This window comes from Streptomyces sp. AP-93, assembly GCF_022808175.1.
In the GTDB taxonomy this organism is placed as follows: domain Bacteria; phylum Actinomycetota; class Actinomycetes; order Streptomycetales; family Streptomycetaceae; genus Streptomyces.
This window is the reverse complement of the sequence record NZ_JALGBX010000028.1, coordinates 1-115,343: the sequence shown is the minus strand read 5'-3', so window position 1 is coordinate 115,343 and position 115,343 is coordinate 1. Positions and strand designations below refer to the sequence as shown.

Below are 115,343 nucleotides of genomic sequence, written 5' to 3'. Positions count from 1 at the left end.
CCCCGGCCCCGGCCCAAACCCCGCCCCCGGCCCAAACCCCGCCCCCGGCAGCGCGTCCGGGCACGTGGATGACCCCGGAGGAGTACGGGGCCTCCCGCGCCACCCTCTGGACCGGCGCGGTCGTCCTCGTCACCGATGTCGACGGGCGCGTCCTCGTCCAGAGCGTCGACTACCGCCCCGACCGGCTGCTGCCCGGCGGCGCGGTGGACGCCGGCGAGGCACCGGCCGCGGCGGCCGCCCGCGAGATGTACGAGGAGCTCGGAGTCGAGGGCCGCTACCCGCGCGGCCTCGCCGTCGACTGGATCCCGGCCGACGCGCCCGGCATGCCGCCCGGGATGGGGTTCCCCGGCGAGATCCTGCACGTCTTCGACGGCGGCACCTGGACCCGGGACCGCATCGACTCCGTCCGCCTCCCCGCGCAGGAGATCACCGGCATCCACTTCGCCGAGCCGGCCGAACTGCCCGCCCTGATGGACGCGGGCGACGCCCGCCGCGCCCTGTCCGCGCTGCGGGCCCGGATCAACGGAGGCGGCGCCGCCCTGCTGGAAGACGGCCGCCCCACCACCCCCACCGCCCTGGACCGGCTCGGCGTCCTGCGCAGCCGCCGCGTCCCGCTGCACGGCACCTGGCACCCGGGTCCGGCCCCCGCGCACCTGACGGCACGGGATCCCGCCGGCTGGCTCTTCGCGCCCGACGGACGCGTCCTGCTGCTCATCGCCCGCGCCACCGGCGCACCCCACCTCCCGCCCCCGACGGCGGGCCGGACCGCGGCCGCGCTCCCGCTCGGGTACCGGTACGCCGACCAGGGCGCCCACCCGCGCACGGCGGCCCGGCTGACGGCGCTGCCCCCGGGTCCGGACCCGGCGTACGCCCGGCTGCTGGCCACCCCCGAACAGGTCCGCGAGCTCAGCGACTGGGGCCCGGCGGGCCACGAGGAGCTCGCCGCCGTCCACGCCGCGCGCGCCCACCTCTCCCTCCCGTCGCCGCCCCGCACCCCACCGACGGAACTCCCCGCGGAGGGCTGCCACTGGTGAGCGCAGAGCGGCTCAATCCCCGGTCCGCGGGCCCCGGTCCCGCAGCATGAGGGGATGAGCGAGACTGCGATCACCTACACCGTGTACGTCCAGGCCGACCCCGCACGGGTGTGGCAGGCCCTGACCGAGCCCGCGTTCACCCGCCGCTACTGGGGACTCGACTTCGAGACCGACTGGCGGGTGGGCTCGACGATGGACTGGGTGGAGCGCGGGGCGCGGACGAGCGATCCGGAGCAGGTGGTGCTGGAGTGCGTACCGGAGCGGCTGCTCTCCTACACCTGGCACACCTTCACCCCGCAGTGGGCCGCCTCCGTCGGCATCGGCGAGGAGCTGCGCGCCGAGCTGGCCCGCGAGCGGCGCACGAAGGTGACGTACGAGATCGAACCGGTCGGTGACACGCTCGCGCGGCTCACCATCCTCCACGAGGGCTTCGAACCGGGCGGCACCCTCATCGGCATGTGCGGGCGTGCCTGGCCGATGCTGGCGTCCAGCCTCAAGACCCTCCTGGAGACCGGCGCCCCGCTCCCGGAGCAGGGGCACGCGAACGAACAGGGTTCCGGCGGCTACGAGACCCACGACCCGCGGGCCTGAAGCACCGGACGGGTCCCGCCGCAGCGGGGCTCCTCCGCGTCGGTGGCGCAGGTGGCGGCGGGCGATCCGTGCAGCGGCCCGGGTGTGAGGCCGCCGCGGGCTTGATGGCACCCTGACAACCTGACGTTCACCGGTGTCGTGTGGAATGGCCGCATGGGGAGAAGCGAGTACCAGATACGCCAGGGCGGCCCGACGGGCCGGACCGAGGGGACCGCGCCGACGGGTACGCCGTCCGAGCACTGGCGCTACACCCGGCACCTGGAGTCCCTGGCAGCCGTGTCCGGCGAGCCCGCCGAGGCCGAGGTCGTGGCCGCCGTCCTGCGCGATCCGGACCTGGTGATGGCCGAGAGCGCGGTCGTCACGCACCTCGACCGGCGGGCGGTCCGGCTGCTTGCCGACGAGGCCTTCCCCGCCTGGGCGCGGGCCATGGGCGAGGCCCTGGGCGGCCGCCACTTCGCTGCCCGCCGACTGCGCGAGTGGACCCTGCTGAAGGCCGTCACGCGGGGCGAGCCCTGGTCCGCGGCGGAGCTCCTCGCCGCCTCCGACTGGTGCCAGCGCACGGCGGCCCGGTCCCTGCACGCCGACGAGGCCCTGCGCCTGCTCGCCGCGGGCGCCCGGACCCGCCGGGTCCGCAACGCGGCGGCGCAGCGGCTGCTGCGGCGGGCCGCTTGAGCTCCTGACCCCGCGATGCGCGGGAGGGCCGGAACCGCACCCGCGGTCCCGGCCCTCCCGTCGTGCTGCTGCGTACCCGTCGGACGCTGCGTAACCCGTCGGCTACTTCGTACCCCGTCGCACCCGCGCCGCCGCGCGGGCCTCGGCGGCCTGCCGGGCCTCGATGGTCTTGCGGGACTCCTTGCCCTTGCCGGGCCGCCCGGGCCGGGTGCCGATCCCGCGGAAGCCGAGGTCCGAGCCCGAGGGCCGGCCCTTGGCGTCGGTGGCCGCGGCGCCGGCCAGCGGAACGCCGGACGGGGCCTTCGCACCGGTGATCCGGCTCAGCGCGGCCTCGCCGGAGCGGACCTGGGTGATGGTCGGCCGGATCTTGGCATCGGCCATCAGCCGGACGATGTCGCGCCGCTGGTTCGGGGTGACCAGGGTGACGACCTTGCCGGACTCGCCGGCCCGCGCGGTGCGGCCGCCCCGGTGCAGGTAGTCCTTGCTGTCGGCCGGCGGGTCCACGTTGACCACGAGGTCGAGGTCCTCGATGTGGATGCCGCGCGCGGCGACGTTGGTGGCGACCAGGACGTTCAGCAGACCGTCCTTGAACTGCCCCAGCGTCCGGGTGCGCTGCGGCTGCGACTTCCCGCTGTGCAGCCCCTCGGCGCGTACGCCCATCGCCCGCAGGTGCTTCACGAACTGGTCGACCCCGTGCTTGGTGTCCAGGAACATCAGCACCCGGCCCTCGCGCGCCGCGATCTCGGTCGCCGCCGAGACCTTGTCGGCGGCGTGGATGTGCAGCACGTGGTGGTCCATCGTGGACACCGAAGCGGACTGCGGGTCCACGGAGTGCCCGACCGGGTCCTTCAGGTACCGCTGGACCAGCTGGTCGACGTTGCGGTCCAGGGTGGCCGAGAACAGCATCCGCTGGCCGGCGTGGTGGCACTGGTCGAGGATCTCGGTGACCTGCGGCATGAAGCCCATGTCGCACATCTGGTCGGCCTCGTCGAGGACGACGATCTTCACGCGCTCCAGGTGCACGTCGCGCCGGCCGATGAGGTCGCTGAGCCGCCCCGGGGTGGCCACCACGATCTCGGCGCCGGTGCGCAGCGCGCCCGTCTGCTTGCCGATCGACAGGCCGCCGACGACCGTGGCCATGCGCAGCTTCAGGGCCTGCGCGTACGGGGCCAGGGCTTCGGTCACCTGCTGCGCCAGCTCGCGGGTCGGTACGAGGACCAGAGCGAGCGGCCGCTTCGGATCGGCCTGCTGACCCGCCGTACGGGCCAGCAGGGCCAGGCCGAAGGCGAGCGTCTTGCCCGAGCCGGTCCGCCCGCGGCCGAGGATGTCGCGGCCCGCCAGGGAGTTGGGGAGGGTCGCCGCCTGGATGGGGAACGGCTGGGCCACCCCCTGGTCGGCCATCGTCGTCACCAGCTCAGGGGGCAGGCCGAGCTCCGAGAAGGACTCCACCGGCGGCAGCGCCGGCGTGGTCGTCCGGGGCATCGAGTACTCGCCCTGGGGGCCGAGGGTCCGCGGGGTCTTTCCGCCGCCCTTCGCACCGCCCTTCGGGCTCGCCTTGGCTCCGGCCTTGATGCCGAAGCGCCCATGAGGTGACGGGTTCTTCATGCAGAACCTTCCGTGAGGCGTGTTTCAAATGTCTGGGCAAGATGTGCGTGAGTGCGACGCGAACGTCGCCAAAAGGCAAATTTTACCATCGGGGTTACGGGGCCACCGGCCCCAGTTCCCCGGCCCGTACCCGGTCCAGATGGGCGGTGACCTCGGCCGTCGCCCGCCCGAACCAGTCGGCGATGACGGCGATCTCGTCGGGGGTGTACTCGGCGAACACCGCGCCGAGCCGGGCGTAGAAGGGCTCGTAGACGGCGAAGATCCGCGCGGCGGCGGCCGGCTCCGCGACGACCCGTACCCGGCGCCGGTCGGCGGGATCGGGCTGCCGGCTCGCGTACCCGGCGCGCTCCAGCCGGTTGAGCACCCCGGTCACCGCGCCGGTGGTGAGGTTGGTCAGCTCGGCGAGGTCGCCCGCGCCGAGCGGGTCCTGACCGGCGCCCAGGATGTGGCCGAGGCAGGTCAGGTCGGTGACGTTCAGCCCCAGGAGCTGCGCCACCTCCTGCTGGCCGACGATGCCGAGGGCGACGTACCGGTCCATGCGCGTCAGCGCTTCCTGGACCGTGGCCGCGGGACGGGGCTTGCCGTGCACGCGGTTACTCCTTAGCATCTAAGTTACTTAGCTCGTGAGATAAATGGCTTTCTCCGTAAGAGAACGCCATTCGAGCCTACTGAACCGACGAAGCAGGGGGAGAACGATGAGCGCTCACGGCCACGTGGACCTCGGCCACACCGTGGCGGGCTGGACCGGCACGGCGATCGCCCTGGCGGGAAGCACGGCGGCGGGCGCGGCCCTGTGCGCCTCCTGGACTCCCGGCGTCTGGATCGGCCTGGGGGTCGTCGTCGCGGCGGGCATCACCACCTGGCTGCTGCACCTGGCCGGCTGGGGCAAGCCCAGCGGGCCCCGGCCGGAGAGCCAATGGGACTGGCGGGTCCGCGACACCGTCGCGCACAGCGGCCACGCCGACTGCCTCGGCTGCCGGCTCACCGGGCCGCGGCGAGGTGTCGCAGCAGCCCCTGGGCCTCGATCCGCCGCGTCGTTGCCCGCTGCGGATAGCAGCGCATGAACATCCGGGTGAAGTGTTCCCCGTAGTGGATCACCGCGGGCGCCGTGCCGCCGTCCCCGCCCTGCTGGGACCGTGCCGGATCGAGGGGGCGGATCCGGGCGCCGAAGCGCGCCTCGTGGAAGTAGGCGAGGGCGTACCGCTCCCGCTCCGCGAGCCGCACCCGGTGCGGGGTGGACAGCAGGGCGCCGCCGGTCATGAACTGGAGGATGTCCCCGGGGAACACCGTCAGCACCCGCGCCACGGGCCGTACGGGGGTCCAGCCTGGCCGGTGCTCGGCGAAGCCCGCCGTGCTCTCGCCCGGCAGCCAGTTGCTCGGGCGCTCCTCGCCCGCCACCGGAGGCCGTACGAAGAGCCTGCCCACCTCGTCCTGGGCGGCGATCACGAGGAGGCCGTAGTCGGTGTGGGCGCCGATCCCGCGCTCCGCGGTCCGCTCCGCGGCGGGGAAGCGCAGCACCCGCATGTGGTGCCAGCCGCCGCGCGTCAGCCCCGCGAGCCGGTCGATGCCCGCCGGTCCGAGGCCGAGCCCGAGGGCCACGAGTCGCAGCAGCCGCTCGCCGAGCCCGCCGACACCCGCCAGGTAGGCCTCCATGGCCGCGCGGTAGTCGGGGTCGGGCCAGGGGACCGGTCCGTGGCAGGGCAGGCCTGGGGCCGCGCCGTCGGGGATGTCGGGGATGCCGGGGATGTCGGGGGTGATGGTGAAGATCTCCGAGGCGTCCGGCCGGCCTGCCGTCACCTCCTCGCCCGAGGCGGTGTAGCCGCTGTACGAGGTGTCGTTGACGCACGCGGCCTTCTCCGCCGCGGGCCGGGCGAAGAACCGCCGGCTCGCCGCCAGCGCGGCCCGCGTGCGGGCCTCCTGCCGCCCGTCGGCGGCCACTTGGAAGATCCCGTCGCGCTGCCAGGCGCGGACCATCGCCCCGCCGAGCATGGTGTCCGCCGTCGTTCCCGTGATCCGCGCCGGCACCCGGAACGTCGCGAGCTCGCCCATGTCCGTCCCCTCTCGAAGACTCCTTCGGAGCGCCCCGCCGAGGGCCCTTCCCAGGGCCCGTGCGAAGGCCTGCTCCCCCGTTTCACGGACGGGACGGAGAAAAGTTCGAATATCCCGATGCACCCCGGTTGGCCGCGCTTGGCGTGTGCTCGAGCCGATCAATGGGCAGGATCGGGTCCGGCCGCGTGTGCGGCCGGTGGAACGTTGTGAAGGATCAGTACAGATGGCAACTGGCACCGTGAAGTGGTTCAACTCGGAGAAGGGCTTCGGCTTCATCCAGCAGGACGACGGCGGCCCCGACGTGTTCGTGCACTTCTCCGCCATTCAGACCACCGGCTTCAAGGAACTGGTGGAGGGCGCGAAGGTCGAGTACGACGTGACGCAGGGGCCGAAGGGACCCCAGGCGGAGCAGGTGGTCACCATCGGCTAGCACCGCTTCACGAGCCCAGCCCGTGACGGGGCCCCGCCGGATCTTCCGGCGGGGCCCTCGCACGTCCGGGGCGGACGGGTAGCGTGGGCCGGATGATGACCGGCACGCCGGACACCCGGCTGATCGTGCTGCGCGGCAACTCCGCCGCGGGCAAGTCCTCCGTGGCGGAGGGCATCCGCGACCGCCACGGGCGGGGCCTCGCGCTCGTGGGCCAGGACAACCTGCGCCGTGTCGTCCTGCGCGAGCGGGACACCCCCGGCGCGGCGAACATCGGGCTCATCGGCAGCGTGGCGCGCTACGCGCTGGACCACGGCTTCCACGTGATCGTCGAGGGGATCCTCCACGCGGACCGCTACGGTCCCATGCTCGACGCCCTGCGCCGGGCCCACCGCGGACCGACGCACTTCTACTACCTCGACGTGCCCTTCGAGGAGACCCTGCGACGGCACGCCGGCAAGCCGCAGGCGGAGGAGTACGGCGAGGCCGAGATGCGCGAGTGGTACCGGCCCCTCGACCTGCTGCCCGGCGACTGGGAGAGCGTCATCGAGGCGGAGCACTCGCTGGAGGACACCATCACCCGGGTCATGGCCGACACCGGGCTGGCGGCGGCGGAGGGGGCGTAGGTCCGTCCCACTCGTGGCGCCTTGCGGGGATCACCCCGCCCGGTGCAGGGCTACGAGGAGCAGCCAGATCCGGTCGGCCAGCCGGTCCGGGTCCGCCAGGTCGGCGGGCAGTGCGCCGTGCAGCCAGTCCGCGAGCACGGCGGTGAAGGTGGCGGCCACGGCCGAAGCGACCAGTTCGGGGCGCGGCGCGCCCACCGCGGCGCGTTCGGCGCGGCTGCGCTCGCGCAGCTCCCGGTACAGGCGTTCGCCGAGCGGGCCGCCGCCGCCCGGCAGGAGCAGGGTGCGGTAGAGCGGGGCCCGGCCGGCCGCGTCGCCGAGGAAGGCGGCCAGCGCGCCCGGGGGGCGGGCCGGGGGAGCCGCTGACGGGTCTGTCTGCCAGGCGTGCAGGGCGTCGACCGCCGCGTGCACGACGTCGGCGCACGCGTCCACCGCGAGCGCGGTGAGGTCCTCGTAGTGCAGGTAGAACGTGGCCCGGCCGACGCCCGCCCGGCGGACCACCGCCGAGACGCTGACCTCGGCGAGCGGCCGGTCCGCGCACTCGGCGAGGAGGCCCTCGCGCAGCCGGGCCTTGGTGCGGGTGGTGCGAGGGTCGGTGCGGGGGTCCGTGCGGGAGGTCATCCGGCGAGGAGGGCCGCGCCCAGGGCGAGGGCGCCGGGCAGGGCCTGGGCGAAGAGGATGCGGCGGTTGGCGGTCGCGGCCCCGTAGACCCCGGCGACGATCACGCAGACGAGGAAGAAGATCTGCGTGGCGAGCGAGTCGATGACGAGGGACCAGACCAGGCCGGCGGCGAGGAATCCGTTGTAGAGGCCCTGGTTGGCGGCGAGCGGGGCGGTCAGGCGGGCCGTGTCGGCGTCGAATCCGGACAGGGCCCGGCCGGGCGGCCGCTGCCACAGGAACATCTCCAGGACCAGGAAGTATGCGTGCAGCGCGGCGACGAGGCCGATGAGGATCGTTGCGACCGTCTGCACGGCCACCTCCCTGGGGCGGGGTGAGTGGAGAGCGGCCCCTCCGACTTCCTGGACAACTGTACAGGAAGTCCGGTCGCGGCCGACGGTCCGCGGCGCGGCTACGCTGACCGCATGACTGCGCACGTATATGAAGACTTCGCCCCCGGACGCCACCGCGAGGCCACGCTGATCCGGCACGCCCTCGGCAGCGTTCACGAAGAGGCCCTGGTCGCGGGCCTGGCGGGCGGTATCGGCTTCATGTACTTCGTGTTCGAGTACGCCGGCCGGCCGCCGATGCCGACGATCGTCGCCCAGGCCCACCCAGACCCCTGGGTCCAGGTCGCCCTGACCCGCCTGCGCATCCCGTACGAGGCCACGCGCAGTGCCAAGCCCCGCTGGAACCGGGTCGAGGCCGCGCTCGACGCCGGGGCCCCGGTGTTCTGCACCGTCGACCGCTCCGCCCTGCCCTGGCACGGGCCCGCGCCGATGGCCGAGCTGGCCGCGGCCGATCCCTACGTGGTGGCCGTGGTCGGCTACGACGGGGACACCTACTTCGTCGACGACCCGGCGGCCGGTCTGGACGGGGCCGGGGGCGCGTACGCGATCGGCCGCGAGGAATTCGGTGCGGCCTGGTCCGGGCACAAGAAGGGCCGCCACCAGATGGTGGTGACCACCGGGAAGCCCGCCGGCGAGCCCGACCTGGACGCGGCGATCGCCGCCACGGTCTCCCGCCTCACCGGGCCGGTGCTCGGCAACCACTTCGACGTCAACTTCGGCTTCTCCGGCATGGAGAAGTTCGCCGGGCAGCTGCGCGACACCATTACCAAGACCGGCTGGGGGCGCCGCTTCGCCACGCCCGAGGCCTTCGCGCTGGGTACGCAGCGGCTGCACGCCTGCCTGGAGGAGGAGTGGACCGCCCCGGGCGCCACCCGGCCGCTGTACGCGGACTTCCTGGACCTCGCAGGCCACGGGGAGGCGGGAGCGCTCTTCCGTGACTCCGGGCGGCAGTGGTCGCGGCTCGCGGAGCTGGCCCGTACGGCCGACCCCGAGGCGGACGCCGCGGGACGGCGGGACCTCTTCGATGCCTGCGCCGGGCTCGTGGACGACGCCCTGGTGCTGGAGCGACAGGCGGCTGGACTGCTGCCGCAGGCCACGCCCGCGGAGTAACAGTCCGGCCTCGAAGTCGGCACAGACCTCCCGCGTGGTCTCTCGGTGCGGGTCGGCATGGCGTCGCATCGAGTTCCTCGCTGTTCTTCCCGCGCAGGCCGCGCAAGCGGTACTCAAGACCTACTTCCAGGCGTGGAAGAACTGCTGGGACGGCCGCGCCGACGCGCCCGATTTCAAGGGGCGGTTCCGCACGGTGATGTCCGTGGACATTCCTCAGGGCCGGGACCTGAACATCACCCGGGTGCACCGCCGCTGGGGCATGGCCAATGTCCCCAAGGTGGGCCGGGTCCGTTTCCGGTGGGCCAAGGACCTGCCCGTCGGCAAGTACGCGGACGGGGAGAAGAGCCCGCTGCCGCGAGGTAAGCAGGAATCTCCCGGCTTCAGCCCTCCTCGCGTGACCGCCGACACCGGGCAGGCGCGCGCGGCATCCCACAGCAGCGGCTCGTAGGCCGCCGCTCGGAGGAGCACTCAGAGGCGGGCGTCGAGGAACGTCCGGAACTCCTCGGCCGTCATCGGCCCGGCCTGGGTCGCCAGTACCTCGCCGCCCGCGATGAGGACGGCTGTCGGGGCCCCCGTCACCTCGTACCGCTTGGTCTGCGCGGGGCAGCGGGTGATGTCCACGCGCACCGCAGTCAGCCGTGACCCGTACTCCTGCGCCAGTGCGGCGACGACCGTGTCCATCGCGCGGCAGGGCTCCAGGGCCTTCGGCCAGCTCCCGCAGAAGTAGGCGAGCACCGGCCCGTCCGTCATGCCGAGGATGAAGTCGAACTCCTGGTCCTCCAGTGGCTGGTGTACCCGACGTGCCATGGATGGTGCTCCGCTTCGTGTGCCGTGCGATCCGAACGGCTCCCATCATCGCCGCTCAGGCCCGTTGTCAGTGCCGTCTGTGAAGCTGACCGGTATGGACGACAGGATGCTCCGGCGCCGGGTCTACGGCGCCGACCACGACGACCCCGACCCGGGTCCGCTCCCGGGGCACGCCTACGGAGAGCTCGTGGGCGGTCCCCTCGACGGACTGCTGCTCGACATCACGGGCTGGAGCGCCCCGCAGCTCGCCGAAGAGGCACGGCTCCCCACGGAGATAGGGCGTTACGGGCCGGGCGGCCGGGCCCACTACCGCCGCCGCGCGGCCGATCCCGGTCACTGGGACTGGACGGGCGACAGCCGCTGACGCCGGGGCGGAGGGGTGCCGGGGCAGGCAGGCCCGTCGGGGGTTCACGTCGGGGTGCCGGGCCGTCGGGCCGTCGGGCCGCCCTGTCCGGGTGGCCTCAGCCGGCCGCGGTCCGGCCGACCTTGCGGGCCCACAGCACCAGCGGGACCTGGAGCGGCAGCCGGGCCAGCGCCACGGTCCGCAGGGCGGGGGAGCGGTGGCGGGCGTCGGCGGCCATCTTGACGTTCGCGGGGAACACGCCGACGAAGAACGCCGCCGTCGCCAGCGCCGCGACCCGACGGGTGCGCGGGTGGGCCACCCCGGCCGCCAGCGCGAGCTCCGCCACGCCGCTCGCGTACGTCCACTGGCGCGGGCTGCCGGGCAGCGAGCGCGGCACGGTCGCGTCGAACTGCTTGGGGGCGACGGCGTGCGCCACCGCCGCGCCCGCCAGCAGGCCGGCGAGCAGGAGCGGCGAGGAAGGTGTGCGCGGCATCGGGGATCCTCTCGGAGGGGCCAGGGCCCGGCGATCTTACTCGCCGGTAGCCCGGTGTGGGGCGGCGACCTGAATCTCCGCCGCCGCGCGCGTCCCGAAAATCTCCGAAGATTTTTCCGGGAAGCTGTCGATCCCGGCGTCTCCCGTTCGACGCAGGGGTGAGAGGCGGGGAACGCCCCCGTCCTCCACCACCGAGGAGTCACCATGCCGCGCTTCCTTTCGCTCATCCGCATCGACGAGCAGAGCCTCACCCCCGACACCCCCTTCCCGGCCGACTTCAACGACCGCATGGGCGCGCTCATGGAGGAGATCACCAAGGCCGGGGTCATGCTCGACACCGCCGGTCTGCTCCCCACCTCCGAGGGCACCCGGGTCACCTGGTCCGGCGGGAAGCTCAGCTACACCGACGGGCCCTTCACCGAGACCAAGGAGGTCATCGGCGGGTACGCCCTCATGCAGTGCAAGGACAAGGACGAGGCGCTGGAGTGGACCAAGCGCTTCCTGGAGATCCACCCCGAGAACTGGACGGTCGGCGCCGAGCTCCGTCAGCTCGACGGAAGCTGACGGCCGGCGCCGCTCCGCTCCGTCCCGCGCCGCGCCGTCCCGCTCCGCTCCGTCCCGCGCCGTTTGCCCTGCCTCGTCACGGCTGCTCTGATGGGTAGCCGTGACGGCAGTGAGTACGACCCGAGCGGTCGAAGCGGTGTTCAGGATCGAGTCCGCGCGGATCATCGCGGGCGTCGCCCGGATCGTGCGCGACCTCGGCATCGCCGAGGAGATCACCCAGGACGCGCTCGTCGCGGCCCTGGAGCAGTGGCCGGACTCCGGGGTGCCCGACAAGCCGGGGGCCTGGCTGATGGCCACCGCCAAACACCGGGCCGTCGACCTCGTCCGCCGCAAGGAGACCTACGCGCGCAAGCTCGCCGAGGTGGGCCGCACCCTGGAGGACGTCCCGCCGCCCGAGGAGGAGGGCGCCCTCGCGGACCCCGAGTCCATCGACGACGACCTGCTGCGGCTGATCTTCACCGCCTGCCACCCCGTACTCGCCACCGATGCCCGGATCGCCCTGACCCTGCGGCTGATGGGCGGGCTGACGACCCAGGAGATCGCCCGCGCCTTCCTCTGCCCCGAACCGACGGTCGCCCAGCGGATCGTCCGGGCGAAGCGGGCGCTCGCGAAGGCGGGAGTGCCCTTCGAAGTCCCGTACGGAGCCGACCGCGACGAGCGCCTCGCCTCCGTCCTGGAGGTCATCTACCTCATCTTCAACGAGGGCTACTCGGCCACGGCCGGCGACGACCTCGTCCGCCCCGCCCTGTGCGAGGACGCCCTGCGCCTCGCCCGGGTCCTGGCCGGGCTGATGCCCAAGGAGCCCGAGGTGCACGGCCTGGCGGCGCTGCTGGAGTTCCAGGCCTCGCGGATCGCCACCCGCACCGGCCCGGACGGGGAGCCGGTGCTCCTCGCCGACCAGAACCGGTCCAAGTGGAACCGCCTGCTGATCCGTCGCGGCGTCGAAGCCCTGCACCGGGCGGGCGCCGGACCCTACTCGCTCCAGGCCGCCATCGCCGGCTGTCACGCCGACGCCGTCCGCTACGAGGACACCGACTGGCCCACCATCGCCGCCCTCTACGGACGGCTCGTCCTGCTGATCCCGTCACCGGTGATCGAGCTCAACCGGGCTGTCGCCGTCTCGATGGCCGAGGGCCCGGCCGCAGCGCTCCCCCTGGTCGACGCCCTGACGGCGGAACCGGCCCTGCGCTCCTACCATTTGCTGCCGAGCGTACGGGGAGACCTGCTGGAGCGGCTCGGCCGCCCGGCGGAGGCCCGCGCGGAGTTCGAACGCGCCGCCTCGCTCACCCGCAACGCCCGGGAACAGGCCCTGCTGCACGCCCGCGCGGCCCGCCTCTGAGGCGCGTGGTCGGGCGGCGCGCCGGCCGGGATCAGCCGCGGCGGGCGAACGCCGCCACGTCGAGCGGGGTCGGCTCGGGCCGGCGCGGCGGGGTCAGCGCGATGGGGCGGCGGAGCGAGCCGTGGCGGGCGATCTCCCGGACCGTCTCGCGCAGGGCCTCCAGGAAACCGTCCATGGTGCGGCGGGCGGCGGGGGTGTCCGAGTAGATCGAGTTCATGTGCAGCCCGTCCGCGTCCCGCTGGAACCAGGAGCAGGCGCCGTTCGCCTGGGCCGACCACACGTGGGAGGTGGGCCGCCAGTCCTCGTGCCGCTCGGCGCCCGGGCACTTGCGCATGTCGATGTACGAGAAGAAGTTCACCGGGTACGGCCAGGAGCGGGCGGCGAACTCGCGGGGCGCGAGCAGCTCCCAGGCCCGGACGAACGGTACGTCGATATGGCCGATCATCTCGTTGAAGCCGGCCCGTACCGAGGACATGACCTGCTCGAAGTCCCGGCCCGGCGAGGCGTCGAACTCGATGGGCATGGTGTTGACGAACCAGCCCACCGAGTTGCCCCACCCGGCCCGGCCGCGCTCGCTCACCGGCATGAACCCCCGGTAGACCCCCGGCCCGCCCGCCTCGCGCAGGCAGACCGCGACGGCGGCGAGCACGCCCATGAACGGCTTGCCGTCGACCGCCAGGCACGCCTTCTCGAAGACCTCCGCCTCGGCGGCGTCCAGCAGCGGGGAGGCCTCGTTCACGATCGAGTACATCCGGCCCGGTTCGACACCCAGTTCGAGGGGGAAGCGCGGGAAGAACTCGTCACCGCCGCTCGCCATGAACTCCTTCCAGTAGCCGAGCCGTTCGTCGTCCGCGTCGATGGAGAGGTAGCGGGCCCGCTGTTCCTCGGCGAAGTCGAGATAGCTCGGCGCGGGTGCCGGGTCGGGCAACTCGCCGCGGCGCAGGGCCTCGTAGCCGCTCTCGACCTCCTGGACCACGATCGGCATCGACAGGCCGTCGCAGACGATGTGGTCGAAGGCCAGGTACACGGTCGCCGAGTCCTCGCGCAGTACGGCGCCCATGGTGAACAGCGGCCAGGACAGCGTGTCGATGCTCCGCTTGAACCGCTCCACCAGGAAGCGGGTCAGTTCCTCGGTGCGGTCGAAGTCGGCGACCGGAACGGTGTCCAGGGCCAGTTCGGCGGCGGGGATCGGGGCGCACGCCAACTCCCCGGCCAGGCGTTGGAATTCGCAGCGCAGTACTTCATGGCGGCGTACGAACGCCAGCAGGGAGCCGGTCAGGGCGTCCTCGTCCAGCGGACCCGTGACCTCGAAGGTGACGGCGATCCACGACGCGGTCGGATCGTCGGCCGCGCGGCTCTCCTCGGCGACGGTGAAGTGCTTGTCCTGGTTGAAGGAGGCCCTCCTGTCCGCCGCGCCGTCCGGGCCGGGGGACTGCACCCCGGCCGTGGACCGCAACCGCCACTCGACGACCCGGCCGGGTGCCATGTGGTGCATCTCCAGAGGAAACTGCCGCATTCCGTCATCCCTTCGACCCCCGAGTCAACCCCGAGCGCCTAACGACACCCGGGCCACGGAAGTGACGCGCGCCATGGGGTTCACCGGGAGGCGCGCCGCGCGGACCGGGGCACGTGCCCCGGCGCCCGGTTCGGACGGCCGGTCCCCGCCGGGCTCACCGCAGGCGGCTCAGGAGGGCGCGCAACCCCCTCGGGCGCGGGACCCCCTGCTCATCGGGGAGACCGGGCCCATCGGGGCGATCGGGTGCGTCCGGGCCGATGCTCTCGTCGACGGCGTCCGCGAGGCGGGCCAGGAACGCGCGGAACTCGGCCTCGTCGTACGGGCGCCATCCCGGATACGGCTCGAACGCCGAGGCGAGCACCGCGTCGGAGGCGACCGCCGCGCGCAGGCCCGCCGCCTGCCGGCGCAGCGGTTCGTCGCTGATGGGGCTCACCCGCAGGGCGACGGCGTAGTGCCGGACCAGATCGTCGTCGAGCGCCGAACCGTCGCTGTGGAACATCGCGTTGTACAGAATGCCGTTGACCAGTCCGGTCACCCACGGCTCGACCGCCATCTCAACCCTTCTCTCTCCCTGCCCGCACTCTGGCAGACTCGGCCCATGTCCGCCTCCTCGCCCCCGGCCGCTACACGATGACCGCCGCCCCGGCCCCGCACCTGCTGCGCCTGGTCCACCCGCGCTCCGGGCACATCGAGAGCTGGTATCCCGAAGAGGAGCTCACCCGACGAGGCGGCCCGGAAACGGCGCACTGGCTGAACGGGCTCCCGAGGTGCGCCTCAGCCTAGGGGGCTACTCGGTGTGCAGGGCCGTGGCGATGGTCATCCGGGCCGCCGAGCGGGCCGGGATCAGCGCGCCCAGGACGGCGATCGCGACCCCCGCGCACAGCATTCCGGCGAGCTGCGGTGCGTGCCAGACGTCCTTCATCGACTCGGGGAAGACGACGATGCCCACGTTGTCCACGACGAGCCGGTGCGCGACGATCCCGAGGGGGATCCCGAGCAGCCCGCCGGCCAGGCCGAGTCCGGTCACCGAGGTCACCGTCATCGCGACCACCTGGCGCGGGGTCATGCCGATCGACTTGAGCATGCCCAGGTCGCGGCGGCGGTCGCGGGTGTTCAGCAGCACGGTGTTGAAGACGCCGAGCGAGGCGACGAGGGTCAGGATGACCGAGAACACCGAGGAGAAGCCGATGACCGTGGTGGTGGCGGCGTTGACCGAGTAGCCCACCCCGGAGTCCAGTCCGGGGTCGGTCGCGTCGACGGCGTCCGCGTAGGCGCGGGCGTCCGCCCCCGGGGCGAGCCGGACCGCGTAGTCGACCGCGCGGCTGTCCGGGGCGAGTCGGACGAGCGTCTCCCACGTGGATTCCAGGGAGCGTGCGTCGCTGTCGATCAGCTGGCCGACGACGGTCGCGGCCGCCCGCTTCCCGTTGGCCTCCAGGGTGACCCGGTCGCCGACCGCCAGCCCGCGTTCCGTGAGGAATGACGGGCCGGCCGCGATCTCGCTGGGTCCGCTGGGCGGCCGGCCTTCCACGAAGGCCTCGGTTGGGGACGGGCTCCCCCGGTAGAAGTTCCCGAACGCGGGTTGCGCGTACCCGACCAGGCCGACCTGGATCAGCCCGCGCGCCTGTACCTCCTGCGCACCGAGCGACCGCAGCCGCTCCTCGATCTGCGCGTCGCTCAGTAGGGGTTTGACGGGGTTGTTGCCTTGGCCGCCGACGAGGACGTTGACCACCGGGCCGCCGGGGCCGCGGCCGGTCTGTGCGTACGAGACCATCGTGCTGGTCAGACCGGTCGCCAGGGTCACCGTGGTGACACCGAGGACGATGGCGGCCATGGTCATGAAGGCGCGGACGGGGCGGGCGAACGGGTGGCCGAGGCCCAGGCTGACGGAGCGCGGGAGGCGAGAGGAGGCGAGCGCGCGCTGGACGCGCAGCCCGCGCCCGGTGCGGGGCGCGCCGCCTGCGCTGATGGCCTGCGCGGCCGGCAGTCGGTGCGCGCGCAGGGCCGGTACGAGCGCGGTCAGCACGACGAGGGCGGGCATCCCGGCCAGGCACGCGACGCTGAGCCAGGGGGAGACGGTGCCCACGCCGGCCATCCCCGTCTCGATGCCGGAGAACGCGATCTGCAGGATGGGCGCGGCCAGGGCGTTGCCGAGCAGGGTGCCCAGGGCGCAGCCGGCCACGGCGGGTACCGAGACCATCGTCAGGTAGACGGCGACGACCTGGTTCGGAGTGAAGCCGATGGCTTTGAGCACGCCGATGTGCCGGCTGCCGGAGACCACGGCGCCGCTGACCACGTTCGCGACGATCAGGGAGGAGACGAGCAGGCCGAGGACGCCGAAGAGGGCGATGAAGGGCAGGTAGGCGTCCGCCCGGGCGGAGAAGGCCTTCTTGAGGGTGAGGTAGGTTTGCGCGGCCGTCACCGAGTCCGCGGGAAGTCCGTCCGTGGCCCGGGCGAGAGAGTCGCGCAGTTGGGCGCCGGTGGCCGAGCCGGTGAAGCGGTACAGCATCTGCGTGGACGTGGGGTGGAGGGCCGCGGCCTGTTCGGGCGTCACCCAGGCGGCGGCCGACTGGCTCATGCTCGTCGCGAAGCCCACGACGGTGAGCGTCGGGAGGCCGCGTACCTCCAGCTTCGTGCCGAGGAGACCGGCGTCCGGGGTGCCGTTGGTGGACCAGTTCACGACGATCTCGCCGGGCGCCTCGACCCAGCGCCCCTGCCGCATCCGGACGCGGTCCACCGGCCCGGCAGGATCGGCGCGGCCCACCACCGTGAGGGGGCCCGGCGGACTCCCGATCCAGTCCGTGGGCACGTCGATGACGGCCTGCGCGAACGGGCCTGCCGCGGCCGCGACCCCGGTGCGGTGCGCCGTCTGCGCGAGCCGGGCATCGGAGACCTTGGCCGGGTCGTACGTGGCCACGGTGTGCGCGCCGCGCTGCGCGGAGTACGCCGTGTCGAAGGGGTCCGAGGCGGCGGCGAGCAGGCCGAGCGCGAGCAGGACGGTCGCGGTGGAGCAGAGGACGACGAGGCCGATGACGAAGGTCTGGACCCTGCGGCGCTTCACGGCGGCCCGGGAGGCGCGCCACACGGCGCTCATGCGGAACGCTCCAGGGATTCGCCGGCCACGGTTTCGGCGGCGACGGTTTTGCCGTCCACGGTTTCGGCGGCGACGGTTTCGCCGTCCAGGGCGCGTTCGCGGGCGACGCGGCCGTCGGCCATCTTGACGAGGCGGCCGGCGCAGCGGGTCGCCAGGTGCGGGTCGTGGGTGACGATCAGCAGGGTCTGGCCTATCTGGTTGAGGTCGATCAGCAGGTCCATCACCTGCTCGCCGGAGCGGCTGTCGAGGGCGCCGGTCGGCTCGTCGGCGAGGAGGAGCGCCGGACGGTTCATCAGGGCGCGGGCCACACCGACGCGTTGGCGTTCGCCGCCGCTGAGCATCGTCGGGTAGTTGTTGCGGCGGTCGGCGACCCCGAGCTCGTCGAGGAGTTCCAGGGCGCGGCGGCGGGCCTGGCGGGCGGAGGTGCCGGTGAGCTGGGCGGCCAGGGCGACGTTGTCGAGGGCCGGCAGGTCGTCGATGAGGTTGAAGAACTGGAAGATCATGCCGACGTCGCGGCGGCGGTAGAGGGCGAGGCCGGTCTCCGTCAGGCCGCCGAGGTCCTGGCCGTGCACGCTGATCGTTCCGGCGGTCGGACGGTCCAGGCCGGCCACCATGTTCAGCAGCGTGGACTTCCCGCAGCCGGAGGGGCCCATCACGGCGACGGCTTCGCCCCGGCGGATCTCCAGGGACAGGGCGTCGAGGGCCAGGGTGTCGCCGTATTCCTTCGATACGCGGTCCAGTCGGACGACGACCTGGGGGGCGCTGCCGGCGCTGTCGTGATGAGGTGTCATGGCACGAACCTAGAAGGCCGGTCGGACGCCCGGCGTCACCCCCGGGATGTAAAGGGGAGCCCGCGTCATCCTGGGGATGTACGCGGGGACAGCACCGGGAGGGTGATGTGGACTACGCGGGATGCCTGCGAGGGTCGGGTAGGAGAATCTTGGAAGAGTGGGAACTGTGCGGACCACGGGCGCGGGGGAGGGGGAGTTGCTGTGACCACGGGATGGGCGGGCGCTGTCGTGGTGGCCGCGGTGTGTGCGGTGTCGGCCGGGTTCGGGCTGACCGTGGCGCTCCTGCGGGCCCGTGCGGCGCACCGGGCGGCGATTGAGGAGCGCGGCTGGCTGCTGGAGCGGGAGCGGGAGACCGCGGCCCGCACCGCGGTGGACGCGGAGCGGGCCCGGATAGCGGCGGAGCTCCACGACATAGTCAGCCACAACGTCAGCCTGATGATCGTCCAAGCCGGCGCCGCCCGCGAGGTGTTGGCGACGATGCCGGTGGAGGCGGCGGCCGCGATGGCCGCCGTGGAGAAGGCCGGGCGTACGACCATGACCGAACTGCGGCACCTGCTGGGCCTGCTCGCGCCGGCCCAGGACGGAAATGACGAACCGTACGGCGGCGGGGCCGCCGAAAGACTGGACGCGGCGGCGGAGTTGGCACCGCAGCCGAGTCTGAGCCGGCTCAGTCCGCTCATCGACCGGATAGCCTTCGCGGGGCTGCCGGTTGAGGTCCGGATATCCGGCGAACCGCGGCCGCTGCCGGCCGGGATCGACGTCACCGCCTACCGGATAATCCAGGAGGCGCTGACCAACGCACTCAAACACGGGGACGGGGTGAAGGCCGAGGTGACAGTGAGATACGCGGACCAGGCACTGAGGGTCGAGGTGCTCAACAGCGGTCCGAGCGTGCTGTCCGGGGACCGGACATCCGGGCCGGCGGGGAAGTCCGCCCCGGCTGTGTCCACAGCGTTCACCGTGGCGCGCCCCAAGGCCGACGGTGCGGGGCACGGGCTGATCGGGCTGCGCGAGCGGGTCGCCGCGTACGGAGGGGACTTCGACGCACGCCGCCGCCTCGGTGGCGGCTACCGGGTCCGCGCCCGCCTCCCGCTGGAGCGGCCGTGACCACGCCCGCCCCGGCCGTCGAGCCGGCCCCGAGGGCCGCCTCGCCCCGGGTGGTGATCGCCGACGACCAGGATCTCGTCCGCACCGGTTTCCGCATGATCCTCACCGCCCGGGGGATCGACGTGGTGGGGGTGGCCGCCGACGGGGTGGAGGTCGTCTCGGAAGTGCGCCGTCTGCGCCCCGACGTCGTCCTGCTCGACATACGCATGCCACGGCTGGACGGACTGGAGGCCGCCCGGCAGATCCTCGCCGAAGCCCCGGAATGCCGGGTGATCATGCTGACCACCTTCGACCTCGACCAGTACGTCTACGCAGCCCTCGCCGCCGGAGCCAGCGGGTTCCTGCTCAAGGACGTCACCCCGGAGTACCTCGCCAACGCCGTACGGCTCGTCGACACCGGCGACGCGTTGCTCTCCCCGTCGATCACCCGCCGACTGGTGGAGCGCTGCGCCTCGGCATCGGCCGCGCGCACCGGCGGGGCCCCGGCGGCATCCCACTCCGACCTGGACGCCCTCACCCCGCGCGAGCGGGAGGTGCTGACCCTCATGGGCCACGGCCTCTCCAATGCCGAACTGGCCCGGGAATTCACCCTCAGCGAGGCACCATGAAGACCCATGTGGCCCGGATCTTCGCGAAGCTGAGCCTGCGCGACCGCGCCCAGGCGGTCGTCCTTGCCTACGAGACGGGCCTGGTCACCCCTGGTACGGCGTAGGGAAGTCCCGAGCCGACTGCTCGGGCCGGCCTCGCGTCACGGCAACTCGCGTGTGAGCCATGCATGTTCACCACGCTCGTCTGTGGCAACGTGACCGCGTGGGTGCCCTTGCCGCGTTCGGCAAGGAGCTCGCAGAACTCGGCGGCGTCCGACTCGGCCCACGGCCGGAGTATCAGCCGCTCGGTCTCGAGGTGGAACGACATCGTCTCGTACGTAGTCATGCCCTCACTCTGCCCCAATGGATCACCGCGCACTACGGCCGTGACTGCAGGGCGTGTCCCGCGATCAGGCCGGGGGCGGGACGGAGTCCGCCAGGAGGTGCAGGCGCAGGGCGAGTTGGAGCTCCAGGGCGCGGGCGGGGGAGTTCCAGTCCTCTCCCAGCAGCCGGCGGATCCGGTCGAGGCGCTGCACGACGGTGTTCACATGGATGTGCAGCGCCTCCTTGGCCTTGGAGAGGCTCGCCCCGTGGACGTAGTAGGCCTGGAGGGTGCGGACCAGCTCGGTGCCCCGCTGGGAGTCGTAGTCGATGACGGGGCCGAGCACCTGGTCGACGTACCCGCCGACATCACCGTGGTCCCCGAGCAGCAGGCCGACGAAGCCCAGGTCCGGCAGGGCGGCTCCGTGGCCGGTGTGGCCCAGCGCGTGCAGGGCCCGCAGGCAGCGCACGGCCTCGGCGTACACGCCCGGCAGCCGGCCAGGGTCGCCGGCCGGCCCGGCGGAGCCCACGGTGACGGGCGTGCCCACCGCCTGCCCCAGCTCCGCCGCCAGGGACCGCGCGAGGTCCCCGGGCCGCTCGGCCGGGGCGAGCAGCACGACGTGGCCCTCGTGCACCCCGGCCAGGCCGCCCCGGTCGCGGGCGCGGCGCGCCGCCTCCGCGGACAGCCGGGGCCGCAGCGCTGCGTCGCAGTGGAGCACCAGCAGGGAGTGCGGGCGCGCCAGGTCGACGCCGAGTTTGCGGGCCCGGATCGTCCGGCTGCCGGTGTCGGGCGTGTGCCCCGGGCTCCGCGGGGTCAGCAGGTCGCTGAGGAGCTCACCGCGCACCCGGTCCTCGGCATGGGCCACCGAGCGGCGCAGCAGCAGGAGGAGCGCGGTGACCAGGCCGGTGCGTTCGAACAGCCGCCGGTCGCTGTCCGACAGGTCCGCCCGGCCCGTCAGGGCGATGCTGCCGAGGAGTTCGGGCCCGGCCAGGACCGCGCAGACCCACACGCCGTCGACCGGCACGGCCCGGCCGCCGGCCCGGGAGGCCGCCACCCCCTGGGCGGGCGCGCCGATCGGCTCGGTGGCGACCCGGGCCAGCTCGGCGCCGTCGGCGTCGTGCACCACCAGCCCGCCCCGCAGCAGCGCCGCGACCTCCCGGGCCACGTCGGTGACGTCCCCGCCGCGCAGGACCAGATCGGTGAGCCGGTCGTGGGTCTCGGTGGCCAGCCGCGTGGCCTCGCTGTGGGCCCGGGCGGTCTCGGTGGCGGCGTTCAGCTCGACCAGCGCCGTACGGGTCTCCTCGAGCAGTCGCGCCCCGTCGATGGCGACGGCCGCGTGGTCGGCCAGCGAGGAGAGCAGCGCGACCGCGTCGGGGGTGAACTCGCGCACCGACCGGTCGGCGGCGTAGAGCACCCCGATGACCCGCGAGGCGACGCGCAGCGGCACCCCGAGGATGCCCCGCAGCCCCTCCTCGCGCACCCCGGCGTCGATGGTGCTGGTGTGCCGGAAGCGGCCATCGGCGCGGTAGTCGGCGCTGGCGTACGGCCGGGCCGTCTGCGCGACCAGCCCGCCCAGGCCCTCGCCCATGCCGAGGCGCAACTGCTGGAAGGCGGCGGAGACGGAGCCGTCGGTGACCCGCATGAACGTATCGCCCACGACGGGGTCGTTGAGCGTGAGGTAGGCGCAGTCCGTACCGAGCAGGGTCCGGGCCCGCCGCACGATGGCCCGTAGCACCGCGTCGAGATCGCGCAGCGCCGCGAGGTCGCCGGCCGTGTCGAAGAGGGCGGTGAGCTCCGCCTCGCGCCTGCGGTGCTGGTCGAGCGTGCGCCGGATGTCGAGGGCCACCCGGGTCGCCTCCTCGACGACTGCCTGCTCGGCGGAGCCGGCACCGGCGGTACGGGCCTGCGCGCCGGGCCGCGAGAAGTGCTCGACGGGCGCGCCCTGGGCGAGCAGGTCCAGGAGCTGGCGCAACGCGGCCGCGGGCGCGGTGGGATCGTTCACGGGGGCCATGCTGGCAGCCCTTCGGTACGGGGTGGCGAGCGGGTCCGCCCGCCGGACCGGAGGTACCGGTCACGGCGGGCGGCCCGTGGTGTGGGCGGACTCAGGCGCGATCGGAAACCTTGGCGGCGTACCCGCTTCCCGCGGACACCCCGGCCGGCGCCGCTGCCCCGGCCTTGGGGACGGACAGGTCCCGGCCCCGGGTCTCGCGGGCGAACAGGACGGTGAGGGTGGTGACGAGGGCGGCCGCGGACAGGTAGACCGACACCGGCACGGAGGAGCCGTAGTCCTTCAGGAGCTCGACGGCGATGATCGGGGCCAGGGCCCCCGCGAAGATCGAGGCGAGCTGGGAGCCCATCGAGGCGCCCGAGTAGCGGACCTTGGTGTCGAACATCTCCGAGATGAAGGCGGCCTGCGGCCCGTACATGGCCCCGTGCAGCAGCAGCCCGGCGGTGACGGCGAGGGTGATGACGGCGAACGACTTCGAGTCCACCAGCGCGAAGAACGCGAACGCCCACACCGCCATGCCGGCCGAACCGATCAGCGTCACCGGCCGTCGGCCGATCCGGTCCGAGAGAGCGCCCCAGGCCGGGATGGTCAGGAAGTGGACGGCCGAGCCGATCAGGAGCGCGTTGAGCGCGGTGGTCTTGGGGAGCCCGAGGTGCGTGGTGACGTAGACGAGGAGGAAGGAGGTGAGGACGTAGTACGAGATGTTCTCGCCGAAGCGGGTGCCGATGGCGACCAGCACCTGCCGCCAGTCCTTGCGGAACACCTGGACGACGGGCGCCTTCTCCTCCTCGCCCCGGCCCGAGGCCGCTGCCTCGGCCTGCGCCGCGAGGAAGACGGGCGACTCGGACACGGAGATGCGGATCCACAGCCCGACCATCACGAGGATCCCGGAGAGCAGGAAGGGGATCCGCCAGCCCCAGGCGAGGAACGTGGCGTCCGACTGCACGCCGGCGAGCAGCGCCAGCACCCCGGTGGCCAGCAGGTTCCCCCCGGGCGCCCCGGACTGCGGCCAGGAGGCCCAGAACCCGCGGTGCTCGGCTCCGCCGTGCTCGGACACGATCAGCACGGCCCCGCCCCACTCGCCGCCCAGCGCGAACCCCTGCACCAGGCGCAGCGCGGTCAGCAGGATCGGCGCCCAGACCCCGATGCTCGCGTGGGTGGGCAGCAGCCCCATCGCGAAGGTCGCCCCGCCCATCATCAGCAGACTCAGCACCAGCAGCTTCTTGCGCCCGACCTTGTCCCCGAAATGCCCGAAGACGACCCCGCCCAGCGGCCGGGCGAGGAACCCGATGGCGTAGGTGAGGAAGGCGATCAGGGTGCCCGTGAGCGGATCCGCGGTGGGGAAGAACAGCTTGTTGAAGACCAGGGCGGCGGCGGTCCCGTAGAGGAAGAAGTCGTACCACTCGATGGTGGTCCCGATGAGGCTCGCGGCGACGATCCGTCTGATGCCGGACGGAGCCTTCGGGGCGGTTGCGGGGGAGACCATGTGCACCACTTCCAGGGTGTCTGCGGGGACGTCGGGTGTGGCCACAACGTAGAAGTCCGCAGGTCACCCGCATATGTGGCCCGCCATCACAATCGGGCCACGACTGGTGTGCCCGCACACCACATGACCCGAACTCCTGCCCCGCATCCCCTCCTGAACGGGGTCGTGAAGCCCTGTCGGAATTGCAGAGTCAGAGCTCTTTTGGGTAGGCGGTGCTGACTTCCGTGCTGGTTACGCTGCGTTGAGCGCGACCTGATGGGGGTCGAGGCAGGGCACAGCGGAAGCGCGGAGAATCAGGCTGAGTTCCGCCTCTCGGGCCCGTTTCGCACTGGGCGTTGGCTGGCGCGCTGCGGTGACCAGATTCGAGTGCACGACCCAAGAGTGAGGGCGAGCTGTCGTTCCGGGGCCAGGGCACGAAGCGATCGTCGTCGGTGCAGGGCCTCAGAGCTTGGGCTGTGCCGCCGGCGCGCTTGCGAGCGGGGCAAGTCGTTGCCAGCCCAGCGCTGGCGGTGGTGGCGAACGCACCGGGAGTCGATGAAATTGCCACCGGTGGAGTTTGAGCTCGGCTTCGCCACCGAACTGATCCTCAGCGAACTGGTCACCAACGCCCTGCGGCACTGCAGCGCGCCGGTCCGGGTACGGCTGCTGCACGCCCGCACTCTGACCTGCGAGGTGTGGGACGGCAGCAGCACTGCCCCGCACCCGCGGTACGCCGCCACCACGGACGAGGGAGGGCGCGGTGCGGCCCGTCGCTGCACCTGCCCCATCTCAGACACCCCCGACCTGGGTGGCGATGCCCAGCAGTAGGCAGCCGGTGACGGCCAGATGCCCGCACGCCGACACCGTCCCGGAGAGCGTTCGGGCGCCCCCGTCCCACCGCCGGGGATGTCCCGGTCGGCCGGTGAGCGGCCGACCGGGACATCGGGCTCAGGCGAGTTCGAACCGGTCGAGGTTCATCACCTTGTCCCACGCCGCGACGAAGTCACGCACGAACATCTCGTCAGCGTCCTGGCACGCGTAGACCTCCGAGATGGCCCGCAGTTGGGAGTGCGAACCGAAGACGAGGTCGACGGCGGTGGCTGTCCACTTGACCTGGCCCGTGGCGCGGTCCCGGCCTTCGAACACGTTCTCCGCCGAGGTCGACGCCTTCCACTCCGTACCCATGTCGAGCAGGTTGACGAAGAAGTCGTTGGTCAACGTCTCCGGCCGGTCGGTGAAGACACCGTGTGGGGACCGCTCGAAGCCGGTGTTCAGGGCCCGCATTCCGCCGGTCAGGACCGTCATCTCGGGTGCGGTCAAGGTCAACAGGTTGGCGCGGTCCAGCAGGAGGGTCTCCGGCGACAGTTTCTCTCCCGCCCGGAGGTAGTTGCGGAACCCGTCCGCCTTGGGTTCGAGCACGGCGAACGACTCCACGTCGGTCTGCTCCTGCGACGCGTCCGTGCGCCCCGGTGCGAACGGGACGGTGACGGCGTGCCCGGCGTTCTTCGCGGCCTGCTCGACGGCCGCGCACCCGCCCAGGACGATCAGGTCGGCGAGCGAAACCAACGCATCGCCGGCCTGCGCGCCGTTGAAGTCCTGCCGGATCTGCTCGAGGGCCCGCACCGTCTCGGTCACCTCGGGCAGGTCGTTGGCCTCCCAGTCCTTTTGCGGCGCGAGTCGGATCCGTGCTCCGTTGGCCCCGCCGCGCTTGTCTGTGCCGCGGAAGCTCGCCGCCGACGCCCAAGCGGTGGTGACCAGTTGCGAGACGGACAGCCCCGAGGCGAGGACCCGGGCCTTGAGGTCGGCGATCTCCGCGTCCCCGACCAGTGCGTGATGGACCTCGGGGACGGGGTCCTGCCACAGCTGCGGTCCGGGAATCCACGGGCCGAGGTACCGCGAGAGGGGGCCCATGTCACGATGCAACAGCTTGTACCAGGCCTTGGCGAACGCGTCCGCGAGCCGGTCCGGGTTCTCGTGGAAGCTCTTCGAGATCGGCGCGTAGACCGGATCCAGCTTCAGCGAGAGGTCCGTCGTCAGCATCATCGGAGCATGCCGCTTCGACCGATCGTGAGCATCGGGCACCGTGCCCTGGGCCGAGGCGTCCGTGGGGGTCCACTGCTGCGCACCGGCCGGGCTCCTCGTCAGCTCCCAGTCGTACCGGAACAGGTTGTCCAGGTAGCCGTTGTCCCACTTCGTCGGCTCCGAGGTCCACGCGCCCTCGAGCCCGCTGGTGAGCGCGTCGGCGCCCTTGCCGCTGCCGGACGAATTCATCCAGCCGATGCCCTGCTGCTCGATGGGGCAGGCCTCCGGTTCCGGACCGATGTACTCGGGGTCGACGGCGCCGTGGCACTTGCCGAAGGTGTGGCCGCCGATGATGAGCGCGACCGTCTCCTCGTCGTTCATCGCCATGCGCCCGAACGTCTCGCGAATGTCCCGGGCGGCGGCGATCGGATCAGGGTTTCCGTTCGGCCCCTCCGGATTGACGTAGATCAGCCCCATCTGTACGGCGCCGAAAGGCCCCGCGAGTTCTCTGTCGCCGCCGTAACGCTCATCTCCGAGCCACGTGTCCTCCAGCCCCCAGAAGATTTCCTCGGGCTCCCAGATGTCCTCGCGTCCGAACCCGAAGCCGAACGTCTTGAACCCCATGGATTCCATCGCGCAGTTGCCGGCGAAGACCAGAAGATCGGCCCATGAGATTTTCCGGCCGTACTTCTGCTTGACCGGCCAGAGCAAACGGCGCGCCTTGTCGAGGCTCGCATTGTCCGGCCAGCTGTTGAGCGGGGCGAAGCGCTGGGCGCCGGAGCCGCCACCGCCCCGGCCGTCGGCGATGCGGTACGTCCCTGCGGCATGCCAGCTCATCCGGATGAAGAGCGGCCCGTAGTGGCCGTAGTCGGCAGGCCACCAGTCCTGCGACGCGGTCATCACCCCGAAGACGTCCTGCTTCAGCGCGTCGAGGTTCAGGGTCGCGAACTCTGCCGCGTAGTCGAAGCCCTCACCCATCGGATTGGACCGAGGCGAATGCTGGTGGAGAACCTGAAGGTCCAGCTGATTCGGCCACCAGTCCTGGTTCGCCCTGGGGCGAGTCGACGTGGGGGCCGGGGAGGGGATTACCGGGTTCTCGCTTTCGCTGCCGGACACGTCCGTCCTTCTTCCTGTCGCGGTGTCTTCCTCTGCCGTCCGCGCTGCTCGCTCTTGAACGCCGTCTGCTTTACGAGTCGAGCACTGCGACCCACGCCGCCGACGAGGCCATATCCTCACGGACGACGCCGATAAATCGAGTGCGTACCGGCGTCCGTATGGTCGCGCACCGCGGAGCGCACCGCTACGAGAACACGCAGAGCGCGCCCGCATAGCAAACAGGCGAAATCCCAAGGTGGCATCTTCCGATCATCGCGACCCCCCACCACTGATATGAGGATCGGAAGTGGAATTGACTACCGACCGGCCCGGCACGTTATGGAGAGGTGAACCGAAATGAGCGACCTGCTGGAGCGACTGCGAGGGCGTGGCTGGCGCATGACGTCCCAGCGGCGGGCCGTCGCGGAGGTACTCGACGGCGAGCACGTGCACCTCACGGCCGACGAAGTGCACGGCCGCGCGGTGCAGCGGCTCCCCGAGATCTCCCGGGCGACCGTCTACAACACCCTGGGCGAACTGGTCTCGCTCGGTGAGGTGGTGGAGGTCTCCGCCCAGGGCCGCGCGAAGCGCTACGACCCCAACGCGCACCACCCGCACCAGCACCTGGTGTGTTCCGGCTGCGGCATCATCCGCGACGTCCACCCGACCGGCGACCCACTGGCCGGCCTTCCGGCGGCGGAGCGGTTCGGTTTCACCGTGTCCGAGGTCGAGGTCACCTACCGCGGGCTGTGCCCCACCTGTGCTCGCGGTCTGCCGTGAGCGGCCTGGGCGGCGGACGCCGAGCTCAGAGTCCGGCGACTTCGGCGCACGCCCGACAGCTCGTAGACCAAGGTGACCGTACGGCGGGGTCCGCTGCGGGGCTGACTCCCCGAAGGTGTCCGTGCTACTGGAGCCGGGATACGTCGACCGAGTCGGCGGGCGCGGGAGGCTTGGCCGGGACGGGCTCGTCGAAGGCGGAGAAGGATGCCTCGACCCGCTTGCCGGGCTCTTCGGTGCCCTGGATCCGCAGGAGGTACGGCTTGTCCTCGGTGGAGACCTGGTACGTACCCGTCTCGTCGTCGCGCCGGCTCGTGACCGTGATGGCCGGACGGCCGTCGACGGCGGTCCGCGATCCCTTGGCCAGCTGTTCGTTCGCCGGTTTCGAAGAGAACTCCTTCTTGAAGAAGTCCAGGTCGCACAATTCGGCGAAGTCCCGCAACAGGGAGCTGCCCGTAGTGCCGTGCAGATAGCGGCCGTTGATGAGCGCGATCGCGTTCTCGGCCGCGAAGCCCGGTATCTGGGCCCGCAGTAGGGCATCGTCAAGTTTCATCCACACGTCGTCGCCGCGTTTGATGATGTCGGCCATGCCCGAACTGCCAGGAGGCGTGACGGTGCCGACGCAGTTGCCCCGCTCGTCGAATCGGAGGTCCAGAGCGGTGGTGCCCGACTTGTCGGTCACCTTGGCCACCATGCGCATGGACGTGACGCCGGACATGGCCTCACGAGAGGCGTCCGCGATGGCCTGGGCGCTCTTGTCGGCGATGCCGTTGTCATCGGCCCTGGCAGTTCCCGCGCCCACGAGGATCAACGAGCAGACAGCTCCGGCGGCCGCGCGGCTGGCCGCGGTTGCCCGGGGTGCGTACATCCGGCCTCACCTCCCTCTGGCCGCCTCCGGATGGCATCCGCAATTGCCATGGCCTCCGACGCGGCCGTCACCTGCTCAGCGTAGGTCCGCGCTGCGGCAGGTGCAGTCCGGGCGCCCGCCGGCACCCGCCGTCCGGACCGCGCCCGCCGCGGTCAGGGCCCGGGTCAGGCAGGGTGGGTGCCTTCCGGCGCGGCCGGGTGCCCCATCCCGTTTCATGGGCCGCGATCACCGCTTGGACATGGTCGCGGAGGCGGAGCTAGGCTTGGATGCGGGCGACGTGCGGCGGAGCGTCCTCTCGGCCAGGAGTGGGCGGTCACGGCGAGGTTCTGTTCAGATCGGCGCACGCCCAGGTGCCGGACGCACGGGAGGAGATACCCGCCGGGACCTCCCTACAGGAGTTCCTGGACGAACTACACAAGGCACTCATGCGCCACACCGAGGGCCGCTTGACGGACGACGTGGCGATTTTCCTCATCGACCGGCTCGGATGAGGGAAGTGGCCTACTCCTTCAGCCAGGTCAGCCTCGGCGCGCATGGCGGCGAGCAGGGGTTCGTGGCTAAAGGGCCGCAAGCGGGACCGGGTCAGAGTCTGTCGGCGACGCTCCCGTCTTACGTGGCTCCGGTACCGGTCCAGGAGACGCCATCCTTGTAGGTGCGGGCGATCACCCCGGGGATCCCATAGCCGTCGACGGCGGTCCCCGATGCGGGAACACCCGTACGCAATCCGGACAGCCCCTTCCGGGCCGCCTCGATCACCAAGATTCTTCACCGCGACGACCGTGCTCCACCTCGTCGCCGAGGGCAGGGTCAGCCTCGACGACGACGTGTTCGGCCTGCTGGGCCCGGTCTTGAAGACCAACCCCGTCGCGGGCTGCAACCTGAGCACCGGGTGGTGCTTCAAACCCGCCGCCCGGCAGCCCGCCCATCACCGTACGGAACCTGCTCCAGCACTCCAGCGGCATCTTCAACTACCTCGGTGACCTGGGGGTGCTGGTGAGTGCCGGCAGCAGCTTCCCCAACCTGCCCGACTACTCCGCCCAGCAGCTCATCGACGAAGGCGCCTCCCACGGACCGCAGTTCGCGCCGTGCGCCGGGATGCACTACAGCAACACCAACTGCGTCCTGCTCGGCATGGCCATCGAGCGGGTGACCGGACACCGTAGGCCGACGAGGATCAGCAGGGGCCCGGCGGCTACCTCCTGCACTGGCTGCGCCGCCCAGCACCTTCATTTGGTTGCCTTCAGCGCGTTCACGTCCTTGGCCAGTGCCGTCACCTTGGCGCTCAGTTCCCCGATTTGCCTGCTCAGGGCTGCCAGGCCGTCCTGCCGGCCCAAGCCACCGCTCCCGTTGGCCGCACGGCTCCGTGCTCGGGCGGCACCTGTCGGGACGCCCTTGATGGAGATTTCTACCTCCTGCCACGCCGCCAGCACGGCCGACTGTTCGGCGCTGCCGACGCCGAACAGTTCCCCGGCCTTCTGGAAGGTGGTGTGGGCGAAATCCTGGAACTGGGCATCGGCGCCGGACACTTTGAGCGATTCATACCAGATTGGCCCGGCGGCCTCCCATGCGAATCCGCCGATGCCTACGGCTGTCAGGAAGAACGCCCTGTTCGGAATGCCGGAGTTGAGGTGCACCCCGCCGTTGTCCCCTTCCTCTGTGTCTGGAAGGTGGATGAATTTGCTCATACGATCGGGCTGGGGGTCCTTTCCGAACAGCGGATTGTTGTACGCATGCCCCGGGGCCTTCATCGATCGCAGGGCGTCGGCATCGATTCCGGGGGTCCACACGTCGGCGCCGATCAGCCAGTCCGCCTCCTCGGCCGCCTGCTTCAGCGACCACTGCTTGACCAGCGACCCGAAGACGTCCGAAACCGACTCGTTCAGGGCACCCGACTGGTTGTGGTACTCGAATCCAGCGGTGTGCTCCGTGACTCCGTGCGTCAGCTCGTGGGCGATCACGTCGAGGGATCCGGTGAGGTCACCAAGCACCTTTCCGTCCCCGTCGCCGAAGACCATTTGCCGTCCGTCCCAGAACGCGTTGTTGTACTTCACGCCGAAGTGAACGAACCCGTCCAGCCGCATCCCGCGGCCGTCGATCGAATCGCGCTGGAACACCTCCCTGAAGAAATCGCGCGTCAGGCCGAGCCCGTCGAACGCCCGGTTGGTGGACTCGTCCACGGACTCCGGTCCGTCTTCCGACCTGGCCAGGGCGGCGGTCCGGAGGGAGCTCTTCTCCTCGCAGTCGAAGACGGTGCGCCGGCCGTTACCGGGGGCGGCCGCGCCGGCGAAGTACGCCCGGACCTCTCGCTGACCTCGCAGGCGAGCCGTGGTCAACATGGTGTCGAGGGCGGCCTGGCGCACCTCGCTCTGTTCGCTCTCCAGAAGCCTCCTGAGGAGGTACGGGGGGATGATGCAGTTGATTCGCGAGGTCCTGCTCATGGGACACCTCATGAATAGGAGGGATGACGGTCGACCATTCATCGACGCGCGGAACGTTCGCGACGTTCGATGTGGTCAGATGTGGAGTGGCCCCCTACCCGCCTGAGCGGGCCTTCTCCAGGAGTTCCAGGTAGGGCGTCACCGCTGTGGTGCCGCGTACCGGAGAAAGACCGTACCGGTCGATGTTCTTTTCGTTCGCGTAGGGATTTTTGGGATTGAACTCTATCCGTTCATCCGGCGGCGATACGTCCACGACGACGCGCGGCCACTCGCCATTGTCCACTCTGAACACTGTTATCTGCTGTCGCCCCCGGGTCACGTTCAGAATTTCACTGCTGTTCGAGATGTTTGATCGATACCTGTACTTTGTGTCGGCAGGATATCCTTTCTCCTTCTTGGCGTCCTCCGCGAGCTTCTTGCCTCCGACCCCGGAGCGCTCGTAAGCAGTGGGCATTTTCATTCTGTCTTTCCTGATCACGTACACCTCGGTCTGGGCCCGGATGGCTTCCCACGTGCGCTTCTCCGGATCCTTGACCTCGACGACCACGTCCTGCGCGATCTCCTCCCCTGGATTCAGCACGCTGCCCACGGGCGTGACGAAAGCGCCATGGTAGATCAAATCGAATGGGGTCTTGGTGTCGGAGCTGCTGTTCGCGGGCCCGCCATGGATCCAGTACTTGCTGTCGAGGATGTAGACGGGAACTTCGCCTGCGTTCTTCACGTGGAGATGGACCGTCACGTGCAGCAGGGACGCGACTTTTTGCAGACTCGACTCTTTGAACTCTGCCCCGCTCTGTATCAGCGGGGTTCTCACATAGGGCAGATAGATTTGCGAGTAGGCCAGGTTGGCGCCGGCGAGAAGGGTGGAGATGATGACCCCGATCGCGATCGTCTTGGGATTGCGGAGGCCTTTCCACGCCCGCAGCTTGATGAGTTCGACCAGCGCCACCGAAGCCCAGACGCAGAGGGCGATCCCGATCAGGGTGTAGCCGGTGAAACGCTCGCCGATCTGCAGCAGGAGGAGGCAGATCCCGCAGAGGAGGGCGATGACGACTCCACCCAGAACGGCCACCCCCGAGTAGCGCCATCGCCGCTTGCCCCAGTAGTCGACCGCAGCCCCGGCGGCAGCCAGCTCCACCAGGGCGGCAACGAGGACGGTGACTCCTGCGATCCGTCCGCCGTAGGTCAGGGCATCGCCGCTGTCCGACATTCCGATCTGGAAGAGCGGGCATGCGGTCGCGAGGAAGCCGAAGACCATGAGCAGGCCGATGGTCAGGCGCCGGACGGGCCGGTCCGGCCAGACACCGCAGTCCCCGCCGAGCCACTGGATGTCGTGGTGCCCGACTCGCACACCGGCACGATCCAGGATTCTCCAGAGCTCCCCGGCAGAGCGGGCCTCTCCCACGCGGTGGCCGTCGATCAGGACCTTCCGCAAGCCGAGGTCATCAGGCGGCGCTACGGACACCTCGGGTGTGTTCGCCATGACATCAGCCTCCTCTCAGTCCGAGGTAAGTGCCCCCGGAGCGTGCCCCTCTGAGCACCGCGGCGTCAGGGTGCGGTCAAGGCGGCGCAGGGCGAAGCTGGAATTGACGTGTAGGTATCGCTCGTCCCCGAAGGGAGCTCCCATGCGTAGGCGCATTCTCGGATTCACCGCCGCACTCGTCCTGGCCGTTCTCGGCGCCGCAGTCCCCGTCGCGTCGGCTGCCGTACCGACGGTCACCGGAGCGGAGTGCGAGGCCGACAAAGTGGGGAAGGTGGAGTACGACTCCGGTACCGGCCTGTGGACTTGTATAGGCGGCGCGTTCGACGGCGAACCGATCACCGGGAACTGAACGCGGACCCCCGGCATTCATGTGCGGCACCGTCCTACACCCAGTTGACTTCCGCCCGCTCCAGCAGCGGGTCGTCCGTCAGCTGGAACAGCGGCACGGCGAAGTTGCCCGACCTGAACCGGCCGCCGAAGTGGAGGCCGAGGACCCGGTGGTCGGCCAGGTCGAAGACGGGGGAGCCGCTGTTGCCGCCGAGCGTGGAGCAGTCGTGCGTCATGGTGAACCCGGGCCCGTCCGGGACCAGCGCCGTCGCCGTGCCCGGCTGGAGCCGCTTCACGTTGTAGATGTCCATGAAGATGCGGCTCATGGCCTCCGGTTCGTTGCGGCGGCCGTCCGCCGCCGGGTAGCCGACCACGTACACGGGCCGGCCTTCCAGGTCCGGCGGAGCGTCGGCAGCGACCGGTAGCGGCGTCGGCAGGGGCCCGCCGCTGCCCGCTGCCGGGGACACCCGGAGCAGTGCCATGTCGACGTCCCGGTGGATGCCGATGACCTCGGTGACTTTGAACTCGAACGATCCGTCGGTGGCGGGCGCGCCGAGTTCCTCGGCGGTGTCGATGCGCGCTCCCATGCCCTGGCGGAAGGTGAACCCGCCGTCGCCGTCCGCACGGCTGAACTCGGCCGCGACATGGCGGTTGGTCATCACGGCGAACGGTGAGACCAGGAAGCCCGTGCCCAGCCAGTCCAGGTCCGCGTGGCCGGAGACCTCCACCCGGCCGACCCGCTCGATCGATGCCCGGATGCCCGGCCGCTGCCCGTCCAGCAGGGCCCAGTCGCCCGGCTGCGAGGCGAAGTCCTGGCCCTGGACCAGGATCGCCGGGCGGCCTTCGAGCAGGATGATCGCCTCCACGCCGAAGGACTCGTCCGCGTCGACGTCGCCCCTGCGGCCCGCCGCCAGCTTCTCCAGCCCGCGCACCCCGGCCTCCAGCACCCGGGCCCGCTCCTCCCGGGCGGCGCGGCCGATCTGCGCTGCCGCCTCTTCCTCCCGGGGAAGCTCCTCGGTGGACTCGGGGATCTCAGCGTGCAGCCCCTTGCGTACGCGTGCGGCGACCTCCAGCAGATCCTCTCGGAAGACCTGCTCGGGCCCGGTCGCCACCGGTGATCCACCGCGCATCTCACACCTCCTGTGATCGTGCCCGTCGCGTCAGCGCGACTGGGCCGCAGCGATCTCGTCGTGGATCTGCGGGTTGTGCTCCCGCAGGTGCCGCATGATGGCACTCAGTTGCGTGCCTACGTTCACGAAGGCCGTGGTCTTGCCCTGGAAGATGACCCCTTCCGTCACGCGCCGCGTGCCGCGGTGCAGGGCCACCACCGTCCAATCGTCGGTCAGCACGGGCGAGCCGGAGGAGCCGCCCCGGGTGTCGGTGAAGTAGCGCACGTCGGTGTCGTCCGCCTCGAACGCGAGGTTGTTGCGCAGCGCGATCCGCTTCGGCTCCCCACCCGGGTGTTGAATGATGTTGAGTGCCACCGGCGTGTCCTTGGCCACCTCCAGCGGTGCGGTGGCGACGCGGAGGAAGGGGCGGGGCGGAGCATCGGCCACGCGCAGGGGCGGGGCATCGGCCAGGGGCAGGGGCGGGGCGCCGCTCAGGCGTAGTACGGCGTAGTCCAGGTCCTCGTCCCAGGCCAGGAGTTCGCTCGCCTGTGTCTCCTCGGCGTCCGTGTCGTCCTCGCTCAGGTAGTCGAACCGGGAGCGTGATCCCTGGGCCTGGAGCAGGAGGTCCGACGGGTCCGCCACCTGCTGATGGCCGTCGGTGCGCTTGCGGGCGTTGACCACGTGGTGGTTGGTGACGAGGAGGTCGGGGGCGATGAGCCAGCCCGTGCCGCTGTGGGGCAGTGCCACCGGCTTGAGCAGGGCGCCCCCCTCGTACGGCAGCACCTTGATGCGGGCGACCGATTCGCCCGCCCGCGCTCCGCCGGCCAGGAAGTCGAAGGGCACCGTGTCGTCCCGGAAGATGATCTCTTGCTTGATCTCCCCGATGGGGACGTCGGGCTCGCCGGCCGCGTCGCGCGCCACCCGGTCCAGTGCCTTGAGGACCACGTCGCGGGCGGCGGCGTCGGTGAGCTGGTCGGCGGCGTTGCGGAGCCAGATGGCCAGCGGAACGGTGCCGTTGATCAGCCGCTCCACCCGGTTCATCTCGTTGAGGTCCGATTGGATCTGTGGGCCGGGCGCCGCGAGGATCGGCAGAGAGGCACGGTACTTCGGGAGGATTCCCGCGAACAGCAGACTCCGCAGGGCCGGGTCCGCCAATCCTGCCTCCACCGCCGTGTCCTTCAGCTGCACGACGTCGTCCTGGGAGATGTACGTGTCGCTCATGGTCGATCAGGCCGCTCGGTGGCCGTTCCCTTCTTCGGGGCTCTCCGCGGAGGTGGCCGCCTCGGCCGGGCCGGGGGTGACGGCGCCGGGGGTGACTGCCCCGGCGCTCATCGCCGCCGCCACGGCCGCGGTGAGCTCGCCGTTCCGGTCGAGGGTCAGGAGGCGCCTGGCGAGCCGGTCGAGCGTCCCGAGTCGGCGCGCCTCACGCAGCATCCCCTGCACCTCCTGGCGGGTGACCCCGATCGCGGACCGGACGGCGGCAGCGGAACGGTCGGGCGAGCCGGCGGACTCCTCCAGAAGGCGGAGCAGCGGGGCCCGCAGCTCGGGTCGCTCGGCCATCACCCGGACGCTCGCTTCGCCGAGTATGTCCAGGACCGCGTCCTCGGTCTCGGGCAGGCCCACGACGTCCAGGGCGTGCTCCAGGATCCGCGGGTGGTCGCGCGAGACCTCGGCGGCCGCGGCACGCACCAGGGCCGGCCGCCGGACCAGCTCCGCGTCGGGCAGCCGCCGCAGTCGCTCGGCCAGCCTGCTCCCGGCCTCCTGCCGGCGTTCCTCGGTGCGGGACGCCAGCTGAGCACGGGTCAGCAGGGCGCCCAGCGCCTCGAAGTCCTTGCCCAGGCCCGTGGCGATCTCCTCGGCCTCGGTCAGGTCGTCGTCGGCCTCGGCGAGGTCGCCGTCCGCCTCGGCCAGCCGCGCCGAGAGGAGGAGCAGCTCCAGCTGCAGTGCGGGGAAGCCGTCCTCATCGGCGCGCTCGATGGCCGCGTCGGCGGCCGCCCGGGCTTCGGTGCGACGGCCCAGGCGGTCCAGGGTCTCGACCCACAGCGGGTGCAGCGGGCTGCCCGAGGTCCACGGGCGCCGCCCCTCGATCCGGGCGGCGGCCGCTTCGGTGTACCCCTGCGACAGCAGGTTCTCGACCTCTCCGGCGGCGATGCGCTCCCAGTCCTCCTGTTGCGCCTCCGCCATCACCTCGTCCGGGGTGTGGCCGCCGAAGCGCCCGGCGAGGTAGGCGGCGGACCGCCCCGCCATGTCCTGGTCGGCCCCGACGAGGAACCGCTCGATGCCGGGCAGCCAGCGCAGCTCCACCTCGCGCGGGCTCTCGTTCAACCGGAGCCGGTGGTAGATCTCCTCGGCCCGCGACTCCAGGCCTTCGCGTACCGCGTAGTACGCGACGGCGCGCTGCGCGACCGCCCGCATCAGGTCCGCACGGGCGCGGTCGGCCAGCCGGAGCATGATGGCGCGCAGGTCGGCCCGGTGGCGTACGGTCCCCGGGCCGGCGGATTCCACCAGGTCGAGCCGGGAGAACAGCTCGAAGAGGCGCTCCGCCTCCGGGTCGGAGTCCACGGTCAGTCCACAGGGACCGGCGAGGACTTCCCGGATCAGTCCGGGGGTGATGCTCCGCAGTGCCATGCCGGCCTGCGCCAGAGCGCGGACGTCATGGTCCCGGATGCGCCGCAGGATCCGCTCGTAGAGGGTCCCCTGGATGAGCATCTGGTCGACCTTGCGGTAGAAGTGGTGGCGCCGCCGGGGCAGGCTCTCGATCAGTTCGTTCAGCGATTCGACCCGGTCGCCGTCGCCGTCGCCTCCGCCTTCCTGCTCGGCCGCCCGCGCGGCCAGCTCCAGGCTCAGGGGATTGCCTCCCACGCGGTCGGCGAGCTTCTCGGCCAGGCGTTCGTCGCTCACCCCGCAGGAGACCAGGAGGGCCACGGAGGCCTCCGGGCCGAGTTCGGTCAGCTCGATGGTCAGGGGCTCCACCAGTCGGGCCGGATGGTGCTTCAGCAGCCGCCCCGCGACGACGGTCCGCAGCCGCGGGTGCACCTTCTGGAGCGCGGACCAGAGGCCCCACATGCGGCCGAGCTCCGGGGAACCGCTGTACTGGGCCTCCTCGAAGGAGTCGATCACGAGCACCAGCGGCGGCTGCTCCGCCGCGGGCACCCCCACGGCCTGGACGACGAGTGTCGCGAGCTGCGCCGCCAGCATGCCCTCGCGTGCCGAGGCCAGGGCGTGCACCCCCGACTGGGAGAGCCGCGCCATCGTCGCCCGGGTGGTGGCGAGCTCGTAGAGCTCGTCGACCGTGCCCTCCTCGGCCCGGTGGAGGCCGACGGTCTCCTCGCACGCATGCGCCAGGGCGTCGAAATCGGCGTGGTGTGCGGGGTACTGGACGCTGAGCTGCCGGGCCATCTCCGCGATCAGGGTGGCCGGTTCGTGGGCCGAGAGCGTGGGCCGTTCGAAGTCGACGTAAGCGAAGGGGAACGCGGTGGGGAAGTCGCGCAGGCTGTCCCGGAGGAACGTAGCGAGCAGGGTGCTCTTGCCGACGCCGCTCGGCCCGTGGACCAGTACCGGCCGCTTCGTGCCGGTGCCGACCGCCCGGGTGAAATCGTCCTGGAGCGGCGTGGGCAGTCCGATGTAGGCGCGCAGTCGGGCCAGTTCCTCGCCGCGCCCCTGGAAGGAGGTGTGCCCGAGGCGTTCGAGGGGCTGCATCAGCCGCGCCCGGTCGAGCAGGTGCTGGACCTCGGCGCTGTCGGGGATGCCGGTGATGCCCGGGATCTGCGCGAGCCACAACACCGCCTGCAGCGTGTGCGGCAGCTCGTCCAGCCTCTGGTGGGCGAGGTCCGGGGGCGTGCCGTCGAGGTAGGCCAGCGCGATGCGTTCCGGGCCCGGGCCGGGCGGGATCTGCTCCAGGTTGGCGAGCAGGGCGCGCCGGGCCCCTTCCGGACCGGCGAAGCCGCCCAGTGCCGTGTCGCGGACCTCGGCCTTGAGGGCCCAGGTGAAGGTGTTGCGCGCGCCGACGGCCCGGCAGTCGCGCAGCAGCTCCACCCCGGCCGCCCCGGAGGGCTCCTTCTCGCCGGGCAGCTTCAGCCGTGCGGGGTCGAACCGGCTCAGCAGGGACGCCGCTTCCCGGTAGGCCTTGCGCAGGTCCGACACGTCCGCGAGGCCCGGGGAGGCCACGGCGGCGCTCAGCTGGTCGCTCAGGCGCGCGCCGAAGTCCTCGCCGGGGGCGAGCGCGCCGTAGATACGGACCGACGCCGCTGTCGCCGTGCAGATCTTGCGCATGTAGCCGTCCGGGCCGGAGGCCTCACAGGCCTGCAGCACGGCGGGAACGGCCGTTTCCACGAGGGCGGAGACCCGCTGGACGTCCGGGAGAGCCGAAGCCTCGGTGAAGAACTGCCGGAAGAACTGGCTCAGATCCTCCGGGCCGAACATCCGGGCGGTGTCCCTGACCTCGTTTTTGCGTATCTCGTACGGGAGCTGGCGCATCGTCGGCGAGTATCCGAGCAGTACCAGCCGGGGCGGAACGTCGGGCGGTGCCGGCCTCTGCTTGTGGAGGGTCAGAGCCAGCTTCCCGATGCAGTCCCAGACGTCGGAATTGACGTCGAGCTTGTCGCAGTCGTCCAGTACCAGCCAGTACGGCCGGCCCGTGGTGGTGGCCTGGCTGACGATGCGGTGCAGCGCGGCGTCGATCTCGGGTAGTGGATCGTTCAATTGTGTCGATTTCAATGGCGGGAGGGGCGGGAGGGGCGGGAGGGCCGTGTCCGGGGGCGTCGGCGGAACCGGGCTCGGATCCGTGACGCACTCGATGAGCCGCTGGACCACCTGCTCGGCGGTCGAGGTCCGGTTCAGCGTCACCCGCACCGGGCGGAAATCGCAGTGCTCGCCTATGTGCCGGATCAGTTTGTAGCTGTAGGAGCGCCCACTGTCCGGCTCCCCGTCCACCACCAGAACGGTCTTGTCGGGATTCTCGAAGAATTCGCGGAGCCGCTTCCTGAAATCCGCCCGGTCGATGAACACCTCGGCGCCGTTGCTGAGCACGCTGCTGAGGAAGAAGTCCTGCGGTGAGATGTGCAGCCGCACGGCCTCCTCCAGCTCGCTCTTGAGGCGCAGGGCCTCCTCCCCGGCCGGGAGGGAGGTGAGCGAGTCGAGCCGCACGAGCGTGCTGAGGAGTTGGAGCTGGGTTCCGATGTCGCTGTTCCGCACGGCCTCGACCAGGGCGACGGAATTATCTGCGGCGACGTAATTCAGTGGGATTCTGCTCACGAACTCGGGTGAGAATCCGAACTGGATCAGCTTGGGCCGGGGTTCGCCGGCAACGAAGAAGTGGTCCCGCACCATTTCGGTGACGAGTCCCCACTCGGTATCCTTGGGAGACATACCGCACCTGCACATCCGCCGTAGCGGCGCGGAAAGCCGGATTGCCTGATACCTGCCATGGTTTCACTCGGCCGGGTGACTCGCAACGCGGCCGAAGAGCGTACGCAGCTTCTGCTGGACGGGCGCGCTCCGAAGGTACTCGGTGATGCCGTGGTGGTTGCCGCTGTCGTTCCTGACCAGATGGTCGGTGACGAGGCCGGCCGGACCGTACTCGGGCCGCAGCCAGTGGTCGAGCGCCACCAGGTCCCGCAGGTCCGAGACGTTGGACCAGGCCGCCACACCCGCCGGGACCGCCGCCGGGAGCGCGAGCCGGTCCTGGACCTCGGTGATGCCGAGCGGAGATCCCAGGCTGACGAACAGGGTGACATCCCGTCGCTCCTCGCGGAGCACCTCGTACGCGATGACCGAGCCGAGACTGTGCCCCACCAGGGCGAGCGGCCCGGGGGGCACGTCGGCCAGCTCGCCGCGGACGACATCGCGCATCTCCTCGCCGACGCCGCCGAAGAAGTACGCGTACACGTCCTCGAAGGTGAGCTTCACGAGCAGCTCGAAGACGGGTGCGCGCATGAAGAGGGGGAGCGGCAGCGCCTCGGCCAGGTCCGGTGAAGCCGGTGCCGTCGCCGGTGCGGGCGTCGCGTCCTCGGCACGGCCGAGGGTCTCGGCCGAGTACGTCATCTTCGCCAGCCAGTGGGCCAGTTGCTCCTCCCCGGCCTGTGCCGACCGTCTCCCGCGCGCCGGACCCGCCTTCCGGCGCGCTTCGCGGAGCGTCTGCTCGATGAACTCCTCCGGAGTCCGCGGCACCGTCGGGTCCGGGAGTTCCCGGACGCTCGGCGGGCCGCCGGACAGCGGGTCGGGCTCGTCGTCGGGCAGGGGGGTGCCGTACCGGACCGGCGCCCAGCAGGCCATCCGCGATGCCGCGCCTATGTCCGTGCCGAACAGTGCCCTGTCCCACCGGGACTTGAGCAGTTCCTTGCGGACCTTGTTCCCGTTTCCGTGGACGTAGACGACGGTGGCGTCGTCCATCTCAGCTGTCCAGGACCACGTCGTCGTAGCTCTGCAGTCGCTTCCAGCGCTCCGCGGGTGCGCGGGTGACGGGCATGAGGTCGACGGTGGGCAGCGGCCCGAAGTCGAGGCCGGTGAGCTCGACGATGTCGGTGACGGGCACCTGGAACGTGCGGAACGGACCGAGCGGTGGCGGATCGCCGGGCTTGGCGCCCGCCATCGCCCGCTCGTGGTCCCGGGTGAGGTCCGGGCTCTGGTCGAGGATGTACCCCGTCGAGGCCAGTCCGCCGTTGTGCACGAAGGCGGCCACCTTCCAGAACCGCAGCGGCACCTGGATGCCCCGGTAGGGCGGGTCGGAGTCGTGCAGTACGGGACCGGTGAAGACGGACAGCTTGCGGTCGAACCGGGCCGCGTGGTCCAGCAGATGGTTCTCCAGCCCCTGCCACAGCTCCTTGCCCTGGTTGAAGGAGTCCTGCTGCGGGGCCGCGTTGGTGAAGAAGAAGGTGTCGGTGTTGGCGCGGTTGGCCTCGGCCACGGCACCCCAGACCGGGTCCAGGCGGCGGACCAGGTGCCCCCGGTCCAGGGAGTTGTCGCGGTAGATGTCGTTGCCGGACTGCTGGGCCTCGGGTACGCGGGGGTCGAACCCCCAGTTGTCGTCCCGCGGTACGTCCTCCACGAGCCGCTCGCCGTCGATGCAGACGGCGGTGGAGGCGGCCAGCCTGCGGTCGGGGCGCAGGACGACGGTGAAGTGGGTGTAGGGGAGGACCACGGTCTCGATCCCGTTCGAGGCCGGGAGGGGGAGCGGGACGACGTCTCCGAGGAAGGACTCGTCGTAGCCGGTGCGATCGGCGAGGGAGCCCGGCCGTGCCTCGGCGCCCGCAGCCCGGTCCGATGGCGTGCTCATTACGTTCATGAGATAGCAATACCGCGCTGAAGTGATCATTTACGGTGCGGTGCGACGGGCCACCCGAACAGCGGCCCTCCCGCCGGCTCCCCCCGACAGGCCCGATCGGGCGGCGTCCCCAGCACCCCGGTTCAGGCGGCGGCCGCCGCGGAACCCATGCTGTCGACCCCCCCTTCGCCCGCCCCGCCCCGAGGAGTACCCGTGCCCACTGGTCTGTCCATCCACGTCGGTCTGAACAAGGTCGATCCCGCGGCGTACGACGGCTGGGACGGCAAGCTCCTGGCCTGCGAGAACGACGCCCACGACATGGCGTCGGTGGCCCGCGCCGGCGGGTTCGGCGACACCGTGATCCTGACCAATGACGGCACGGTGGAGAACATCACCGGGGAACTGCGCAAGGCGGCCGGACGGCTCAAGAGCGGGGACATCCTGCTCTTCACCTACTCGGGCCACGGCGGCCAGATGGACAACGTCGTCGGATCGGACGACGAGCCCGACCGGCTGGACGAGACGCTGGTCTTCTTCGACCGCCAGTTCCTCGACGACGAGCTGTACCGGGAGTTCCGGCGGTTCGAGGAGGGGGTCAGGATCTTCGTCCTGCTGGACTGCTGCCACAGCGGCAGCGCCATCGAGTCCCTCCAGGGGCTGCTCACCCCGGAGGCGCTGGAGTCGCAGTTCCAGACCCGTGACCCGGGCCAGGTGGAGGCGGCGTCCCGGCTGATGCCGCTGCTCAAGCAGCAGGAGATCTTCGCCCGGGACCGGCCGTTCTACGAGGGCCTCCAGCGCGAGCTCAAGGACGGCGACGGCGGCCGCCCGGAGCCCGGCGCCGTACTCATCGCCGCCTGCCAGGACAACCAGGTGGCGTCCGACGGAGACGTCAACGGACTGTTCACCGCGAACCTTCTCAAGGTCTGGGGGAAGGGAGCCTTCCTGGGCGACTACCGCACCTTCCACCGCGACATCCAGAAGCGGATGCCCGCCAACCAGAGCCCGAACTTCTACACGACGGGCAGCCCGTCGGCGGGCTTCCTCAAGCAGAAGCCGTTCACCATCTGACACGCACGGCGGTTCGTTCGGGCCGCCCACGCGGGCGGCCCGAACGAGTGGTCCCCTCAGCCGCGTCCGCGTCCGCCTCCGGTTCCCGTGGCCGTGGCCAGGCGCCAGGGCGCGAACGCGCTGGCCGTGCGTGGCAGGAGGCCCGCCAACTCGGGGCAGTGCCGCACCACCACACTGCTCATGCCATTGCGCTCGATCCAGTCGATGCCCAAAGGGGTGTACACCTCGGGCCTGTAGTCGACCGTGAGGAAGCGATCGCTCTGCAGGCGGCGGGTCGCCATCAGGATGAAGATTCGGAAGGCGGTGTCGCTGAAGCCGAAGCCGTGCGGCGGGTTCTCGGCGAAGAGACCGACCATGGTGTCGATGTGATCGACATCGCGGTAGACCTCCTTCAAGCGTGCGACGGTCTCCGCGTCGCCGGACACGTCCTCGAACCGCCGCACGCGCGGCTTGTGCAGACCGGCCCGGAAGTCGTTGTAGCGCGGTACACCGCGACGCCGTGCGCGTACCAAATCGACCACGGACAGGTCGATGACCTCGCCCTCCCGCTCGAACGACCTCAGGGCGTGCGGGTAGTTGTTCAGCGTGATCGCGCCGGGATGGGCGATGCCGAGTGAGTACAGCGAGTTGGCCAGACCGGTCTTGCGGATGAGCGCTTCCGCGGCGGGGCCCTGCACGTCGTTGAAGCCGAGGGTGTCCAAGCGCCGGCCGAGCCGGTGGTCCACGATCTCGAAGTCGTCGGGGAGCAGCGGGTGCATGCGGTAGACGGTGACGAAGTCCTCGGTGAGCGAGTACGGAGCGGCGTGGTGGTCCGGGAGGGTCTCGGGGATGCCGGTCAGTGAGTGCGCCTCGAAGAGCCACAGTCCCAGTTGTTCGAGCCACTTCTTCGGCGGTCCCTGCCAGTTGGTCTTCAGGCCGACGTCGATCACTTCGGTGGCGAGGATCGCCGGAGTCCATTCCACGGTGTGGATCTTCGCGATGAGAGCCGAGACGACCAGTCGCGCCGTGTGGTAGACACGGTCCTCGCTCAAGGTCGGGTACTCCTGCCGCAGTGCTTCGCACACGGCATTGTGCTCGCGGGCGAAGAGGGTCTGCATGGCGCTGAGGCCGTACCACCAGCTCTCCGCGAACCCGGTGAGCGGGAGGCCGTCCGGCCCGGCCGGCAGGTGGCCGTCCTCCAGGCGCAGCGCGGCACCGCCCCCCGGCTCGCGCAGCGACCTTCCGGTGTCCTCGTTGCCGCCGTAGATTTCGGAACCGTCCCACCAGTGAGACGCCGCGTTGGCGAACAGCGTCGGCGGACCCTTGCCGTCGGCCGGGTACAGCCCCTCGTTCTCGGCGAAGCGCATGACGTCCTCGGGACGTCCGCCCGGAGTGTTCCTCCACGTGACACCGGGAGGGAGCGGCACCTCGACGGTCTTCGTGCCGGTGGGGTAGCGCTTGTGGTTGACCCAGTCGTGCACCTGGAACTGGATCCAGGCGGCGGCCAGGACGTTGAGGGAGCGTGCCGGAATGAAGACGTCGCGGTGCAGCAGCTCGCGACTGACGGTGACCGGGTTCGGTACGTCGAACAGTTCTGGTTGATAGACGGGCGCGAGGTTGCGGCCGAAGGCGGACCCGACAGCCCCCATCCTCGGTGCGGACAGGTCGTTGTAGGTGCCGTCGTAGCTCCGCGCGAGCCGCATGTCCTCGTCGATGGGATCGGGTACGGGCTGGGCTCTGGGCGGAGCCTCGCGGAGCTCGGTGTCGACCAGGTTGTCCTGGCGCAGCTTCTGCCGGAAGGCCAGGAGGTTCAGCAGACCGAGGCTCGTGGGCAGCCGGTGCCAGGGGACGCATCGGTTGAGGCCGCGGAAGGCGGCGCGCAAGGGGACTCCCAGTACGGCGTTGCGCCGCGGCTCGACGTTGGCGAACCGGTGGCCCAGTCGGTGGGCGCTGCTGGCTTCGTAGGCGACCTTGCGCGCCCGGTTGAGGTTTCCGAGGGGCCGGAAATCCTCCGTCGTGTTCCACGGGTTGAAGGCGAGCTCGTCAACCCGTGCTGCTGCGGTGCGAGCCTCGGCGGAGCAGATGTCATGGCGCGGGATGGTCAGCGTTGCCACCCGCACGAGAGGCGTGTCCCCCTCCTTCCACTCGGCCGCGCCGTCCTCGATGGGCGTCCGGTGGGCATCCACGTAGCGCTGGACGTACAACTCGAAGACGACATCCGCCTCCTTCAGCCGCCGTCCGAGTTCGTGCTGCAGGAAATCGGGGTCGGTGCCGGAGGGCGCGGGGGCCGACGGAGCGTCGTCCGCGGGGCTCAGCTGATAGCGCACCGGCCCCGCGTCACCCCACAGGATGGCGCCGCGGCTCCAGTACGTCTCCAGCGCCAGGCTGCTCACCGGGCGGCTGGTACCCGCACGCACGTTGCGGCGCATGCGCGCGGCCGTGGACCATCCGACCGCGAGCGGCAGGGTGACGAACAGCGCGACGGCCTTCCGGAGCGTCGAGTCGGCGCCCGCCATGGCCTTCGCGAATTCGACGAACTCGAGCGCGTTGCGCGCGTGCGAGACCGGATGGCTCGTCATCAGCAGGTCGTGCGCTTCGTCGGCTCCTGCCGCGATGCGCAAAGCCGCTCCGCGCAGATCGGGGGCGTGGTCGGGCTGGCGGGCGCCGTTCGCATTGGAGAGCCGCACGGTGACGGGGTACTCGGCACCCGGTTGGGCGAAGCCGGTCCGCAGGTCGGGGGGCAGGTCGCCGACGAAGGCCAGACGCGCGTTCTCCGCGCCGAGAACGGCCTTGGCGTGGAACGTCCGCGCGAGGCCGGAGGCGCCACTACGCTTCATGGACTTGAGCTGGACCCGCATGAGCTCGCGGGCGAGCCGCTCGAAGACGAGCCGTTCCGCCTCGGGGTTGCCGCCCACGTAGTGCTCGTACTGCCTGGTCTCGGCCATGTGTGCCTCTTCGCCAAGGCGCACCCCGCTCTCCGGACGCAAGGCCGACGGACGACGAGGTGACGCTGCACGGCTGCCCGGGACTGGGTCCGCGGGCACCTGGGTTACACACGGCAACCCTGACTCAGTGATGCGGCCGCGTCGCGCGGAACAACGCAGACGGGTGGCATCCGCCTCCCGCCCCGGTAGATGACCGCCGTACGAGTGCTGCGCGCGCTGTGGACGGTGAGGCCGGCCCTGTCACTCGTACGGTCCACTTCATGTGCGGGAGCGGGATGCGTCGAGTACTGGCAGACTGGTTCCGTGCCGTGTCGACACCGCACTCGCAGACAACACATGCGGGGGAGTGGACGAGGGAACGGCGATGAGGGTTTACGAAGCCATAGTCAAGGGCCTGGAAGACATCGGAGTCCGGGCCGCTTTCGGCGGTGCCGGAGAGAACGCCGCCGGCCTGATGCTGGCGCTGAAGCATTCGCAGCAGATCCGGCCGGTCATCACGCGGCATGAGCAGGCCGCGTCCTTCATGGCGTGCGGCCACGCGATGTACACGAACGAATTGGGCTTCTGTTTCGCAACGGCAGGTCCCGGTGCGTTCAACCTGTTCTCCGGTATGGCTGTCGCGATGTCCGACTCCTACCCCGTCCTGGCAGTCTCGGGATACGCCTCCAGGGAATGGCAGGGATGGGGCTCCCTCAACGAAACCTCGGGCCTGAACCGGACACCCGATTCCCGGGCGATGTTCGCCGCCACGACGAAGAAGTCCTTCCTGCTCGCCGACGCCGCCGACACGTGCGACGTGCTCGAGGAAGCCGTCAACATCGCCTTCGAAGGAAGGCCCGGGCCGGTGCACATCCACGTTCCCGAGGACCTCACCCACCGTGGCGTCGAGGTGACGAACTTCCGGCACATCCGGCTCGACGTGGCCCCGGTCGTCCCGGATCGGGCCCGCGTGGCGGAGATCGCCTCGGTGCTGGACGACGCCCTCACACGGCGCAAGCGCATCGTGGCGCTCGTGGGGTTCGGCGCGATCCGCAGCGGAGCGGGAGCGGAGGTCCGGCGCTTCATCGAACGCTTCCAGATTCCCCTGCTCACCACGCTGGACGGCAAGGGCATCGTCTCCGAGGGTCACCCGCTCTCGGTGGGCGTCTTCGCGGACAGCGGACACTCCAGCGCGTGGAAGGCGTTTCGCGAGGCCGATGTCGTGCTGTGCGTCGGCAACTCCCTGAATCAACACGCTACGTTCAACTACCGCGAAGACCTCTTCGAGAACAAGGTGCTCATCCATGTGAACATCTCCGAGACCGAGTTCCACAAGGCCTACCGGCCCGACTACGCGCTGCTCTCCGACGCGCGCCTCGGGCTGGCCGCCCTCCACGAGGCGCTGGACGAACGGGTCGGCGACGTCCCGGCGGTCGACGTCGACGGCCGCGACTACGAAGCCCGTCACATCACGCACCTGACCGGAAAGATCCACCCGGGGGAGCTCGCCCAGGCGATCGGCAGGATGCTGCCCCCACGAGGTGTTCTGCTCGCCGACGCGGGAGCACACCTTGCCTGGCTCGGCTACTACGTCGAGCTGGAGGAGGGGCAGAACTTCCGCAAAGTCGGCTCCTTCGGGCCGATGGCCGGCCATGTCAACGGCGCCATCGGAATGAAGGTCGCGCACCCGGAACGGACCGTCGTCGTCGGGTGCGGCGACGGGTGCTACTCGTTGTCCGGTTTCGAGCTGATGACCGCCGTCGAGAACGACATCCCCGTCATCTGGATCGTCTTCGACGACCAGGAATTCAAGCTGATCAAACTGTTCCAGCTCGTCACTTACGGGGAGACGGGGCTCGTCGAGTTCCAGAACCCCGACTTCGCCGCGTACGCGAAGGCGTGCGGCGCCGACGGCTACCGCGTCGAGACGCTGGAGGAGTTCGAGAAGGCGTTCCGTGAAGCGCTCGCCTCCGGCCGGCCCTCCCTCATCGACGCCCGGATCACGCGATGGGCCGTCCCCCACTACAGCCCCTCGCCCGACGGAGTCATCGCAGGCCTCGTCGAGACCATCGAGGCACGCTTGCGCGGCTGACGGCGTCCGTGTCCGCCCGGTCGCGCCGTGAAGGGACAGCAGGATGAACGACCCGATGAACACCCACAGCCATGCCGGGTTCGAGGCCCTCGTGAACCGCCCGCTGCTCACGTCGATCTGGCGTCGCCGCACCCACCGGGTCAGCCGCGGCAGCTCGGTCGAGGCCGGATCGATGAGCTGGGCCTCCACCGCACCACGAGCCCCGCTGACAGAGCTCGAAGAGGCCGTCCTCATCGCCATCACGGGCTGCTCCGGCCTCACCATGCCGGACCGTCCTTTCGCCGACCCCCGCGACGGGAAGCCCATCATGGCCAAGCCGAACCTCAACATGGCCGGCCGGACCGCGGGCAGCCCCGACAACGCCCAAGGCACGCACTTCTTCCTGATCAACGACACCGGCACCTACTTCCTGCGCAACGTGCCCCCCGCATCCGACGGCGGGGCGGCGGCGTTCGACGCGGAGACCCTCTGCTCGCGCGCCGCCGAGGCGAAGGTGCGGCTCCTCGACCACCGCATCGACGTACCGGAAGGAGGGCGGGACTTCCCCGCCTACCTCGACTCGAACCGGTTCCTGTCGAACCTCCCGGGCACCACCCTCCTCTTCCCCGTGGTGGACCTGTCACGGCAATACATCAACGGGCTGATGTACCTGCTGACCCAGCCCGAGGGGGCACGGCCGGCGATCGTCGACGACCGGAACCTCTACCGCTCGGCGGGCGTGCGCAAGTGGGTGAAGTCGGGGTTCCTGAACGAAGACATCAAGCTGCCCCTGGGCTTCATCTGGGCCATGCGGACGCAGATCGAGGCCGACCTGCTGCTCCAGAACCTCATGCTCACCGCCGACGCCATGGGTCTCGGAGCCTGGATCCACGCCTCGATCGCCCCGTCGATCATGCTGGGCGACCCGAAGTTCCGTCCCGCCTACGGTCCCATGCTCGATTTCGACTGGACCATCCCGCGGTGGAGACCGGCGGACCTCCTGCGCTGGCAGGTGCCGCTTCCGCGCTACGCAGACCTGAGGGCGACCGCCGTAGGCCTGCGGCACAACGGTGAACATCTCATCAAGGCGATGTGTCCGCCCAACTACGGCACCATGGGCGAGGCGGTCGACGCCGTCGTGGCGGGGAAGTTCGGGCCGGCGGGCATCTACTCCGACGAGGGGTTGTTCGCGCGCATCTACCGGGGGGACTTCGGCAGGCAGTACCTGCACGAGGCCAGCGACTACTCCGACGACGTCATCGCGTGTACGCGGGACATCTGCACGTACATCTACGAGACTCACGGGCGGTTTCCCGCCCACTGCGAGACGATCCACGTACCGGGCGTGTGGCTGCAGGCCCATCACCTAGAGAACGCCTACTACGAGCGGTACTTCCGCGACGGCCTGACCGAGGCCCACCGCACCCACGACGAGTACTGGCACGGGGAAGGGTGACGACCCGGAACTGGAGGCGGTGGGGACGGCACGGTGCGACTCCAGCCGCTACCGCCGAGCGCCTCCGGACCCGCGGCGCTTGACACCGCCCCTCGCTGCGTGAGCGCGGCCTACCTCCGCGGCCTTGGTGCCGAGGTGGTGTCCGAGCGCCCGGTAGGCGTCGAACTGGGCGTGGTCGAACCACTGGTCGAAGGTGGCCTGGCGGGGGAAAGCCTTCTCCCGGAGGGCGTAACTGAGCAGCTCGTACGGCATGTCGGGGGTCAGACTGGCCTTCACGTAGATGATCGTCCCCAACGCGCTCGCCGGTGTGTCGGGCGAGAACTGGACCCGTTCCGGGTACTCGATCGTGCCGCGCACCACGCAGGTGGCGGAGAACCGGCCGTTCAGGGAGGCCATCGGCACTTCGGGCGCGAGCGGTTTCGCGCTGCCGGGAACCAGGTTCAGCAGATTCTGCCCCTCGTCATCGAAGGTGATCGTCACCCCGAGGTCCTCGTAGGCGAGTGTGATCGCCTGCGCGAGGGTGGTCGCCAGCGGCGGCGAGTCCCCCGAGGCGTCGATGACATAGATGGTCCGGCAGCGGAGCCGGAGCATCTCGACCAGACCGAGATTGTCGAAGTGCCCGCCGTCGGTGCACAGCAGCAGGGGAGTGGTGTCCGAGTACCGGCCCACCAGCTCCTGGAGTTGGTACCGCAGCCGCCGTACCCGCGGCAGCCGCGGCATGATCCGGTTGGGCCCGTACGTCGCCAGTTCCGCGAGGTACAGGGGGTTGGGCACCCAGGTGCCGAGCCGCACGTTGGACAGCGCGAGCAGCCGCTCCATGAACATCGTCTGGGAGCCCATCGCGGAGGCGAAGGCCGCTCCGGACACGGCGACGGCGGACTGTACGGTCAGGTCGCGCCCGATCAGCGCCGGGGCCGTCTTCTGCAGAGTGCCGGTGCGGACCCAGCCCGTGTCGGGTCCGCCGCAGTAGTCGGAGGCGAAGGTGAAGGGGACGGCGGGGCGGCCGGGCGCGGTGCGGTTGCGCAGTGAGACGGCCGCGGAGGCGGCGAAGATGACCTGAGGGAAGCCCTCCACCCGCTGTGCGTAAGGGTTCAGCGGGGTCGGCTCGAAGTTGTAGTCGTACGGCAGGGCGCCGACCGAGCCGTCCTTCAACACCGCGCGGCGCACGGCGAAGGCACCGGCCAACCGCTGACGGTAGAAGGGGTGCAGGCTGAACGTGGTCTGGTCGATCACGAGCGTCAGCGCGATCAGGGCGATGGGCACCCCCCACTTCCAGCCCGGGTGCCAGCTGCCCGCGTAGACGGCGGCCCAGGACATGAGGGCGAGGCCGAAGAACGCGACCAGGAGCAGCACCAGCCAGCACACCACGGCCTTCACCCAGCTGCCGCCGACCTGTGTGACCAGGGACGTGCCGCCCCTGGCGAACGGACCTGCCTGTTCGCCGTCCGGCTTCAGCCTCTTCACTGTTTTGTGGACCGCGGTGAACCACGTGCCCGCGGCGGTCGCCGCCGCGGTGATCGCGCCGAGCAAGGCCACTCCCGCCCCGCTGTCGTCCCAGTAGCCCCCCTTGCCGGCCTTGTGGGCCAGCGAGGCGAAGAACCAGATCACCGAAGGAATGACGACCGAGTACGCGGCGACGGCCAGCGCGAGGCCGGTGAGCGTGTTCACGGTGCTGCGCAGCCATGCCGGGCGGGACTCGTCGCTCCCGGCCCGCGCGAAGGCGTACGCGACGGACACCAGGCCGGCCAGGCCGAACAGGGCGAGGACGGGGCGCCAGGCGTTCGGGTACAGGTCAAGGGACGAGTCGAACACCTTCGCTTCCGCCGCGAGCGGGCGGAGCTCGGTCAGCGGAACGTGCGAGTAGAACTGGTGCAGGAACTGTCCGGCCACGGCGAAGACCAGCGCCAGCATTCCGAAGGAGACGGCCATCCCCCGCAGCACCGCCCCCGCGGCGTTCAGCTTCTCCTTGGGCGCGTCCGCCAGGTACTTCGCGTGCCGGCGGATGTGATCCTCCTCCGGGCTGCCCGGCGCGAACACATCCGCGGGTGTCGCGAGACCGGGCCGCACCGAAGGGCTCCCGTCCGGGGCCCGGAGCCGGGCATCGGTCAGGGCCAGTTGGAAGGCCCCGGCGGTGTACCCGCCGCCGGACACCGACACCAGATACGTCGCCTCGAGCAGTTGCCCGCGCAGCGCCTGCAACGCACCCAGGGTGACCGAGGCCGACCGGATGCCGCCGCCGGAGACGCAGAAGCCGAGCTCCCCGGGTTGGCGACCGGGCGGCTGGTACGCGCGGGTGCGCCAGCGGGTCACCGCGCTGTCCTTCGTGTTCTGTGCCTCGGCCGGGTGTGGTCGCGCCGGGTCGGGGGCGGTCCACTCGGGCCGGGGCTCCCAGTCGTGGGGTGCGGCGGGCGGGAGGATCACGTCCGGGTCGCTCCACTGGCTCTCTGTGCCGTCCGCGAGTCTATGGGCGCGGGCCACGACGGGACGAGGGCGGTCCTCCCGCGCACTCCGCACGAAGGAGGGGTCCAGAACGCGCCGGCAGTAGAGGGTGACGACGATCAGAATGGCCGCTGCCACCAGCGGGACGACGAGCGCCCATTTGACCTGGGCGAAATAGGCCGCACGCATCAGGTCCGGTACCGGGTCGGCGGCGAGCCGGTTCAGAGCCCTCCAGAGGAAGAGGTTCTCCACGCAGTCCGCAACCACCGGCACGGGGGTGAGGGCGAGGGCGCGCCGGGCCCACAGCCGGGTGGACTCCCGGTAGAGGAAGAGGTGCCCGAGCCCGAAGGCCCCGGCCAGGGCCACCGCGTAGCCGGGAATGAACATGCGCCAGTCGAGAACGAGGCCGTCCTGGAACAGCTTGCTGCCGTCCCCGCCTTCGACGCCGTTCACGATGGCGCGGGCCTCTTCGGCCGTCGCTGCGAACTGCAGGAGCACTTCTCCGTTCCCTGAGGGCTTGTCAAGGAACGGCGGATCCACCGTGTACCAGATGATCATGCAGAGACCGGCAGCGAGTCCGGACAGACACAGCCCCACCGCCCAGCCCGGAATCTCTCGCAGCCTCAACTGCGTCGGAGCATTCGGCATGCACGCAGAGTAGCCATCCGGACCCCGTCCGGACGTCATTCGGATCGGTGCGCGCCGTACGCGGGAACGCACAGGACCCGCTCGGCCGCGCCCGGGGGTCACTCCGGTCGTTCGGACGCAGTCCGAGAACGGCCGGCATCGCTGCCCTTCCACGCCATGGTCACCGTCAGATGGCAGCCTGCACCGGTCTTGGCGATCACGGCCCCGGCTGCGACCGAGAGGTCGACGCCGAACTGGATGGTGATGTCGTCGGGGCGGGCTTCGCGTAGCTGCTCGAGGGCCACACGCGCTGCCTCCGTGACCGGACCGAGCGCCTCCTGCAGCGTTTCCGGGAGGTCATGGATGGCGTCGCCGATACGGCTGGCCCTCACTGGCCCCTCGGCCGTGTCTGGAGCCTCGACCAGGACGTACCCGCCGCCTTCCAGCGGGATCCGAGCGAGAGGTGCCACGACTCCTCCTCCGTACATACGGCGACGACCCCGTCCGGGCCTGCAAACCGGATCTCGGCCAGCCTTGCAGGGGCGGGGGCCCGTCGCATGGCACAGGGGGCCGTCTGCGCGAGGACCAGTTCCCAGCCGGCAGCCTTCGTCGCGCGCCATCAGCTGACTGAGCGTGAGGGAGATGGTCTTGCCCATGTCCTTGGCGGAGGTGTGCTTGCGGTGTCGGGACGAAGGAGGAGCGACCCGCTTCGATGTGCACCACTTCCAGGGTGCCTGCGGGGACGTCGGGTGTGGCCACGACGTAGAAGTCCCCAGGTCAACCGCATATGTGGCCCGCCATCACCATCGGGCCACGACTGGTGTGCCCGCACACCACATGACCTGAACGCCTGCCCCGAAACCCCTCCGGAACGGGGTCGTGAGGCCCTGTCGGAATTGCAGAGTGAGAGCTCTTTCGGGTAGGCGGTGCTGACTCCCGTGCTGGTTCGGTGCTGGTTACGCTGCGTTGAGCAGGAGACGTTTGGGGGCGGCGTCGGGCGACGGTGTCCACCGCGCCGTGCTCGCCATCGCGCGGATGTGCAACCTCGCCATCGCCGGATAGCCGAGCGGCCCGCATCACGGCCACCACGCCCAAGGTGTGACTGAGCGCGCTGCGGTTTCGACAGCATCTCTTCCGTGACGCCTACCGCTGCAAGGATGCGGTGCTCCGCCGTTGTTGGCCTGGGCGTTGCCGCAAGTCGCCAAGCCCGGTCTCCGCCATTTCGGTCGGCCTGCACCGGCGCGTTTGTTCATACACGGGTCGGGCACAATCGGGTCCCGTGGCCGTACCCCCCGATCCAGCAGTCCTGTATCCCGACATTGCAGTGCACGGCAGCCTCAGCACGGCACTCAGGGCCACGGCGGAAGGCCGTCTCGACTCCGTCCCGATGATGAGCCCGGAACTCGCCGCGCTCACCCTCGCGGGCCGGGTCCGCGCGAATTCCCCCCCCAGGTCGTCAGAGGCGCGGACCCGTCGGCAGGTAGTACGGGCGGTTGTGGGCGGCCACCGGGGGAGACTGGAACGTCCAGGCGCCGACGGCCGGCGGACCGTCGCCCAGGAGATCGCGGATGTCGCGGCCGAGGCCGCCGTCCGGGGAGTGGAACGCAAGACGCGTGCGATCGGAGTGTTCTGGGGCTGCCAGGTCGTACCAGCGGTACGGCTGGTAGACGTTCATGGGGCCGGCGAGGAGGCGCCCCTCGTGGTCGGTGCCGTAGCCGGTGACCGGAGCGGAGTTGGCGGCGACGGCGGTGAGGCCGCCCAGTTCCGCCGTGAGGTCGAGCAGCGGGCGCCGGTCCTTCTCCAAGGTGTCGTCCGGGCCGATCGCGGCCGCCATGCACCGTACGGTCCAGGTCTCGCCCTCAGGTCCGTTGAGGGACGGAAGGCCGACCTCGAACCAGCCGGGGTACTTGGGTTCCGCGTAGAGCTCGCGCCCGGCCCTGATCGCGAACGGGTTGTCGCACACGACGTGGACGCGGGCGATGCCGAGCAGCTTCGTCTGGTCCCAGCCCTGCGCGTACTGGGCGTAGCTCAGGCGCGGCAGACGGCCGTCCGAAGCCGTCGGGAAGGCGATGACGTTGAGCTCGATCTCCTGGGTGACGCCGCCGCCGAACGTGTACTGCGCGAAGTAGAGCTGGTAGTTGAGCGAGACCAGTGCCCGTCCGTCCTCGAACGTGGCCGCGGTCAGATCCGGGTGGTGCTCGGCGAGCAGTTTGCGGACCGGCTCGGGGTCCACCAGCCAGTCGACGCCGATTTGGTGCAACGCCCCGTAATGGAAGGGGAGTCGGAAGGGTTCGGGAACGGGCGGCAAAGGCAGGTGTGCGGTCATGCAGAGCCTCCTTGAAGCGGTGATGTCATGCTGGTGGCGGGGGATGCCGGGGGCGAACCCAGGGACGCCGGAGGTGATTCCAGGGACACCGGGCGGTCGCGGGCCGCCAGGTCCGCCTCGATCCGCTCGGCACTGCGCAGGGCGAGCGCGGCCATCGTCAGCGTCGGGTTGGAGGTGGCCACCGAAGGCATGCTGCCGCAGCCGACCGCGTACAGGCCCGGATGGTCCCAGCAGCGCTGCCAGACGTCCACCACCGATGTGGTGCGGGAGTCGCCCATGATGTGGGTGCCGGCGGCGTGGCCTGCGCCGCGGTAGCCATAAGTGCGGCCGTGGTACTCGAAGCGGCCCGGCCAGGCCGCCACCGGCGCGTAGTCCGTGTGGTCCTCGGCACCGAGCTGCGCGAAGATCTGCTCCGAGACCGCCCGGGCCGCCGCCATCCCCTTCTTCACGTGCTCGTCGAGGTCGTACGTGACGAGGGGGAGGGGCAGGCCCAGCGCGTCGCGCTCGTGTGGGTGGAGGGTGATCCGGTTCGCCGGATCGGCGCTCTGTTCCATCTCGAACTGGAAGGTGAACTGGCGGCGGATCCGGTCGCCGACCGCCCGCCGCAACTCCGCTCCGAAAAGGCCCCGGTCGGTGATGAAGTGGTGCACGTCGGTGTCGACGGGCCCTTTTGCCCAGACCCAGCCCCACGTCCCGAGTTCGACGCGGAACGGCGCCCGCAGCCGGCGCGCGGCGCCGGTGCGGAAGCCCTCGAAGCCGGAGACCGAGCCGGGGCCGCGATACGCCCCGGTGTCCTCGGGTAACAGGCCCCAGGTCAGCAGGACCGGATGGTCCATCAGATTGCGGCCGACCTGGCCGTTGGCGTCGGCGAGCCCGGAGAGGAGCAGCAGTCGGGCGTTCTCCACGGCGTGCGCGGCGAGCACGACGACATCGGCGTGCGCGACGGACACCTTCCCGTCGTACGAGAGGTACTCCACGCCCGTGGCGTGCCCCCGGCCGTCGACGAGGACGCGGCTCACGACGGACCGGTCCCGCAGCGTGACGGTTGGGCTCCAGCGCCCCTGGGTTTTGAGCGGGGTGTACTTCGCGTACGAGGGGCAGTGCGGGATGCAGCTCGCGTTGCCCACGCACCGGCTGTCCGGGGCCGGCCGTCCGTGCCGTCCGCGCGGCACGTAGCCGCGGCCGCCGTCGTACCGGGGGTCCGGGACGCCGTTGCGTGCGTGCGGTGTGCCGACCACCCTCAGCTCGACCTCGCGCAGGGCGACGGGGTCCTTGACGCGGACCCCGTCGAGGCGGGCCGAGACCAGACGGTCCAGGCGTGCGGCGGGCAGCGGGCGCATGGGGAACACGTAGTCGTCGGGAAAGGGCAGACCGACGTGCTCGCGCTGTGCGTCGACGTCGGCTGCCACCCCCAACTCCTCCTCGGCCGCCCGGTAGTACGGCTCCAGCTGGTCATAGGTGAGCGGCCATCGTCGCCCGTATCCGAAGGACTCGGTGTCGAAGTCCTCCGGGAGCATGCGCGGCGCGAGGCCGGTCCAGGCGTTGCCGGTACCGCCGTTCACGCGGACGTATCCGCTGGCGTACGGGAGCGGGCCGTCCTGCCGCAGGTGGCCGTACGCCCGGAAGCCGGGGGTCCCGTCCGTGCCGACGAGGTCCGTGACCTCGGGCCAGGCAGCTGCCGGATGGGCCTGGTAGGGGGAGCTCGTCGCTTTGGCGGCATCCGTGCTGAGCGGGCCGGCGGCCGGTTCGTGGGCGTTGGGGCCCGCCACCCCGGCCTCCAGGACCAGGACCCGTCGGCCGTGCCGGCCGAGCCGGTGCGCGACGAGCGAGCCCGCGACACCGGCGCCGACGACGATCACGTCGTACCTCGTCACCGGCCGCTCCCCCCGATCCCGTCGCCCGGACCGGACCGGTCGGGGGTCTCGGCCCAGCTTCCGTACCCTTCGGGATCGGTGGCGGGAGCCTTGAGGCCGGCCGCCTTCCACACCAGTCCCTCGGCGTAGGCGCGCGAAGACACCGTGAGCGGCGGCCGGCCCGGCCAACTGCCCGTGTACCAGAGGTACGTGACGGCGCGGGCGGCCGCCCTCAGGTCGTCGTCCATGGAAGCGTCCGGTTCCCGCAGCTCGTGCAGCAGCCGTGCGTACGGCCCGGCGCCGAGTTGTTCCACGGCGACCGCCCGGTACGTGTCGGTCAAGCCGGTGGCTTCCAAGGCCGCTCCGCCGAAGCCGGTGAGCCGTGCCGACAGGGCGGTGAACCGATGTGTCTCGTCTGTGATGGGCACGCGGGCATCGGTGCCCGGCCGCTCGCCGGTCCAAGCGCCGCGCCCCCGGAAGGGCTTGATTCCGCCCCTGGGCGCTCCCTCCTGGGGCTGGCGGCGCGCGACCTGGCGTTCGACATTCGTCCACACGTCAACCTGCCCTGAGCCGAAGGGTGTTCGGTGTCGGAAAGGGGTCGGGCGGAGCGGCATCCACCCAGTCCTCGGTCCGGCGAGCCGTCAGTACGCCGATGGCGGCCGGTCCCCGAGGCCGACCACGGGGTTGAGTGCCGACGCGGCAGGGGCACCCGGTTCGACGCCCGGGACGAAGTCCGTCCAGCTGCCGCTCAGCATGGTGGGCCGGGAGGTGATCCGCGTGCCGTCGGCGTAGTAGGTCGAGGAGAGTACCCGGCGCGACACCATGGTGAGGTTGGCCCCGGCGGTGTGAAAGCAGTCCGCCGCGTGGAAGGAAACGTCGCCCAGGGCGAACGGGCTCGCGTCGGGAACCGCACCCGCCGCGCGGAGCTCACCAGCCACGTGTTCGTCGTACGACCGCTCCTCCGGGGAAGCGGGCAGGGCGTGGAGTACCGCCGGAGCCAGCTGCCGTGGCAGGCAGGCCAGCGGGCCCATCTCCGTCGGGATGTCGTGCAGGGGGAACCACGAGGTCACCACCGAGGGGGAGTCCAGGGGATAGTGGTCACTGTCACGGTGCCAGGGCGTGCGGCCACAGCCGGGTTCCTTGGACAGGGTGTTGTCGTGGTAGAGCCGGACCGCTTCGACTCGGAGCAACCGGGCCGCGATGTCCCCGAGACGGCGGGACAGGGCGACATCGCGCAGCACCGGGTCGGTCAGCCAGAGCTGTTCCAGGGCGAGGAACCGCCCCGGGTTGTCACGGCCGTGGGCTGCTTCCAGCACGTGGTGGGCCCGCGCGGCGAGCGCGGCGATCACGGCTGGCGGGAGAACGGCCGGCAGCCGGACGTACCCGTGGCGGTGGAAGAACCGGACGGCGTCGTCCGTGAGCGGGTACGGCTCGGCGAGTGCGGCGCTCACCTCGCGCTCGGACGCCATGGCGGCGTTGTGGAGCTCCGGGCCTGGCTTGAGGTCCACGCGGTCGGGCCCGGGATCGGCGGCGAGGGTCATGTACCAGTCCCACCACTCCTGGTCGTCCCCCTCCCAGGGCGCCGGATCCCGAACTATGCGATGACCTTGCGGTGTTGTACCCATTGAGCGTCTCCTCGTGAGCCTTGGGCGGACAGCTTCCTCCCGGTGCTACCCGTCGAAGATCCGATGCAGACGTGCCGCGGGCGGTCGGAGTCGGTCCCGTCAGAGGTCCCCTTTTGCAGCTCCCGCCACGTGCAGCCCGAAGTCGCCACGAAGACGATCGCCGCCCATGCCTCCCGGTCACACCCGCTCGACGTCGGCCACCACCTTGCGGACGTATGACTTCGGTCGGCGGTACTCCTGCGCTGATGGGTTGAGACTTCGAACACCTCCCCCAACGGCACGGGAACCTCGTGCGTTAGAAACCCTGCCACCGCCACCCGATCAGTGGCCAGGCCGAAAGAGCTCGCTGCTGAAGCGCCTGGCCACGGTGGTCACGGCGCTGGGGCTCACCGCGGCCGGTCTGCTGGGTGCGGGAGCGCCGCCCGCACAGGCGACCGTACCGTGCCGCTCGGAGCGGATCACCAGACCGGGTGGGGTCGCGGGTCGCGCGGGTCAGCCGGCCGTGGTCGCGTAATCGTCGTACGCGCCTAGGAAGGCGCCGATGGCCATGCCGATCACGGCGATGTCGACGGCGAGGCCAACGAGGAGGATGACCGTGCTGACGACGGCCCAGAGGGACCTGCGCAGCAACGACTGGCAGCGGTCAGGAGGGCGACTGCCTTGACCCAGAGCCTGAGCACGCGCGTCCGCCTGTCCTGCTCGGGCTCGGTCAGGGCGCGGACGGTGACGAGGGCCGAACCGTCGGCGGTCTCCCCGGCCTCCTCGGCGCGCTCGGGCAGGGTCGCGTTGACCGCGTCGGCGAAGAACGTGGCCGCCGCCTCGCTCACGCCGCCGACCCGGTGAACGGCCGGGGTCGTCCCGGCCGGGGCGGTGAGCTCCACGGCGACCGCACTCCCCTCGGCGTGGATCCGCCGGACGGCCTGGAGCGGGATCCGCGTCTCCACGTCCGCCCGGCTCAGTACCAGGCCGTCGCCTTCGGATTGGAGGACGGCTCCGCCGGAACCAAGCAGGACGGGTATGGGAAAGAGTGCGCCGCGGTGACTCCAACCCTTTGTACCCGGCTCCGGATGTGGCTCCGCAACAACGGCACCGGCCCGCTGTTGCGGCGAACGGGTTGGTACTGACGGCCCTCGGCGTTCAGCCGACCTCGGCAGCGGAGGCTTTCGTTTCGCGCTGGTAGATGTCGGGGATGCCGTCTGCGTCCGCGTCGACGTTCTCTTCCTCGTAGAGGCGTTTGTAGAGGGTGTTGCGGCGGCGTAGCAGTACGGCTGCCAGGATCGCGGCGGTGACGGAGGCGGTCAGGACGGCTGCTTTGACGTGTTCGCCGACTGCTTGGCCGGGGAAGGCGAGTTCTCCGATGAGGAGGGCCACGGTGAAGCCGATGCCGGCGAGGACGGAGAGGCCCAGGACGTCGGCCCAGGCCAGGTCGGGGTTGAGTTCTGCCTTGGTGAAGCGGGCGGCCAGGTAGGTGCCGAGGAAGATCCCGATGACCTTGCCGACGACTAGGCGTTCACCTACGCCACCGGACTGGAGCCCGCCGACCACGCGGGTTTCGTGGACGCCCTGTACGTGTCCCTGGTCCACATCTCCACCCTCGGCCTCGGCGACATCGCACCCGCCGAGGGATGGCTCCGTGTCCTCGCCCCCTTGGAGGCTCTCGTCGGTTTCGCCCTGCTCAGCGCCACGGTGGCCTGGACGCTCGGCATCTACCCCGCGCTGGCCCGCCGCCGCGCCCTCGCCCTACGTCTCTCCCACCTCGCCCGCACCCATTCCACGACCGAGCAGATCGATGCCTCCGCGGGCGCGGCCATCCTCGACGGCCTGGCCGGGGCCGTCGCCGTGGTCTCCGTCGACTTCCAGCAGTACGCAGAGTCCTACTACTTCCACGACGGCGATGACCGGACCTCCCTCGCCCGCCAGATCACCTGCGCCATGAACCTGGCGGACCAGGCCGCGGCGGCCCGTCATCCCGACGTCTGGCTGTCGGCCGCCGTGCTCCGGGCAGCGCTGGACGACCTGGCCGCCATCCTCGACGAACGGTTCCTGCACACCCGGGGATCAGCACGGGGAGTCTTCGAAGCCTTCGCCCACGACCACGGCCGCCACACCGGTGAAGAATCGTGAGGTGACGCTGGTCGGTCCCTCATTCCCGTAGACCGTGCTCGGTTCGGGCGGGGTGTCGTCCGCTCGGGAGGGCGAGCAGGTGCCGAGGATCCGTTGCCCGGGTGATGGCGCCCTCCACGGCGGCGAGGTGACGCAGTACGGCAAGGACCCGGTCCAATTCTCTCGCGGGATACGGGTGGGCCAGCCGGTAACGTCGAGCGGCCGGATCCCCGTCGGATAGGCGTACGAGTAGCACCAGGCCCGTGCGGTCGCGTCCGGCGAGCGGGGCGAGGACGGGGTTCGAGGTGAGTGCGTTCTCGACGAAGCTGAGCGCGAAGGCGTCTTCCTTCCCCGTGAGGACCTTGCCGAGGTTCCAGACGTCGGCACGGTTGGCGAGCATGTCGGGGAGGCGGAAGCGCTGCCCGGACTCGGTGTACGGATTGCCGGCCATGCAGACCGCGAACCGCTTGCCACGCAGGTCGTGGCCGCCCAGCGTACGGGTCGTGTCGCACAGCGGAATGAATTTCTGGAGCAGCTCCGGCGAGGACGCCGACGGGGGCCCAGTCCCGGTGGACGTACGACGAGACGGGCCGCCGCTCGGCCCCTCCTGGCCCGAAGGGCACCCCGGTGCCGAATCCCGCGGTGAGCGCGCCTACACCGGAACGCGGGGACCCGCGCGGGTGCGGTCCGCTACGAGTACGACGCGCTCGGCAGGGTCGTACTGCGCCAGAGGCCCGCCTCGTCCGCGACGCCCGCCTTGCGCTCAGTAGAGCACGATGGGCGCACTCCCTGAGCTGCGCCGGCACCCGGCGAGTCAGCTCACCAGGCCGGCCATCAAGGTCACTGCGGTTCAGCACGGCCTCGTCGGGAATCTGCGAGTCCACGGCGTCGAGGAAGCTGATCGCGTCGTGGCTCAGGTCGGACGGTTCGGCAGCCAGCGGCCCGCCGCGGGCGCGTCCCGCAGGCCGTGTGGGCCCAGCGGCCGCTCGTGGTCCGCGACGTCTGGCCACGCGGATTTGGCGTGGCGCAGCAGCACCAGGCGGGCGGCGGCTCCCGCGCTCATGACCTCAGCCTCATGACCTCAGCCTCGCACGGTCCACCGGACCGGGCGGGCCGACGAGGCTGCGCGCGGCCGGGGAGCCGTGGGGGAAGGCCGCCACCTGGCGTACGGCCTGCCGGGCCACAGCCCTTCCTGCGCCGGCCCTGCGATGCTCAGCCCCCGGGCGGCGAGGCAGCCTACCTGGCAGGGCCCGCGTCATCCGGCCAGCCGTAACCGGTGCGCGGCGGATCGGGTACGGCGCCCACCGCGGCCAGGTCCTGGTCGGCGGCGCGCATCAGTTGACCGGCCAGGTCGCGCATCGCCCGGCTCGCCGCAAGCTCGTCACCGATCGCAGGGATCTCCACGTCCTGCGGATTGCAGCGCGCCTTGCCGCTGCCGACCATCCTCGTCTTCCCGTTGTCGAGCACGGCGCGGGCTTTGGTCGTGCCGTCCTCCTCGGTCAGGTAGACGCCGACCTTCCACTTTTCGGCGTGTGTCATGACGTCCTCCTCCGACTCCGGGCCCTCTGACTCCATCAGCTTCCAGAATCCCTCCACGCGGGCTCATTCGGCTATCTCAGTCCGTTCCGGTACGGATACACCCACCGCTCATGGGTAGGGGCGGGGCATGCCCATGCTCGTCGGAACCTCGGGGTGGCAGTACGAGGACTGGCGTGGCGTTCTCTACCCGGCCGGCCTCCCGCAGCGGCTGTGGCTGGAGGAATACTCCCGGCGATTCGCCACCGTCGAGAGCAACAACGCCTTCTACCGGCTTCCGACGAAGGAGATCTTCGGGTCTTGGCGGGAGCGGACGCCCGAGGGGTTCGTCATGGCGGTCAAGGCCAGCCGCTATCTGACCCACATGAAGCGGCTGCACGACCCCGAGGAGCCGGTACGCCGGCTGCTGGACCGTGCCGAAGGGCTCGGTGACCGGCTGGGGCCCGTCCTGCTGCAGTTGCCGCCCAACCTCCGGGAGGAGGTCGGGGCGCTGGAGACGTGCCTGAGCTGCTTTTCAGGCACGGTCCGGGTCGCCGTTGAACTGCGGCACACCTCGTGGTGGGACGCGGAGCGGGAGCTGAGGGCGCTGCTGGAGCGGCACGGCAGCGCGCTGTGCTGGGCGGACCGGGGATCACGGCCGGTGACGCCGTTGTGGCGTACCGCATCCTGGGGATACGTGCGCTTCCACGGCGGCATGGCCGAGCCGCCGCCCCACTACGGCCGGCAGGCGTTGACATCCTGGGCCGGACGCATCTCTGACGCCTGGCCTGACCAGGACGACGTGTACGTGTACTTCAACAACGACCTCGGAGGTGCGGCCGTCGTAGACGCCGCGAAGTTCGCCCGGGCCGCGGCCGCGCTGGGCCGGACGGTGAGCCGTACGCCACCGTCCCTCGCGGGCTTATGCCGGCTGTGCGCCGAGGGTGAGGGTGCCGTCCGGGTCGTACGCGATGCGCGAGCCGAAGCCGCCGCTGATCCGGCCCAGGACGTCCCCGACCCACCGGCAGTCCTTCGCCGACGCCCTCCGGAGCCGCATGCGTCGGCTCTGGAGGGGCGTGATGCGCAGTTCGCGGAGCCTGCCGGTGTCGGGCTCGAGCGAGGCGGAGTAGAGCAGCCGCAGGTCGTCCCGGTAGCTCTCGTAGCCGGTGATGCCCTCGTAGTCGTTGACCAGGTCGCCGCAGCCGTAGGCGATGAGCTTTCCCCGGTACAGCTCAAGCGGGCGTGGATGGTGCGAGGAATGCCCGTGGACGACGTCCGCGCCTCCGTCGACGAGTGCGTGCGCGAAGCGGACCTGGTCGCGGGGGACGGGGTAGCCCCAGTTGGACCCCCAGTGGATCGAGGCGACGACGAGGTCACCCGGCTGTTTCGCCTGCCGGATCCGGGCGACCACCGCGGCTGCCGCGGTGTCCGACGGCTGGGTCACGTAGTCGATCCCGCTTCGGTCCGCCGCGGCGGCCCAGCTCGGCGGGATTCCGCTGGACGGCATGCCGAAGGAGTGCACCAGGATCCGACGGCCGCCCTCGACGGGGACGGTCGCCGGCCGGCGGGCCCCGTCCGCATCGTGTCCCGCCCCTGCCACGGCGAACCCGGCGCCCGCCAGTGCGTCGAGCGTCTCCGTCAGCCCGCGGCGGCCGAAGTCGAGGACGTGGTTGTTCGCCAGGACACAGACGTCGGGACGGGCGGCGGCCAGACAGGGCAGGTTGGCGGGATGCATGCGGTAGTGGACTGCCTTGCCGGGCGCGAAGTCGTCGCTCCGCGTGACGCTGGTCTCCAGATTGAGCACCACGGCATCGGGCACAACCCGGTCGAGGATCCGCAGCGTGTCGCCCCAGGGCCAGGAGAAATCGACCGGGCGGGGAATGGGGCCGTTCGCGGCCTCTGCCAGCTCGACGTAGGACCGGGCGTCCCGGATGTACGTCTCCGCCAGCGCCGGGTCACCGGGGTGCGGAAGTATCTGGTCGACGCCCCGACCGAGCATCACGTCGCCGACGAGGCACAGCGTGATCAGATCACCCCGCATCCATCCAGGCTAGCCCCAGCGCGAGCAGCCCGTACCCGGTCAGGGGCGAAAGCGCAGCGGGTGGTCCGCCGGCACCTCCACGACGGCGATGCGCACGCCGTCGGGGTCGGCGATCCACATCTCGATCAGGCCCCAGGGCTCGCGCCGTGGCGGCCGCAGCACGTCGATGCCGTGGCCGCGCAGTTCCTCGTACGCCGCCTGCACGTCCGCGACTTGGAGCCACAGTTGAAGTCCGGGCGCGGGCGGTGCCTCGGCGCGCCCCGACACCTCGAGGAACCCGCCGCCGAGGAAGTAGACCGTCCCCCGTTCGGGGCCGGTGCCGAACTCGCGGTAGACGGCGAGGCCCAGGGTGCCGCCGTAGAAGGCGCGTGAGCGCTCGGGGTCCGTGGGACGCAGCAGAATCCTGCTGCCCAGTACATGCACCGTGGCCCCTACCCTCGCTCGCGCGGCGTACGGGCGCCGAGGACCGCGACGGCGGCCACCAGCCTGTCCCAGAACGGGCCGGTCTCCAGCCGCACCGCGGCCCGGGCGTTGGCCGGCCGGTCCACGGAGCGGTGCAGGTCCACTACGGTGGCGCCGCGCGTGTACCGGCCGTGCAGCTCCACGACGACGTTCGCGTCCACGCAGTGCACGAGCCCGGGATCGATGACGCGGGCCACCGCGACGGGGTCGTGCAGCGGAGGGTGCGGGAATCCCCACAGCGTGCGGTACGTGGACGTGAAGTAGGTCAGCAGTTCGGCGCACGTGCGTCCGAGGGGTGTACCCAGCTTCTCGAAGCGGGCCACCACCTCGGGCGTGGCCAGCGCCTGGTGGGTGACGTTGAGGCCGCACATGGTGATGGGCACGCCGCTGCGGAAGACGATGTCGGCGGCCTCCGGATCCGTGAGGACGTTGAACTCGGCCGCCGGAGTCCGGTTGCCCCGCTCCGTCGAGCCGCCCATCAGGACGATCTCGCGGATGCGGGAGGCGTCCTGCGGAAAGCGGGTCAGCAGGAGGGCGATGTTGGTCAGCGGCGCGGTCGGGACGAGGGTGACCGGCTCCGGGTGCTCGGTCAGGATCCGGTGGATCAGGTCCACCGCGTGCTCGGGGACCACGTCCACGGTGGGCTCCGGGAACTTCGGCCCGTCGAGGCCGGAGACGCCGTGCACGTCGTCCGCGACGCTGAGCGCCTGGACGAGCGGCCGGCCGCAGCCCGCCGCGATGGGCACACCCGTGATCCCGGCGACCGTGCAGACGCGGCGCGCGTTCAAGGTGGTCTTCTCGAGCGTCTGGTTGCCGGCGACCGTGGTGATGGCCAGCAGGTCGACCGCCGGGTCACCCGCCGCCAGCATGATCGCGAGGGCGTCGTCGTGTCCGGGATCGCAGTCGATGATGATCGGGACGGGCACGTCACTCCTGCCGGTGCGGGGTCGTGGCCCCTTCAGTGTGCCGCCGGGCCAGTCCCGAGAAGGCCTAACCGCCTCTCGTGTTCGGTGAACGGTGCTACCTGGCCGCTGCCACCAGGTGCTTCGTGAACCAGTCCAGGGCAAGGCCGGCCACCTCGTCCAGAGCTCCCGGTTCTTCGAAGAGGTGTGTGGCGCCGGGGATGATGTCGAGCCGGTTCTCGCAGCGCAGCTCACGCTGGGCCTGCTGGTTGAGGTCGAGCACCCGTGTGTCGCGGCCGCCCACGATGAGGAGTGTGGGTGCCCGTACGTCGGCGAGCCGTGGCCCGGCGAGGTCGGGGCGGCCGCCGCGGGAGACCACGGCGCCGATGTCCGCGTCGGCGGACGCGGCGGCCCACAGCGCTGCCGCCGCCCCGGTGCTCGCTCCGAAATAGCCGATCGGGACGGTCTGGAGGTGTCGCAGCCAGCGGGTGGCGTCCGCCAGCCTGCTGCCGAGGGTTTCGATGTCGAAGACGTTCGCGCGGTCGGTCTCCTCCGCCGGTGTGAGCAGGTCGAAGAGCAGGGTGCCCAGGCCCGCCCGGTTCAGGGCGGCCGCCACCGACCGGTTGCGCGGGCTGTGGCGGCTGCTGCCGGAGCCGTGGGCGAACATGACAACGGCTCCTGCGCCCTTCGGCATGGTGAGGTCCCCGGTCAGTGCGACGCCGCCCGCGTCCACCACGACCTCGGCGGCCCGAGCGGGCTGACGTGCTACGAGGCCGTCCGCGGCCTGTGCCAGCAGGGCGACGACCTCGTCGTCGGGGGTCTGCGAGAAGTCCTGGTACCACTCGCCGACGGCGCGAAAGGCGCGTGGTGTGGACAGGCACACCACTTCGTCCGCTTCGGTGCGCAGCCAGGCGACGGCATCCGGCGGCGCCACCGGAACGGCCAGTACCACCCGCGCCGCGCCCATCGCCCGTACGACCGCGCACGCGGCGGCGGCCGTGGCGCCGGTCGCGATCCCGTCGTCCACCACGATCACCGTCCGGCCGTCGAGCGGCACGCGCGGACGGTCCTCGCGAAACTTTCGTGCCTGGCGTACGAGCTCGGCCTCCTCGGCGTGCTCGACGGCCGCGAGGTCCTCCTGCCGGACCCGGCTCTGGCGGACGATGTCGTCGCTGATGACGCGAACGCCACCTTCCCCGATGGCGCCGAATCCCAGCTCCCGGTGGTAGGGGACTCCGAGCTTGCGCACCACGATCACATCGAGTGGGGCGCCCAGCGCCTGCGCCACCTGGAAGGCCACCGGGACTCCGCCACGGGGCAGGCCCAGTACGACGGGATTCACCCCCGCCAGGTGACGGAGCGCTTCGGCAAGGCGCTGTCCAGCGTCCGTGCGATCAGTGAACATCACGGCGGTTCACCCCCAATGCAGGGGAGACGGAACCTGTACACACCTACTCCGAAGCAACCCCATCTGCGGCTGCTTCGCAAGTCGGGGACGGAACGGGCGGGCGGTGATCCTGCCGAGGTGAGCCGTCCGGCGCCGTGTCTGAATTGATAGTGAATGGTGGCTCTCGGTAGTTTTGTGTGTGCACTCCGGATGACTTGCCTGACCCGGTAGCGAGGATTCGACAGGAGGTGCAGGCCGGTGCCGGGTTCGACGCGGGAAGCGCGGCTGAGGAACAAGGCGCGGCGTGCGGTGGTGCGGGGAGCCGACGGCTTGGACGCACGGCTGCCGCTGTCGGAGCTGGCGCGGTCGGTCGTGCGGAAGATCTTTCCCGACCACTGGTCGTTTCTGCTGGGCGAGCTGGCGCTCTACAGCTTCGTCGTGCTGTTGCTGACCGGGGTGTTCCTCGCCTTCTTCTTCGATCCGTCGATGCGGGAAACTCCCTATCAGGGTCCCTACGAGCCGCTGCGCGGCGTGCTCATGTCGCAGGCCTACCTCTCCACCCTGAGGATCAGCTTCGAAGTACGCGGCGGGCTGCTGATCCGTCAGATCCATCACTGGGCCGCGCTGGTCTTCCTCGCCGCCATCGGGGCGCACATGCTGCGGGTGTTCCTCACCGGCGCCTTCCGCCGCCCCCGCGAAACCAACTGGCTCGTGGGCGTGACACTGTTCCTGCTGGCACTGCTGGAGGGCTTCGCGGGATATTCCCTGCCCGACGACCTGCTCTCGGGCACCGGGCTGCGGATCGCCCAGGGGATCATGCTGTCGATCCCGCTCGCCGGCACTTATCTGAGCTTCTTCGCCTTCGGCGGCGAGTACCCCGGGGAAGACATCGTGTCCCGTCTCTACCCCGTGCACATCCTGCTGGTCCCCGGCCTGCTGCTGGGCCTGATCACGGTGCACATCCTCCTCGTCTTCACCCTGAAACACACGCAATGGCCGGGGCCCGGCCGGACCGGCCGCAACGTCGTCGGCCTGCCCTTCTTCCCGCAGTACGTGGCCAAGTCCGGCGGGCTGTTCTTCGCCGTCTTCGGACTGATGGCCGTCCTGGGAGCCGTCGCGCAGATCAACCCCATCTGGGCCTACGGCCCCTACCGCGCCGACCTGGTCTCCACCGGTTCCCAGCCCGACTGGTACGTCGGGTTCCTGGAAGGGTCACTGCGGCTGATGCCCGGTGTGGAAACACGCCTGTGGGGGCACACGATCATGTGGAATCCCCTGCTGACGGCGGTAGTCCTGCCCGGCATCCTCTTCGCACTCCTCTACGCCTACCCCTTCTTCGAACGCTGGATCACCGGCGCGACGGGGGAGCGGCATCTGTGCGACCGTCCGCGTGACCGGCCTGTCCGCACAGCTCTGGGTGTGGCGGCACTCTCCTGCTATGGCGTGCTGCTCCTTGCCGGGGGCCAGGACATCCTCGCCTTCGTCTTCGACGTGCCCGTGCACGCACTCACCTGGGTGCTGCGTATCGGGTTCTTCGTGGTACCGGTGACCGTCTTCTGGCTCACCCGACGGCTGTGCCTGGCTCTCCAGGCACGCGAGAGCCGACTGCTGGCCGAAGGGGAGGCGTCCGGCCTGGTGCACCAGGGCGCCGAGGGCGGATTCCACCCGCAGCACCGGGCCCTCACGGCCGCCGAGCGGTACGCCGTGCTCGCCAGGGAGCGGCCGCGGCCGCTGCGCCCCGTCGACGACGATGCCGGCGCCGAGCGCGGTGGCCTGCGCCGCCGGCTGGACAGAGTGCGTTCGGCGATCAGCGCCTGGTACTACGAGGACCAGGTCGCCTACCCCACGACCGCCGAACAGCGCCGGAAGATCGACGCGATCACCGCAGGACCGGATGCTGACGGGTCTGCCGAGGACGGCTGAGCTATTCCTCGCTGTCGGGGGTCCCGAGGTTCTGGAAGGCGAATCCCAGGACCCCCGGCAGCAGGACGCCGAATCCGATGAGGCACAGCCACAGGCCCTGGACCACTCCCAGGCCGATCAGCGCGCTGCCCGCGGCCGCCAGTACGGGAAAGTAGCTGCGGGCGGGGAAGAAGGCGTGTCGGCCGCCGGCCTCTTGTACCTCGCCTTCCTTACGGTCCTCCGGCCGCTCTCCGCCGCGCCGGTACTGGCGCCAGAGGTATACGGCGACGAGGCTCGCCATGACGAAGGAGACGCAGAGTGCGGCGCTCCCCGCCGGCTCCCGCGAGAACCAGCCGTAGACGACGGCGGTCGCCGCGAAGAACAGGGCCGTGCCGGTGAAGAGCCAGGCCTCACCTTTCACGGGGCACCTCCGGGTGGTGAAGGTCGAAGGCCGGGGACTCCGAGCGGATCCGGGGCAGTGAGTGGAAGTTGTGCCGCGGTGGCGGGCAGCTCGTCGCCCACTCCAGGGAGCGGCCCCATCCCCAGGGGTCGTCGACGGTGACCTGCTGGCCGTAACGGTGGGTCTTCCAGACGTTGTACAGGAAGGGCAGCGTCGAGAGGCCCAGCAGGAAGGACCCGAGGGTGGAGACCGTGTTGAGGAGCGTGAAGCCGTCGCTCGCGAGGTAGTTCGCGTACCGGCGCGGCATGCCGGCCTCGCCCAGCCAGTGCTGGACCAGGAAGGTGGTCTGGAAGCCGACGAACAGCGTCCAGAAGTGGATTCTGCCGAGTCGTTCGTCCAGCATCCGTCCGGTCAGCTTGGGCCACCAGAAGTAGAAGCCGCCGAAGGTGGCGAAGACAATGGTGCCGAAGAGCACGTAATGAAGATGGGCGACGACGAAGTAGCTGTCCGTCAGATGGAAGTCCAGCGGCGGTGATGCCACCAGGACACCCGTCAGGCCGCCCAGGAGGAAGGTGACGAGGAAGCCGATGGACCAGAGCATCGGTGTCTCGAAGGAGAGCGATCCCTTCCACATCGTCCCGATCCAGTTGAAGAACTTCACGCCGGTCGGCACGGCGATCAGGAAGGACAACAGGGAGAAGAAGGGCAGCAGAACGGCGCCCGTCGCGAACATGTGATGCGCCCACACGGTCGCGGACAGTCCGGTGATGGCGATCGTGGCACCGATCAGGGACACGTAGCCGAACATCGGCTTCCGGCTGAACACCGGGAGGATCTCGCTCACCACCCCGAAGAACGGCAGAGCCACGATGTAGACCTCCGGATGCCCGAAGAACCAGAAGAGGTGCTGCCACAGCAGGGCGCCTCCATTGGCAGCGTCGAAAACATGCGAACCGAATTTCCTGTCCGCCTCCAGGACCAGCAGTGCCGCCGTGAGGACCGGAAAGGCCAGGAGCGCCAGAATCGAAGTGAACAGCACGTTCCAGGTGAAGATCGGCATGCGGAACAAGGTCATGCCGGGGGCGCGCAGGCAGACGATGGTGGTAATGAAGTTCACCGATCCCAGGATCGTGCTGAGCCCTGAGACGGCCAGCCCCATGGCCCACAGGTCGGGGCCCGTCCCCGGGGAGTACCGGGCGCCGTTCAGTGGTGCGTAGGCGAACCATCCGAAGGACGCAGCCCCGTCCGCGGTCAGGAAGCCGGAGACCACCAGGAGGCCCCCGAACAGGTACACCCAGTAGGTGAAGGCGTTGAGCCGAGGAAACGCGACATCCGGCGCGCCGATCTGCAACGGCATGATCGCGTTGGCGAATCCGGTGAATGTCGGGGTCGCGAACAGCAGCATCATGATCGTGGCGTGGATGGTGAACGCTTCGTTGTACTGCTGGTTCGAGATGAGTTGCAGTCCGGGGCGGGCGAGTTCGGCCCTCATGGCCATGGCCAGCAGGCCGGCGAAGAGGAAGAAGCAGAAGGCCGTCGCCAGGTAGAGGTTGCCGATCACCTTGTGGTCGGTGGTCGACAGCCACCGCAGGACGGCGTAGCCCTGGCCGGCCCGTCGCGCGGTCCTTGAATCGGTCCGGTCGTCAGGTAGTGCCTCTTCCGGTGAACGGTCCACCGACGTCATCCGTCCTCCAGAAAGCCTCGCCGCCGCGCCTGCACCCCTTCCCCTACAGGCTGTGGCGCTCTGTGAACCGGCGGCGCGCCGCAGACCCCGGTCGCGTACCCCGGCTGCCGTGCTCAACGGGCGTCGCAGACCTCGTGGGCCATGCTGCGCCAGAAGGCTTCCGCGCCGGGGATGTCGACGTTCGTGTGCAGGTGGACGGCGTCGTAGCCGGGGACGCCTGCGGCGAACTCGCAGGCTGTCCTGACCATGGCGCGGGCCGGACCGTGCCTGCGGTGGTCCGGGCGTACGTACACCCGTAGGAGCGGCGCCGTGCGCCCGAGGGGTAGCGCTCGGTGAGCCGGCGGGGTGCGGGGGGTGTGGCCGCGCGCAACATCATCACCGCGGACACCAACGACATGGATCAGTTGCTGCCCCACCTGGAACGGCTGCACGCGGTGCTCGCCTTCGACGGGGTCGTCTCCTCCTGTGACTACTACCTGCCGGCCGTGGCCCGGATCGCCGAGCGGCTGGGCCTGCCCGGCCCGGCCGCCGCACGCGAGATCGGCTACCCCCTGGTGGTCAAGCCCGTGGACTTGTGCGCCGGAAGGCTGGTCCGCGAGATCCGTGACGAGCGCGAACTGGACGCGGCCTGCCGGGCGCTGGCCGAGTTCCCGGTCAACGCGCGCGGGCAGGACCGGATGCCCGTCGTGCTTCTGGAAGAGCTCCTGACCGGCCCGGCCCGCGCACCACATCACGCGAACGCCTACCCCGCCCCCTCCGGAAAGGGATCGTGAGGCCCTGCCGGAATTGCGGAGTCAACCCCATTTCGGGGAGGTGGTGCTGACTCCCGTGCTGGTTACGCTGCGTTGAGCACGACCTACTCCAAGATCCGCCCTTCGACAGTGTGGGACGGTCTCAGCTGTATCGCTCGACGAGCGCGTTGCCGATCGAGGCCAGGCGGTCTCGCACACCGGGAGGGCCGGTCACCTCGAGCCATTCGACCAGCCCGGCAAGCTCGCCGGCGAGCACGTACTCGTTGTGGCCGCGGATCACGACCTCGATGCGGCCGTCGGTCGTGGAACCTCCCACCTCGAGCCGACCGCCGAGCGCCATCCGGAGCAGGCCTATCCCGTGGGGCGTGCATACCGCCTGGATTTCGAGGGGCGTTCGCTTGCGGTCGACCTCGTCGGCGATCTCGTGCCAGCTCTCGGCAAGGTCGAAGTCCTCGGGTCGGTGCACGGGATCGTCGGTCGGGTCTGCGGACCACACGCGGTCGATCCGGAAGGTCCGCCGGCCTGCCTCGGTGTTGGAGACGAGGTACCACGACGGGCCTTTGGCGACGATGCCCAGGGGGTGGACGGTTCTCTCCGTTTCGGTGCCTTCGCGGTCGATGTAGCCGAGCCGTACCTGGACGCCGCGGATCACCGCGTCCTGGAGTTCGTCGAGGAAGCGGGGCGGTCGGTGCTCGATCCGGCTCGACCCCCATCGTTGCGGGTCCGTGACCAGCGACGACGCTGCTGCCTCGGCCTGGGCCCGGAAGGGTTCCGGCAGGGCGTGGACGAGCTTGCGCAGTGCTGCTTTCACGGCCGGTGGCGCGGCCGAGGCCGGACTGGCGGCCAGGAACAGGGCGCGGGCCTCGCTGGCGGTCAGCCCGGACAGGTCGGTGCGGGCGCCGCCCACGAGGCGCCAGCCGCCGCTTCGGCCCTGCAGGGAGTACACGGGCACCCCGGCCATGGCCAGGGCGTCGAGGTCGCGGCGGGCGGTGCGCTCGGAGACCTCCAGCTCTCGGGCGACCTCTGCTGCTGTCACCTGCTCGCGCCGTTGCAGCAGGAGGAGGATGGCCACCAGCCGGTCGGTTCGCATGCCGACGACACTCCCACCCTTATTTCGGTCAACGGTGTGGAGCTTGAAGTCTTTGAAGCAGGCCGGCGGAATGCCGGAGAGCCCATTGTGCTCTGTCATGGCTGGCCGGAGCACGCCTTTTCCTGGCGCCATCAGATGCCCGCCCTCGCCGCAGCGGGCTACCATGTCATCGTCCCGAACCAGCGGGGTTACGGGAACTCATCCCGTCCGGCCGAAGTAACGGACTACGACGTCGAGCACCTGTCGGGTGATCTCGTCGCACTTCTCGATCACTACGGATACGAAGATGCCGCCTTTGTCGGTCATGACTGGGGTGCAATGGTCGTCTGGGGGCTGACCCTGCTGCATCCGAACCGTGTAAACAAAGTGATCAACCTGAGCTTGCCTTACCAGGAGCGCGGGGAGAAGCCCTGGATCGAGTTCATGGAGGATGTGCTCGGCGGCGACTTCTATTTCGTCCACTTCAATCGGCAGCCAGGCGTCGCGGACGCCGTGTTCGAAGAGAACACCTTCCAGTTCCTTCGGAACCTGTACCGGAAGAACGAGCCCCCCAGGGTGCCTCAGCCGGGTATGGCGCTGATCGATCTCGCCAGAGCGGAAACGCCACTCGGCGATCCCGTCATGAGCGACAGCGAACTGGCCGTTTTCGTCTCCGCCTTCGAATCGACAGGGTTCACGGGCAGTGTGAATTGGTACAGGAACCTTGACCGCAACTGGCGCTTGCTGGCGGACGTGGACCCGATCATCCAGCAGCCCACACTCATGATCTATGGCGACCGGGATGTGGTCCAGAGGTCTGAAAAGCTGGCAGAGTTCGTGCCCCGCGTGGAAGTGGTCAATCTGGATTGCGGTCATTGGATCCAGCAAGAGAAGCCGGAAGAAACGAACCAGGCGATTACGAAATGGCTGGAACAGCAGGATGCCATTTCCCAGGTCGTTGCTGGGTGAGGTCATGGTCCGCGTCGTGACGACGGGGGGCGCCGGCCAGTTCTCGGTGTTCCACACGGGCGCCGCCACCAACGTCCGCTGGGACGGGGTCGCGAGGGATGTCAGTCGAGCGGTACGGCCGCTAGGCGGTCGACGGTCTGGGGGTAGAGCCGGTTGCCGCGCTGGACGATCATGGTCGGGCCGTCGGGCATGTTCACGGCGCCCGCGGCGAGCGTCCACGCGACGCGGCGGGCGGCGACGTCCACCGCGACGACCGCCTGACCGGCGCCGCCGACCGCCGCGTAGAGCTCCCCGCGGAACGGGGCGGGAGCCGCCAGCATGGAGACGTACGCGCCCGGGTCGTGGGTCCACACCTTCTTCCCGGTCGACTCGTCGAAGGCCTGGAGCGCCCCGTCCGCGACGTACACCGTGCCGTTCACGCAGACGGGCGCGCTCAGCAGCTTCGTGCCCTCCGGCTCCAGCTTCCAGGCCACCGCTCCCGTCACCAGGTCCACCGCCGTGATCCGCTCCTCGAAGTCGAAGACGTGGCGGTCCGAGGCGACCGGGGGATTGATGCCTCCCGACTGGTTCGGTGACGCCGCCTCCTGGTCGGTGCGGACCCGGCAGGCCCACAACACGCGGCCCTCGCGCAAGTCGACGGCGAAGACGCGTGCGGGATCCGAGCAGATCAGGCGGCCGCCGGAGATGATCGCCGACATCATGAGCGAGCCGTTCGAGTCCAGGACGGCGCCCTCGACGCGCGTGCGCCAGCGTAGTTTCCGGGCGCCCAGATCGTAGGAGAGCAGCCAGGCCTCCTCCTGCTGTCGCTGGTCGGCGGAGCGGAAGTACGCCTTCAGGTAGAGGCATTCGGCGTCCGCGGCGAGCAGCTGGGTGGTCTGGGCGAGGCCGCCCAGCACGGCCGGGTCGGCCGCGTCGGCGGGGAGGCGGCCGGAGCGCGGGTCCAGGTATCCCGCGCTCGCGTTGCCGTCGTCGTCGAAGACGAAGCCCACGAGGCGGTCCCCTGCCACGGCGACCTCGGCCGTGGCGGTCTGGGTCTCCCACAGGATCCGGCCGTCGGCCGTCGCGATGCCGCGCAGGACGTCGCTCGTGTGGATCAGGACCTCGTCGGACGCGACGGCCGGGGCGGCCGAGAACGGAGACGGAACCGACCACAGCGGGGCCGGCGGGGTGCCGGGCGGGCGGGAGCTGCGGCCGGGGCCGGGCGACGCCGTACGGTTCCCCGAGCCGGAGCCGGAGCCGGAGCCGGACCCCGAACCGGGCTTTGCGCCCGGGAGGTTCCCGGTGGCCCAGAGCGCCGAGGCGCCGCCCGCGACGGTGAGCGCGGCGGCCGCCGCGCCCGCGATCAGGGTGCGCCGGGAGAGCGCGCGGCGCGGGGCGGGGGCGCGCAGCGGGGCGCTGGCGACCGTGGCGACGTCCCCGATCCGGCGGGACAGGTCGGCGAGGAGCGCCTTCGGCAGCAGCTCGGCGAACTCCCCGGGGTCGAACGGCCCCCACTCCTGGCCCAGTCGGCCGGGGGCGGGCCGGTCGCCCGGCTCCGGCGACAGGCAGGCGGTGAGCGTCTCGCGCAGCCCGTCCGGCAGGCCCGTCAGGTCGGGGTCGGCGCCGTCCCGCAGCAGCTCGAGGGTGCTCTGCCGGCCGCGGGCGTCGTAGGGGCCGTGACCTGTCGAGGCGAACACCAGGACCGCCGCGAGGGCGAACACGTCGCCTTCAGGGCCGGGCGGTGCCCCGCGCGCCTGCTCCGGTGACATGTACGCCGGTGTGCCCGCGAGTCCCCCGGCCTCCGTGAGGCGGGGGCTGCCCGGGGCCTGGGCGAGCCCGAAGTCGATGAGGCGAGGGCCCTGCGCGGTGATCAGTACGTTCGACGGCTTGACGTCCCGGTGGACGAGCCCGGCACGGTGCAGGGCGGCGAGGGCGGCGGCGAGCGCGGCCGGGCAGCGGGTCCGGTGTCCGCTCCGCGTCCTGCCCGCCGGGGGCCAGCGTCCGGCACAGCTCCGCAGCGGTCGGGCGGTCCGCCGGGGAGGCGGCCAGCGCCGCGGCCACCACCTCGCCCAGCTCCCCCGGCAGGCCGGGCAGTTCGGGCCGGTCGTGGACGGCGCGGTAGGCCAGCACGGGCGGCGGCCCGTCCCCGAAGGGCAGCCGCCCGGTGGCCGTGTGGAGCAGCAGCACCGCCAGGGAGTACACGTCGGCGGCCGCGGAGGAGGGCCGGCCCGCGGCCACTTCCGGGGCCATGAAGGCGGCGGGCACGGTCGACACCCGGCTTTGCGGTTCGGGCCGCCCGGGCCCTGCGCCGGGTCGCGGCCCGCCACTCCGGCCACCCTCCGATGCTGGTTCGCGCGGCGCCGCGGACGCCATGCGGCAGGCGTGCAGCGCCATCAGCAGCGGGCGGCCCGTGGTGAGCCAGACGCCGTCGGGTGCCACCGCGCCGTAGCTGATGCCCAGGGCGTGCAGGGCGGCCAGGGTGGCGGCGACCTCCGCGGCGAGCCGCACCGACTGTTCCAGGGGCAGGATCCCGGACGCCGGGCCGGGCCGCCGCCCCACGTCGGAGAAGGACACGGCAGGGGAGTGTACGAGGGCCACCCACGCGGGCTCGGTCCCGGTGCTCAGGTCGAGTACGGGCGGCACCCCCGGCACGGGCCCACGGCGCAGCGCCTCGGCCGCCTCGTACGCGGCCGGGGGCAGCAGGCACACCACGGCGTGCCCGTGGTCCCGGTCGCGGCCGACGTACATTCCGCCCCGCGGCGGCGCCGGCCGGGGGCCGGGCCAACGGGCCAGCAGCCGGTACGGCCCGGCCGACCGCGGGTCCTCGGGGCGCAAGCCCTCCGGCAGACGTCCGCCCCCCATGCGGTCCCCCTCGTCTTGTGGCCCCGCCCGGGGCCGGTCACATGCCCGGCAGGGCGCGGACGGCGCTGCCGCGCTGCCAGATCACGCTGCCTCCGGCGACCGTTCCCCGCCAGGGAACGTCGGCCCGGACCTCCCAGGCCGGGGCCGGTGCGAACACGTACTGTTCGGCCGCCAGCCCGCCGTGCACCACGAGGATGCCGAGATCGGGCCTTCGCAGCGGTGCGAAGATCCCGGATCCCGCCACCAACGGGGCCTGGTCCTGGGCCAGTTCCTCGGCGGCCAGCACGGTCCAGGCGGGGGCTCCGGTCTTCGCGTCGATGCTCCGGAGCTGGCGGCCGTCGGCGACGTACACGCTGTCGCCGGCCGGTGTGGGCACGCCGAAGCCCGCGCTGTCGTCCGCGGGCAGGGTCCACAGCTGTTCGCCGCGCCCCCCGTCCAGGCAGGTCAGCGTCCGGTCTCCGGCCCCGCCCAGCAGCACTCCGTGCGCGGACAGGGCCGTCCGCGAGCCGAAGGTGCCGGCGGGTCGCCGCCGCACGGAGCCGCCGTCGGCAGCGGACAGGGCCACCACCCCGCCGGCGGCGGAGGCCAGGAGCAGCCGCCCGTACCCGGCGGCCGCCGAGAGCACCGCGCCCGACACGGGGGCGGGCACGCGCCAGCGCACCCCGCCGTCCGCCCGCTTGAGCGCGGCCACGCGGCCGTCGGCGTCGAGGACGTACACCTGGTCCCCGTCGGCGCCGAGCAGCCCGGTCACCCGGTCGCGCGCGTGGTGGCGGACCGTACCGCTGCCGGGATCCAGGAACAGCAGGGCGCCGTCCGGGCCCAGGGCGACGGGTCGGCGGCCGCCGACGAGGTCGCGCACCACCGGTCCGCGCCAGCGCCGTTCGCCCGAGACCGGATCGTGGAGGAGGAGCTCGCCACCACCGTCCGCGAAGCACACCCGGCCGTCGACGTCGACCTGCCCGAAGGCCGGCTGTGCCGCGGCGCCGTCGTACGACCACAGGGGCCGTGGCACGGTGCCGGGCGGGCCGCTCCAGCGCGGGGCGGGGGTGCGGCCGGGGCCGTCGTCGCCCCGGAGGGTGCGCAGGGCGCTGGCGCCGGTCGCCGCGAGGAGCACGGCCGCTCCGGCGCCGGTGAGCACCCTGCGCCGGGTGGGCAGCCGAGGGCCGGCGCCCAGGGCGGCTGCGGCCCGTGCGATCTCGGCGGCGTCGGCGAGCACGGTGGGTGGCAGCCAGCGGGTGGCTGCGCGCAGGGCGGCGCCCTGCGGGTCGAGGTCCGCGGCCACCTCCGCGGCGGCGGGCCGGTCTTCCGGCTGCTTTTCGAGGCAGCCGCGGATCACGGGCGTCAGCTCGGCCGGAACGCCGGTGAGGTCGGGGGCCTCGTAGGCGATGCGGAAGTCCGAGCGGACCGGGTCTCCGTCGTAGAAGGCGTGCCGGCCGGTCAGCGCGAAGACGAGCAGCGCGCCGAGGCAGAACACGTCGCTCGGCGGCCCGAGGGGACCCTTCACCACCTGTTCGGGCGACATGTAGCCGGGCGTTCCGGGGCGCTGCCCAGTCGTGGTCAAAGTGGCATCGCCGGTCACCCGGGCGATGCCGAAGTCGACGACGCGGGGGCGGTCGGCGCCGAGGATGACGTTCGACGGCTTCAGGTCGCGGTGTACGACTCCGGCCGCGCCCAGGGCCGTCAGGGCCCGGCCGAGCGCCCCGGCGAGGACCCGCACGGCGGGCGCGGACAGGGGGCCGTGCCGCAGTGCGGCGGCGGCGAGGGTCGCGCCGTGGACGAACTCGGCGGCGATCCACGGCACTTGCCCGGCGGTCGAGGAGCCGAGCACGTTGGCGACGAAGGGGCTGCGGACCGCCGCCGCGGCGGCGGCCTCGCGGGTGAACCGCTCGCGCAGGTCCGCATCGCGGAAGAGTTCGGGCCGGATGGTCTTCAGGGCGACCGGACGCCCCCGGCGGCGGGCGAGGTAGACCGTCCCCATGCCGCCGGCCCCGAGCACCCCCAGGATCCTGTGACCTCCGAGCTGCGCGGGCGTACCGCCGGGCAACGGGGCGATCACTGGTGTCATGCCGTTGATCGTATGCGTGCGATCGTCAACCATCGTTGGAATCAACAAAGTTGACGTATCCCCGGCTGGGCGGGGGCGCACGTCGGCTGCGCCGGCCGCACCGCCACCGCAGAGGCCCTCTCCGTCTGGCTTCGAACATGAACTCCTACGCGACCCAGCAGTAGACGTTCTGGTTCTGGTTCTGGCGACGGGCGCTGCTGACGAGAGCGGCCAGGTCACTCACGATCGCGTCGGCGATCTCCGCGTCGATGTCAGGACCTGGTGCCGACCGCTTCCACCAGCCTGACCATGACCTCGACCGCCTCGCGGTCTGTCAGTCCTTGCTCCCGACACAGAGAACGCCACGAGGAGAACGCCGCAGCATGTCCGATCACCGCACGGCGGACCGGGTCGCAGGCCTCCGGCCAGGCATCGGCCAGCACCTCGATGTACTGCCGGGTCATCTCCGCCCGGGCCTCGCGGATCGGCTTGGGCACGGCATGCTCGTCGCGGATGACCAGCGTCAGCATCTGCTCGCCCGCGCGATAGAAGCGGTAGAGGTCGGCAAGGCCGGCCGTCAGCCGCTCGACGGGGTTCTCGATCGCGCCCCACTCTTCGGGTCGGGGCAGCCTCTGCCGCGACAGCCAGTGTCCCGAGCACGCCTCGAACAATGCCGTCTCATCCGGGAAATGCCGGTAGACGGTCAGCCGGGTGACACCGGAGCGCTCGGCGATCGCCGCGATGGTCGTCCACGCCGGGCCCGTGGTGCCGTGGAGATGCACGGCGGCCTCGACGATGCGCTGCCGCGTCCGGCCCACGTCGTCGGCGCGTTTGCGCATCTCGTAGCCACGTGGTTTCGGTGAACGCTGCTGTTCACTCAACTCTTGACATCCCGAGGTCCATGGTGAAGCCTTTTAATGGAACACCAGTGTATCTCCAAATTCTGTCGAGGAGTGATCGCCATGACAGAGCCGCTGGCCCCGCCGCTCACCATCGTCCGCCCCGGCGAGGGGGGCGAGGTCTTCCTCGGCTCGATCGGGGTCTCCTTCAAGCTGTGGGGTGCCGACACCGACGGTGCGGTCTCCGTCGTAGAGCACCCCTTCCCGGTCGGGGCACTCGTGCCGCCGCACCTGCACACCCGGGAGGACGAGTACTCGATCGTCACCGAGGGCGAGATCGGTTTCCGTTCCGGCGACCGCGAAACCGTTCTGGGTCCCGGCGGCTACATCACCAAGCCGCGCGGGGAGCTCCACGCGATGTGGAACGCCGGCCCCGTTCCGGCCCGCATGATCGAGATCATCAGCCCGGCCGGATTCGAGCACTTCTTCCGCGAGCTGGCCGAGATGCTCGCCGACGGGCCGCCATCGACGGAGGACGCAGTGCCGGTGCTCGCCGCCAAGTACGGGCTCGAATTCGGACGGCCGGCCTGGCTGCCCGGCGTCATCTCGCGGTTCGGTCTGACGCCGCCCGCCGTCTGACCGGAATCGCAGGCGTACGTGGGTGGTGTACTCCTGTGCGCCCCCATGTGCCCCTTCGGCGGCCCGGGCGACTCCGTTTACGGTTCCGGGCCATGAGCGGATACGCGAAGGAACCGGCCACGCCGACGGAAATCAGCACCCGCGACCTGCCTCCCTCCGACCAGTGGTCCACGACCCCGGTGGTGCCGTCCCCGGTCTGCCGTCTGGAGAACTTCCTCGGCGCCGAACGCGCCGCCCGCCTGCTGAGCTACGCGATCTCCCGGGAGCCGGACTTCCGCGCCGGAACGGTCCTGGACCCGCTGTCGGGCCAGGTCTCACACAAGGGCCGCAGCTCCCTCGTCCTCCCCGTGACCAGCTCCGTGCTGAGCAGGCACCTCGCCGACTGCCTGCCGCTCGTCCAGGAGGTGCTCGGCCACCGGGCCGCGCTCACGCACACCCTGACGGTGCTGACCGCGCACGGTGAAGGGGGCCACTACGGCATGCACACCGACGCCTCACGGGTCCGCGACGTCGGTACGGCGCTGTCGGCCGTGTACTACCTCCACCGCAGGCCCCGCGGCTTCGACGGCGGCCAACTCCGGCTGTACGACACTCTGCTCGGCGACGGCGGGGCGCAGCCCGCGGAGTCCTACCGCACCGTCGAACCCGAGCACGACACCATCGTCTTCTTCCCGGCGAGCGCCTTCCACGAGGTCGTCCCGTCCACCTGCCCCAGCGGGCATTTCGCGGATCACCGGTTCACGCTCACGACGTGGATCAGCGGTGCCGGGGCCGCGGAGGCGGCGCACGGCCAGTCGTTCGGGATCCTGCCGTGGATGGCACGCGCGGCCGAACACACCCGCCCCCTCACGGATGTGGAGCACGACCACGACGGCGCACGGCCCATCGCACTCCCGCCGACCGTGCCTGCCACCCAACTCGCCCTCCCCGCGGCCCGCACGAGCCAGGAGCGGCCACACGCCCTGTGAACGTGGTCAGGCAACGGCCGGCGTCGCGTGCGCGCGGGCGTGCTCCGCCAGAGAACCGGTCAGGAATCCAGGTGCAGGGCGTATCTCACGGGCGGAGCCAGAGCCCGGCAGCCAGGTGATCCCTCGGAGCGCGCCTAGGGCGAGGACGGTGGCAGGACGCCGGCGCGGGTGGCCGATGCGCGTACTCGCCGCAGCAGGTAGCGCAACTGGGCGCGCTCGCCCTTCGTCAGGGATGCCAGCAGTGTGCTGTGCAGTGATTCCAGATCGTTCTGCATCGTCGTCAGGGCCGCGGTTCCGGCGGCAGTGAGGGCCACCACCTCGTGCCGGCCGCCCATGTTGACGACCATGGCCTGCATCAGGCCCTGCGCGAGGAGGTCGTCGATCACCTGCGCGATGGCGGTCGGCGTCGCCTGCAGCTGCTCGGCGAGATCGAGCCGGGCGTGCGGTCCGAGATCGGACAGCGTCCTGAGGACCGTTTGGTGGAGGGGGCCCAGGAGCCGCATGCCCGGCCGCTCGGCCATCAGCGCGTCCACTGCCCTGCCTGCTTCTGCCAGCAGGTACGCGATCTCCTCCGAGGGGCTCGAGGGTCCGCTACCCCTGTCGTACACGTCGCATCCAATCGCCGGGCCTTAGATAACCCTCCGGCCCGGGACGCGCAGACAGGCGTCGTCCGTGGCGTACTGCCGTGCGAGGAAGCCGGGCGCACTCAGCTCGGGGTGAAGGAAGCCCTTCAGTTCCGGCATGGTGAGGTAAACCTAGGCTCACCATACGTGACCTGGAGCGATTGGTCTACGTCAATGTCGTCAGTCGCGTGGTTCAGCCGGCGAGCAGAGCCCTGGCGGTGAGCGGGCGGGCCGGGAGTGCGGAGCATGCCCGTCGTCACGACGACCCGGCCGGCGCGCCCCCGCCACGCGGGCAGTGCGAAGGCGTGCGGGTCGCCGTCCGGTACGACCAGGAGGTCGCCGTCGGACACGGCGTCGCCAGTGGACGCCCGGGTCGCGGCCGCCGCGGCCCAGGGAAGGGTCAGGGGCAGCACGACCAGGACGAGGGCGAGGGTCATGCGCCTTCCTCTGCCTCCAGGAGCAGGCGCCTGAGCGCGTCCTCGTCATCTCCGGACAGCGAGGACACGAACCGCTTCAGGACCAGATCGCGTTGGGGTCCCCGGTCGAGTTCCCGGTGCATGCGGCCGGCCGCCAGGCCTGCCGCGTCGTCCGCCGCGGCGTAGGCGAATCCCCGGCCCTCGCGGGTCCGCAGGACCGTGCCCTTCTCGTACAGGCGGACCAGGATCGTCGTCACCGTCGTTCTCGCCAGGTCCCGGCCGAGGGCGGCGTTGATCTGCTGCGGCGTCATCGGCTTGTCGGCCGCCCACAGGATCGCCAGTACGTCCGCGACGAGCTCACCGTGCGGACGCCTCGCGTCCTGGCCTTCCTCCGCCATCCTGCTACCGCCCCGCTACTGCACCGGACCACGACGTCCGACGTCTATATAGGTTTGCCTTACCTACTGTACGGGGGTGTGGTGGCGCATCAGCGTTGGTGCCCGCGGCCCTCCGGACGGTCTTGCCGGTCCGCCGTAGCCGGTGGGGCGCCGGCGCTGGAGGCTTCGGTGCGGTCGACCAGCCGGTAGGAGAACGGGTGCTTGAGCCGCCGCTTGGGGCGCCGGACTCGCCCCTGGGCCACGGCTGTCTCGATGAGACTGTCGATCAGCGGATTCTCGCGGCGTATCCGTAGGATCTGGTCGCTCCTCAGGCCGATGCTCGCAGCCGCAGTGCCGAGAAAGGCCCCCTGGAGGATGGATCGAAGAACCAGGTGGAGGCCGAGTCCATTGATCCGTCCACGCGGGGCGACCTCGTGCGCGACGGCGAGGGCCGATGCCGACGCCATGGCGTTGTCGAAGGAAGGGTCCTTGCGCCAGCTCGCGAGAATGGACTCCGAGACTCCGGCTGCGGTGGCGCATCCTGCGGGCCCGAGCCCCATCGCGGCCGCGTGGAGCGCGTTGGCACGTCGGAGGTTCGTCTCGGCGGCGAGATTTCGCCGGCCGTGGACCGCAGTGGTCAACGCCTCGTCGATGTCGGGGGACGAGGCGAGCTCGGCGATCAGCAGTTTCGCCCACTCCTGGCGCTGGGCCAGCTGATCCGGTTCCGGGTTCTTCACTTTCCGCAAGCCTCCTGCCGGACTACGTCGTTCTCCGCGTTCATTGTGGGGCTCGTGGCCCGCTGAAGGAGTGATCCCATGAAATGGATCTTCTGGATGGTGGTGAGGCCGATGCGGAATCCGACCCGACTGCCAAGGGCGTACGGACGCGGCCGATGCCCCGCATCGGTGACAACGGGCGCCGGATTCCGGGGAGTTGATGGACCATTCCGTCAAATTTAGGTAAGGCAAACCTTATTGTTTTATGGGTGTGGGGGGAAGGGGGTTCTGGCCGATCAGCGACGCGACACGGTTGCGGCCGCCCGTGACGCTACGGCCCACGGGGCCCGGGCCGTTGTGAGCCCGGGCCCCGTGGATCAGCTACCGCTCGTCTCCCGTTCCCGGATCAGTACCGCCAATGCCTCCGCCGTCGGATGGGCGAAGAAGTCGGCGATCCCGAGGTGGACGCCGGCAGCCTCCTTCAGCCGCTCACGCAGGCGTACGAGGAGCATGGAGTGTCCGCCCAGGTCGAAGAAGCTGGCCTCGGCACTGACCTCCGGCACCTCCAGGAGGTCGGCGAACACCGAGCAGACCAGTTCCTCCCCCTCGCCCTGCGGGCGCCGGCCGCTCGGACGGACCTCCTCGCGGGGGGCGGGGAGGGCCGCACGGTCGAGCTTGCCGTGATCCGTGAGCGGCAGTTCGTCCAGGGAGACGAACGTCGAGGGAACCATGTAGTCGGGAAGCGAACGGGCCAGCGCGACGCGCAAGACCGAAGGATCCACCACGGCGCCGCGCGCCGGCACGCAGTACGCGACGATCCGCTTCCCGCGGGCGCCGTCCTCCCGGACCACGACCGCCGCCTGCTCGACGGAAGCCTCCGATGCCAGCGCCGCCGTGATCTCGCCCAGTTCGATGCGGAAGCCCCGGATCTTCACCTGCTCGTCCGTGCGGCCGAGGTAGTCGACCGAACCGTCCGGCATCCACCGGACGAGGTCACCGGTCCGGTACATCCGCGTTCCCGCCGGTCCGTGCGGATCGGCGACGAAGCGCTCGGCCGTCAGGGTCCGGCGTTCCAGGTATCCGCGGGCCAGCCCCGCGCCCGCCAGGTAGAGCTCGCCGATGACGCCCGGCGGCACCGGCCGCAGCGCCGCGTCGAGGACGTAGGCGCGGGTGTTCGCCGTGGGGCGTCCCACGAGAGGCCGGTCGCTGTCGCCGACGCGCGCGGCGAGCGCGTCCACCGTGCCCTCGGTGGGCCCGTACAGGTTGAACGCCGCCGTGCCGGAGAGGTCGCGCAGCTGCTTCCACATCGGAGAAGGGACCGCCTCGCCGCCAACCCCCCAGGCCAGCAGCGGAGAACGGCCTTCCTTCACCAGCCCGGCACCCGCCAACTGCATCGCGTGCGAGGGCGTGACCTCGATGAAGTCGATGCGGTGATCCTCGATGAAGGACACGAGCAACGACGGGTCGCGCAACGTGTCCTCGGTGATGATGTGCAGGGCATGACCGTCGAGCATCCACAACTGGGGCTGCCAGGAAGCGTCGAAGGCGAACGACCAGCCGTGCGCGACCCGCAGCGCGCGGCCCCCGGCGGTGGCGACCGTCGGGCGGTAGAGCAGCTCGCGGTGGCTGTGGAAGAGGTTCGCGATGCTCCGGTGCTCCACGACCACGCCCTTGGGCAGACCCGTGGAACCCGAGGTGTAGATCACGTACGCCGGGTGGTTGCGCGATGGGGTGGGCAGTGCCGGCCTGCCCGCTCCCGTGTCACCCTCCCCGCCGAGGGCCGACTGGACTTCGGCGGAGTCGAGCAGCAGCGTGTCCGTGGCCACGGTCCCGGCCCGGTCGGCCAGCTCCGCCGTCGTGATCAGGAGTCGGGGCGCGCTGTCACCGAGGATGTGCTCGATGCGGCCGGCCGGGTATCCCGGGTCGATCGGCAGGTACGCGCCCCCCGCCCGCATGACGGCCAGCAGTGCCACCACCGTGTCCGCCGTACGCGGCAGCAGCAAGGCCACGATCCGCTCCGGGCCGACCCCGCGGTCCACCAACAGCCTGGCCAGGCGTGCGGTCCGCTCCTCCAGCCCGGCGAAGGTGTAGGAGGTTTCCCCGCACACCAGGGCCGTGCTGTCGGGGGTACGGCGCACCTGCTCCTCGAACAGCTCGGTCAGCGTGCCGGCGCCCCCCGGCAGCGAAGTCCCGCTCCACTCCCCGAGCACCCGGCTCCGCTCCTCGGAGGAGAGCAGTTCCAGGCTTCCCAGGGGCCGGTCGGGCTCGGCCACGACGGCCTGGAGCAGGCGCACGAGCCGGGTGGCCATGTTCGACACCGTCGCCGCGTCGAAGAGGTCGGTGCTGTACTCGATGCCGAGGGTCATGCCGTCGGCGCCCTGCACCTCCACCACCTCGAATGCGAGGTCGAACTTGGCCGTGCCCATCTCCACCGGCTCCTGAACGGCCGTGCACGCGCCGAGCGTCAGGTCGAGGGCGGGCCGGCTCTGGTGGCTGAGCATCACCTGGAACAGGGGATGGCGTGCCATGGAGCGCGCGGGGTTCAGCAGCTCGACCAGCCGCTCGAACGGGATGTCCTGGTGGGCGTAGGCGGCGAGGTCGGTCTCCCGGGTCCGGGAGACCAGGGTACGGAAACCGGGATCACCGGAGGTGTCCGTGCGGAGCACCAGGGTGTTCGCGAAGAACCCGACGACCTCGTCGACGGCGTCGTCGGTCCGGCCCGCGATCGGAGTACCGATCGGGATGTCCGTGCCGGCGCCCAGACGCGTCAGCAGCGCCCCGAGCGCCGCGTGCAGGACCATGAAGACGCTCGCGTCGCAGCGTCTGGCCAACGTCCGCAGGGAACGGTGCAGTTCTGCGGGGATCTCCGCTTCCACGGTGGCGCCGCGCAGTGTGGGGATCGCGCGCCGCGGGCGGTCGGTGGGCAGCGTCAGCTCTTCGGGCAGCCCGTCCAGGGCCTTGCGCCAGTACGAGCTCTGCGCCTCCAGGAGCCCTGGTGCGTCCTCGGACTCGCCGAGCAGCTTCCGCTGCCACACGGCGTGGTCCGCGTACTGCACGGGCAGCGGAGACCAGCCCGGGGTCTTCCCGCTCGCACGGGCCGTGTATGCGTCCGCGAGGTCCCGTAGGAGCGGCAGTGCGGACCAGCCGTCGGCCGCGATGTGGTGCAGGACCAGAAGGAGCACCTGCTCCTGGGGGCCGACCGTGAACAGCTCGGCCCTGAAGGGCTGTTCCTCGTCGATCCGGAAGGGGTGGGCGGCGGCCCGCGCCAGACGGTCCGCGAGCTCGCTCCCGGTCACGTCGCCGGCAGGCATCAGGGGCCGGGCCGCTTCGGGGGCGAGGATGAGCTGACGAGGTGTGCCGTTCTCGTCGGGGAGGACCGTACGCAAGGCCTCGTGGCGCTCGGTGAGGTCACCGAGGGCCGCCCGCAGCGCATCGGTGTCGAGGGGCCCGGACAGCCGCGCGGCGAAGGCCATGTTGTACGCCGGGTTGGGTCCCTCCAGCCGGTACAGGAACCACATGCGGGCCTGCGCGAACGACAGCGGGAGCGGATCGGGCCGTTCACCACCGCGCAGGACCGGCCGGTCGGCTCGGTCGCCCAGACGCGTGCCGAGCGCGGCGACGGTCGGGTGGTCGAAGACGGTGCGCAAGGGCAGCTCGACGCCGAGCACCGAACGGACCCGGCTGGCGAGCCGGGTCGCCAGCAGCGAATGGCCGCCCAGCGCGAAGAAGTCGTCGTCGATGCCGACCTGGGGCAGGCCCAGCACCTCCGCGAACAGATCGCACAGGATCCCCTCGGAGGGGGTCCGGGGTCTGCGGCCGTCCGCGGACGGCTCCTGGTCCGGGTCCGGCAGCGCGGACCGGTCCAGCTTGCCGCTCGGTGACAGCGGGAGCGAGTCCAGGACGACGTACGCGGAGGGGAGCAGTTGCGGCGGCAGGCTCGCCGCCAGCGCGGTGCGCAGCACGGACGGATCGGGTGCCGAGCCGGGTGCGCCCACGACGTAGGCGACGAGGACCGGATCGGACTGCCGGAGCACCGTACGGGCGACCACGGCCGCCTCCGTGACCTCGGGCCGGCTCAGCAGGGCGGCCTCGATCTCCCCGGTTTCGATGCGGAAGCCGCGGATCTTGACCTGGCCGTCGGTGCGGCCCAGGTACTCGACCACGCCGTCCGGGGTACGCAGGGCGAGGTCACCGGTCCGGTACATGCGCGTGCCGGGCGCCCCGTACGGGTCGGCGACGAAGCGTTCGGAGGTGAGGTTCGGCCGGGCGAGGTAGCCGTCGGCGAGCTGCGTGCCCGACAGGTACAACTCCCCGGGCACGCCGGCCGGTACCGGCCGCAGTGCGGCGTCCAGCACGTACACGCTGGTGTTCCAGACGGGCCGGCCGATCGGCACCGCCGCTCCGGGGGCACCGGCGGGCGGACACGGCCAGGAGGTGACGTCGACCGCGGCCTCGGTGGGTCCGTAGAGGTTGTGCAGTTCCACCTGTCCGCCGTACAGCGCGTGGAAGGTCTCGACGAGGTCGCCGCCCAGTGCCTCTCCACTGCACAGGACGCGGGTGAGGCCCGTGCAGCCTGCGCTCTCCGGTTCCTGGAGGAAGGCCCGCAGCATCGACGGGACGAAGTGCGCGGTCGTGACCGCACGCTCCTGGATCAGGCGTGCCAGGTAGCGCGGATCCTGGTGGCCGCCGGGCTTGGCCACGACCAGCGTGGCGCCCGTGATCAGCGGCCAGAAGAACTCCCACACCGACACGTCGAAGCTCGACGGGGTCTTCTGCAGGACGCGGTCGCAGGCGGTGAGGCCGTACTCGTCCTGCGTCCACAGCAGGCGGTTGACGATGGCGCGGTGCGGTACGACCACGCCCTTGGGCCGCCCGGTCGAACCCGAGGTGTAGATCACGTACGCGGGGTGCTCGGGGCGCACCGGCACCCGGGTGCCCGTGGCCGGCGGCAGCGCGGCGGCGTCGGCCGAGTCCAGCGCGAGGACGGCGGCGCCGGGCGCCGGAGCGTCAGCGGGAAGGAGAGCCAGCGTTGCCGAGTCGGAGAGCAGCGCGGCCGGTTCGGCGTCCTCCAGCATCAGGGCCAGGCGCTCGGCGGGATATCCCGGGTCGAGCGGGAGGTAGGCGGCCCCCGCCCGCAGTACGGCGCCCAGGGCCACGATCAGATCCACCGAGCGGGGCAGGGCGACCGCGACGATGTCACCGGGCCGGACTCCGCGGGCGACGAGCCAGTCGGCGACCTGCCCGGCGCGTGCGTCGAGCTCCGAGTAGGTCAGCTCCTGGTCCTCGAACAGGACCGCGGTGGCATCCGGCGTCCTCACCGCCTGGTCGGCCAGCAGCGCCGTCAGCGTGGTGTCGGGGACGGCCTTCGTGGTGTCCGAGGAGGTCAGTGCGTGCGTTTCGGCCGCGTCGAGCAGGTCGATGCGGCCCAGGGGAGTGTCGGGCGCCGTGGCGAACGCCGTCAGGGCCCGGCGCAGCCGCTCGGCGATCCGTGCCACGTCGTCCCGGGCGATGACATCCGGCCGGTACCCCAGCTCCAGGCGCATGCGCCGGCCCGGCAGGACGGTCAGCGCCAGCGGGTAGTGCACGCCCTCCCCGCCCCCCGAATCCGTCAGGCGCAGACCGGGCGCGAGCTCGGCCAGGCTGTCCGGGTCGAAGGGATAGTTCTCGACGACCGCGAGGGTGTCGAACAGGTCTCCTCCGCCCGCGATCCGCTGGATCTCGGCCAGCCCCAGGTGCTGGTGGTCGGCGAGCCGGGACTGCTCCTCCTGGAGCCTGGCCAGCGCGACGGCGTACGGCTCGGCCGGCGGCAGACAGACCCGTACGGGAACGGTGTTGATGAAGACGCCGACCATGGCCTCCACACCGGGCAGGTCGGCCGGCCGGCCCGAGACGGTCGTCCCGAAGACGACATCGTCGCGGCCCAGCGACCGGGCCAGCGCAAGACCCCACGCCCCCTGGACGACCGTGCCCAGAGTGAGGCCGCGGGAGCGTGCGGTGGCGCCGAGCGTGGTGGTGAGCTCTTCGTCCAGCTCGACGACCAGACCGAGGGGCACCTCCGTGACCGCCGAGCCGGCACCCGGGGCGATCAGGGTCGGCTGCTCCTGGCCCGCGAGCGCGGTGCGCCACGCGTCCGCCGCCGCGCCCTTGTCCCGGGCTCCCAGCCATTCCGCGTAGCGGCGCGGCGAGGCGACGGGCGCAAGGGCGCGGTCGCCGCCCGACGTGTACAGGGCGAACAGGTCCTGCACGAGGATCGGCTGCGACCAGCCGTCGAGGATGATGTGGTGCACCGTCAGCGTCAGCCGGTGGTGCTCCGGTCCGAACCGTACGAGGGCGAACCGGATCAGCGGCGGTCGGCCGAGATCGAAGCGCTGCTCCAGGTCATGCTTCGTCAGCCGGTCCGCCTCGGCCTCGCGCCCCGCCTCCGCGACGGCACCGAGGTCGGTGAACGTCCACGGGACGGTGGCCCGCCTGGGTATCAGGGCGGCGGCGCGGCCCTGCTTGTTGCGGCGGAAGGCGGCGCGCAGAGCGGGGTGCCGGTCGAGCAGGCGCTGGGCGGCGACGTGCAGCCGATCCGGGTCCAGGTGACCGCTCAGGGTGAGGGAGAGCTGTCCCGCATACACGTCGTGGCCCTGGTCGTCCAGTTCGGCGCGGAAGAGCAGACCCTCCTGAAGGGGCGTGAGGGGGAGGATGTCTTCGAGGTCGGACCGGGCAGTCACGAAAGGCTCCAATCGGATTCAAAATCGTCGATCTCGTCCTGGCTGAGGCCAGTCAGGGAGAGGTCGGAGGGCGTCCAGCCACCGGCGTCGGGGTTGTCCGCGTGCACGGACAGCGCGTCCAGGTAGGCGAGCCAGGCGTCGGCGAGGGACCGTACCCCCGCTTCGTCCACTGCCTCCCCGGCCCAGGAGAAGGTGGCGCGCAGGACCGGGCCGCGGGGGTCTGCGGCGACGAGGGCGTCGATCTCCAGGCGATGCCCGAGGGGCAGGGCCGGGTCGGTGCGGTGGAAGAGACCGGCCTCACCGGCGATGGGCTCCCACGGGGTCCGTCCCTCACCGCCACCGATGCGTCCGAGGTAGTTGAAGCAGATCTCGGGCACGGGCAGGGCGGCGAGTTCGCCGGCGGTGTCCGGGTTCAGGTGGCGCAGGGCGCCGAACTCCAGACCGCCGTCGCCGCCGTCCTGAACGGCCCGCACCTGCTCCTTCACGGCCTTGAGCGCCTGGCCCACTTCCGGCCCCCCGTGCCTGGCGGTCGTGGGGTCGACGCGGCCGGCGTCCAGCCGTACGGGATGGACCGTGGTGAACCAGCCGACGGTGCGCGACAGGTCGGTACCGGGAACGGCGGACTCGTAGCGGCCGTGGCCCTCCAGCTGTACGACGACACCGGTGTCGGCCCCGCCGGAGCCGGGCCGGCTGCGGCTCTGCTCGGACAGCGACAGGGCGAGAGCGGTCAGCAGCACGTCCTCGGTGCCGCAGTGGAACGCGGCCGGAATCTGCGAGAGCACAGCCCCCGTCAGCTCCGGTCCGACCTCCACCGTGTGCCGGCGCGAGGTGCCCGTGGTGTCGCGTGCCGGGTCCAAGGGGAGGCCGGGCAGGCTGACTCCGTCACTCAGAGCGGCCGTCCACTTCTCGGCCCTGGTCGGGGCGCCGTCGGCCGCGTAGGCGCGGAGCCGGTCGGACCACGTCCGTACGGACGTCCCCGTCGGGGCGGCCGTCGGGTCGTCCCCCTGCCAGGCCGCCGCGAGGTCGGCGCACAGGATCCGCCACGACACCCCGTCGACCACCAGGTGGTGGATGACGAGGACCAGCTGTCCCGCGGCAGCCGGATCGGCGCCGGGCTGCCACACCGCCTGAAGCATCGTTCCGTCAGCGGGCCGGAGCCGGTCGGCGGCGGCAGCGGCCTCGTCCGCGAGGTCTGCGGCGGCGATCCGGAGCAGGTCTTCGGCCCGGACCGTACCGGGCTCCGGCACGTCCAGGGCCCACCGCCGGTCATCCGTGCGCACCAGGGACGAACGCAGCACCGGATGGGCGTCGAGCACCGTCTGCAGCACCGAGACGAGCCGGTCCCGCGTCAGTCCGCCCGGGGTCACGAGCGTCATGCCCTGGCTGTACGCGTCGATCGGCGCCGGCGGGTCGACGGACTCGGAGAGCTCGCGCAGCCAGGCCATGATCGGGGTTTCGGCGATCCGGCCGGTACCCGGGTCGGCGGGCGCCGTGGCGGCGCCGGCCAGCGGCGTGGCGACCGCCGCCAGCGCGGCCGGGCTCTGGTGGCGGAACACCTCGCGGGGCCCGACGGACCAGCCCGCGGCGCGGGCCCGGCTCACCAGCTGGATGGAGACGATGCTGTCGCCGCCCAGTTCGAAGAAGTTGCTGTCGACGTCCACGCCTTCCTGGCCCAGCAGGTCGGCGAACAGGTCCCGGAAGACGCGCTCCGCCTCCGTCGCCGGGCTCCGGCCGCCGCCCGCGACGGGCAGCTCGGGCAGGGGCAGCGCGGCCCGGTCCAGCTTGCGGTTGCCGGACTGGGGCAGGCTTTCCAGCGCCACCCACAGCGAAGGCACCATGTGCTCGGGGAGCAGCGCCGACGCGTGCGCGCGCCAGCCCTCGGGATCGGCGGCGCGGCCGGGGGCCGGAACCACGTACGCCACCAGGCGGCGCGAGCCGGGCAGGTCGTCCCGGGCGATGACCGCGACCTCGCTCACGCCGTCGTGCCGGCCGAGGACCGCCTCGATCTCGCCGGGTTCGATGCGGAACCCCCGGATCTTCACCTGGTGGTCGGCGCGGCCGAGGCATTCCAGCTCGCCGTCGGCCGTCCACCGCGCGAGGTCACCCGTGCGGTACATCCGCTCGCCGGGCTCGCCGAACGGGGCCGCGACGAACCGCTCGGCGGTCAGGGCCGCGCGTCCGAGGTAGCCGCGGGCGAGCCCGGCGCCGGTGATGTACAGCTCGCCCGTGACGCCCGCGGGGACCGGGCTCAGACGCGCGTCGAGCACGTACGCGCCGGCGCCCGCGATGGGCCGTCCGATGCGGGGCGCTCCCTGCCCGGTGACCTTGGCCACGACGGAGTCGACGGTGCACTCCGTCGGCCCGTAGAAGTTGTAGGCGGTCACCGCCCCGTTCTCGCCGAGCTCCCGCCACAGGGCGTCGGGCATGGCATCGGCGCCGGGGCCGAGGAGCACCGGGCGGTGCCTGTCTTCGGCGAGGAGGCCGTGCTTCATCAGCTGTTGCAGGTGGGCGGGGGTCAGGTCCAGGTAGTCGATCTCCTGCGCCGCGACGTAGCCGGCCACCGCTTCGGCGTCGGGGTAGGTGTCCTCGTCGAGGACGTGCAGCTCGTGGCCGCCCGCCATCAGGACCACCGGGTCCAGCGAGGCGTCGAAGGCGAAGGAGGCGATGTGGCCCACGCGGATGCGTCGGCCTCCTGCCTCGGGCACCTCGGGCGGGAACAGGGTCGAGGTGTGCGCCGAGAACAGGTTGGACAGGTTGGCGTGCGATACGACGACACCCTTGGGCTTCCCGGTGGAGCCGGAGGTGTAGATGACGTAGGCGGCGCCCTGCGGGTCCACCGCACCCGTCGGCACGGGGGATCCGGCGGGGGCCGGGTCCTCCAGGAACACCGTCGGGACGTCGACACCGCCGGGCGGGGTGAAGCCGAGTTCCCTGGAGGTGAGGACGCACACCGGTGCAGCGTCGAGCAGGGTCTCGGCCAGTCGCTCCGGGGGATAGGCCGTGTCCAGGGGAAGGAACGCGGCGCCCGACCGCAGCACACCGAGCAGGGCGGGCACCATGTGGCGGCGGGGGAGGGCGAGCGCGACCAGCTTCTCCGGGCCGGCGCCGCGGCTCGCCAGCAGCTGGGCCGTCCGGTCCGCAGCGGCGTCGAGCTGCGCGTACGTCATGTACTCAAGGGCGCCGTCGGCGCCCCTGGTCACCAGGGCCACGGCGTCGGGAGTCAGCGCTGCCTGCCGCGCCACCACCACGTGCAGGGCGGGTGCGGAGGGTGCGGGGACCGGCGGGGCGAGCAACACCGCGCGCTCCTCGGCGGAGAGGAGGTCGTGCCGGTCCACGGGCAGTTCGGGCCGGCTGACCAGCGAAGCCAGCAGCCCGCCCAGGCGCGCCGTCAAGGCGTCGACCGTGGAGCGGTCGAAGAGGTCACGGCTGTACTCGGCGAAGCCGCTGACGTCGCCCGGCTCGGTGTCGGGGTCGAAGTCCTCGATGAACGTCAGGCTGAGGTCGAAGGTCGCCGTCTCGGTGGCCACGACGTGGGGACGCGAACGCAGGCCCTCGACGGGGAGTTCGGAGGCGGTGCCGCTCTGGTGCACCACCATCACCTGGAACAGCGGGTGGCGGGCCGTGGAGCGCGGCGGGTTCAGGATCTCGACGAGCCGCTCGAACGGCAGGTCCTGGTGGTCGTACGCGTCGAGGTTGGAGCGCCGGACCCGGAGCAGCAGCTCCTCGAAGGACGGCGAGCCCGAGATGTCGGTGCGCAGCACGAGCGTGTTGACGAAGAACCCGACCATGCCTTCGAGCGCCGCGTCGGGGCGGCCCGCGACCGGGGTGCCGAGGGGAATGTCCTCGCCAGCCCCGAGCCGTCCCAGCAGGACGGCCACGGCGGCCTGGTAGACCATGAAGGGGGTGACGCCCAGCCGGCCCGCCAGCTCGCGCACGGCGCGTGCGGTGTCGTGGCCGACCTCGAAGCGGGTCAGGCCGCCGGTGTTGCCGGACTCGGCCGGCCGCGGCCGGTCCGTCGGCAGCCGCAGCTCGTCGGGAGCACCGTCGAGCGCCGCCCGCCAGTACGCCGCCTGCACGGCGGCCGGACTCTGCGGGTCGGCGGGGTCGCCCAGCGCCTCACGCTGCCAGACGGCGAAGTCGCCGTACTGCACCGGGAGGGGCTGCCACGCGGGGGCCGCGCCGCCGCGGCGGGCCTCGTAGGCCTCCGCGAGCTCACCCACGAGGACCTGCAGGGACTGACCGTCACCGGCGATGTGGTGCAGGAGCAGGAGCAGGACGTGGTCGTCCTGACCGAGGTGCAAGACCGTGGTCCGCAGGGGCGGTTCCTCCGCCAGGGCGAAGACGTGCGCCGAGGCGGAGGTCAGCGCGGCCTCCAGGTCGGCCTTGGCGACGGTGCGCACTTCCAGGCCCGCCGCCCGGAACTCGGGCAGGACGACCTGCACCGGGCTGCCGTTCTCCTCCAGGAAGACGGTACGCAGGATGTCGTGACGGCCGGCCACGTCCCGCACGGCGGCGTGCAGGGCCGCGGTGTCCAGCGGCCCCTCGATCCGCAGGGCCAGCGGAATGTTGTAGGCCGCGCCGGCTTCCTCCAGACGGCTGAGGACCCACAGCCGCTGCTGGGCGAAGGACAGCGGCGCCGGGCCGCCGCCGTCACGGGGACGGAGCGCAGGAAGTCCGGTGGCCGGGCCGGTGGCCGCCGCACCGGACAGACGGGCGATGCCGGCGGGGGTCGGTGCGTCGAAGAGGGCGCGCAGCCGCGGGCGGAAGCCCAGTTCGGAGTCGATGCGGCTGATCAGCTTTGCGGCGAGCATGGAGTGCCCGCCCAGCTCGAAGAAGTCGTCGTCCGGGCCGACTTCGGGAAGTTCCAGCACGTCGGCGAAGAGCAGGCACAGGCGGGCTTCCTCGGCGCTCGCCGGGGCGCGGCCGACCGTGGCCTTGTACACGGGCACGGGCAGGGCCCGGCGGTCGAGCTTGCCGTTGCTGGTCAGCGGCAGCTCCTCCAGCGGCACGATGGCGGCCGGGACCATGTGGTCGGGCAGCGTCACCGCGAGTTCCGCGCGCAGCCGCGCGGTGTCGGGCCGGCCGCCGGGCGCCGAAGGCGTGACGTAGGCGACCAGGCGGAGGTCGCCCGGAGTGTCCTCGCGGGCGATGACGGCCGCCTGGGCGACCTCGGCGTCCGCGCGCAGCAGCTGTTCGATCTCGCCGGGCTCCACCCGGAAGCCGCGGATCTTGACCTGGTGGTCCACCCGGCCCAGGTATTCCAGGATCCCGTCGGGTGTCCAGCGGGCCAGGTCTCCGGTGCGGTACATCCGCGACCCCGGAGCGCCGTAGGGGTCGGCGACGAAGCGTGAGGCCGTGAGGTCCGGCTGGTCCAGGTATCCGCGGGCCAGGCCTTCGCCCGCCACGAAGAGCTCACCTGGAGTGCCGGGCGCGACGAGACGGAGACGGTCGTCCAGGAGCCGCACCGAAGTGCTGTGCACGGGGCGCCCGATGGGAACGACCGGGCGCGGGTGATCCGGTGAGCAGGCCCACAGGGTGGCGTCGACGGTCGTCTCGGTGGGGCCGTACGAGTTGAACATGCGGGTGGTCGCCGACCACCGCCGCATCATCTCGGGCGGACACGCCTCACCGGCCACGATGAGGGTGACATCGGCGGGCAGGGCCCGCTCGTCCGGCAGCGTGGCGAGGACGCCGGGCGGCAGGGTCAGGTGGGTGACGGCATGGCGGGCGCAGAACTCCGCCAGCGGCACCCCGAGCCGCTTGTCGGAGGGAACGATGACGAGCGCGGCACCGGTGAGCAGACCCATGGTCCATTCCCACACCGAGGTGTCGAAGCTCATCGACGCGAACTGCAGGACGCGGGCTCCGGGACCCGCGCCGAGCTCCTCGGCCATGGTCGACACCAGGCTCGGTATGCCCACGTGGGTGACCACGACGCCCTTGGGACGCCCGGTCGAGCCCGAGGTGAAGATGAGGTACGCGGCCTGCTCGGGGGTGGCCGGACAGACTCCGAACGGGGCGGGCGCGTCCGCGCCCCGGTCCGCGTCGTCGATCCGCAGGACGGGGATGCCGGCTATGGGAAGCCGCGGAGCCGTACCGCTCTCGGTCACGAGGAGCGCCGGCCGGGCGTCCTCCAGCATCATGGCGATCCGGTCCGCCGGGTAGTCCGGGTCGACCGGCAGGTAGGCGGCTCCGGTCTTCAGCACGGCCAGGGCGCTGATCAGGAAATTCTCGGAGCGGGGCAGCGCGATGGCCACGACTCTCTCGGGAACGGCACCGCGCGCGGCGAGTTCGGCCGCGAGGAGGTCCGAGCGCTCGTCCAGCTCCCGGTACGTCAGGGAACCGCCGGCGGAGCCCGGCCCTTCGGCCTCCCAGACGAGGGCTTGGGCGTCGGGGGAACGCCGGGCCTGCGCGCGGAACATCTCCGCGATGGTCGTGTGCCGTTGCGGACGGCGGTCGCTGCCCCAGGTGTCGAGGACCAGCTCGCGCTCGCCCGGGCCCAGCAGCTCGATGTCACCGAGCGGTGTGTCCGGCCGGTCCAGCGCGGAGGCCAGCAGGGTTTCGAAGCGACGGATCAGATCTTCGACCGTGGCCTCGGAGTAGAGGTCGGTGCGGTAGGTGATGTCCAGGCCGAGGGTCCCGTCGGGGGACAGGATCGCGGCCATCGCCAGGTCGAACGCCGCCGCGCCGTTGTCCACGGGACGTTCGGTGACCCGTACGCCGGGCAGGTCGAAGCCCTCCCACACGTCGCTGCGCAGGGAGAACATCACGTCGAAGAAGACCTGGTGGCCGGCGGCCCGTTCGGGGCGCAGCTCCTGCACCAGGGTGTCGAACGGGACGCGCTGGTGTGCGTAGGCGGACAGGCAGACCGTGCGGACGTCCCGGAGGAAGGAGCGGAAGGTGGTGTCGGCCGTGGTGCGGCTGCGCAGCACGAGGGTGTTGCCGAAATTGCCGACGAGCGCGTCGGCTCCGGGGTCCTCGCGGTGGACGGTCGGAGAGCCGACCATCAGGTCGTCGGTTCCGCCGACGCGGTGCAGCAGGGCGCTGAACGCCGCCAGCAGGACCATGAAGGGAGTGGCTCCCTCCGACCGGCCGGTCGCGTGCACGCGCTCCCGGAGGGTCGCGGGCAGCGTACGGGTGATCCGGCCGCCCTGCTCGGCCCGGTCCCCGGTGCGGGAGAAATCGGTGGCGAGGGGCAGCGGCGGGGGAGGGTCGGCCAGGGTGCGCCGCCAGTAGCCGAGGTCCTCTTCGGTCCAGCCGGGCCGCTTCGCCTCGCGGACGGCGATGTCGGCGTACTGCGCGGCAAGCGCCGGCAGTTCGCCCCCGGTGTAGACGGCCCGCAACTCGGTGAGGAGTACGGACCAGCTGGCGTCGTCCCAGGCGATGTGGTGGGCCACCAGCAGCAGGACGTGCTCCTCCGCCGAAAGGCGCAACAGCTTCAGCCTGACCGGAAGGTCGGCGGTGAGATCGAAGGGCTGGGAGGCGAGTTCGGACGCCGCCCGGTCCACCGCACCCTCGCGTTCCGGCGCGGGCAGCGAGGACAGGTCGGTGGTGTCGAAGCGCAGTGCCTGCGAGTCCACCGCGACCTGCGTCGGCTCCCCGTCGTCGGCCGCACGGTACACGGAGTGCAGCACCTCGTGACGGTCGACGACCGTCCGCAGTGCCCGCTCCAGGCCTTCCTCCGACAGGGGCCCGGTGAGACGGGCGCCGACACAGACGTTGTACGCGACGCCTTCCGGGTCCAGAGCGTGCTGGAGCCACATCCGGCGCTGGGCAGCCGAAAGCGGAGCCGGGCCGAAGTGGCGGGCCGACACGGGAGCTTGACCGGAAGCGGCTTTCACCCCTCGCTCGGCCAGGCGGCGGCGCATCAATTCAGCACGCTGAGCTGCCAAGTCGCCGATGTTGTCGCTGCTCGCACCCGACAAGAAGTTCACGTCCCCTCGAAACCACACAGTTCGTTGGGCACCTTAACTTAGGCTAGCCTTATTCAGCCATAGCGCATGGCGGGGGAAATCATAATCGAGTGGGGCAAAGGGGACTTGGTGCGCCTGAAAGAACTGAGCTTGGACCTGACTCCGATACGCCGGAGCCGGGCGTTGGCGCTCGTCCTGGCGGCCCGGATCCTCTCCCTGCTGTGCATAGGGCTCACCTCGGTGGGCGTGGTCGTCCAGGTGTACGGGCAATCCCGCTCGTCCACCCAGGTGGCGGCCGTCAGTCTGGTGTTGGGGACCGGCCTGCTGGCCGGCCTGCTCGTCGGTGGCATCCTCGCCGACCGGCAGAACCGCAAACGCCTCATCATGGTCGGCAGCTGCTGGGCGGTCGTCACCTTCGCCGCGCTCTCGTTCAATGCCGCGTCCGACCACCCGCAGCTGTGGGTGATCTATCTCCTGGGCGGTCTCTTCGGCCTCACCGAGGGGGTGGCCGAGACGGCCATGACCGCCGTGGTTCCCAGCCTCGTCTCCGAGGAACTCCTGCCCGCGACCGGTGCTTTGATCACGGTCACCACCACGATCGGAGCGATCGCCGGGCCCGTCCTGGGAGGCCTGCTGATCGCGGGCCCCGGGCTCGCCACCACCTTCGCGGTGGCCGCCGCCGGAACCGCGGTGACCATGCTCTGCCTGGCCGGCCTCGGCCCGATGCCTCCGGAGGGAGCGGACGAGGAGCAGCCCGGCCCGCTCGACGCCCTGCGTGAAGGATTCGCCTTCGTACGCGGTAGCCGCATCGTCGGCGCCGTCCTGGTCGTGGACCTCTGCGCGGCACTGTTCGCCACCCCGGCCGCCCTCTTCCCGCAGCTCGCCGAACAGCGGTTCGGCGGCGGGCCTGAGCTGGTCGGCATTCTCACCACGGCCCCGATGGTCGGCGCGACTCTGGCCTCGGTCACCTCCGGCTGGACGGGGCGCCTCGGCTCCCCGGGGCGTGTACTGTTCGCCGCCGTGGCCGCCTTCGGGCTCGCCTGCATGGCCTTCGGGCTGAGTCCGCTGCTCGGATTCGGCCTCTTCTTCCTGGCGCTCGGCGGCATGGCCGACACCATCTCGGAGATTCTGCGGCGCACCCTGCTCATGCAGCACACGCCCGACCGCCTGCAGGGGCGCGTCGGAAGCCTGTGGCTCGCACAGGCGATGACGGCTCCCGCCCTCGGCGGTGTCCTGGCCGGTCTCGGGGCCTCGTTCCTCGGCCCCGCCACGACCGTGGCCGTGGGAGGCGCCGTATGCGTCGTCGGTGCGGGGCTGGTGGCCCTGTTCTATCCCGAACTGTGGCGACTCGACGCGCAGCTGAAGACCTCGGACGGGGCGTCGGCAGCCGAGGCGGGTGCCGCGGGATAACGGTGGAGCAACGGCTTTGACCGAAACCTGTCTAGCAGAGTTAGGTATGGCTATCCTTTGTCCGTGATTCATGAGGCACCAAGCGCGACCGCTCCACCCGATAGGCCGCCGGTGAAGGCATCCCGCCTTCTCCGCTCCCATCTCCTCTGGCTTGCAGCCTCGTTCGTCATCCTGGTCCTGCTCTGCCTGCTGTCACTGGCGCTCGGCACCAAGTCCATACCCCTGGACCGGGTCGTCAGCCTGCTGTTCGAGTCGGACGGCTCCGAAGAGGCCGGAATCGTACGGGAGATGAGACTCTCGCGGACGCTCTACGGCCTCCTCGTGGGCTCGGCCATCGCCGTCGCCGGAGCGCTCATGCAGGCGCTCACCCGGAACCCGCTCGCGGATCCGGGGATCCTCGGCGTGAGCGCCGGCGCCGCGCTGGGCATCGTCGTCACCACCGGCATCCTCGGTATCACCTCCGTCTACGGGTACGTGTGGTTCGGCTTCGCCGGCGCCCTCCTCGCCATGGCCCTGGTCTACGCTCTGGGCTCGGCGGGACGCGGCGGTGCCACCCCCGCCAAACTCGCCCTGGCCGGCGCGGCGGTGTCCGCGCTGCTCCAGTCCCTGGTCAACGCCGTGCTCCTGTTCGACGCGGCCTCGCTCGGCGACTACCGCTTCTGGGCCGTGGGCTCGCTCACCGGCCAGTCGGCCGGGATACTCGTCCAGGTCCTTCCCTTCCTGCTGGCCGGAGCCGTCCTCGCCGCCCTCACCGCGCCGGCGCTCAACAGCCTCGCACTGGGTGACGGGGTCGCGAAGTCCCTCGGACAGCGCGTCGGCCTCATCCGTCTGCGGGGCGCGGCAGCGGTGACGCTCCTCGCCGGTGGAGCCGTCGCCCTCTGTGGCCCCATCGCCTTCGTGGGTCTGGTGGTTCCGCAGGCGGTACGGCACTTCACCGGACCCGACAACCGCTGGATCCTCGCGCACTCCGCGCTCATCGGCCCGATCCTGCTGCTCGCGGCCGACATCCTCGGACGGCTGGTCGCCCGGCCCGACGAACTGCACGTGGGCATCGTCGTCACGGTCATCGGTGCGCCCTTCTTCATCGCCCTCGTCCGCCGCCGTCGCCTCCAGGAACTCTGATGACGAGCACAACCGAAGCCGTGAGCGGGGCGAAAGCCGTTCGGCGGGCCGGAGCCGTGGTGGTCAGAGTGCCGCGGACCAGGGCGTCCTGGGTGGTGCGGCCGCGATCGGTCGCCGTCTGCGTCGCACTGGCCGTCACGGTCGCCTGCGCCTTCGTCGTCGACCTCGCCCTGGGCGAGCTGAACCTTCCGTTCGCCGAGGTCGTCGCCGGCCTGGCCGGCGGTGGCGACGGCGTCACCGCCATGGTGGTGCACGACCTCCGGCTGCCCAGGGCACTGGTCGCCCTGCTCTGCGGAGTCGCCTTCGGAGTCTCCGGGGCGATCTTCCAGTCCATCACGCGCAACCCGCTGGCCAGCCCGGACCTCATCGGGATCTCGGCCGGCTCCGGAATGGTGGCGACCGCGGGCATGCTGATGGGCCTGGGGGCCGGACTGGGCCTGCAGGTACTGGCACTCATCGGCGGTCTCGGAGCCGCGCTGCTGATCTACCTGCTCGCCTGGAACGGCGGTACCACCGGCTTCCGCATCATCCTGGTCGGCATTGGGATCGCCTCGCTCTGTGCCAGCGTCACGAGCTACCTCCTGCTCAAGGCCGGGATCTACCAGGTCCAGCAGGCGCTGATGTGGCTGACGGGCAGTCTCAACGCCCGGGGCTGGGAGCACGTCGGGCCGCTGGCGCTCTCCCTGGCGCTGCTGCTGCCCTGCGTGGCGGCCCTGACCCCGTGGCTGATCGGGCTCCAGCTCGGCGACCAGTCGGCGCGCGTCCTCGGCGTGCCCGTGCAGGGTGCGCGCATCGCCCTGCTCGCCGCCGGTGCGGCGCTGGTGGCCTTCGGCACCGCGGCGGCCGGGCCGATCGCGTTCGTGGCGCTGATCTCGCCGCAGATCGCGCTGCGCCTGGTCCGGACTCCGGGTCCCGCCCTCGTGGCGTCCGCACTGGTCGGGGCGCTCGTGGTCCTGGTCGGCGATGTGCTGGGCCGCGAGCTGCTGTCCGGCATCGAACTTCCCGTAGGCGTCGTGACAGGTGTCATCGGCGCCCCTGTTCTGCTGTGGCTTCTCGGCAGGATGAACCGAACCGGCACAGGAGGCTGACGTGGAGCGACCGATGGAGGGCCTGAGCGCCGAGGGCCTCACCCTGGCCTACGACGGCCGACACGTCGTGGACGGCCTCGACGTGGCCATACCGCCGGGCAAGGTGACGGTGATCGTCGGCGCGAACGCCTGCGGCAAGTCGACGTTGCTGCAGGGGCTCGCGCGCCTGCTCACCCCCAAGGAAGGCGCCGTCTACCTGGACGGAGAGGCCATCCACGCCCTGCGCGGCAAGGACCTGGCACGCCGGCTCGGCATGCTCCCCCAGACGCCCTCCGCCCCGGACGGGATCACCGTGCTGGACCTCGTGAAACGTGGCCGCAGCCCGCACCAGTCCTGGTGGAGGCAGTGGTCGCCGGAGGACGAGAAGGTCGTCGCCGACGCCCTCGCCGCGACCGGCCTGCTCGCCGAGGCGGAACGCGACCTCGACGAGCTGTCCGGAGGCCAGCGCCAGCGAGCCTGGATCGCCATGGCCCTGGCCCAGGACACCCCGGTGCTCCTGCTGGACGAGCCCACCAACCACCTCGACCTCATGCACCAGATGGAGATCCTGGACCTGGTCGTCGACCTGAACCAGCAGCGCGGCAAGACCATCGTGCTGGTCCTCCACGACCTCAACCACGCCTGCCGCTACGCCGACCACATCATCGCGATGCAAAGCGGAGCGGTGGTGGCCGAGGGCCGGCCGGACGAGGTGATCACGCAGCGCCTCGTCGAGGAGGTCTTCGGCCTCCAGTGCACGCTGATCGACGACCCGATCAGCGGGGGCCCGCACATCATCCCCTTCGGCCGGCACCACGGGAACAGGACTTCCCGAGACGCCGGCTCCCCGGCCCGCTCCCTCTGACGGGGCGGGCGCCCCGCCGCCCGCCCCGCACACCCCGCATCACCGGTGCCCGTCACAGCGCCCTGCCGTGACCACGCCTGCCCCCACTCCGAAAGGACATCACCCATGCCCACCTTCAGCTCCCGCTCCTCCGCCCCGATCGGCCGCCGCAACTTCCTCGCCCTCGGCGGCGCCCTCGCCGCGAGCGGTCTGCTCGTAGCCTGCGGAAACGGCGACGACAAGAAGAAGGCCGACTCCGCGAAGCCCTCCACGTCGGCCGCGCCGGCCGGGCCGTGGTCGTTCACCGACGACCGGGGCAAGAAGATCGAGCTGCCGAAGCGTCCCGAGCGCATCGTCGCCCAGGCCCACCCAGCCGCGGCGCTGTGGGACTTCGGCATCAAGCCCGTCGGCCTCTTCGGCCCGCAGAAGACGGCGGACGGCAAGCCCAGCCCGCAGATCGGCAACATCGACCTCACCAAGACCGAGTCGGTGGGCACCGCGTTCGGCGAGATCCAGCTGGAGAAGCTGATCGCCCTCAAGCCCGACCTCATCGTGACCATCGCCTACGGCCCGATGGTCTGGTACCTGCCGGAAGAGGTCTACGCGAAGGTCGAGAAGATCGCGCCCATCGCGGTCATCCAGCTGATGGGCGTCGCCGTACCGGACGCCGTGAAGCGCTTCGGCGAGCTCGCCGCGGCCCTGGGCGCCGACCCGAAGAGCCCCGAGATCGCCAAGGCCAAGGCCGACTTCGAGGCCGCCGCCGAATCCGTGAAGAAGGCCGCCGCCGCCAAGCCCGACCTCTCGGTCGCCGTCGTGTCCGGCACCAAGGACACCCTCTTCGTCGCCGACCCCACCTTCCACGGTGACGTGAAGTACTTCGAGCAGCTCGGCGTGAAGCTGGTCAAGCCGCAGACCCCCGAGGCCGGATTCGAGTCGCTGAGCTGGGAGCAGGGCGGCAAGTACAAGGCCGACCTCCTCCTGGAGGACGCGCGCCCCGAAGGCGGCCTGGACAACGAGCAGATGAAGGCCGCCTACCCGACGTGGAAGGCCAGCCCGGCGGTCGTGGCCGGTCAGGTCGAGCCCTGGCAGACGGAAACCCCGTTCACCTACCAGCGGTTCACCAAGGTGCTGACGGACCTCGCCGCGGCCATCGGCAAGGCCGACGTCAATGTCGTCAAGTAGCAGCGGGGCGGCCCTCCACGCCTTCGATGGGCGGGGAGGGCCGCCGACAGCCGGGGACAACCGGCAGATGGCGTACGTCCCTTGAGTGAGTTAGGTTAGCCTTACCGAGGTTCCTGCGGAATCCGTCCGTCAGGTGCCGTGCGCGGCGACCGTACGGAGCGCAGAAGGACGGCTACCGGGGAAGGACCAGCGCACATGCCCGCCACAGACCGGCTCGCCCGTCGCGGATCCGTACCGGGAGTCAGGCCATGACGGGGGCGGCCGTGGCGAACGGCCCCTGGTTCCGCAGGTACGCACCGAGGCCCGACGCGCCCTGCCGCGTCATCTGCTTCGGCCCTGCCGGCGGCTCCCCGGCCTTCTTCCTGGAGTGGGCGCGCTCCGGACCTCCCGAACTCGAGGTCCTGGCGTGCGTACTGCCGGGGCGGGAGGCGCGCGCCGCGGAACCGCCGGCGACGGACCTGTCCGTCCTGGCCGACGAGGTGGCGGCCGCCGTGCGCCCCCTCATGGACCGGCGCACGGTCCTGTTCGGCCACAGCATGGGGGCCGTACTCGCGTGGGAGACCACGCGGAGGCTGGAGGCGGCCGGGGGCCCGTCACCGGCCGGCCTCGTGGTGTCGGGCTGCTCGAGTCCTGAACCGGCGGGCGCGCCCGCCGCGCGAGGGGACGGGGAGCCGGACGACCAGGAGCTCGCGGCCTGGCTCGTCGAGCTGGGCGGAACCCCGGAGGAGCTGCTGGCGGACCCGGAGGCCCGTGCGGTGATCCTCGCGGCGTTCCGGTCCGATCTGGCGCTCCTCGCAAGCCACCGCCCGCAACCGGCCCCCCGTGTCCGTACGCCCCTGCGGGTGCTGGTCGGGGAGGACGACCCCACGGTGTTGGCCGCGGACGCCGAGCGCTGGTCGGGCGCCACCGAACGGTTCGCAGGTGTCCGGGCCTTTCCCGGCGGCCACTTCTACCTGATCGGCCGCAGCTTGGGCGTCATCGCCGAGGTACTGGCGATGACGGAACCGAGCGACCCGCCAGACCGTTCCCGCTCCCCTCGGACGAGTCCGGCCTTCCATCATGAGCAGACGAGAGGACGATGATGTCGATACGCCGCCCCGACGCGAGCGCCGAGGACCTGGTGGGCATCGGCTTCGGGCCGTCCAACCTGGCTCTGGCCATCGCCATTGCGGAGCACAACCAGCAGAGCGAGGCCGCCGGAGTCGTACGGTCGGCCTTCGTCGAGAGCCAGAAGAGCTTCAGCTGGCACCCCGGCATGCTGCTCGAAGGCGCGACGATGCAGGTTTCCTTCCTGAAGGACCTCGCGACCATGCGCAATCCGGGAAGCCGGTTCACCTTCCTGCACTACCTGCAGGAGCGGGGGCGCCTCGCGGACTTCATCAACCAGAAGTCCTTCTTCCCCACCCGGCTGGAGTTCCACGACTACTTCCGTTGGTGCGCCCGCCAGTTCGACGACAGCGTGGCGTACGGACAGGCGGCGGTGACCGTACGCGCCGCCGCCGGCGGCGGCCCGGTCGATGCCCTCGAGGTGGTGGCGCGGCCGTCGGACGGGACGGAGGGCGAGACCGTCCTGCGCGCCCACAACGTCGCGGTCGGAACCGGCCTCCTGCCGCACGTACCCGACGGGGTCACCGTGGGCCCGCACGTCTGGCACAACAGGGAACTCCTCTTCCGCGCCCCCGAGCTGACGGACCGTCCGCACCGCAGGTTCGTCGTGGTCGGCGCCGGGCAGTCCGCGGCGGAGACCGCGGACTACCTGCACCGGACCTTCCCCGACGCCGAAGTCTGTGCCGTGTTCACCCGCTACGGGTACAGCCCCGCCGACGACAGCCCGTTCGCCAACCGGATCTTCGACCCGAAGGCCGTCGACGAGTTCTACGTGGCTCCCGACGACGTCAAGCAGAGCATGCTCGCCTACCACGGGAACACCAACTACGCGGTGGTCGACGGGGAACTGATCGAGCAGCTCTACCGGACCGCCTACCAGGAGAAGGTCGCCGGCGTGGAGCGGCTCCGGATCCTGAACGCCACGGCGCTGGCCGGCGTCGAGGAACTGTCCGACGGGGCACGCGTCGTGCTCCGCTCCCTCACCGCCGGTGAGCAGTACGTGCTCGACTGCGACGCGGTCGTGCTCGCCACGGGGTACAGGCCTTCGGATCCCGCCGAGCTGCTGGGCGGCCTGATGGACGACTGCTTGACCGACGGCCGGGGCCGGCTGCGGATCTCCCGTGACTACCGGGTGCTCACCACCGACCGGATCCGTGCGGGCATCTACCTCCAGGGCGGTGGCACCGAGCACTCCCACGGCCTCACCGCGTCGCTCCTGTCCACCCTCGCGGTGCGTTCCGGCGAGATCTGCGACTCCTTGCTGCTCGGGCGTGCGAAGCGCGAGATGCGTTCACAGCGCGATGCCGAGTCCCAGTCCCAGTCCCCGTCCGAATCCGAGTCCGAGTCCGCGGCCGTCGAAGGCGTGGCCGCCTTCGGCTGAGCAGTGCCGGCCCCCCTGCCCGGGGAACAGAACACCCTCACGCAACACCGACACCACCACTGAAAGCGCAAGGAGCAACAACGATGGCCACCAACCCGTTCGAGGATCAGGACGCCCGCTACCTGGTGCTGGTCAACGCGGAGAACCAGCACTCGCTTTGGCCCGCCTTCGCCGAAGTGCCGGCCGGCTGGACGGTCGTCCACGGTGAGGAGTCCCGCGAGAGCTGTGCGTCGTACATCGAGGCGAACTGGACGGACATGCGGCCCGCGAGCCTGATCGCCCAGGGCTGACCCGCCGGGCCCACGCGGCAGGCCGGCGCAGCCCCGACCCCTTCCAGCGGGGTCGGGGCTGCGCCGGCCTCGTGTCCTTCGGCCGTTCGGTGAGCGGCCCCTGCTCAGGCCGTCGGCACTCGCTGGGCGAGGACCTTCTTGTCGATCTTGCCGATGGCCGTGAGCGGCAGTTCGTCGACCGCCATCAAGCGGTCGGGGAGCTTGAAGGCCGCGACCCCGCGCTCGATCAGGAAGCGGCGGATCTCGGCGACTTCCAGGGGCTCGCCGTCCTTGACGGGCAGGTACGCCACGCAGATGATCTGGCCTTCGCCGCCGTCGGCCAGGCCGAAGGCGGCGCACCGGTCGATGTCGGGATGGGACTGGACGTGGAGCTCGACTTCCTCGGCCGAGACGCTCTCGCCGTTGCGGTCGATGGTGTCCTTCACCCGTCCGGTGACGATCAGGTGGCCGGAGGGAAGCCGGCGCACCAGGTCACCCGATGCGTAGTAGCCGTCGCTCGTGAACGCGTGGGCGTTGACCTCGGGCGCGCGGTAGTAGCCGCGCAGGGTGTACGGACCGCGGACCAGCAACTCGCCGGTCGCGCCCTCGGCGACCTCGTGGCCGTCAGCGTCGACGATGCGGAGCTCGTCGTCGGCGCACATCGGCCTGCCCTGAGTGATGGCCACCGTGTCCTCGTCGTCCTCGGTGCGCGTGTAGTTGAGGAGGCCCTCCGCCATGCCGAAGACCTGCTGGACACGGCATCCGAGCGCGCCCGGAATGGTGCGTGCGAGCTCCTCGGAGAGCTTGGACCCACCGGCCTGGAGGACTTCGAGGGAGGAGAGGTCGGCGGTGTCCCACTGTGCCGCCTCCACCCACAGCGGGATCAGGGGCGGGACCAGGGCGGTGTGGGTCACCCCCTCCTCCTCGATCAGCGGGAAGGCGTCGCCGGGAGCGGGCGAGGGGGAGAGGACGACGGTGCCGCCGACGTTGAAGGTGCCGAGCATCCCGGGGCAGGCGAGCGGAAAGTTGTGGGCGACGGGCAGACAGGCCAGGTACACCGTGTCGCGGTCGAGATCACACGCCTCCGCGCTGGCCCTGGCGTTGAAGCCGTAGTCGTTGTGCGTGCGGGGGATCAGCTTCGGGACTCCGGTGGTACCACCCGACACCAGGAGGAGCGCGATGTCGTAGGGGTCGGGATCGTCGAGCTCGCGCGGTTCACCGTCCACGGAGGCCAGAGCCGTGTACGTGCCGGGGTCGCCGTCGACGAGGACGTGGGCCACGGTCGGGGCCTGTTCCCGCACCTGATCGGCGAGTTCGCGGTAGTCGAAGCCGGAGACCACGTCCGGAACGACGTACGCGACGGCCTCGGAGAGCCGGGCGAGATGCCCGATCTCGGTGATCCTGTGCGCGGGCAGGGTGAGTACGGGGATCGCGCCCATCCGGGCGAGGGCGAAGAACAGCACGGGGAAGGCCGCCGTGTTGGACAGCTGGACCACCACCCGGTCGCCCGGGCGAATGCCGAGATCCACCAGTCCTGCTGCCATGCGGTCGGCCCGCTGGTCGAGTTGCCGGTAGGTGAGACGTTCCTCACCGGCCACGACGGCGAGGCGGCGGCCGTGGGAGGCCGTCCAGTCTCGTAGGAGGCGCCCCAGGGTCCTGCCGTCCCAGTACCCGTCGGCCGTGTAGCGAGCCCTGGCCTCATCCGGCCACGGGGTGAGGCCAGAAGGCAGTGGTGCCAACGGCATTGGGACGTTTGTGCTCATCGCTTGCTCAATCTCCTTCGATTCCGTCCCGGCAACTCGACCCGAGGTGCGGCCGCTACGGGCGGACCTGGGCCTGCCGATGTCCGGGATGGGGGATGCCATGGGGCAATGGTTAGGCTAGCCTAACTATGCTTGCAGTTGCCGGGTTCTTTCGAACTCCGCTGAAAGGTATGCGGGTATGACCGGATATCTCCGCTAGTAGCCCGCTTCCGAGCCGAACCACGATGAAAGGCCAGCTCATGCCCACCCTGGACGATCTACGACGCATAGTCGCCGACCTGCTTCCCGGCAGTCCGGCTCCGGGCGACGACGATCATCTGATCGCGCTGGGCATGGACTCGCTCCGCCTGATGCGAGTATCCGGGTTCCTGCGACAGGAGGGCCTCGACATCGGGTTCGCCGCCCTGGCCGGAAATCCCACCCTGCGCGCCTGGGCTCAGTTGCTGGCGGACACGGCCGGCTCCGAGGGGGTGCGCCCCGCAGAGAGCGTCCGGACCGCCGGGACCCTCGTTCCCGAGGGCGAGGCCTTCCGGCTGGCGCCCATGCAGCACGCCTACTGGGTGGGCCGTGGCGGCAGCCAGACGCTCGGTTCCGTCGCCGCCCACCTCTACACGGAGTTCGACGGCAAGGACCTGGATCCGGACCGGCTGGGCGCGGCGGTGGCCGCGCTGGCGGCCCACCACCACATGCTGCGGGCCCGTATCCTCGACGACGGCCGCCAGGTGATCGAACCCTGGAGGCACGGCAGCGTCCTTCCCGTCCTCGACCTGCGCGACGCGGGTGAGGAAGAGATCGCCGAGAGGACGGAGGGGCTCCGCAGGCAGCTCTCCCACCAGCTCCTCCCGGTGGAGGACGGCCATGTGATCGACGTCAGGGTGACGTTGCTCCCGGAAGGCCGCACCCGGGTCCACGTCGACGTGGACATGCTCGCGGCGGACGCACGCAGCTACCGGACCCTGCTCGCCGACCTCGTGACCCTGTACGAGGAGCCGGGAACTCCACTCGCCCCCCTGGACTACCAGTACGCCCAGTACCTCGCCGAGCGTCGCGACCAGCGGCCCCGTGACGAGGACATCGCATGGTGGCAGGGAAGGCTGGCCGACCTGCCCGGCGCCCCCGACCTGCCGGCCCGGCCCGAGGCCCAGCGGGGCGACCCGAACCGGGTCGTGCGCCTGCACCACTGGCTCGACCCCAAGGAACGGCGCGGCCTCGTACGCCAGGCACGCAGGCACGCCGTGACCCCCGCCGTCGCCGTCGCGACCGTGTTCGCCGAGACCCTCGGCGCGTGGAGCGGTGTACCCCGGTTCCTGCTGAACGTTCCGATGTTCGACCGGCGTCCTCTGCACCCTGACGTCGACCGCCTCGTCGGCGACTTCACCAGCTCCGTCATGCTGGACATCGACGTGTCGGCCCCCATGGAGTTCGCGGAGCGCGCGCAGACCGTGCAGGACTCGATGCACGAGGCCGTGGCCCACTCCTCGTACTCGGGCGTGGACGTCCTTCGGGACCTGTCCCGGGAGCACGGCGCCCAGGTACTCGCCCCCGTGGTCTTCACCAGCGCCCTCGACCTCGGCGAGCTCTTCGGAGCGCGGGTCGAACGCGTCCTGGGCGAGCCCGTCCACATCATCTCCCAGGGCCCCCAGGTCGTTCTCGACGCCCAGGTCACCGAACTCCACGACGGGCTGCTGGTCAACTGGGACGTGCGCGCCGACGCGCTGCCCGACGGTGTCCCGGACGAGATGTTCGCTGCGTTCCGCACCCTGCTCGGGCAGGTGGCGGACGGATCGGCATGGGACGCCGCCGCGACGGAGACGCTGTCCGCCACCGGCCGGACCGTCCGGGACGAGGCCAACGCGACGGACGGCCCGCTCCCGCGACACCCCCTGCACCACGCCTTCTTCCAGCACGCCGAGGCGGAGCCGGACCGGCCCGCACTCGTCAACGCCTCCGGTCCGGTACGTACCTACGGCCGGCTCGCGCAGGAGGCACTGCGCGTGGCAGGAGCCCTCGCCGCGCACGGCGTGGGCCCGGGCGACCCCGTCGCCGTGCGCCTGCCGAAGGGCCCCGAGCAGATCGCGGCCGTCCTCGCCGTCCTGGCCGTCGGCGGGCACTACGTACCCATCGGCATCGAGCAGCCGGGCGCCCGGGTCCAGCGCATTCGCGAGCGCGCCGGCGTCAAGGCCGTACTCTCCCGCGCGGGCGAGGAACCGGACGCGATCGTCTACACCGTCGCAGCCGCGCACGAGCCCCTGCAGGCACCCCACTTCGCGGACCCGGCCGAACTGGCCTACGTCCTGTTCACCTCGGGCTCCACCGGCGAGCCGAAGGGCGTGGAGGTCTCGCACCGCGCGGCCGCGAACACCATCGACGACCTCGTGGAGCGCCTTGCGCTCGGCCCGTCGGACCGCACCCTGGTCCTCTCGGCACTCGACTTCGACCTGTCGGTCTTCGACCTCTTCGCCCCGCTCTCGGTGGGCGGCGCGGTCGTCACCGTGGACGAGGACACCCGCCGGGACACCGCGGCCTGGGCCTCCCTGGTCCGTGAGCAGCAGGTCACCGTACTCAACTGCGTCCCCAGCCTGCTCGCCATGCTGCTGGGCGAGGGCGAACGGGCTCCGCTCGGACACGGCCTGCGTGCCGTACTGCTCGGCGGGGACTGGGTCGGGGCCGATCTCCCGCGCCGCCTGCACGCGCAGGCCCCCGGCTGCCGGTTCCTCGCCCTCGGCGGCACGACCGAGACCGCCATCCACTCCACCCTCCAGGAGGTCGTCGGCGGATCCGTGCCCCACGGCTGGACGAGCGTCCCGTACGGCACCCCGCTGCGGAACGTGCGGTGCCGGGTCGCGGACGCACAGGGCCGTGACTGCCCGGACTGGGTGGCCGGCGAGCTGTGGATCGGCGGCGCGGGCGTCGCCGACGGCTACCGGGGGGACCCGGAACGGACCGCGGACCGCTTCGTCGAGATCGACGGACTGCGCTGGTACCGCACGGGCGACCGGGCGCGCTACTGGCCCGACGGCACGATCGACTTCCTCGGCCGGGCCGACGACCAGGTGAAGATCCGCGGTTTCCGCATCGAGCTCGGCGAGATCGAAGCGGCGCTCGCCGACCACGCGGAGATCCGCTACGCCGCCGCCATGGTCCTCAGGACATCCGCCTCCCAGCAGCTCGCGGCCGTCGTCGTGACGCAGGAGGGCAGCCAGGTCTCCGACACGGACCTCGCCACCCATGCCGCCACGCGCCTGCCGGCCCACATGGTCCCCGACCGCCTCGTGGTCACCGACTCCCTCCCGCTGACACCGAACGGCAAGCTGGACCGCAAGGCCCTGCGGGCCATGGCGGAAGAGCAGGTCGGCAAGGGCGTCCACGCCCCTCCGGTGTCCGCCTTGCAGCAGGTCATCGCGGGGGTGTGGGAGGAGGTCCTGCGCACGAGCCCGGTCGGACTGGAAGACGACTACTTCGCCCTGGGCGGCGACTCCATCCTGGCGGCCGCGATCACCGGCCGGCTGCGCGAATCCCTGGACACACAGGACGTGCGGATCCACGACGTGCTGGGCAGCCTGACGGTCGGCCGGCTGGCAGAGACGCTCGCCGCCCGGGCCGAGGACCCCGAGACCCTTGAGATCGTGGCCGAGGTCTACCTGGAGGTCACGGCCCTCAGCGAGGACGAGCTCGCGGCCCAGCTCCGGGAAGAGACCCCCCACGGCACGACGCAGGGCGAGCCCCTCCATGGCTGAGCCGGCACACCACCAGGCCGCACGGCCCGAGTGGCTTCCCTGCTACGCGCCACGGCGGGCCCCCGCGGCACGCCTCGTGTGCTTCGGTCCCGCCGGGTCGTCCCCGGCGTTCTTCCGGGAATGGTCCAAGCTCGTACCGGCGGACGTGGAGGTGCGGATCGTGGGCCTGCCGGGGAGGGAGCGGCGCGTCCGGGAGGAACCCGTCGAGAAGATGACCGTCCTCGCGGACGCCGTACGTGACGCCCTCATGCCGTACCTGGACGTCCCCACGGTCCTCTTCGGCCACAGCATGGGAGCGTCCGTCGCCTTCGAAACGGCCCGTCTGCTGGAAGCGGCCGGCACGCAGAACCTGGCCGGGCTGGTGGTCAGCGGACGCTCCAGCCCCCGTACCCAGATCGAGGTCCCGTCCCGGATCTCGGAACTGGACGACGAGGGCCTCATCGCGTACCTCGACGACCTGGGAGGGATTCCTCCGGGGCTGTTCGACGACCCCGACATGCGGGAGGCCCTCCTCCCGCCGTTCCGGAGCGACTTCCGTCTCCTCGATCACTACGTGCCCGAGCTCCGGCCGCGCGTCGCCGCACCCGTGACCGTCCTGTACGGAAACCAGGACCGCAGGGTCTCGGCGGAGGACGCCGCGCGCTGGGACGAGGTCGCCGAGAACCCGGTCGAGGTGGAGTGCTTCCTCGGAGGCCACTTCTACCTCTCCGACCGGGCCCCCGAAGTCGTCCGGAGCGCCACGAGAACGCTCTCGGACCAGCACGTCCGCAGTCTCCACTGACCGGTGCGACTCGACCAGAAGCCACCGGTTCCCACGGGGCAGAACAACTCCTCCACGACATCAGGACCTCCTGAAAGGGACGACAAGTCCGTGACTACCCATATGACCTTTCACGAGCGGCAGCTGTCTTTCGACCGCGACGCACTCGCCGTGGCCTCCGCACTCGCGGCCTCCAGCACCTGCGAGTACGTGCTCTACGAGAACCGGGGCGCGATCGGCTGGGCCGAGAACCCCTGCGCCACGGTGCGCGCGACCTCGTCCGGTGCGGTGCTGGAGCAGGGCGACGACGTGAGCCACTTCCCGGCCGGCGCCACGGGTTCGGTCGTCGACGCGGTGGCGCGAGCCCTCGCGGCCCTGCCTTCGGCCGACTGGAGGGCCTACGGCTGGGCCCCGTTCGAGCTCAGCCACGTGATCCACGGGTCGCAGGAGCTCGACCCGGAGGTCCCCGTGATGCACCTCGCGGTCCCGTCCCGCGAGATCCGCTTCGAGGACGGCTCCGTGCTCCTGCGGGCGCTCGATCCGGGCGACCTGGACGCGCTCGAACTGCGTCTCTCCGAAGCCATCCTGGACGCCGTCGCCCAGCCGGCCGCCGCCCGCGACGAGGTGGACGCCGACGTCCAGGAACACGACGCTGCGAAGTACCGGACCGACGTCGCCCTCGCCGTGGACGAGATACGCGCCGGGCGTCTGGAGAAGGTCATCCTCTCCCGGCGGGTGCCCGTGGACGGGCAGGTGGACATTCCGGCGACCTACCTCGCCGGACGACGCGGCAACGACCCCGCCCGTTCGTTCGTGCTGAACCTCGGCGGATGGCAGGCGGCCGGATTCAGTCCGGAGATCGTGACCCGTGTGACGGTGGACGGGGAGGTCACCACCCAGCCCCTGGCCGGTACCCGGGCCTTCGAGGGGGACCCGGTCTCGGACCTGGCCCGGCGCCGCGAGCTGTACAGCGACCCCAAGGAAGTCTTCGAGCACGCCATATCGGTGCGGCTCTCGGTCGACGAGATGGAGGCGGTCTGCGACCCCGCGACCGTCACCGTGGACGACTTCATGATCATCAAGGAGCGGGGCAGCGTTCAGCACCTGGCCTCCAAGCTCACCGGACAACTGGCCATCGGCAGCAGTCCCTGGGACGCGCTCGTCTCCCTCTTCCCGGCCATCACCGCATCGGGCATCCCGAAGGCACCCGCCTGCGAACTCATCGCCCGCCTGGAGGACGGCCCCCGCGGCCTGTACAGCGGCGCCGTGCTGACGGTTGATGCCGACGGCAGCCTGGATGCCGCGCTCGTCCTGCGCAGCATCTACCGGCGTGGCGATGCGACATGGCTGCGCGCGGGCGCCGGTATCGTCGGCGACTCCCGCCCCGAACGCGAGTTGGAGGAGACGAGGGAGAAGCTCCGCAGCGTCTCCCGCCACTTGGTCGGCTCCGTGGCGGCCGAGCGGACACCCGAGCTCGCCGCAAGCGGCAACTGACCGGGAAATGAGACGGTTCCGGTCCTCCCCGGCATCGCGGGGAGGACCGGAACGCGCCCACGTCCCGCACCAGTACGCGGACCACACACACCACACCACCGGCCGCAGCGAGTGTCGTCATCACCCCCGACCACCGCAGACCGGTCAGCAGCCACGCGCCGTCCCGTCTCCCACTCCCCACACGGGCCGGCGAGACGGGCCGGCCGCGCTGGATGCCCTTCCTCCACCACGAGTCAGGACACCCACGTGCGCTTCCCCCCTGCCCGGATCCAGCCGTCGGCCGAGCACCACTGGCGTTCACTGCCCGCGGCCCAGCAGCCGGTGTGGCCCGACGCCGCAGCGCTCGACCACGTCCTGCGCGAACTGTCCTCCTACCCCGGCCTCGTCACGGCCGAGGACTGCGACCGGCTGACCTCTCGCATGGCCGAGGTTGCGCGGGGAGAGGCGTTCCTCCTCCAGGGCGGCAGCTGCGCGGAGACCTTCGCGGATTCCTCCGCCGACCGCGTGGGGGCCCTCGCCGCACTCCTGAGCGACATGGCGGACGTTGTCGCCGAGGCGTCCTCGCTCCCGGTCGTGACGGTGGCGCGCATGGCCGGGCAGTATGCCAAGCCCCGTTCGCAGCAGAACGAGACGCGGGACGGCGTATCGCTGCCCGCCTACCGGGGGGACGCGGTCAACGGCAGGGAGTTCACCCCCGCCGCCCGGACGCCGGATCCGGTCCGCCTGCTGGAGAGCCACCGGTCGGCGACGACGGCCCTGTCCCACCTGCGCGTCGTGCGACACGGACGCTCCGACGTCTTCGTCTCGCACGAAGGGCTGCTCCTCGACTACGAGTCCGCGCTGACGCGCACCGATCCACGCGGCGGGCGCCGCTACGCCGCCTCCGGGCACATGCTGTGGATCGGGGAACGGACCAGGGACCTCGCCGGCGCACACCTCGCCTACTTCGCGGACATCGCCAACCCCGTCGCGGTCAAACTCGGGCCGTCCGCCACGCCCGGAATGGTGGTGAGCCTGGCCAACCGGCTCGACCCCCACCGCGAGCCGGGCCGGCTCACCTTCATCGCGCGCATGGGCGCGGACAAGGTGCGCGACGTCCTCCCCGCCCTGGTCATGGCTGCCGAGTCCTCGGGCTCACCCGTGTCATGGGTGTGCGACCCGATGCACGGGAACACGGTCGTGTCGCCGTCAGGTCGCAAGACGCGGGAGTTCTCGTCGGTGATGGAGGAAGTCCGGGGCTTCTTCGAAGTCCACCGGGCGTTGGGAACACACGCGGGCGGGGTCCACGCGGAGCTGTGTGCCGACGACGTCACGGAATGCACGGGAGGGCTCCAGCGCATCAGCGACGCCGACCTCGCGCGGCGCTACGAGACGGCCTGCGATCCGAGGCTCAACGCTGCCCAGGCGCGTGAGTTCGCCGCCCGGCTCTCCGAACTCGCCCGGGTGAACGGAAACGACCGCAGGCTGGAGACCCCGTGGCGCGGGATCCCCAGCCTGCTTCGTGAAGTGCCGTGATTCCTCCGCCAGCCGGACTGGGCGCAGCCCTTCGCCTCCGGCGCCTTGCCGACGGCCTGGGCCCGCGACCCCCGCGGCGGGGCGAGGAAGAAGCCCATGGTCACGATGAGGGATCAGATATTGCCGAACACGGCAGTGCCTCCGTGGTGTTGATCAGGAGAACAGCGTCCGGCCCCACCAGTCGTCCTTGTCGCGGACGCCCGGCGGGACGGCGAAGACGGCCGAACCCACGTGCGAATACTCAGGACTGGCTGTTGACGAAGCCGATGAGGGTGGCCCCCCACCAGCCGGTCTGGCTCACGGCGGCGGCCAGCCCGGACTGGACCATGAGGCGGCGGGGCACCGGCGTGTCCCCGTCGCGGCGCTCCAGCAGCTGGCCGAGCCGGTGTGCGTACAGGCCGTTCACCGTGACGGCGAATACGAGGCCCAGCTTGATCAGGGTCAAGGGGGAACCGAGGTTCGGCCGCAGGAACAGTCCGCTGACGACGAGGCCCGCCATCCCGAGCCAGATGGGTACCTGAAGGGCGCAGGCGGTGCTGGTGATGTCGGACAGGCGGCGCTTGCCCAGCAGCCACAGGATCCCGAACCAGTCGACCGCCAGGACCGCGCCGAGGCCGACGATGAGCGATGCGACGTGGAGGAAGCGGGCCGCGGTCTGAAGCGTGGTGTCTGCGTGGACGTGGCCTGAAATCCAGCAGGCGGCGGCGATGGCCGCAGAGCTGAGGATGCCGAGGCAGACGAGGATCCAGGCAGGTGTGGGGTGCCTGTGCTCGTCGGCGGTGGACAGCGGGCCCGGAGCCACGAGGGCCAGGGGGCTCTCCGAGATGACGCTCACTGGTCAGATCCCGGTCTGCGAGTTCACGCCGGTGCGGATCGGGGGCAGGTCGGGTCTGGGCATGGCTGAAATCCTTCATGGGGGTCTTAGGTAAGGCATACCTAAGACGCTTTGTTGTCCCAGGTCAAACCGTCTCACGATCCGAGCGTCGCCGACCGGGGCCATGGCGGAGCCGGCCACAGCGGTCGGCGAGGCCTTGCCGACTAGATGATTGATTCCAAGGGGTAGCTGTACGGACGCGAGGGTGCCCACTCTCAGTTTGTGACGACCGAGATAGACA

The 115,343-nt window shown here is 71.2% G+C and carries 83 protein-coding genes and 12 pseudogenes; 39 read left to right on the top strand and 56 right to left on the bottom strand.

Going from position 1 to position 115,343, the window contains the following annotated elements; all coding sequences use genetic code 11:
• Window positions 1–68 precede the first annotated feature (68 nt).
• From MTF69_RS35360 to MTF69_RS35350, 3 genes are all read left to right on the top strand, one after another.
• The gene (locus MTF69_RS35360; RefSeq protein ID WP_243340469.1) at window positions 69–1,034 is read left to right on the top strand and encodes an NUDIX domain-containing protein; all 966 of its coding nucleotides are present in this window, start codon (window positions 69–71) and stop codon (window positions 1,032–1,034) included.
• 54 nt (window positions 1,035–1,088) lie between these two features.
• On the top strand, window positions 1,089–1,625 hold the full coding sequence (locus MTF69_RS35355; RefSeq protein ID WP_243340468.1) for an SRPBCC family protein: 537 nt from the start codon (window positions 1,089–1,091) through the stop codon (window positions 1,623–1,625).
• A 153-nt stretch (window positions 1,626–1,778) separates the two neighbouring features.
• Entirely contained in the window at window positions 1,779–2,297 is a 519-nt protein-coding gene (locus tag MTF69_RS35350; protein WP_243340467.1) for a hypothetical protein, read from the top strand.
• Window positions 2,298–2,399: 102 nt separating this feature from the next.
• On the opposite strand, the gene MTF69_RS35345 is transcribed toward MTF69_RS35350, so the two are convergent.
• A complete protein-coding gene (locus MTF69_RS35345) occupies window positions 2,400–3,902 on the bottom strand; it encodes a DEAD/DEAH box helicase (protein ID WP_374324929.1) in 1,503 nt (500 codons plus the stop codon).
• Window positions 3,903–3,996: 94 nt separating this feature from the next.
• On the bottom strand, window positions 3,997–4,491 hold the full coding sequence (locus MTF69_RS35340) for a MarR family transcriptional regulator (protein ID WP_243340466.1): 495 nt from the start codon (window positions 4,489–4,491) through the stop codon (window positions 3,997–3,999).
• 106 nt (window positions 4,492–4,597) lie between these two features.
• Between MTF69_RS35340 and MTF69_RS35335 the strand changes: the two genes are divergently transcribed.
• Window positions 4,598–4,966, top strand: a complete 369-nt coding sequence (locus MTF69_RS35335; RefSeq protein ID WP_243340465.1) for an HGxxPAAW family protein — start codon at window positions 4,598–4,600, stop codon at window positions 4,964–4,966.
• Here the strand turns inward: MTF69_RS35335 and MTF69_RS35330 are convergent.
• On the bottom strand, window positions 4,884–5,951 hold the full coding sequence (locus MTF69_RS35330; RefSeq protein WP_243340464.1) for a 2-oxoglutarate and iron-dependent oxygenase domain-containing protein: 1,068 nt from the start codon (window positions 5,949–5,951) through the stop codon (window positions 4,884–4,886). The genes MTF69_RS35335 and MTF69_RS35330 overlap by 83 nt on opposite strands.
• 223 nt (window positions 5,952–6,174) lie before the next feature.
• Here MTF69_RS35330 and MTF69_RS35325 point away from each other — a divergent pair, with 223 nt between their 5' ends.
• Both MTF69_RS35325 and MTF69_RS35320 read left to right on the top strand, forming a co-directional pair.
• Window positions 6,175–6,381, top strand: a complete 207-nt coding sequence (locus MTF69_RS35325) for a cold-shock protein (RefSeq protein ID WP_243340463.1) — start codon at window positions 6,175–6,177, stop codon at window positions 6,379–6,381.
• 95 nt (window positions 6,382–6,476) lie between these two features.
• A complete protein-coding gene (locus MTF69_RS35320) occupies window positions 6,477–7,004 on the top strand; it encodes a kinase (protein WP_243340484.1) in 528 nt (175 codons plus the stop codon).
• Window positions 7,005–7,034: 30 nt separating this feature from the next.
• Here MTF69_RS35320 and MTF69_RS35315 read toward each other — a convergent pair whose 3' ends face one another.
• The gene (locus MTF69_RS35315) at window positions 7,035–7,622 is read right to left on the bottom strand and encodes a TetR/AcrR family transcriptional regulator (RefSeq protein WP_243340462.1); all 588 of its coding nucleotides are present in this window, start codon (window positions 7,620–7,622) and stop codon (window positions 7,035–7,037) included.
• On the bottom strand, window positions 7,619–7,972 hold the full coding sequence (locus MTF69_RS35310; RefSeq protein ID WP_243340461.1) for a DUF1304 domain-containing protein: 354 nt from the start codon (window positions 7,970–7,972) through the stop codon (window positions 7,619–7,621). Before MTF69_RS35310 ends, MTF69_RS35315 begins: the two co-directional genes overlap by 4 nt.
• A 111-nt stretch (window positions 7,973–8,083) precedes the next feature.
• Here MTF69_RS35310 and MTF69_RS35305 point away from each other — a divergent pair, with 111 nt between their 5' ends.
• The gene (locus MTF69_RS35305) at window positions 8,084–9,118 is read left to right on the top strand and encodes a BtrH N-terminal domain-containing protein (RefSeq protein WP_243340460.1); all 1,035 of its coding nucleotides are present in this window, start codon (window positions 8,084–8,086) and stop codon (window positions 9,116–9,118) included.
• Window positions 9,084–9,458, top strand: a pseudogene (locus MTF69_RS35300) (hypothetical protein); the annotation flags it as partial. The gene MTF69_RS35305 and the pseudogene MTF69_RS35300, both read left to right, overlap by 35 nt.
• Window positions 9,459–9,586: 128 nt before the next feature.
• On the opposite strand, the gene MTF69_RS35295 reads toward MTF69_RS35300, so the two are convergent.
• Window positions 9,587–9,925: a co-chaperone YbbN gene (locus MTF69_RS35295; protein ID WP_243340459.1), complete on the bottom strand. Its 339-nt coding sequence runs from the start codon at window positions 9,923–9,925 to the stop codon at window positions 9,587–9,589.
• Between the two features lie 94 nt (window positions 9,926–10,019).
• Between MTF69_RS35295 and MTF69_RS35290 the strand changes: the two genes are divergently transcribed.
• On the top strand, window positions 10,020–10,289 hold the full coding sequence (locus MTF69_RS35290) for a hypothetical protein (RefSeq protein ID WP_243340458.1): 270 nt from the start codon (window positions 10,020–10,022) through the stop codon (window positions 10,287–10,289).
• 97 nt (window positions 10,290–10,386) lie between these two features.
• Here MTF69_RS35290 and MTF69_RS35285 read toward each other — a convergent pair whose 3' ends face one another.
• Window positions 10,387–10,761, bottom strand: coding sequence for a hypothetical protein (locus tag MTF69_RS35285; protein ID WP_243340457.1), 375 nt, complete (start codon window positions 10,759–10,761; stop codon window positions 10,387–10,389).
• 204 nt (window positions 10,762–10,965) lie between these two features.
• Here MTF69_RS35285 and MTF69_RS35280 point away from each other — a divergent pair, with 204 nt between their 5' ends.
• Together MTF69_RS35280 and MTF69_RS35275 are read left to right on the top strand one after the other, a co-directional pair.
• Complete coding sequence (locus tag MTF69_RS35280; RefSeq protein WP_243340456.1) at window positions 10,966–11,325, top strand: YciI family protein; 360 nt, start codon at window positions 10,966–10,968, stop codon at window positions 11,323–11,325.
• A gap of 109 nt (window positions 11,326–11,434) precedes the next feature.
• A complete protein-coding gene (locus MTF69_RS35275; protein WP_243340455.1) occupies window positions 11,435–12,664 on the top strand; it encodes an RNA polymerase sigma factor in 1,230 nt (409 codons plus the stop codon).
• A gap of 31 nt (window positions 12,665–12,695) precedes the next feature.
• On the opposite strand, the gene MTF69_RS35270 is transcribed toward MTF69_RS35275, so the two are convergent.
• The 4 genes from MTF69_RS35270 to MTF69_RS35255 all read right to left on the bottom strand — a co-directional run bounded on the left by MTF69_RS35270 (window position 12,696) and on the right by MTF69_RS35255 (window position 18,062).
• Entirely contained in the window at window positions 12,696–14,180 is a 1,485-nt protein-coding gene (locus tag MTF69_RS35270) for a condensation domain-containing protein (protein WP_243340454.1), read from the bottom strand.
• Between the two features lie 154 nt (window positions 14,181–14,334).
• Complete coding sequence (locus tag MTF69_RS35265) at window positions 14,335–14,733, bottom strand: hypothetical protein (protein WP_243340453.1); 399 nt, start codon at window positions 14,731–14,733, stop codon at window positions 14,335–14,337.
• A gap of 234 nt (window positions 14,734–14,967) precedes the next feature.
• Window positions 14,968–17,271, bottom strand: a complete 2,304-nt coding sequence (locus MTF69_RS35260; protein ID WP_243340452.1) for an FtsX-like permease family protein — start codon at window positions 17,269–17,271, stop codon at window positions 14,968–14,970.
• Window positions 17,268–18,062: an ABC transporter ATP-binding protein gene (locus MTF69_RS35255; protein ID WP_243340451.1), complete on the bottom strand. Its 795-nt coding sequence runs from the start codon at window positions 18,060–18,062 to the stop codon at window positions 17,268–17,270. Before MTF69_RS35255 ends, MTF69_RS35260 begins: the two co-directional genes overlap by 4 nt.
• 201 nt (window positions 18,063–18,263) lie before the next feature.
• Between MTF69_RS35255 and MTF69_RS35250 the strand changes: the two genes are divergently transcribed.
• Window positions 18,264–19,169 (top strand): sensor histidine kinase, encoded by a 906-nt coding sequence (locus MTF69_RS35250; RefSeq protein WP_243340450.1) that lies wholly within the window; start codon window positions 18,264–18,266, stop codon window positions 19,167–19,169.
• A 95-nt stretch (window positions 19,170–19,264) separates the two neighbouring features.
• A pseudogene (locus tag MTF69_RS35245) lies at window positions 19,265–19,881 on the top strand (response regulator).
• Between the two features lie 71 nt (window positions 19,882–19,952).
• Here the strand turns inward: MTF69_RS35245 and MTF69_RS35240 are convergent.
• From MTF69_RS35240 to MTF69_RS35230, 3 genes and pseudogenes are all read right to left on the bottom strand, one after another.
• Window positions 19,953–20,102: pseudogene (locus MTF69_RS35240) on the bottom strand (GNAT family N-acetyltransferase); the annotation flags it as partial.
• A gap of 64 nt (window positions 20,103–20,166) precedes the next feature.
• The gene (locus tag MTF69_RS35235; protein ID WP_243340449.1) at window positions 20,167–22,089 is read right to left on the bottom strand and encodes a GAF domain-containing protein; all 1,923 of its coding nucleotides are present in this window, start codon (window positions 22,087–22,089) and stop codon (window positions 20,167–20,169) included.
• Between the two features lie 91 nt (window positions 22,090–22,180).
• Complete coding sequence (locus tag MTF69_RS35230; RefSeq protein WP_243340483.1) at window positions 22,181–23,572, bottom strand: MFS transporter; 1,392 nt, start codon at window positions 23,570–23,572, stop codon at window positions 22,181–22,183.
• Between the two features lie 558 nt (window positions 23,573–24,130).
• Between MTF69_RS35230 and MTF69_RS35225 the strand changes: the two are divergent.
• Window positions 24,131–24,313, top strand: a pseudogene (locus MTF69_RS35225) (ATP-binding protein); the annotation flags it as partial.
• A gap of 186 nt (window positions 24,314–24,499) precedes the next feature.
• On the opposite strand, the gene katG reads toward MTF69_RS35225, so the two are convergent.
• A complete protein-coding gene (katG, locus tag MTF69_RS35220; RefSeq protein ID WP_243340448.1) occupies window positions 24,500–26,689 on the bottom strand; it encodes a catalase/peroxidase HPI in 2,190 nt (729 codons plus the stop codon).
• Window positions 26,690–27,025: 336 nt separating this feature from the next.
• Here katG and MTF69_RS35215 point away from each other — a divergent pair, with 336 nt between their 5' ends.
• A complete protein-coding gene (locus MTF69_RS35215) occupies window positions 27,026–27,448 on the top strand; it encodes a Fur family transcriptional regulator (protein WP_243340447.1) in 423 nt (140 codons plus the stop codon).
• Between the two features lie 124 nt (window positions 27,449–27,572).
• Here MTF69_RS35215 and MTF69_RS35210 read toward each other — a convergent pair whose 3' ends face one another.
• Window positions 27,573–28,313, bottom strand: a complete 741-nt coding sequence (locus MTF69_RS35210; RefSeq protein ID WP_243340446.1) for a hypothetical protein — start codon at window positions 28,311–28,313, stop codon at window positions 27,573–27,575.
• 915 nt (window positions 28,314–29,228) lie between these two features.
• Between MTF69_RS35210 and MTF69_RS43895 the strand changes: the two are divergent.
• Window positions 29,229–29,462 (top strand): annotated as a pseudogene (locus MTF69_RS43895) (serine hydrolase); the annotation flags it as partial.
• Between the two features lie 77 nt (window positions 29,463–29,539).
• Here MTF69_RS43895 and MTF69_RS35205 read toward each other — a convergent pair.
• Both MTF69_RS35205 and MTF69_RS35200 read right to left on the bottom strand, forming a co-directional pair.
• Window positions 29,540–30,673 carry a M4 family metallopeptidase gene (locus tag MTF69_RS35205; protein ID WP_243340445.1) on the bottom strand — a complete coding sequence of 378 codons (1,134 nt, stop codon included), beginning with the start codon at window positions 30,671–30,673 and terminating at the stop codon, window positions 29,540–29,542.
• A gap of 172 nt (window positions 30,674–30,845) precedes the next feature.
• Window positions 30,846–32,234 carry a hypothetical protein gene (locus MTF69_RS35200; RefSeq protein ID WP_243340444.1) on the bottom strand — a complete coding sequence of 463 codons (1,389 nt, stop codon included), beginning with the start codon at window positions 32,232–32,234 and terminating at the stop codon, window positions 30,846–30,848.
• A gap of 142 nt (window positions 32,235–32,376) precedes the next feature.
• Here MTF69_RS35200 and MTF69_RS35195 point away from each other — a divergent pair, with 142 nt between their 5' ends.
• A complete protein-coding gene (locus MTF69_RS35195; RefSeq protein WP_243340443.1) occupies window positions 32,377–32,583 on the top strand; it encodes a hypothetical protein in 207 nt (68 codons plus the stop codon).
• A gap of 34 nt (window positions 32,584–32,617) precedes the next feature.
• Here the strand turns inward: MTF69_RS35195 and MTF69_RS35190 are convergent, their stop codons facing one another.
• The 5 genes from MTF69_RS35190 to MTF69_RS35170 form a co-directional block, all read right to left on the bottom strand.
• Entirely contained in the window at window positions 32,618–33,691 is a 1,074-nt protein-coding gene (locus MTF69_RS35190; RefSeq protein WP_243340442.1) for a serine protease, read from the bottom strand.
• Between the two features lie 30 nt (window positions 33,692–33,721).
• Window positions 33,722–34,891: a trypsin-like peptidase domain-containing protein gene (locus MTF69_RS35185; RefSeq protein WP_243340441.1), complete on the bottom strand. Its 1,170-nt coding sequence runs from the start codon at window positions 34,889–34,891 to the stop codon at window positions 33,722–33,724.
• Window positions 34,892–34,897: 6 nt separating this feature from the next.
• Window positions 34,898–39,037 (bottom strand): ATP-binding protein, encoded by a 4,140-nt coding sequence (locus tag MTF69_RS35180; protein ID WP_243340440.1) that lies wholly within the window; start codon window positions 39,035–39,037, stop codon window positions 34,898–34,900.
• A gap of 63 nt (window positions 39,038–39,100) precedes the next feature.
• Window positions 39,101–40,060 (bottom strand): hypothetical protein, encoded by a 960-nt coding sequence (locus MTF69_RS35175; RefSeq protein ID WP_243340439.1) that lies wholly within the window; start codon window positions 40,058–40,060, stop codon window positions 39,101–39,103.
• 1 nt (window position 40,061) lies between these two features.
• A complete protein-coding gene (locus MTF69_RS35170) occupies window positions 40,062–40,943 on the bottom strand; it encodes a DNA/RNA non-specific endonuclease (RefSeq protein WP_243340438.1) in 882 nt (293 codons plus the stop codon).
• A 201-nt stretch (window positions 40,944–41,144) separates the two neighbouring features.
• Here MTF69_RS35170 and MTF69_RS35165 point away from each other — a divergent pair, with 201 nt between their 5' ends.
• Complete coding sequence (locus tag MTF69_RS35165; RefSeq protein WP_243340437.1) at window positions 41,145–41,999, top strand: caspase family protein; 855 nt, start codon at window positions 41,145–41,147, stop codon at window positions 41,997–41,999.
• 56 nt (window positions 42,000–42,055) lie between these two features.
• Here the strand turns inward: MTF69_RS35165 and MTF69_RS35160 are convergent, their stop codons facing one another.
• The gene (locus MTF69_RS35160) at window positions 42,056–44,923 is read right to left on the bottom strand and encodes a peroxidase family protein (protein WP_243340436.1); all 2,868 of its coding nucleotides are present in this window, start codon (window positions 44,921–44,923) and stop codon (window positions 42,056–42,058) included.
• A gap of 364 nt (window positions 44,924–45,287) precedes the next feature.
• Between MTF69_RS35160 and MTF69_RS35155 the strand changes: the two genes are divergently transcribed.
• Window positions 45,288–46,994, top strand: a complete 1,707-nt coding sequence (locus MTF69_RS35155) for a thiamine pyrophosphate-binding protein (protein ID WP_243340435.1) — start codon at window positions 45,288–45,290, stop codon at window positions 46,992–46,994.
• Window positions 46,995–47,037: 43 nt separating this feature from the next.
• Entirely contained in the window at window positions 47,038–48,429 is a 1,392-nt protein-coding gene (locus MTF69_RS35150) for a hypothetical protein (protein WP_243340434.1), read from the top strand.
• Between the two features lie 48 nt (window positions 48,430–48,477).
• On the opposite strand, the gene MTF69_RS35145 is transcribed toward MTF69_RS35150, so the two are convergent.
• The 9 genes and pseudogenes from MTF69_RS35145 to MTF69_RS35105 all read right to left on the bottom strand — a co-directional run.
• The gene (locus tag MTF69_RS35145) at window positions 48,478–51,516 is read right to left on the bottom strand and encodes a hypothetical protein (protein WP_243340433.1); all 3,039 of its coding nucleotides are present in this window, start codon (window positions 51,514–51,516) and stop codon (window positions 48,478–48,480) included.
• A gap of 98 nt (window positions 51,517–51,614) precedes the next feature.
• Complete coding sequence (locus MTF69_RS35140; protein WP_243340432.1) at window positions 51,615–51,965, bottom strand: CU044_2847 family protein; 351 nt, start codon at window positions 51,963–51,965, stop codon at window positions 51,615–51,617.
• 986 nt (window positions 51,966–52,951) lie between these two features.
• Window positions 52,952–53,821, bottom strand: a complete 870-nt coding sequence (locus MTF69_RS35135; RefSeq protein ID WP_243340431.1) for a hypothetical protein — start codon at window positions 53,819–53,821, stop codon at window positions 52,952–52,954.
• Window positions 53,818–55,695 carry a GMC family oxidoreductase gene (locus tag MTF69_RS35130; protein WP_243340430.1) on the bottom strand — a complete coding sequence of 626 codons (1,878 nt, stop codon included), beginning with the start codon at window positions 55,693–55,695 and terminating at the stop codon, window positions 53,818–53,820. The genes MTF69_RS35135 and MTF69_RS35130 overlap by 4 nt, the downstream gene beginning before the upstream one ends.
• Window positions 55,692–56,102 (bottom strand): hypothetical protein, encoded by a 411-nt coding sequence (locus MTF69_RS35125; protein ID WP_243340429.1) that lies wholly within the window; start codon window positions 56,100–56,102, stop codon window positions 55,692–55,694. Before MTF69_RS35125 ends, MTF69_RS35130 begins: the two co-directional genes overlap by 4 nt.
• Window positions 56,103–56,315: 213 nt before the next feature.
• On the bottom strand, window positions 56,316–57,299 hold the full coding sequence (locus MTF69_RS35120; protein WP_243340428.1) for a phytanoyl-CoA dioxygenase family protein: 984 nt from the start codon (window positions 57,297–57,299) through the stop codon (window positions 56,316–56,318).
• A 107-nt stretch (window positions 57,300–57,406) separates the two neighbouring features.
• Window positions 57,407–57,534: pseudogene (locus MTF69_RS35115) on the bottom strand (IS5/IS1182 family transposase); the annotation flags it as partial.
• 319 nt (window positions 57,535–57,853) lie between these two features.
• Complete coding sequence (locus MTF69_RS35110) at window positions 57,854–58,243, bottom strand: hypothetical protein (RefSeq protein ID WP_243340427.1); 390 nt, start codon at window positions 58,241–58,243, stop codon at window positions 57,854–57,856.
• 193 nt (window positions 58,244–58,436) lie between these two features.
• Window positions 58,437–58,820: pseudogene (locus tag MTF69_RS35105) on the bottom strand (Na+/H+ antiporter NhaA); the annotation flags it as partial.
• A gap of 33 nt (window positions 58,821–58,853) precedes the next feature.
• Here MTF69_RS35105 and MTF69_RS35100 point away from each other — a divergent pair.
• Entirely contained in the window at window positions 58,854–59,423 is a 570-nt protein-coding gene (locus MTF69_RS35100; protein WP_243340426.1) for a potassium channel family protein, read from the top strand.
• 124 nt (window positions 59,424–59,547) lie between these two features.
• Here MTF69_RS35100 and MTF69_RS35095 read toward each other — a convergent pair.
• The 3 genes and pseudogenes from MTF69_RS35095 to MTF69_RS35085 form a co-directional block, all read right to left on the bottom strand.
• Window positions 59,548–59,949 (bottom strand): annotated as a pseudogene (locus MTF69_RS35095) (ATP-binding protein); the annotation flags it as partial.
• A 384-nt stretch (window positions 59,950–60,333) separates the two neighbouring features.
• A pseudogene (locus MTF69_RS35090) lies at window positions 60,334–60,465 on the bottom strand (histidine phosphatase family protein); the annotation flags it as partial.
• A gap of 173 nt (window positions 60,466–60,638) precedes the next feature.
• Complete coding sequence (locus tag MTF69_RS35085; protein WP_243340425.1) at window positions 60,639–60,941, bottom strand: DUF1876 domain-containing protein; 303 nt, start codon at window positions 60,939–60,941, stop codon at window positions 60,639–60,641.
• 127 nt (window positions 60,942–61,068) lie between these two features.
• Here MTF69_RS35085 and MTF69_RS35080 point away from each other — a divergent pair.
• Window positions 61,069–61,836, top strand: a pseudogene (locus tag MTF69_RS35080) (DUF72 domain-containing protein); the annotation flags it as partial.
• Window positions 61,837–61,839: 3 nt separating this feature from the next.
• On the opposite strand, the gene MTF69_RS35075 reads toward MTF69_RS35080, so the two are convergent.
• From MTF69_RS35075 to MTF69_RS35060, 4 genes are all read right to left on the bottom strand, one after another.
• Window positions 61,840–62,958 (bottom strand): CapA family protein, encoded by a 1,119-nt coding sequence (locus MTF69_RS35075; RefSeq protein ID WP_243340424.1) that lies wholly within the window; start codon window positions 62,956–62,958, stop codon window positions 61,840–61,842.
• A 39-nt stretch (window positions 62,959–62,997) separates the two neighbouring features.
• The gene (locus tag MTF69_RS35070) at window positions 62,998–63,381 is read right to left on the bottom strand and encodes a VOC family protein (RefSeq protein ID WP_243340423.1); all 384 of its coding nucleotides are present in this window, start codon (window positions 63,379–63,381) and stop codon (window positions 62,998–63,000) included.
• 8 nt (window positions 63,382–63,389) lie between these two features.
• A complete protein-coding gene (locus tag MTF69_RS35065; protein ID WP_243340422.1) occupies window positions 63,390–64,346 on the bottom strand; it encodes a nucleoside hydrolase in 957 nt (318 codons plus the stop codon).
• Window positions 64,347–64,440: 94 nt separating this feature from the next.
• Complete coding sequence (locus MTF69_RS35060; RefSeq protein WP_243340421.1) at window positions 64,441–65,730, bottom strand: phosphoribosyltransferase family protein; 1,290 nt, start codon at window positions 65,728–65,730, stop codon at window positions 64,441–64,443.
• Between the two features lie 237 nt (window positions 65,731–65,967).
• Between MTF69_RS35060 and MTF69_RS35055 the strand changes: the two genes are divergently transcribed.
• Complete coding sequence (locus MTF69_RS35055) at window positions 65,968–67,632, top strand: cytochrome bc complex cytochrome b subunit (protein WP_374324905.1); 1,665 nt, start codon at window positions 65,968–65,970, stop codon at window positions 67,630–67,632.
• A gap of 1 nt (window position 67,633) precedes the next feature.
• On the opposite strand, the gene MTF69_RS35050 is transcribed toward MTF69_RS35055, so the two are convergent.
• The 3 genes from MTF69_RS35050 to MTF69_RS35040 all read right to left on the bottom strand — a co-directional run bounded on the left by MTF69_RS35050 (window position 67,634) and on the right by MTF69_RS35040 (window position 69,988).
• Window positions 67,634–68,032, bottom strand: a complete 399-nt coding sequence (locus tag MTF69_RS35050; RefSeq protein WP_243340419.1) for a cytochrome c oxidase subunit 4 — start codon at window positions 68,030–68,032, stop codon at window positions 67,634–67,636.
• Window positions 68,022–69,695 (bottom strand): cytochrome c oxidase subunit I, encoded by a 1,674-nt coding sequence (gene ctaD / locus MTF69_RS35045; protein WP_243340418.1) that lies wholly within the window; start codon window positions 69,693–69,695, stop codon window positions 68,022–68,024. Before ctaD ends, MTF69_RS35050 begins: the two co-directional genes overlap by 11 nt.
• A 113-nt stretch (window positions 69,696–69,808) precedes the next feature.
• Complete coding sequence (locus MTF69_RS35040) at window positions 69,809–69,988, bottom strand: GNAT family N-acetyltransferase (RefSeq protein ID WP_308401492.1); 180 nt, start codon at window positions 69,986–69,988, stop codon at window positions 69,809–69,811.
• Between the two features lie 63 nt (window positions 69,989–70,051).
• On the opposite strand from MTF69_RS35040, the pseudogene MTF69_RS35035 reads away from it, so the two are divergent.
• A pseudogene (locus MTF69_RS35035) lies at window positions 70,052–70,411 on the top strand (carboxylate--amine ligase); the annotation flags it as partial.
• A gap of 178 nt (window positions 70,412–70,589) precedes the next feature.
• Here the strand turns inward: MTF69_RS35035 and MTF69_RS35030 are convergent.
• Window positions 70,590–71,537: a YafY family protein gene (locus MTF69_RS35030; RefSeq protein WP_243340417.1), complete on the bottom strand. Its 948-nt coding sequence runs from the start codon at window positions 71,535–71,537 to the stop codon at window positions 70,590–70,592.
• Between MTF69_RS35030 and MTF69_RS35025 the strand changes: the two genes are divergently transcribed.
• Window positions 71,496–72,485: an alpha/beta fold hydrolase gene (locus MTF69_RS35025; protein WP_243340416.1), complete on the top strand. Its 990-nt coding sequence runs from the start codon at window positions 71,496–71,498 to the stop codon at window positions 72,483–72,485. The genes MTF69_RS35030 and MTF69_RS35025 overlap by 42 nt on opposite strands.
• A 101-nt stretch (window positions 72,486–72,586) precedes the next feature.
• Here the strand turns inward: MTF69_RS35025 and MTF69_RS35020 are convergent, their stop codons facing one another.
• From MTF69_RS35020 to MTF69_RS35005, 4 genes and pseudogenes are all read right to left on the bottom strand, one after another.
• Window positions 72,587–74,482, bottom strand: coding sequence for a PQQ-binding-like beta-propeller repeat protein (locus MTF69_RS35020; protein WP_243340482.1), 1,896 nt, complete (start codon window positions 74,480–74,482; stop codon window positions 72,587–72,589).
• Window positions 74,472–74,837 (bottom strand): annotated as a pseudogene (locus MTF69_RS43160) (protein kinase); the annotation flags it as partial. The gene MTF69_RS35020 and the pseudogene MTF69_RS43160, both read right to left, overlap by 11 nt.
• A gap of 526 nt (window positions 74,838–75,363) precedes the next feature.
• Window positions 75,364–77,391: a PQQ-binding-like beta-propeller repeat protein gene (locus tag MTF69_RS35010; RefSeq protein ID WP_243340415.1), complete on the bottom strand. Its 2,028-nt coding sequence runs from the start codon at window positions 77,389–77,391 to the stop codon at window positions 75,364–75,366.
• Window positions 77,392–77,642: 251 nt separating this feature from the next.
• Complete coding sequence (locus MTF69_RS35005; protein WP_243340414.1) at window positions 77,643–78,251, bottom strand: TetR/AcrR family transcriptional regulator; 609 nt, start codon at window positions 78,249–78,251, stop codon at window positions 77,643–77,645.
• An 81-nt stretch (window positions 78,252–78,332) separates the two neighbouring features.
• On the opposite strand from MTF69_RS35005, the gene MTF69_RS35000 reads away from it, so the two are divergent.
• Window positions 78,333–78,848, top strand: a complete 516-nt coding sequence (locus tag MTF69_RS35000) for a cupin domain-containing protein (RefSeq protein WP_243340413.1) — start codon at window positions 78,333–78,335, stop codon at window positions 78,846–78,848.
• 92 nt (window positions 78,849–78,940) lie between these two features.
• Entirely contained in the window at window positions 78,941–79,816 is an 876-nt protein-coding gene (locus MTF69_RS34995; protein WP_243340412.1) for a 2OG-Fe(II) oxygenase, read from the top strand.
• A 134-nt stretch (window positions 79,817–79,950) separates the two neighbouring features.
• Here MTF69_RS34995 and MTF69_RS34990 read toward each other — a convergent pair whose 3' ends face one another.
• From MTF69_RS34990 to MTF69_RS34965, 6 genes are all read right to left on the bottom strand, one after another.
• On the bottom strand, window positions 79,951–80,424 hold the full coding sequence (locus tag MTF69_RS34990; RefSeq protein WP_243340411.1) for a MarR family winged helix-turn-helix transcriptional regulator: 474 nt from the start codon (window positions 80,422–80,424) through the stop codon (window positions 79,951–79,953).
• A gap of 122 nt (window positions 80,425–80,546) precedes the next feature.
• Window positions 80,547–80,876, bottom strand: coding sequence for a hypothetical protein (locus MTF69_RS43585; protein WP_308401491.1), 330 nt, complete (start codon window positions 80,874–80,876; stop codon window positions 80,547–80,549).
• Entirely contained in the window at window positions 80,873–81,253 is a 381-nt protein-coding gene (locus tag MTF69_RS34980) for a BlaI/MecI/CopY family transcriptional regulator (protein ID WP_243340410.1), read from the bottom strand. Before MTF69_RS34980 ends, MTF69_RS43585 begins: the two co-directional genes overlap by 4 nt.
• 89 nt (window positions 81,254–81,342) lie before the next feature.
• Window positions 81,343–81,969, bottom strand: a complete 627-nt coding sequence (locus tag MTF69_RS34975) for a hypothetical protein (RefSeq protein WP_243340409.1) — start codon at window positions 81,967–81,969, stop codon at window positions 81,343–81,345.
• Between the two features lie 356 nt (window positions 81,970–82,325).
• A complete protein-coding gene (locus tag MTF69_RS34970) occupies window positions 82,326–88,664 on the bottom strand; it encodes a non-ribosomal peptide synthetase (RefSeq protein ID WP_243340408.1) in 6,339 nt (2,112 codons plus the stop codon).
• Entirely contained in the window at window positions 88,661–96,532 is a 7,872-nt protein-coding gene (locus MTF69_RS34965; protein WP_279346667.1) for a non-ribosomal peptide synthetase, read from the bottom strand. The genes MTF69_RS34970 and MTF69_RS34965 overlap by 4 nt, the downstream gene beginning before the upstream one ends.
• Window positions 96,533–96,727: 195 nt before the next feature.
• Between MTF69_RS34965 and entS the strand changes: the two genes are divergently transcribed.
• The 8 genes from entS to MTF69_RS34925 all read left to right on the top strand — a co-directional run bounded on the left by entS (window position 96,728) and on the right by MTF69_RS34925 (window position 104,980).
• Window positions 96,728–97,987, top strand: coding sequence for an enterobactin transporter EntS (gene entS / locus MTF69_RS34960; protein ID WP_243340406.1), 1,260 nt, complete (start codon window positions 96,728–96,730; stop codon window positions 97,985–97,987).
• A 111-nt stretch (window positions 97,988–98,098) separates the two neighbouring features.
• Window positions 98,099–99,109 (top strand): iron ABC transporter permease, encoded by a 1,011-nt coding sequence (locus tag MTF69_RS34955; RefSeq protein WP_243340405.1) that lies wholly within the window; start codon window positions 98,099–98,101, stop codon window positions 99,107–99,109.
• Window positions 99,109–100,197: an iron chelate uptake ABC transporter family permease subunit gene (locus MTF69_RS34950; RefSeq protein ID WP_243340404.1), complete on the top strand. Its 1,089-nt coding sequence runs from the start codon at window positions 99,109–99,111 to the stop codon at window positions 100,195–100,197. The genes MTF69_RS34955 and MTF69_RS34950 overlap by 1 nt, the downstream gene beginning before the upstream one ends.
• 13 nt (window positions 100,198–100,210) lie before the next feature.
• Window positions 100,211–101,041 (top strand): ABC transporter ATP-binding protein, encoded by an 831-nt coding sequence (locus MTF69_RS34945; protein ID WP_243340481.1) that lies wholly within the window; start codon window positions 100,211–100,213, stop codon window positions 101,039–101,041.
• A gap of 105 nt (window positions 101,042–101,146) precedes the next feature.
• Window positions 101,147–102,202 carry an ABC transporter substrate-binding protein gene (locus MTF69_RS34940; protein WP_243340403.1) on the top strand — a complete coding sequence of 352 codons (1,056 nt, stop codon included), beginning with the start codon at window positions 101,147–101,149 and terminating at the stop codon, window positions 102,200–102,202.
• A gap of 248 nt (window positions 102,203–102,450) precedes the next feature.
• Window positions 102,451–103,284, top strand: coding sequence for a thioesterase II family protein (locus MTF69_RS34935; protein WP_243340402.1), 834 nt, complete (start codon window positions 102,451–102,453; stop codon window positions 103,282–103,284).
• Window positions 103,284–104,690 (top strand): lysine N(6)-hydroxylase/L-ornithine N(5)-oxygenase family protein, encoded by a 1,407-nt coding sequence (locus MTF69_RS34930; RefSeq protein ID WP_374324943.1) that lies wholly within the window; start codon window positions 103,284–103,286, stop codon window positions 104,688–104,690. Before MTF69_RS34935 ends, MTF69_RS34930 begins: the two co-directional genes overlap by 1 nt.
• Before the next feature lie 83 nt (window positions 104,691–104,773).
• Window positions 104,774–104,980: an MbtH family protein gene (locus tag MTF69_RS34925; RefSeq protein ID WP_243340400.1), complete on the top strand. Its 207-nt coding sequence runs from the start codon at window positions 104,774–104,776 to the stop codon at window positions 104,978–104,980.
• Between the two features lie 104 nt (window positions 104,981–105,084).
• Here the strand turns inward: MTF69_RS34925 and MTF69_RS34920 are convergent, their stop codons facing one another.
• Entirely contained in the window at window positions 105,085–106,722 is a 1,638-nt protein-coding gene (locus tag MTF69_RS34920; RefSeq protein ID WP_243340399.1) for a (2,3-dihydroxybenzoyl)adenylate synthase, read from the bottom strand.
• 239 nt (window positions 106,723–106,961) lie between these two features.
• Here MTF69_RS34920 and MTF69_RS34915 point away from each other — a divergent pair, with 239 nt between their 5' ends.
• From MTF69_RS34915 to MTF69_RS34900, 4 genes are all read left to right on the top strand, one after another.
• Entirely contained in the window at window positions 106,962–110,459 is a 3,498-nt protein-coding gene (locus MTF69_RS34915; RefSeq protein ID WP_243340398.1) for an amino acid adenylation domain-containing protein, read from the top strand.
• Window positions 110,452–111,240 carry a thioesterase II family protein gene (locus MTF69_RS34910; protein WP_243340397.1) on the top strand — a complete coding sequence of 263 codons (789 nt, stop codon included), beginning with the start codon at window positions 110,452–110,454 and terminating at the stop codon, window positions 111,238–111,240. Before MTF69_RS34915 ends, MTF69_RS34910 begins: the two co-directional genes overlap by 8 nt.
• 102 nt (window positions 111,241–111,342) lie before the next feature.
• Window positions 111,343–112,713: a salicylate synthase gene (locus MTF69_RS34905; protein ID WP_243340396.1), complete on the top strand. Its 1,371-nt coding sequence runs from the start codon at window positions 111,343–111,345 to the stop codon at window positions 112,711–112,713.
• Between the two features lie 246 nt (window positions 112,714–112,959).
• Window positions 112,960–114,228 (top strand): 3-deoxy-7-phosphoheptulonate synthase class II, encoded by a 1,269-nt coding sequence (locus MTF69_RS34900; protein WP_243340395.1) that lies wholly within the window; start codon window positions 112,960–112,962, stop codon window positions 114,226–114,228.
• 241 nt (window positions 114,229–114,469) lie between these two features.
• Here MTF69_RS34900 and MTF69_RS34895 read toward each other — a convergent pair whose 3' ends face one another.
• Complete coding sequence (locus MTF69_RS34895; RefSeq protein ID WP_243340394.1) at window positions 114,470–115,063, bottom strand: hypothetical protein; 594 nt, start codon at window positions 115,061–115,063, stop codon at window positions 114,470–114,472.
• Window positions 115,064–115,343 lie beyond the last annotated feature (280 nt).

Excerpts from the sequence above, each read along its gene's own strand:
- MTF69_RS35360 (WP_243340469.1), top strand. The coding sequence starts at position 69 with ATGACCCCGGAGGAGTACGGGGCCTCCCGCGCCACCCTCTGGACCGGC.
- MTF69_RS35355 (WP_243340468.1), top strand. The coding sequence starts at position 1,089 with ATGAGCGAGACTGCGATCACCTACACCGTGTACGTCCAGGCCGACCCC.
- MTF69_RS35350 (WP_243340467.1), top strand. The coding sequence starts at position 1,779 with ATGGGGAGAAGCGAGTACCAGATACGCCAGGGCGGCCCGACGGGCCGG.
- MTF69_RS35345 (WP_374324929.1), bottom strand. The coding sequence starts at position 3,902 with ATGAAGAACCCGTCACCTCATGGGCGCTTCGGCATCAAGGCCGGAGCC.
- MTF69_RS35335 (WP_243340465.1), top strand. The coding sequence starts at position 4,598 with ATGAGCGCTCACGGCCACGTGGACCTCGGCCACACCGTGGCGGGCTGG.
- MTF69_RS35330 (WP_243340464.1), bottom strand. The coding sequence starts at position 5,951 with ATGGGCGAGCTCGCGACGTTCCGGGTGCCGGCGCGGATCACGGGAACG.
- MTF69_RS35325 (WP_243340463.1), top strand. The coding sequence starts at position 6,175 with ATGGCAACTGGCACCGTGAAGTGGTTCAACTCGGAGAAGGGCTTCGGC.
- MTF69_RS35320 (WP_243340484.1), top strand. The coding sequence starts at position 6,477 with ATGACCGGCACGCCGGACACCCGGCTGATCGTGCTGCGCGGCAACTCC.
- MTF69_RS35315 (WP_243340462.1), bottom strand. The coding sequence starts at position 7,622 with ATGACCTCCCGCACGGACCCCCGCACCGACCCTCGCACCACCCGCACC.
- MTF69_RS35305 (WP_243340460.1), top strand. The coding sequence starts at position 8,084 with ATGACTGCGCACGTATATGAAGACTTCGCCCCCGGACGCCACCGCGAG.
- MTF69_RS35295 (WP_243340459.1), bottom strand. The coding sequence starts at position 9,925 with ATGGCACGTCGGGTACACCAGCCACTGGAGGACCAGGAGTTCGACTTC.
- MTF69_RS35290 (WP_243340458.1), top strand. The coding sequence starts at position 10,020 with ATGGACGACAGGATGCTCCGGCGCCGGGTCTACGGCGCCGACCACGAC.
- MTF69_RS35285 (WP_243340457.1), bottom strand. The coding sequence starts at position 10,761 with ATGCCGCGCACACCTTCCTCGCCGCTCCTGCTCGCCGGCCTGCTGGCG.
- MTF69_RS35280 (WP_243340456.1), top strand. The coding sequence starts at position 10,966 with ATGCCGCGCTTCCTTTCGCTCATCCGCATCGACGAGCAGAGCCTCACC.
- MTF69_RS35270 (WP_243340454.1), bottom strand. The coding sequence starts at position 14,180 with ATGCGGCAGTTTCCTCTGGAGATGCACCACATGGCACCCGGCCGGGTC.
- MTF69_RS35265 (WP_243340453.1), bottom strand. The coding sequence starts at position 14,733 with ATGGCGGTCGAGCCGTGGGTGACCGGACTGGTCAACGGCATTCTGTAC.
- MTF69_RS35260 (WP_243340452.1), bottom strand. The coding sequence starts at position 17,271 with ATGAGCGCCGTGTGGCGCGCCTCCCGGGCCGCCGTGAAGCGCCGCAGG.
- MTF69_RS35255 (WP_243340451.1), bottom strand. The coding sequence starts at position 18,062 with ATGACACCTCATCACGACAGCGCCGGCAGCGCCCCCCAGGTCGTCGTC.
- MTF69_RS35235 (WP_243340449.1), bottom strand. The coding sequence starts at position 22,089 with ATGGCCCCCGTGAACGATCCCACCGCGCCCGCGGCCGCGTTGCGCCAG.
- MTF69_RS35230 (WP_243340483.1), bottom strand. The coding sequence starts at position 23,572 with ATGGTCTCCCCCGCAACCGCCCCGAAGGCTCCGTCCGGCATCAGACGG.
- MTF69_RS35215 (WP_243340447.1), top strand. The coding sequence starts at position 27,026 with ATGAGCGACCTGCTGGAGCGACTGCGAGGGCGTGGCTGGCGCATGACG.
- MTF69_RS35210 (WP_243340446.1), bottom strand. The coding sequence starts at position 28,313 with ATGTACGCACCCCGGGCAACCGCGGCCAGCCGCGCGGCCGCCGGAGCT.
- MTF69_RS35200 (WP_243340444.1), bottom strand. The coding sequence starts at position 32,234 with ATGGCGAACACACCCGAGGTGTCCGTAGCGCCGCCTGATGACCTCGGC.
- MTF69_RS35195 (WP_243340443.1), top strand. The coding sequence starts at position 32,377 with ATGCGTAGGCGCATTCTCGGATTCACCGCCGCACTCGTCCTGGCCGTT.
- MTF69_RS35190 (WP_243340442.1), bottom strand. The coding sequence starts at position 33,691 with ATGCGCGGTGGATCACCGGTGGCGACCGGGCCCGAGCAGGTCTTCCGA.
- MTF69_RS35185 (WP_243340441.1), bottom strand. The coding sequence starts at position 34,891 with ATGAGCGACACGTACATCTCCCAGGACGACGTCGTGCAGCTGAAGGAC.
- MTF69_RS35180 (WP_243340440.1), bottom strand. The coding sequence starts at position 39,037 with ATGTCTCCCAAGGATACCGAGTGGGGACTCGTCACCGAAATGGTGCGG.
- MTF69_RS35175 (WP_243340439.1), bottom strand. The coding sequence starts at position 40,060 with ATGGACGACGCCACCGTCGTCTACGTCCACGGAAACGGGAACAAGGTC.
- MTF69_RS35170 (WP_243340438.1), bottom strand. The coding sequence starts at position 40,943 with ATGAGCACGCCATCGGACCGGGCTGCGGGCGCCGAGGCACGGCCGGGC.
- MTF69_RS35160 (WP_243340436.1), bottom strand. The coding sequence starts at position 44,923 with ATGGCCGAGACCAGGCAGTACGAGCACTACGTGGGCGGCAACCCCGAG.
- MTF69_RS35155 (WP_243340435.1), top strand. The coding sequence starts at position 45,288 with ATGAGGGTTTACGAAGCCATAGTCAAGGGCCTGGAAGACATCGGAGTC.
- MTF69_RS35150 (WP_243340434.1), top strand. The coding sequence starts at position 47,038 with ATGAACGACCCGATGAACACCCACAGCCATGCCGGGTTCGAGGCCCTC.
- MTF69_RS35145 (WP_243340433.1), bottom strand. The coding sequence starts at position 51,516 with ATGCCGAATGCTCCGACGCAGTTGAGGCTGCGAGAGATTCCGGGCTGG.
- MTF69_RS35135 (WP_243340431.1), bottom strand. The coding sequence starts at position 53,821 with ATGACCGCACACCTGCCTTTGCCGCCCGTTCCCGAACCCTTCCGACTC.
- MTF69_RS35120 (WP_243340428.1), bottom strand. The coding sequence starts at position 57,299 with ATGGGTACAACACCGCAAGGTCATCGCATAGTTCGGGATCCGGCGCCC.
- MTF69_RS35085 (WP_243340425.1), bottom strand. The coding sequence starts at position 60,941 with ATGACACACGCCGAAAAGTGGAAGGTCGGCGTCTACCTGACCGAGGAG.
- MTF69_RS35075 (WP_243340424.1), bottom strand. The coding sequence starts at position 62,958 with ATGCGGGGTGATCTGATCACGCTGTGCCTCGTCGGCGACGTGATGCTC.
- ctaD (WP_243340418.1), bottom strand. The coding sequence starts at position 69,695 with ATGACGTCGGTGGACCGTTCACCGGAAGAGGCACTACCTGACGACCGG.
- MTF69_RS35030 (WP_243340417.1), bottom strand. The coding sequence starts at position 71,537 with ATGCGAACCGACCGGCTGGTGGCCATCCTCCTCCTGCTGCAACGGCGC.
- MTF69_RS35010 (WP_243340415.1), bottom strand. The coding sequence starts at position 77,391 with ATGACACCAGTGATCGCCCCGTTGCCCGGCGGTACGCCCGCGCAGCTC.
- MTF69_RS35000 (WP_243340413.1), top strand. The coding sequence starts at position 78,333 with ATGACAGAGCCGCTGGCCCCGCCGCTCACCATCGTCCGCCCCGGCGAG.
- MTF69_RS34995 (WP_243340412.1), top strand. The coding sequence starts at position 78,941 with ATGAGCGGATACGCGAAGGAACCGGCCACGCCGACGGAAATCAGCACC.
- MTF69_RS43585 (WP_308401491.1), bottom strand. The coding sequence starts at position 80,876 with ATGACCCTCGCCCTCGTCCTGGTCGTGCTGCCCCTGACCCTTCCCTGG.
- MTF69_RS34980 (WP_243340410.1), bottom strand. The coding sequence starts at position 81,253 with ATGGCGGAGGAAGGCCAGGACGCGAGGCGTCCGCACGGTGAGCTCGTC.
- MTF69_RS34965 (WP_279346667.1), bottom strand. The coding sequence starts at position 96,532 with ATGCGCCGCCGCCTGGCCGAGCGAGGGGTGAAAGCCGCTTCCGGTCAA.
- MTF69_RS34950 (WP_243340404.1), top strand. The coding sequence starts at position 99,109 with ATGACGAGCACAACCGAAGCCGTGAGCGGGGCGAAAGCCGTTCGGCGG.
- MTF69_RS34945 (WP_243340481.1), top strand. The coding sequence starts at position 100,211 with ATGGAGGGCCTGAGCGCCGAGGGCCTCACCCTGGCCTACGACGGCCGA.
- MTF69_RS34940 (WP_243340403.1), top strand. The coding sequence starts at position 101,147 with ATGCCCACCTTCAGCTCCCGCTCCTCCGCCCCGATCGGCCGCCGCAAC.
- MTF69_RS34935 (WP_243340402.1), top strand. The coding sequence starts at position 102,451 with ATGACGGGGGCGGCCGTGGCGAACGGCCCCTGGTTCCGCAGGTACGCA.
- MTF69_RS34930 (WP_374324943.1), top strand. The coding sequence starts at position 103,284 with ATGTCGATACGCCGCCCCGACGCGAGCGCCGAGGACCTGGTGGGCATC.
- MTF69_RS34925 (WP_243340400.1), top strand. The coding sequence starts at position 104,774 with ATGGCCACCAACCCGTTCGAGGATCAGGACGCCCGCTACCTGGTGCTG.
- MTF69_RS34920 (WP_243340399.1), bottom strand. The coding sequence starts at position 106,722 with ATGAGCACAAACGTCCCAATGCCGTTGGCACCACTGCCTTCTGGCCTC.
- MTF69_RS34915 (WP_243340398.1), top strand. The coding sequence starts at position 106,962 with ATGCCCACCCTGGACGATCTACGACGCATAGTCGCCGACCTGCTTCCC.
- MTF69_RS34910 (WP_243340397.1), top strand. The coding sequence starts at position 110,452 with ATGGCTGAGCCGGCACACCACCAGGCCGCACGGCCCGAGTGGCTTCCC.
- MTF69_RS34905 (WP_243340396.1), top strand. The coding sequence starts at position 111,343 with ATGACCTTTCACGAGCGGCAGCTGTCTTTCGACCGCGACGCACTCGCC.